This window comes from Streptomyces cyslabdanicus (assembly GCF_052663305.1).
In genome coordinates this window covers 1-113,556 of record NZ_JBQRUW010000042.1, presented here as the reverse complement: position 1 = coordinate 113,556, position 113,556 = coordinate 1, and the positions used below count along the sequence as shown (strand labels likewise).

Genomic DNA, 113,556 nt, shown 5'->3' with positions numbered 1-113,556 from the left:
CGGGCAGCCAACGGTCGGGATCAAAGCGGAGCGGGTCGGGGTACAGACCGGGATCACGGTGCAGCGTGTAGGGGCTCCACACGATGTCCTCCCCGGCCGGCAGGTCCACGGTTCCGAGCCGCACGGGCTCGGTGGTCTGACGGGTCACCAGCCATGCCGGGCTGTACAGGCGCAGACTCTCGTTGACCAGTCTGCGCGTGAACGTGAGCCGGCTCAGAGTCTTCGTCGTCAAGGGCTCGTCCGTGAGGACCGCGTCGACCTCGCTGTGCAACTGCCGCTCCAGGTCCGGGTTACGGCTCAGCTCGTGGAACAACCAGGTCAGGGTGACCGCGGTGGTTTCCGAACCCGCCGCGAGCAGGCCCGTGACCTCGGACAGGATGTCCTCGTCGGCCAGCGGCGTACCGTCCGGCTCCTGGGCGGACAGCAGGAGGGACACGATGTCGTCGTGCTCGTCCGGCCGCGCCAGGTGGTCGGCGATGACCTCACCCACGGCAGCGCGCATCACCTGGCCGGCACGCCGCGCCCGCCGGTTCCCCCGGGTCGGCAGCCGTTCGAGGAGGGGAAGTGGCAGCAGGGCACGGCGGAGCGCCGCGGCGAACAGGGTGTCGACGCTCTCGAGGATCGCGTGCCCGGTCTTGCGGTCGGGGATGGTGGAGAACAGGGCCCCCATGACGACGTTCTGCGTCATCAACTGCATCTCGGTCTTCAGATCCAGTGGGCCCATGCTCTGCCATGCCGCGATCATCGGCTCGACGGTGGTCTGCATGGTCCGCACGTACTGGTCGACCTGTTGGTGGTGGAACGCGGGCTGCATCAGGCGGCGGCGCCTCAGGTGCCGGCCGCCCTCCGCGACCGGCAGGGCATCGTTGCCGAAGAGCTTCAGCTTCTCGAACAGGAGTCCTTTGCTGAACTGCCCCGATTTCCTGGTCAGCATCTCCTGCACGAGGTCGGGAGAGTTGATGACGGTCAAGGTCTTCGGACCGATCGAGATGCGCACGATCGGCCCGTGCTCACGCAGGCGCTGAAGAAAGGCCAGACGGTCCCTTGCCAACGGCACCGCGTGTCCGATGAACGGCACACGCCCTGGGGCGTATGGCGGAAAGTGCAGGTCGGTGTTCACAGGTGGTTCCTCCGAATGCGGTCCGGGCTGAAGGGGCGGCGGAACGGTTCAGGGCCGACGGGCCTGCAGCAGCTCGAGCGCCGCGATCACCTCGGCCTGCGCCATGGCCTGGGGGGCGTAGAGGGTCTTGTCGTGCCAGAGGGCAGGGTGGTGATGGCCGGAGGAGTGGACGGCCTCGCGCAGGACGTTCTCGGCGAGTTTCAGGGCCTGGGTGGCCTCTGGCGTGCCCGTGTGATCCGGGGAGTTGAGGAGGATGTTCACGGCATAGGCGGTCTCCTCGGCGGTGCCACCCCACACGCCCCAGGATCCGTCGTCGCTCTGGGCGTCCAGTACCCAGTCGGCGGCCGAGCGGATGGCGTCGCGGGTGGTCGGGCCCGTGTGCCCGGAGAGAGCGGTGACGCACCGTTCGGTGGCGTAATAGGGGGACGCGTGCCACTTGTCGCGCCAGGCACCGTCGGATTCTTGCTGGGCGAGGAGCCAGTCGCGGGTCAGGTCCCTACGGGCCTGGAGAGCGTCACCTGTCGCGGGCCGGTGGCTCAGCCAGGCGGTGAGCGCCTGAAGGGCGTGGGCGTTGGCTGTGCTGGAGCCGGTGTCCTCGCCGACATAGCAGTCATAGTGGTCGCCGGCCTCGAAGGCGGACAGCGGGGAGGGGTCGCGGGGCGAGCCGGCGAGGGCGGACGCCAGCACGGCCATGGCGGTGTCGTCGGTGTCGGGCAGCAGGCCGGGGGCGCCGCGTACGCCGGTGGCGTCGTAGATCTCCGCGGCCCAGGCGCGGATGGTCGGCACACAGGCGGCGGGCAGGCCGGGACGGGCCAGGGCGACGGAGATCCAGAGCCGCTCGAAGACGGAGATCGGCGTGGCCTCCGGGAAGAGACCGTCGTAGCGCTCCGCCACGGCGGTCAGCGCGGTGACCGCCTGGTCCCGGCCCTCGTCGGGTCCGGTGGCCAGCCAGGCGGCGGTGGCGGCGGGGGAACTGCCCAGCAGCCCGCCCGGGACGCCAGGCACCATCCGCGGCAGGCGGCGCGCGACCCCTTCGAAGGTGTGGTGCAGCTTGAGTGGCACACCGCCGGCCACCTGGCACCGCTCGGCCACGCGGTCGGGCAGCGCCGCCTGAAATCCGTGCGGCTGAGCCAGGCGCTGCCCGCGGGCCCAGGGGCCGAGTCGGGGCAGGGCCGCGACCTCCGGCTGGTCCAGGTGGTCGTTGATCAGGACGACCAGGTCGGGGGCGAGGATCTCGATGGCCGCCGTGTCCGGCCACCCGCCGGTGCCGGACAGGTCCCGCAGCGCGGCGAGCCCGTTGTCCACAGCCGCGGCGAGCCGCTCGCGCGAGACGCCCGCGGCCGTGTTCTGGCGCAACGTGGACAGGAGGGCTTCCGTGACGCTGAGCGTCGGCAGCAGCCGGTACGGCGTGGGGCCCTCTCCCCAACTGCCCGCGGCGGACTGTCGCTCCAGCAGCCACGCCAGACGGCGTTCGTGTCCCTCCAGCCATGGCGCCCAGGAGGTCACCCGGGCCGTCTCGTACACGGAGGGAGGCACGTCGCCCCAGGGGTCGTTGTCGACCGACGTCACCAACTGCCGGGCCAGCTGCACGTAGCTGTTCGTGTGCTGTGCCCGTGTCGGGGCCGCCTGGTGGGATATGGAGCTCATGACTGCCTTTCCGTGGCCATCCATACGATCTGCCTCAACGTCTCGGCGACGTCCTGGGGCAGGTCTGCTTCTTCCAGCGTGGCGAGGGCGGTGTCGCGCCTGGCGATGATCATGTCTTCGACCCGCTGCCGGGCACCGGTGGTCTCCATGACGGTGCGGAACCGGTCGATGTCCTCGCTCCCCAGTTCCGGGCTGCCGACCAGGGTGCCGAGCAGCTTCAGGTCGGCCTCGGAGGCGTCCTGGATCGCGAGAGCCAGGAGCACGGTGGCTTTGCCCTCACGGATGTCGTCTCCGACAGGCTTGCCGGTCCGCACCGGGTCACCGAAGACGTTGAGCAGGTCATCGCGCAGCTGAAACGCTTCTCCCAGCGGGAGGGCGAAATCGGTGCAGGTCTGCAGCAGCCGCGGATCGCCGCCGGCCAGGGAAACGCCGAGGTGCAGGGGCCGTTCCACGGTGTACTTCCCCGTCTTGTACCGGGCGACCCGCAGCGCGGCCTCGACGTCCCCGGACATCCGGTCGGTCGACAGCAGATCCAGGTACTGCCCGTAGACCAGCTCGGCGCGCATGCTGTCCACCAGTGGCAGGACCCTGGCCCGCGCCCGGGCTTCGAGCCCCGCGCCCGCCAGCATTTCGTCCGACCACACGAGCAGGAGGTCACCGAGGAGGATGGCGGCACCTCGGCCGTGCGCCTCCGCCTTGCTGAGCCGCCCACCGCCGCTCATGTACTCGGCGGCCAGCGCGCGGTGGGCCGAGGGCCGTCCGCGGCGGGTGTCACTGTCGTCCATGACGTCGTCGTGGATCAGGGCGAAGGTCTGGAACAGCTCCAGGGCGGCGGCGACGCGAAGGACCGCGTGGGGGTCTCCCGGTGCGCCTGCGGCCTGCCATCCCGCCACGCACAGCAAGGGGCGCAGTCGCTTGCCGTTGGAGAAGAGGAGCCGGCGGGCCGTGGTGAACAGCGGTGCCATTTCCGGGCCGTGCGCTGCCCGCTCCTGCACGTCGACGAAGTCCTCGAGCACCGCGTCTACATCGTCACGAACGGATATAAGGGTCGGGATATCGGTGTCCCATGCGGTACCGGCCATCGACGCACGTACCTTCCTTGAAGCGAGAATCCCACGCAAAATCGCCCCTTTCCCGTGGACAGGCAGAACACGGCCCCCGGGTGTGCACCCGGGGGCGGTCGGTCAGCTGTCGGTGTTGGTGTCGGTGATCTAGATCAAGCAGACACGGGGACGCTACCCCGCGTTGATCTCCGTGAATCCGGAGTCTGCGGAGTGAAACGGCAGGGCAGTGAGGTGAGGACGCGATAGATGGGGCCCGGCTGGTACGTCAGGGTGGCAGCCGGGACGGTGAGTTCGACGTCCGGCAGCCTGCCCATCAGCCGCTCGATGGCCGCGACCGCCACCACGAACACGATGTCCTCGGCGGGGCAGGAGTGCGGACCGGCCGCGAAGGCGAGGTGTGCCTTGTGGTCGGAGCGCTGCTCGTCGGCCACCTGACCGGTGTGGGGGCAGGTGTTGACCGCCGCGTAGGAGACCATGACGGGCTCTCCGGCCTCGATGGCGCGCCGGTGGAAGGTGACGGAGCGCCGTGCGCGGTGGAGGCTGTACATGGCCAGGGGCGGATCCGCCCAGAGCACCTCGTCGATGGCGTGCCTGATGGGCAGGCTCCCGGTGGTGAGGGTGCCCCGGTACCGCTGGTCGGAGAGGATCTGCGCGAGGGTGTTGGCGATCAGGCCCGCCAGCGTGCCGTAGGCCGCGCCCTGAGTGATCAGTACCTGGTTGATCACCTCCTCCGGGCCGAGCCCGTGCGGGTGGTCGATGAACCAGGAGGTGAGGTCGCGGCCGCGCCGCGCGCTCTTCATGGCGTAGAGGCTGCCCAGATAGGCGGTGAGGGCCTGCTCACCCGCCTCCTTGGCCTGGGGGACCGTACTCATCAGCGCCTCGATCGCCGACATGAGCTGGTCCGCGCCCTCGTCCGGCATGCCGAACAGAGTGTTCAGGACCATGAGCGGCAGCCTGCGGGCGTACTGGGCGACCAGGTCGGCACGTCCCGTATGGGCGAACTCGTCGAGGAGGGTGTCCGCGTGGCGCAGCGTCACGTCTCGCAGGTACTGGGGGTCGAGGAGCGCGAAACTGTCGGTGATGACCTTCCGCAGATGCGCGTGTTCCTCGCCGTCGGCGAAGGCCAGGCTGGGGCGCCACTGCAAGGGCTCCCTGACCGGGCTGTCCGCCGGCACCGTCGTGTCCCAGCCCCGCGTGTCCTTGGTCCAGGTTCCGGGGTCCTGCAACAGGTCGAGAGCGGCCCGGTAGTCGGTGACCACCCACACGACGAGGCCGGGGTCGATCTCGGCGCGGCCCACCGGACCCTGCTCGCGCAGCAGTTGGTAGCTGCGCTGAGGGTCGGCGGCGTGCTCGGGTCCGTACAGCGGAACAGCGTTGGGGGCGGCCGTCACAGATTGCCTCCGGCACGGGTCACGAGGTGAACGGCCAGCGCTCGCAGCGCGTTGAGGCTGGAGTCCCAGTCGCGCGCATCGCAGATGACCATGGGCGTGTGATCCTCGAGATCGAGCTTGACGCGGAGGGTCTCCTCGTCATATGCGGGGGATTCGGGGAATTGGTTCACGGCTACGGCGTAGTCCAGGCCGGTCTCCTCTATGAGGTCCATGACCTCGAAGGAGTCGGCCAGTCTTCGGGTGTCCACGATGACGAGTGCGCCCAGGGCGCCACGGGCGTAGTCGCTCCACAGGGGCTTGAACCGCCGCTGCCCGGGAGTGCCGAACAGGTACAGGACGATTCGCCCCTGCGCGATGGTGAGACGGCCGAAGTCGATGGCCACCGTGGTGGTCTTCTTGTCCGCGACCGCCAGTTCGTCGACCTGGGCCGCCGCGTCGGTCATGACCTCCTCGGTGTGGAGGCTCGGAATCTCCGACAGGGTGCGGATCATCGTGGTCTTACCGATGCCGAACGGCCCGGCCACCAGGATCTTCACCCGTTCGTGGTTCGAGTCCGGCAGGTAGACCGGCGCACTAGAGGGCGAGGAGCCCATGCATAACCTCCTCCAGGAGGGCCCTGCTGGGCCGTCCGGCGTGAGCGGTGGGAGCAAGGGCGTCCGGGAGCGGCGCGGCGGCACGCAGGTGACCGTCGGACACCAGCTGCGCGGCGAGCATCTTCACCACGCCGATCGGAAGACGCAGATAGCCCGCGATCTCCATCACGGTCAGCCCGCCGTCACTGACCAGGTCGAGAAGTCGCTGATGGGCGGGCGTGTGATGGGGCAGCGCGGATTGGCCGGTGGCGGTCAACGCCGTCAGGTCTTGGAGGGTGCTGTGCTCGGGAGCGCTGATCCCTCCCGTGGCCAGGTAACTGGGGACCAGTCGTCGTGCCGGGCCCGGGCTCATGACGCCGGGCCATGGGAGCGCGTGGGTACGGACATCAGCGCCTCGCCGAGGTTCTTCGCCTGCCGCGCGAGGGTGTGCGCGACGATGTTCATCGGCACGTCGGTGCCGAAGGAAGCGGCGATGAACGCGTTGGCTCCGCCGGCCGGCATGACCATCAGCGTTCCAGAGGCGTCGAGTTGGACCGTGATGGTGGAGATCGGAGTCTCCTCGGGTGCCTCGAGCGAGACGACGGCCGCCGCGCGCGCGGCGCCGTGCAGGGCGGACACCATGGCCGCCATACCTTCGGATTCATCGCGGCCGAGGCTGCCCGAGGCTCCGACGACGATGCCGTCGGCGGAGAGGATCAGAGCATGCCGGACGCCGATCTCGATGATCGGGCCCAGGACCCAGGACGGGTCGGGGATCTGGTCGCTGAGAGTTGACTGGGTCAAGACTTGTCCTTGTTCTCAGAATCGGTTGCGTCACGTCCGGCGGCAACGGCCTGCTCGAAGTCACCCCATGCAGCGCCGGCCTCATCCGGGTCCACCGGTCGAGCCGTACGAGTCAGAGAGCGGCCACGGGAGGATCCGCTCCGGCGGCGGCGCTGGGGCAGCCCGCTGGCGTCACGCGGAGACGGCGCGCTGACGTCGCGCAGTCCCTCCCCGGGCACCGCGGCGGCAGGAGGTACGGGTGTGCGCGGCGCCGGGGCCGGCAGGGCCGCCATCGCCGACGGCGGCTCCGCCTGCTCGTCGATGGTGGTCAGCAGATGCTTCGGAACCGCCAGCACGGCGCGAACCCCGCCATAGGGGGAGACCTGATCGACGGACACGTGGAAGCCGTGGTCGGCGACCAGCTGCCCGATGGCCGCAAAGCCCAGCGCCGGAGGGTCGCCCAGCTCGGTGAGCAGCAGCTTGCCGGCATTCTCGCCGCTCACCAGCCGGGTGCCGCGCGCGACGGACTCGCGGGTCATCCCCTTGCCCGCGTCGTCGATCTGGATGCACACGTTGCCGTTGTCCGTCTGCAGCAGCGTGACCTCCACCGCCAGGTCGCCCCGTGAGGACTCCAGCGCGTTCGCCATCAGCTCGGTGCAGGCCACCGCCACCGGTTCCGCGGCCCGGCCGACGATGCCCACCCCGCCGACCAGCAGTTTGGTGTGGACCTGGATCCGCTCGAATCCGTTCAGACGCGACGTGGCTCCCGCGACGACGTCCGGGAGGTGGGTGTCCGGCCGGACCAGGCCGGGCCACGAACCACTGACGATGGCCGCCTTCTGCACCAGCCGGAGGACCTGCTCGTTGAGCTGGTCGATACGGAAGTACTCCTTGACGACCTCCGGGTCGCGGCAGTCGCGCTGCAGTTCGTCGATGAGCGTCTGCAGCCGGAAGCTCTGGGCCTGGATCGCCGTGCAGGCGCCGCGCAGTGCCGCCCGGGCGGCGGAGTCGATACGGCCGCGCTCACCGATCAGTGTCTCCACGAACAGGTCGTGGGCCGCCTGGGCCTGCGTCGCGAAGTCGCTGTCGTCGCTCAACAGGCCGTCGGGTACGGGGTGGTGATCGCTGATCAGGTGCAGAGCGGCGGCGGGCAGCCGGTTGTTCACCAGGTGGCTCAGTTCTTCGAACTGCGCCCTCTCGCGTGCCCGGAGGGTTGCCAACTCCTCATTCTGCTCCGCGATTTGTCGGGTCAGCGCCGCACAGCGACGGGACAGGACCACGCGGGATCTGGCCAGAGCCGCTGCGGCGGCAGCGCCCGCGACGGTTGTCGCACCCAGCACCGCGAAGGCAGCTTCGGGATTTGATGTCACGGATAGGGGGTCCTCGGAGAGTCAGAGCCAGGCCCCCGCCGGCATCGGGCGATTCAGCGGAAGCTCACGCCCGACAGGCAGACCTGGCGATGTGGGTAAGGAAGAGGCGCGCACGTCTGCAGGCCACCGGGTGGGACGGCCTGCTTCCCGGAACCCCGGGCTCCCAGGAGCCCGTCCAGCGACTGGTTCGCGCCGAGATACAGAACACGGACACGCCAGACAGACTGGGGGCCAAGGGAAGCAGGGCATTTCGCTCCGGTCGACAACGAGCAGATGATCCGGCATGTTACTCATAAGATGATCAGCGTGGGACATCTTCACGCTGCTCCCACAAAGCAGGCCCCAAAGGCCACTTGGCCGTCGAGTGCGGATCGGTGCGGCCACGCTCGGCCTCCCCGCCGACGCGGGGGTGTTCCGGTCATCCCGGTTGCTCCGGCACCGGGCGCGGCACGAGGTCCAGGCCGCGTCGGTGGGCAGGGTTTCCCGGGTAGCCGGTGTAGATGTGCTCGGTCGCCAGGCGGCCCAGACACTCCTCGTCCGCCACGAGGCCGACCCACGAGCAAGATCAAGGTCTATGGCTGGAGGTCGCGCTCGTACCAGGTGCCTGACTTGCCGCCGAGATCGGCCGGGGTGGCAGGGCCGACCGGAACGAACCCGGCCTTGGTCAAGACCTTCTGGGACGCGGCGTTGTCGTGGGAGGTGGCCGCCCGCAGTGTGCGCAGGCCGTGCCGCGCGGTCGCAATCCGGCACAGCTCCCGGACGGTCGCGGTCGCCACGCCGCGGCCGGCCACCTGCTCCGCGACCCGGTAGCCGAGTTTGGCGGTGCCGTCCTCCAAGTCGTACAGGTTGAACCTGCCGAGTACCGAGCCGTCCTCGGCGACGAGCACGTAGAAGGCGCAGCTGCCGGCCTCCTGCTCGGCCAGCAAGGCGTTGTGCCGGTCGGTGAACCGGTCGAAGAAGGCGTCGCCGCGGTCGGAGATCGAGGCAGCGAAGTAGGCGCGGTTCGCCAGCTCGAAGGCCAGGACCGCCGGGGCGTGGCCGGCATGCAGCCGCTTCAGCTCGGGCATTGCCCGACTCTACCCAGATCGCGTGCTGAGGCCACCCGAGTTTCCGCCGGCGGCAGTCAGCCCCCAGGACCAGGGCACATAACAATCCAGGAAGCCGGGGCGCCAGGCGTGCCCACTGCTCGTCGGTCAGCAGGCGCCCGCTCGTGGTCACCGAGGCTTGTAGGCGGTGGCCAGCACGGACACCGTGACCCGGTCGGGCAGGAGGCCGTCCTCGTCCAACTCCGTGCGGCTCAATTGACATCCTCCCCTCCCTGAAGGGAGGGGATTCCTGGCTCAGGCGGCCTCCGGGAGCAGCGCCCCCAGAGGTCTTACGCCCTCAACACCAGCCGGGATGAGACCAGCCCGGACCAGCATCACGCGGGCGGAGTTCTTGTCCCTGGGGGACACGACTCCGCACGCGGTGCAGGTGTAGGTACGTTCCGAAAGAGGAAGTGCGTGCTTGGTTCTCGCTCCGCACGATGCGCAATCCATAGTGGTATGCGCGGGGTGTACGAGGCGGACGTCCCGCCCGTGCTTGCGGCCCATCTCGATCAGGGCCATCTTGGTGGCGCCAATGGTGGCGTCGGCCGCCTTGCGGGCCATGGTGGTCTTGGCGAGGAACTTCGGCCGGAAGTCCTCGACGGCGATGGCGTCGTGGTCGCGGACGACGCGCTTGGCCCACTTGCGGGCGGTGTCCTGCCGCTGCCGTGCAACCTTCTTGGAGACCTGCGCGGCCTGCCGCTGCGCCTTCCTGTAGCCCTTGGACGCGGCCTGCCCCTTGGCGGGCCGGCGGCGGTCCATCATCCGCTGATACCGGGCGAGACGCTGCGCGGCCCGCTTGCCGTGTTCGGCGTGCGGGAGGTCGTGCGCGTCCGATGTGGTGGTGGCGGTCTCCTTGACGCCCCAGTCGATGCCGAGAACAGCGCCGGCTTCGGGTATCGGTTGCACCTCGGTGGCGACGACGAACGACGCGTACCAGTGGCCGAGGCTGTCCCGGTACACCCGCACCGACGACGGAGCGGACGGCAGTTCACGCGACCACACCACTGTCACGGCGACGCCGCCCGCAAGATGCAGGCGGCCGTCCTTCAGCCGGAACCCTCGGGTGGTGTAGTTCAGCGTCGGCTCGGCATCGCGCTTCCGCTTATGCCGGGGCACGCCTGCGCGCTGCCTCACCGGCAGACGGTGCTCAATGTCCTTCAGCGCTTTGGAGCGGGACTTGGTGAAATCCCGGATCATCTGCTGCTGCGGGACGCTCGCGCCGTCCCGCAGCCACGGCAGCTTGCTGCGGGCTTCGGTCAGCATCTTGTCAAGTTGCGCCGGACCGCACGTCAGCTTGCCCTCGGGGTGCACCCGATTGTGTGCGTGCACCTGCCGGGACTTGGCGACGCATTCGTTCCACATCCATCGGCACCGGTCCCACTCGGCAATGAGCACGGTGCGGGCGGTTGACGACACGCGAAGCCGGTAGGTGTACCGGGCGCGCCCGGCACCCTCGACTCTCTGCGGCATCGCCATGGCATCATTTTAGCATGACTGATGAGAAGAGAATCTCCCTCCGACTCCCAACCGACCTGCACGCACGGCTGGTTGAACAGGCCCGTTCAGACCGGCGGTCCCTCAACTCTGAGATCGTCCACCTGCTTGAGGTCGCCCTCACCAATGCGGGTGGAGATGACGAATCGCCCTGACGGCGATTCCTCTTTCCGTGCCCTGCTCCGCAGGGGTTCGATTCCTCCCCGGCCTGAAGGCCGGGGCATCCTCGAAGGAGATCAGGTGACGTGCGCTCGGCGTCATCCCCACCAGGTCCAGGGCCTCCAGCCCGACCAGGGCCATGGAGTACTCCACGCGTTCGGTGACGACGGCCTCGAAGTAGGGGTCCAGTGCCTGGTGCAGGCGCTGTTCCTTCAGCGGGTCGATGCTGACCATCGCAGGCACCCGGCCGCGCAGCTCAGCCAGGTGTCGCACAGTGGGACGGGCCACGATCAGCCGGCCGGCCGGGCGGAGTACTCGGCAGAACTCGGCGGGATTGCGCGGTGCGAACACGTCCAACACCACGTCGGCCACCTGGTCGGCCAGCGGGAAGGGCCGGAAGACGTCCCAGGTCGCCGCGGCGGCTCGTTCATGGGCTCGGGCTGCCGAGCGCAGCGCGCGCACCGACGTGTCCAGGCCCAGACCTCGGGCGCCGGGCACCTGGTCGAGAACGCCGGCCAGGTAGTAGCCCGTGCCGCACCCGACGTCCACGACGGTACCCCGCTGAGGGGCTGAGTCGGCCGCCAGGTGTGCCACGGCCCGGCGGATGGGGGCATACCTGCCGGTGGCCAGGAAGCGGTCCCGAGCCCGGACCATGGCCGCGTCGTCGCCGCTGGTGGCGCGGGCGCCCGTCAGCAGGCCGGCGTAGCCGTGGCGGGCGATGTCGAAGGTATGGCCCGCCGGGCAGCGCAGTGCGCCGCGATCGGGGTGCAGGTGGCGCGTGCGACACGTCGGGCAGCGCAGCAGGTCGAGGGACAGTCCGAGGGCAGGGGGAAGCGAGACGGGCACGAGGCACTCCTGGCAAGGCTGAAGGGAAGAGACCGTGCCTGTCACGCACACACGAAGGGTCACTGCCTCAGGAAGGAACAGGCAGTACCAGCAAGGTGGTTCGCGTGGCAGGCACACCGAGGAGAGCGATGCCGTCCGACATCGCCCTCAACGCCTTCCGATCAAAGGAAGCAGCAGTGCGGGGTGCTCATGAATGCCACGCCATGAGTTTACGAGCCTCGACGAACCCCTTCATGCCCGCCGAAGTTGGGAGACACGGCCTAGCCGAGGATGACCTGTTCTCCGCCGATCCACGACTCGGTCACGCCGACCTTGGGCAGCCGTTCGACGGGCACCGTGACGGGGTCCGCGTCGAGGAACACGAGGTCGGCCTTGGCGCCGGGGCGGATGACGCCGATGTCCTGGCGGCCCAGCATCTGCGCCGGGGTGACGGTGACGCCGCGCAGTGCGTTGGCGCGGCCGGCCTGCTGCGCCTCGTCGCCCGAGACGGCACCGCCGAGGGTCTCACGGGTGACTGCGGCCCACACCGCCTCGAGCGGGTTGGGCATGGTCACCGGCGCATCGGAGGAGATGACGACCGGGACACCGGCCCGCTCGAACTCGCCGTACGGGTAGAACCGGCCGCCGAACTCGCCGAACTCGTCCATCAGCGAGTCGCCGTAGAGGCTCACCTGCATCGGCTGCGGCACAGGCACGACGTGCAGGTTGGCCATCCGGCCGATCTGCTCGCCGGTCGGGAAGCCGCAGTGCTCGATGCGGTGCACCAGGCCGGTGCGCGGTCGTTCGGCGCGGGCGGCGGCGACGGCGTCGAGGACCACGCCGATCGGCAGCGGGCCCTGGGCGTGGGTGGCTGTGCTCAGGCCGAGGCGGTGGGCCGTGGTGATGAGGGCGGCGAGTTCCTCGGGCTCGTGGTAGAGGTAGCCGTTGGGCGAGGGCTTTCCGCAGCAGGCGTGCCCGTTGAGGTACGCCGTACGCGCGATGACCGAGCCGTCGGCGTAGAGCTTGACGCCCCACAGCCGGAGCTGGTCGTCGCCCAGCCGCGAGCTCATGCCGAGCCCGGTGAGGTGCTCGAGGTTGCTCGACAGCGCCAGCATCTCGGTGCGCATCCGCAGCCGGCCCTCGTCCCGTGCCCGCAGATAGCTGTCCATCTCCAGCTGCGTGACCTGGGCGTCGCACATCGTGGTGATGCCGGCCTCGAGGAGCGAGCGCTGGCCAAGGTCGAAGAGGTGGTCGATCTCGGCGTGGGTCATCGGGAGGTGGAAGTTGGGTCCGTGGTTGCGCACCTTGACGCCCTCGGCACCGGTCAGCAGGTCACACGCCGAGTCGAAAAGAACACCCGTGGGCTCGCCGTCGGCGTCGCGGTCGATGCGGCCACCGATCGGCGTCGGGGTCGCGGCGGTGATGTTCGCCTGGCGCAGGGCGAGCGTGTTGACCACGTAGCCGTGCCCGCTGGCGTGCTGGATCTGGACCACGCGGTCACGCGTCACCCGGTCGAGGTCGGCCGCCGACGGGTGCCGGCCCTCAACCAGCTTGGACTGGTCGTATCCGTAGCCGCGAACGGCCTCACCGGGACGCGCGGCGGCACGGTCGCCGAGGAGGCGCACGACGTCGCCGATGCTGCGGGCGCCGGAGAGGTCCACCCAGTCGATCGCCGACCCGTGCAGGATGGTGTGGGCGTGCGCGTCGACGAAACCCGGCATCAGCGTGCGACCGTCGAGGTCGACGACCTCGGGCGTCCCATACGCCGAGCGGCGCATCTCGGTGAGGCTGCCGACCGCCTGCACCACGCCGTCGTGGATCAGCACCGCCTCGGGCATGTGACCGTCGTCGGTCATGGTGCGGACGGGGCCGCCGGTCAGGATGGTCGAGCTCATCGGGTGGAAACCTCCGGAGTGCTGACCGCGACGCGCGCGGTCCGGGTCATCAACAGGTAGCAGGCACCGCTGACCACGATGCCGACCAGCCAGGACAGGTCGCCGCCGTCGAGCTTGTGCGCGACGGGCCCGGCCCAGAAGCCGAGGTTGGCGAAGGGGAGCTCGACCACGAAGCCGAGCAGAAAGCTGATTGCGCCGGCGACGTTGACGCGGCCGTACGTGCCGTTCGGGTCGAAGATCGCCTTCACGTCGTAATGGCCACCGCGGACGAAGTAGAAGTCGGCGAGGTTGATCGCCGACCACGGGATCAGCAGGATCAGCACAACACCCAGGGCGTCGGTGAACGCGCTGGTGAAGCTCTTCGAATAGGCGATGGTCGCGACCAGGCAGATGAGCGCGAAGGGCACGAGGGACCACAGTCGGGTGCGGAGGCTCGCCTCGACCGGCGCGACGGTTCGGCGCAGCGAGGTGACGATGCTGATCGCGGTGTTGCCGCCGGCGTACATCGACAGCGAGCCCTGCAACACCTGGATGCCCATCACCACGATCACCAGCAGCGCGGTGAAGGCCTTGCTGAAGGAGTCGCTCACCTGGACCACGGAGCCCAGGGTGTCGGCACCGAAGCCGGTCACGGTGGTCAGGTAGGCGCCGAGCACGAACAACCAGATGCCCGAGATCACGATGCCGGCGTAGGTCCACCAGGCGGTTGCACGGGTCGAGGTCGACTTCGGCAGGTAGCGGGAGTAGTCGGCGATGTACGGCGCGTAGCCCGCGGCGTAGACGAAGGTCACCGCGATCCCGGTGAGGAACAGGCCGGTCTGGAAGCCGCCGGTGTGCAGGTTGTGCGTGGTCGGGTGGTGGATGCCCGAGTGGCTGAGCACCAGGATCGTCAGGATCCCGAAGACGACCACCGAGGCGACGCTGAGGTACTTCGCCAGTCGATGGCTGAGGTCGTAGCCGAAGAGGGCCACCACGAAGGTGATCGCGGTGACGACCACGGCGACGAGGTAGGCGTTCCAGCCCCACACCGCGTGGGCCAGCAGACCGCAGATCGCCGGTGCGGCGGCGAAGAAGACCAGGTAGTTGATCTCCGCGATGATCATCGGGACGATCCCGCCGACGTACCCGAACTGGGCACGGCTCTGGATCATCTGCGGGATGCCGAGCTGAGGGCCCTGGGCCGAGTGGAAGGCCGCGAGGAACCCGCCGAGCGCGAAGCCGATGGCGATGGCCGCGACCGACCAGGCGAACGACATGCCGCCGCCGACCAGGATCGAAGCGGTGACCACACTGACGATGACGCTGTTCGCGCCGAACCACAGCGTGAACAGGTGCCACGGCTTGCCGCGGCGCTCGGTCAACGGGATGAAGTCGATGGTGTGGGTCTCGATCCCACCTGATCGGCTGCGCTCTTCTGTCCTCACCGGATCTCCTGCGATTCGTGCCGGAGGCCCCGGCCGTTGGTCCGAATGGCTCGTCACGTGCGAGCCGCTCAAACGATATGGGTCGTAGTGTTCATCGTCAACGCCCCTTTCGTTCGCTGGAAGGTCTCACAGCATCCGATTCGCTACCCTGAGCCCGGTGAACCTGACCGAAACCGACCTCGAACTCGTCGAGGCCCTGCGCGAGGACGGCCGCGCCTCCTTCGAGTCGCTCGCCGGGCGGGTCGGCCTGTCCCGCAAGGCCGTCCGATCGCGCGTGCTGCGGCTCTTCGAAGACGGCGTGTTGCGCGTGGTGGCCACCGTCCGGCCCGAATTCGACGGCATCCACGCCAACGCGCACCTCTCTGTCAGTGTGACCGGGGCGCGTCGCGACGATGTCGCTCGCATGCTCGCCGACCAGGACGAGACGGTGTTCGTTTCCATCGTCTCAGGACGCGCCGGCGTCGTCGCGGAGATCAGGACCACCGATCTGCACCGGCTTGGGAATGTCGTCGACCGCCTCCGCGGCGTCGAGGGCGTCACTCGCATGGAGACGCTCGTCTACACCGATGTGGTCATGGAGCCGCATTTGCCTCCTCCGAGGGCCGCCGTCGGCACGGATCCGGATGTCGACCACCTCGACCGGACGTTGGTCGATCTCCTCCGCGCCGACGGTCGCACCAGTTACGCCGACCTCGCGGCGCACGTCGGTCTGTCAGCGGCGGCCACTCGGGCACGCGTCCGCAACCTGCTCGACCTGGGCGTCATCCGGATCGTCACTCTGGTGAACCCGACCAAGCTCGGCCGCTCCTTCATGACCGGCTTCGCCCTCGACCTCGGGGAGAAGGCGCAGGACGTTCTCCACCGGATCGAGGAGATCGGCGCCGTCGACTTCCTGGCCCTGACGCTCGGCACCGCGGACGCCGTGGGCACCATCGTGACCACCACGGTCGAGGACACCATCGCGGTGCTCGACCGGATCGGGACGATGGACGGCGTCGTCGGCTTGCGCTCGTGGACGCACCTGCGGCTGGTTCAAGAGCGCTACGGCATCGTCGGCGGCTAAGTGGTCGGCTCCAGAAGTCCTTCGGGGGTTGATGACGTACTCGTCATCGCCCATCGCGGTCGTTGGGTTCGGGGAACAGCGCGTTGAGTTCCGGGAAGGCCATGCCTTCGGCGAGAGAGTCGTAGTCGCCGGCGTCGAAGAGTTCCCGCGCGGTGCGGCGGGCGGCAGCGTAGGCGACCTGTGCCACGCCCGAGCCGAGACTGACGCGAGCCACGCCGAGGGCGCCGAGTTCGGCAACGGTCGGGGCGCCGGGGCCGGCCATGACGTTCAGCGGTACGGAGATGTCCCTGGCCAGCGCCGCAATGGTGGCGGTGTCGGTGATGCCGGGGACGAAAATGCCGTCCGCGCCCGCATCGACGTACATGTGTGCCCGGGCCAGGGTTTCCTTCAGTCGGGTGTCCGCGTCGCCGAGCCCGAACAGGAAGGTGTCGATACGGGCGTTGAGGAACAGGTCGGCGCCTGCCCGGTCGGCGGTCTGCCGAGCCGCGGTCAGCCGCATCGCGAGTTCTGTCGGAGGCCGGTTGCCGTCCTCGATGTTGACGCCGACGGCGCCGGCAGCGAGCACCCCGGTCACGGTCTCGGCAACGCCGGCGGCATCCGGCCCGTACCCGCCCTCGATGTCCGCGGTAACCGGAACCGCGACGGCAGCGACGATTCGGCCGACCAGTTCCAGCGCCCGCTCGCGGGTAAGAAGGTCGCCGTCAGGGGAACCCAGCGACCAGGCGACACCGGCACTGGTGGTGGCGATCGCCGGGGCGCCCGCGGCCTCGATGACGCGGGCGCTCGCAACATCCCAGGCGTTGGCGAGAGCCAAGGGCGCAGATGCGGTGTGCAGGGAGCGGAAGACGTGGGCGTTGTCCGGCCGTGTGATGGTCATGGACGCAGTCAAACATCGGCTGCCGCCCACCTTCTGGCGAGAAACCGACACAGACGTCGACGCCGAAACCGACGCAGGTAGTTGCGGGGATTGCGCTCGTAGCGGGGGCTCAATGCACGGGTCCGCCGGCGCCCTGTGTTCACGCAGTCCCGGCCGGACCGGGGCAGCAGCAGACCGCACCGCGCTTCCTCGCGCTCAACCGCCTCGAGCCAGTCGTCGCCGGTGAGGGCACCGTCCGGCTCGGGCCACGCGTCGGACGAATAGACCGTCTGACACCTCAACACCACGGGCTTCTCGTCGACCGCGCAGGCATCCACTCCAGGGCCGGATTTCTTGTCGGCGCCGTCGAAGCGGTAGTGGAAGTGGACCCGGTCGCCTTCGGAGGGCACCAGCGGGTGGGGCTCCAGGCGCCAGTCAACGATGCGGGCCGTGACGCCGAGAGGCTGCCCAGACGTGTCCACGACCCGCACCCTCACACCGGCCTCACCGCGCTCCGCCGTCGTGTCGGTGCAGCCCCAGGGGAAGAGCAGCCGGACAGGGCAAGGATCACCACAGCCAACGGGGCACCGGCAAGTACCCGTGCGGCGAACACTGAGATGACCTCCGGTCGGGGTGGGGCGGAGCAGTGTATCCCAGGGCCTGGCGGCTGCGAGTGATGGTGACGAGCGTCTGCGGCGGCGCAGCCGAAGCACAGAGGAGCCCTGACCTCACACCGACGCGGACGCCACCGATGGGTCGTCGAACAGACCATGTCCTGGCGCGGTGTGTGCGCTGCCCGGTCATCACCGTATCCACCGCCGCTCCTTCCTTCAGGTGAGCCACTCGCTCCGCTACCGCGCTGCCCAGCGCACTCGTCCGGGTGAAGGAGGGCCGCCCGCCGCGGTTGCCGGTCCGGCACTCCCCAGGGGTGGAGGTGGCTCGCCGCACGGCCAGGGAACATCCGGGGCCGGGCCGGGGCTCGGGCGGCCCGCACCGCGGCCGAACCGGACGCCGCGATCACGTCGCTACGATCACCGTCGCCGAGGCCGATGCATCGATGCCTGCCGTCATGCACTGACCTGACCTGCTGTTATGCCGCCATGCAAGGGGTGCGGAGGCCCGGTTGTTCCGCATGACGACAGGGAGAGGCAGGTACATGGCGCAGGCGCGGGGTGGCCAGGACCGGGAACGGAGCCCGGGGGTGCAGTTGGCGCGGCTGCTGCGCCGCTGGTGGGAGGAGGCCGTGAGCTCGCCCGGCGGGACTCGGCCGACGCAGCAGGCGCTGGCCGCGAGGCTTGGGGTCGGCCAGACGACGCTGTCGCGCTATCTGAATCCGAGGCACCTGTCGACCGCTCCTCCGAGGGTGGTGGAGGCTCTGCACGCCCAGTTGCGTGCCCCGGCGGCGGAGCTCGAACAGGCACGGGTGCTGTGCCGGGCCGCGCGGGCAGAGAACGGCCGTCAACGGGCCGCCGAAGCCGGAGGGGAGCACACCGCGTCGACGGATGCCGCGGCCGCATCCGACGAAATCCCCACACCCGATGCCGTCTCCAGGAGGGAGGGAGCCGATCCCACCCCCGGCACGGCCGCCGCGCGTGGTGCGGATGGCCGTGCCGCATCCGGCCGGCCCCGCCTCCACTGGCTCCGGCCGGTCCTGGTCGCGGCGGCCATGGCTTTGGCGTTCACCGCCGGAGCGGTCGTCCACGAACGGTTCTCCACCCAGGACCGCAGGGCCGTGGCCGAGGGTGCGGCCGGTGCCGTTTCCGAGAGCCGGACGTCGTACGAGTGGCCGTTGCTGCGCATGGGCGAGGAGGACCAGTTCACCCGTGCCCGCGCCCTGCAGTACCTGCTGAACGCGCACGGCTACAAGGTGCGGGCCGACGGCTTCTTCAGGGAGGACACCCGGGACGCCGTCATGGACTTCCAGCTCGGGAAAGACCTGGAGGCCGACGGCAAGGTGGGCAGGAAAACCTGGCCGGAGCTGGTGAAGGAGGTCGGACCCGGATCCGGGACCTTCGAGGTACGGGCCGTACAGGAACTTCTGAACAACGTGGGCCAGGGCAGCACGGCGGTGTCGGGGAGGTTCACCGCGGTGACCGCCGAGGACCTGAGGTTCTTCCAGCGCACTCATGGCCTGTCCATGACCGGCCGGGTGGACATGGACACCTGGCTGGCCCTGCTGGTGGAACAGCTCCCTCCCGTCCAAGGCACCGGACTACCAGAGGGCCACCAGCCCTCGGGCCTCCGCTTCTGTGTGACGGCGGCACCCGCCCCGGGCACGCATCAGGCCATAGTCCCAGGTCAGAGGCCTGCCATGCAGGGTGCATCAATGCGCATCGGCAAGCAGCCGGGATCGTCTTCTCCCACCAGGCCGGCCCCGGCATGCTGGGTCCGCGGCCGGCACCCTCGACGGTTCGCCCCTTCGGGCGGCGAGAGGTCCAGGGGTCCCGGTCGCCTTCCTGTCAGCACACCGCCCGAGGGGCCATCATGTCCGCTGTCCGCAAGACCATCACGTCGATTCTGTCGGCCGCCGTCCTCACCGGTGGGCTGGCCGTCGGCGCCGCCGGCCCGGCGAGCGCCGCCACCTGCCCGTCCTCCGCGTCCCCGGTGATCGACGGGGCGTCGGCCAGCTGGAACCTTCGCTGCTCGGGCAGCGACGTGACCGTGTCCGGCTGGGTCCAGGACACCCGCATGGACGGCAAGTGCGCCGTGATCCGAATCAACGCCGGCAACGGTGCATACAAGACGAAGTCCGCGTGCGGTTCCGGGGTCCGGGAGCAGTTCTCCTTCACCTTCGCCGGGACGAAGTCGGCACAGGTACGCCTGGCCATCGCCTGACCGCGCTCCGGGGGCGGGCCGCGCCGCCCGCCCCCAGGCATCCCGAACACCACGCACGCCAGACATGTGCGGCCGGGGAACGCCCGCGCCGTGCGGGAAGAACGAGGAGAACACATGAGCAACGACGGACGTCACCTGCGCGGTGCCGTGATCGCCGGGGCCGTGGCGACGACGCTGGCGCTGGCACCGGCCGCCGCCGCACAGGGGCCCGCCGAGGCGCCGTCGGCGGCCGCGGCGACCACCCTGGTCTTCGACAAGAACCAGGACGACCCCACCGACTCGCGGCTCTCCGTCTACCAGGGCAAGAAGCTCTGGGCCAGCTACCGGGCCGGATCAGGCATCGGTGTCAAGGACGACTGCGCGCGCGCCAAGGGCTGGATGCCGAACGGCAACTGGAGGATCAAGCTCAAGTCCCGCACCTACAACGGCAAGTTCATCAAGGGCTACGCCATCTACCTCCAGGACATGAAGTGCTCCAAGGGCACCCTGACGCGTACGGAGATGTTCATCCACTCCGAGATGAACCGCGACGGCAGCCAGGGCAGCAGCGAGCCGCGCCGGTGGGACGGCGTCGGCGACTACAAGTCCAACGGCTGCGTGAAGCTGAACCCGACCGACATCAAGAAGATGTTCCGGCTCCTCGACCGCATCGGCTGGCCGACCCACCTGCGCGTGGTGTCCTGACGCGGTGACGGAGAAGAGGGCGAGCCACTCCCCCGCGGCCGCGACCAGGTGTCGAGGACGGCCGCCCCGGCGTCGCCTGCTCACTCCTCGCGCTGTCAGTGGAGCACGGTTCTCGAGGATGTTCCAGACGCACGTGATGACTTGCCACACCTGCTCTGCCGGCGGCGACTTTCGCCGCGATCCGCTCCTGGGTGGCGCGTGACAGATCAGCGAAGCAGCCCACGGCCCTGGCCGCGATGATGTCTTCTTCGTCTGTGCGGCGCACGCGTGAGACCCCACGCGTGCGCCCCGTACGGGGTAACGGCACACCGCCTCCACGGCATCAGCCCCCTCCTGAACCCGCCGTCTTTGTCCACCGACCCGCAGCGAAGGTCGCCGCATCGCCTCAGCACTGGTGGTGCGGCGCTCGAATTCGCGGGCAGGCGCCGGGTGCGCATCAGGTGGGCGACGAGCCGCTCGACGATCCATCGTTCGGGCATCACCGCAAAGCCTTTCTGGTCGTCGCTGCGCATACTGACTTCGGCTCGTCAGGGTGATGCGGGTAAGCCGGCGGGCTGACCGCCGCGCTGGGAGACAGTGCGGATGCAGGCGGCCGAGGTGTTCGAGGGACGCACCGGCTCGGCTTCAGTCCGTGGTGCTCCTGGCCACGACCGGGGGCGCGGCCCGTGTGCCGGGGGGGGGCGTGAACCCGTGAGGGTCATGCGCGCCGCGCAACCCCTGTGCTCTCGCGTCCGATCAGCCGGGGCACCGGCACCCTGACCGTGCGTGCCGGGCCGCCGTCGAGCAGTGCGGTCAGCTCCCGTGCCGCCGTACGGCCGAACTCCATGCTGTCCCGGGACAGCGCCGACAGCCAGGGCTTGACCATCCGGCACAGGGCCGAGTCCTCCCAGGCCACCACCGACACGTCCGCCGGTACGGAGAAGCCGAGTTCGGTGGCGGCGGCGACGCCCGCGAGGGCCATCACGTCATTGTCGTAGATCAGGGCCGTCGGGGGAGCCGCGCAGCCGAGGACCCGGCGGGTGACGGCGGCGCCCTCCGCGTCCGAGTAGTCGGTGGTGATCGACTCCACCCCGGTCAGCCCGCGCCGCTGCGCCTCTGCGCGCAGGGTCCGGATCCGGCGTTCGGTGTGGGCCAGACCGGCCAGACCGGCAATGTGTACGATCCGCCGGTGGCCGAGCGTGTACAGCTCGTCCACCACCGAGGCCATCGCGCCCGCGTCGTCCGCCCACACCGTGGACAGCCCGGGGTGCCGCTCGTCCGGCGCGCCCCCGATCACCACCGCAGGCAGGCCGAGTTCGTCGAGCACCTCCGGGCGCGGATCGTCGGTGCGCGGGTCCACCACCAGCACGCCGTCCACCCGGTGCTCGGCCCACCATCTGCGGTAGACCATGCACTCATCGGCAACATCCTCCACCACCTGGAACAGCAGCCCCAGGTGACGCTCCGCCAGCACGTCCTGGATGCCGGAGACGAGCTGCAGGAAGAAGGAGTCGACGCCGAGGGTGTCCGCGGGCCGGGCCAGCACGAAGCCAACCGTGGCCGCGCCCTCGCCCGACAGCGCGCGGGCCGCCGTACTGGGCCGCCAACCCAGCTGCTCGGCGACCCGGCGCACCCGCTCGCGGGTCACCTCGGAGACACCGGGCCGGCCGTTGAGGGCGAAGGAGACGGCACTCTCGGAGACGCCGGCGCGGCGCGCGATGTCCTTCATTGTCGGCCGGCGTGCCGGGGACCTCTTGGCCGGCATGTTCCCCTCGTTTCTCGGAGTGATCGCTAAAGCGCTTGAGTGAAAGTAGCCTAAAGCGCATTAGCACTTGCTGGCAACCTTCCCCTCATGACCGGTCTGACCTGCACTAATGCGACGTCGACGGCTTTAGCGCGCCCGAATCCATTGACTTTTCCCGAACTCGGCGTGCATGGTCCTTGCCGAAACCGGAGTCGCCGACGCCGCAAGGGAGCCGTATCACCGTGCCCATATCCCGCAGAACACTCGCCGCCGCTGCTGTCACCGCCCTCGTCCTGCCGCTGAGCGCCTGCGGCTCCGGCGATGGCGGCGGCTCGACGGACGCCTCCGGCAAGGTCGAGGGCGACATCACCTTCCAGACCTGGAACCTGCGCGCCAACTTCAAGGACTACTTCAACGGCGTGATCGCCGGCTTCGAGAAGAAGTACCCGGGCACCCACGTCAAGTGGGTCGACCAGCCGGCCGAGGGCTACCCCGACAAGCTCAGCGCCGACGCCGCCGCGGGCACCCTGCCGGACGTGGTCAACGTCTCCCCGGACCTGCTCGCGCCGCTCGCCAAGGCGGGCCTCGCGCTCGACCTGGACAGGGCCGCCGCGAAGTACAAGCAGGAGTACCTGCCCGGTGCCTGGGCCGGCGACCAGATCCCGGGCATGACCGGCACCTACGCCTTCCCCTGGTACCTGAACACCGGCCCGCTGTTCTACAACAAGGCCCTGTTCGAGAAGGCCGGGCTGGACCCCGACACCCCGCCGAAGACGTACGACGACCTCTTCACCCAAGCCCAGCAGATCGCGGACAAGTCCGGCGGCAAGGTCGCCACCCTCGCCAACATCCCCACCATCGAGGACTTCGGCCGCTACGGCGCCTCCCTCATGAACCAGGACGGCACGGGCTTCACCTTCAACGACGCCAAGGGTGTCGAACTCCTCACCAAGTACAAGAAGTTGTACGACGCCAAGGGGCTCGACCCGCAGGCGCTGACCGCAACCCCCGAGTCGGCCGGGAACAAGTTCCTCACCCAGGCCGTCGCCATGAACCCCGGCAGCGCCCTGGACCTGGAGAACTTCAAGAAGCAGGCGCCGAGCCTGTACAAGAACATCGGCATCACCGACCAGATCACCAACACGGGCCACGTCAACATGTACGTGATGGGCGCGATGGTGAACTCCAGGACCAAGCACACGCCCGCGGCCGTCGCCTTCGCGCACTACGTCACCGACGCCGAGCACCAGATGTCCTTCGCCAAGGAGGTCGCGATCTTCCCGTCCACCGCCGGTTCCCTCGACGACCCGTACTTCACCAAGGAGGACGGCACCGACGAGACCCGGGTGCGTATCGCCGCCGCCAAGTCGCTGAAGAACGCGGTCAACTACACGCCCGTGCTGTTCAGCGACCAGATGAAGACCGCGCTGCGCAACGAGGTCGCCAAGGCGTTGCAGGGCAAGCAGAGCCCTGAGGCAGCGCTTGACAACGCTGTCAAGGAATGTGACCAACTCCTGAAGCAGGGATAGCGCACCATGGCCACCCCGACCGTCTCCCGGACGCGCCCGTCGCCTCCGGCCGGGCGCCGCGAGCGCCACCCGGCGATCCGGACACGACGTCAACTGCCCGTCAGCCCCTGGCTGTTCGCCGCCCCGGGACTGCTGGTCACCGCTGTCTTCGTCCTGTACCCGTTCGTCTCCACGGTGATCAACGCCTTCACCGACCGCCGCACCCTCATGCCGGGCCGATTCGTCGGACTCGCCAACTTCCGCGAGCTGTTGCACGACGACATGTTCTGGATCGGTCTGCGCAACAGCGCGCTGTATGTGCTCGGCGTCGTCCCGGCGCTGGTGATCCTGCCGCTGCTGCTCGCCATGCTGGTACGCAAGACCATCCCCGGCATCACCTTCTTCCGGTCGGCCTTCTACACCCCGGTCGTCGCGTCGGTCGTGGTGGTCGGGCTGATCTGGGTGTGGCTGCTGGACGAGCGCGGTCTGGTGAACTCGCTCCTGGAAGCAGTCGGGGCGGGCAAGGTCGGCTTCCTCAGCGACCAGTGGCTGCTCCTGCTGAGCGCCATGGCCGTCACGATCTGGAGGGGCCTCGGCTATTACATGATCATTTACATGGCGGCGCTCGCCAACGTCCCGCGTGAGCTGCATGAGGCCGCCGCCGTCGACGGCGCGGGCCCGGTGCGCCGCTTCTTCACCGTGACCGTGCCGGCCCTCCGCTCCACCATGGTCCTGGTCGCCGCGCTCGCAGCGGTCTCCTCCTTCAAGGTGTTCTCCGAGGTGTACCTGATGGCGGGCCCGGCCGGCGGACCGGCCGGCGAGGACACCACCCTGGTGATGCTCGTGCAGCGCACCGGCACCGGCCTGACCGGCCGTGTCGGCTACGCCTCCGCCATCTCCCTGGTCGTCTTCGTCGTCACCGTCCTGCTGATGCTGCTCGTCCTGCGGGCCGACCGGAAGGAGGACGCGTGAGCCTCACCGACAAGGCACCCAGGACCGGCACGGCACCGGCACCCGCCCGCACCTCCCGCTTCGCCGACGAGAACGGTCGCCGCATCCGGGCCTGGGAACTGATCCTGCGCTACACGCTGCTGCTCATCGTCCTGGCCCTGACCGTCGGCCCGTTCCTGTGGCAGTTGTCCACCTCGCTCAAGGGCCCGACCGAGGACATCTTCAGCTCCCCGCCGAGGTTCCTGCCCGAGCATCCCACCCTGCACAACTACAAGCGGGTGGCCGACACCATCCCGGTGTGGGAGTACGTTCTCAACTCCCTCAAGGTCGCCGCCGCCAACGTCGTCACCAACTGCGTCGGCTCCGCCCTCGCCGGCTACGCCCTGGCCCGGCTGCGCTACCGGGGCCGCCGGGCCGCCACCCTGGTCTTCGTCCTGGCCATGCTGGTGCCCGCCGAGGCCATCGTCATCGCCCAGTTCACGACCATGCGCGACCTCGGCCTGAACAACACGCTCACCGGCGTCGTCCTGCCGGGCGCCGTCGCCTCCCTGAACGTCCTGCTGATGCGCAACGCCTTCCGCGGCCTGCCCTTCGAGGTGGAGGAGGCCGCCTACGCCGACGGCGCCAACGTCTGGCAGCGGTTCGTGCGGATCGCGTTGCCCTCGGTCAAGGGCACCCTCGCGGTCGTGGCGATCTTCGCCTTCATGTTCGCCTGGGACGACTTCCTCTGGCCGCTGATCGTGCTCAGCGACCCGTCCAAGTACACCCTGACCATCGGCCTCAACTATCTCCACGGCACCTTCGCCAACGACGAACGCCTCGTCGCCGCCGGCACCGTCATCGCCGTGGCACCGCTGATCGCCCTCTTCGCCTGCCTCCAGCGCTACTTCTTCCGCGGGGTCGGCGAAGGCGCCGTCAAGGGCTGAACCGACGACCGATCCCAGGGCTGATCCCCGTACTCCCACCTCGCAAGGACCCCGTATGCCTTCCGCCGTGCGCTTCGGCGTCAACTACACCCCGAGCCAGGGATGGTTCCACCACTGGCTCGACTTCGACCTCGACGCCGTACGCGCCGACCTGGACTCCATCGCCTCGCTGGGCCTGGACCACATCCGGGTCTTCCCGCTGTGGCCGTACTTCCAGCCGGACCGCGCCCTGATCCGCCCCCGCGCCGTCGAGCAGCTGCTCCAGCTCGTCGACGCCGCCGCCGAGCGCGGGCTCGACGTCAACGTGGACGGCCTGCAAGGGCACCTGTCCAGCTTCGACTTCCTGCCCGCCTGGACCCGTACCTGGCACCGGCGCAACCTGTTCACCGACCCCGAGGTGCTCGACGGCCAGGCCGCCTACCTGCGCACCCTTGCCGCAGCCCTCGCCGACCGCCCCAACTTCCTCGGCATGACCCTCGGCAACGAGGTCAACCAGTTCTCCGCAGGCCCCCATCCCGACCCCGACCGGGCCACCGCCGACCAGGTCGACGCCTGGCTGGAGCGCATGCTCACCGCCTGCGAGAAAGGTGCCCCCGGCAAGCTGCACCTGCACGCCGAGTACGACGCCACCTGGTACCAGGACGACATGCCCTTCACCCCTGCCCAGGCCGCCCGGCACGGCGCCCTCACCGCCGTCCACTCCTGGGTCTTCAACGGCACCGCCCAGCGTCACGGGCGTACCTCCGTCCCCACCGAGCACCACGCCGCGTACCTCGTCGAGCTCAGCAAGGCCTGGGCCGACGACCCGCACCGCCCCGTCTGGCTCCAGGAGGTCGGTGCCCCCGCCCCCCTCATCCCCGCCGAGCACGCCGCCGCCTTCACCGAGGCCACCGTCGCGAACGTCCTGGACTGCCCGGACCTGTGGGGCATCACCTGGTGGTGCTCCCACGACGTCTCCCGCGACCTCGCCGACTTCCCCGAACTCGAGTACACCCTCGGCCTGCTGACCAACGACCGGCAGCCCAAGGACCTCGCCCGTTCCCTCTCGCGCGCGGCCCGCGACCACGCCTACGCCCCGGCCCCGCGCACCACCGCGCTCGTCGTCCCCGCCGACCCGGCCGCCCGCTCCCGCTGCGCACCCGGAGGCGACGTCTTCGAGGCCTTCTTCCGGCTGACCGCCGACAGTGCCCGTCCCACCACCGTCCTCGACACCCGGGCGGCCGACCGGGACCACCTGACCGCCCGCGCCATCACGGAAGTCGTCACGTCCGACCAGGTACTTCACACCCCCCGAGGAGGCACCCGTTCGTGAACCCCACCAGACGCACCGTCCTGCTCGCCGGCGCCGCTGCCGCGTTCCTGCCCGCGCTGCCGGCCACGAGCGCCGAGGCCGCCCCGAGGGCGACGGCCGCGCTCCAGCCGTACGCCTCCTACTGGTACCCCGACTCCCTGCCCTCCGGCAGCCCGGGCCCCGGCATCACCTGGCGCAGTCTGAAGAGCTGGCGCGCCGCCACCGACGCAGACCTCGCCTTCAACGCCGCCTCCGTCCCGCTGGCGTCCCGCTTCACCCCGAACGCGGCGAACACCACCGCCCGTGCGGGGCAGGCCCGCGTCCAGTCCCTGGTCTCCTTCGGGCCCACCTCCTCCAACCCCTCCCAGGGCTCGGCCACCGCCGACTACTACGCCCTCACCCACTGGGCGTACGTCGACGAGCTGGTGTTCTGGGGCGGCTCGTCCGGTGAGGGCCTGGTCCTCGCCCCGAACGCCCCGGTCGTGGACGCGGCCCACCGGCACGGAGTCCCCGTCCTCGGCAACGTCTTCCTGCCTCCCGCCGCCTACGGCGGTCAGCTCCAGTGGACCCGCGACCTCGTGCAGAGGGACGCCTCCGGGCACTACCCGCTCGCCGCCCAACTGGTCGCCGTCGCGGCCGCGTACGGCTTCGACGGCTGGTTCGTCAACGCCGAGACGGGCGGCGGCGACAGCGCCCTCGGCGCCGCCATGCTCGGTTTCGTCGAGGAGCTGAAGCGTCTGGCCTCGGCCAAGGGGCAGCGGGTGACCTGGTACGACGCGATGACCGTGAACGGCTCGGTGAGCTGGCAGGGGGCGCTGAACGGCCAGAACCAGGCCCTCTTCCAGGCCGTGGACGACATGTTCGTCGACTTCCGCTGGAGCGCGGACTCGCTCGCCTCGTCCGGACAGAACGCCGTACAACTGGGTCGCAGTCGCTACGAGTTGTGGGCCGGTGTCGACGTGGAGTCGCGCGGCTGGGACACCTCCGTGAACTGGGACGCGATGGTGCCGTCCGACCGCGCGCACGTCACCTCGATCGGCCTCTACCGGCCCGAGTGGACCCGCAACCACCTGCCCGCGGGCCACACCCCCGAGGACTTCCACGCCGCCGACGACCGGTTCTGGACCGGCCGCTCCCTCGACCCGTCCCGTCCCGACCCCGCCGACAGCTGGCGGGCGCCGGCCGTGTCCGTCGCCGACCGGTCGACCGTCACCGCGCTGCCGTTCGCAAGCGTCTTCAACACCGGGCACGGTCTGCGCTGGTACGAGGACGGCGAGGTCGCCTCCGACACGCCGTGGAACCACCTCGGCCTCCAGGACCGGTTGCCGTCCCGGCGCTGGGCGGTGCGGACGGACAGCGGCCCGCCGTCTCCTTCGACTTCGCGGACGCCTGGCGCGGCGGCAGCAGCGTGCTCGTGGACGGCGCGCTCGACCGGGCCGCCGTGCTGGACCTGTACGCGACCCGGCTCCCGATCGGTCAGGACACGGTCGTCGAGCTGACCCACCGCACGGACGCGGGGGCCGTCCGGGTCGAGCTCGCCTTGGCGACCGCCGAGCCGGACGCCGCCGGGGCCGCACCGCCGTACACGTACCTGCCCGTGCCGGCCGGCACGGGGGACGGCTGGCGGACGTCGGCCGTCGGGCTCACCGGCCTGTCCGGGACCGTGCACGCGATCGGTGTCCGGCTCACCGCCGCCGACGGCGGCCCGGTGCGCTGGCGGCTCGGCGGCCTCGCCGTCCACGACCGTGCCGCCATCCCGGCCGCCCCGTCCGGGCCGCGGATCACCGCCGCCTCGGGCGGCGACCTGCGCCTGGCCTGGAACCACCCGGCACCCGGCACGGTGCGCCACTACGCCCTGCACCGTGTGCTGCCCGACGGCACCCGCCGCTTCCTGGGCGGCACCTGCCAGCGGGCCTACTTCGTCGGCGGCCTGACTCCCGCACCGGGAGAGCGCGCCGTACGGTTCGAAGTACGCGCGGTGGGGGAGCTGTACACCTCGTCGGCCCCCGCGACCGTCACCCACCCCTGGTAACCACCCGCTGACGTACGACCTACGGAGCGTCCCCCATGCATGACGACCGCAGCCTGGTCGAAGCCCGCCTCAAGCGTGTTCTCGACGAGCGCATCCGCCCCGCCGTGTACCCCGAGTCCGTGCCCCTTCAGGTCGCGGTGTGGCACGCCCCCGGCGAGCCCGTTCCGGTCGCCGAGGGACTGGCCGCCGAGCCGGAGCCGATCGAGGTGGGTGCCCGGTGGGGTGCTCCGTGGGGCACCAGCTGGTTCCGGGTGACCGGGACCGTGCCCGAGGCGTGGGCCGGCAGGACCGTGGAGGCCCTCCTCAACCTCGGCTTCGACGAGAACATGCCCGGCTTCCAGTGCGAGGGTCTGGTCTACCAGCCCGACGGGACCCCCGTGAAGGGTCTCAACCCGCGCAACCAGTGGGTCCGCATCGGCGCCCCCGTCGCGGGCGGTGAGGAGGTGCGGCTGCACATCGAGGCCGCGTCCAACCCCGTCATCCTCGACTACCACCCCTTCCTGCCCACGCAGCTCGGCGACAAGGAGACCGCGGGCAGCGAGCCGCAGTACACCCTGACCCGCATGGACCTCGCGATCTTCGACGAGAGCGTGTGGCAGCTGGTGATCGACCTGGAGGTGCTCGGTGAACTGATGGCCGAGCTGCCGGTGGACTCCCAGCGCCGTTACGAGATCGTGCGCGCGGTGGACCGGGCTCTCGACGCGGTCGACCTTCAGGACGTGAACGGCACCGCCGGGCGGGCCCGTGCCCGGCTCGCCGACGTCCTCGCCACTCCGGCCGTGCCCTCCGCGCACCGGATCAGCGCGGTCGGGCACGCCCACATCGACTCCGCATGGCTGTGGCCGCTGCGTGAGACCGTACGCAAGGTGGCCCGTACGACGTCCAACATGACCGCGCTGCTCGAGGACGAGCCGGAGTTCGTCTTCGCCATGTCCCAGGCGCAGCAGTGGGCGTGGATCAAGGACCACCGACCCGAGGTGTGGGCGCGGGTGAAGAAGGCGGTGGCGGACGGGCGGTTCGTGCCGGCCGGCGGCATGTGGGTGGAGTCGGACACCAACATGCCGGGGTCGGAGGCGATGGCCCGGCAGTTCGTGCACGGCAAGCGGTTCTTCCTCGACGAGTTCGGCGTCGAGAACGACGAGGCCTGGCTGCCCGACACCTTCGGCTTCGCCGCCGGGCTGCCCCAGATCATCAAGGCGGCGGGCTCGACGCGGCTGCTGACGCAGAAGATCTCCTGGTCGCAGACGAACAAGTTCCCGCACCACACCTTCCAGTGGGAGGGCATCGACGGCACCCGCATCTTCACGCACTTCCCGCCCGTCGACACCTACAACTGCTCCATGAAGGGCAGCGAGATCGCCCACGCCGCCCGCAACTTCAAGGACAAGGGCGTCGCCCGGCACTCCCTCGCCCCCACCGGCTGGGGCGACGGGGGCGGCGGCACCACCCGCGAGATGGTCGCCAAGGCGGCCCGGCTGCGCGACCTCGAAGGCTCGGCGCAGGTCGTGTGGGAGACCCCGCAGGCCTTCTTCGACCAGGCCGAGGCCGAGTACCCGAATGCCCCCGTCTGGGTCGGCGAGCTCTACCTGGAACTGCACCGCGCCACCCTCACCAGCCAGGCCAGGACCAAGCAGGGCAACCGGCGCAGCGAACACCTGCTGCGGGAGGCGGAGCTGTGGGCGGCAACGGCGGCCGTACACACCGGATTCCCCTACCCCTACGAGGAGTTGGACCGGATCTGGAAGACCGTGCTGCTCCACCAGTTCCACGACATCCTGCCCGGCTCGTCCATCGCCTGGGTGCACCGCGAGGCACGGGCCACCTACGAGCGGATCGCCCGCGAGCTGAACGAGATCATCGAGGCCGCACAGCACGCGCTGGCGGGCGAGGGCACCACTCCCCTGGTCTTCAACGCCGCCCCGCACGCGCGTGCGGGCGTCCCGGCCGGTGCCGCGGCCACCCCGGCCACCGACGGCAGGACGGAGCTGACGCCCCGCGAGGGCGGCGGACACGTCCTGGACAACGGCCTGCTGCGCGTCGAGATCGACGCCCGAGGCCTGGTCGTCTCGGCGTACGACATCGAGGCGGACCGGGAGACCATCGCCCCGGGCCGGGCCGCGAACCTCCTCCAGCTGCACCCCGACTTCCCGAACATGTGGGACGCCTGGGACGTGGACGAGTTCTACCGCAACACCGTCACCGACCTCACCGACGCCGACTCCGTCACGGCCGGCGAGGACGGCACCTCCGTCCGGGTCGTACGGTCCTTCGGGAACTCCCGCATCACCCAGGTGCTGTCCCTGGCGGCGTGGGAGCGACGGCTGGTGCTGGACACGGAGGTGGACTGGCACGAGACGGAGAAGTTCCTCAAGCTGGCCTTCCCGCTCGACGTGCACGCCGAACGGTACGCGTCGGAGACCCAGTTCGGGCACTTCCACCGGCCCACCCACACCAACACCTCGTGGGAGGCAGCCAAGTTCGAGGCCTGCAACCACCGTTTCGTGCACGTGGCCGAGCCCGGCTGGGGCGTCGCCGTGGTCAACGACTCCACGTACGGCCACGACGTGACCCGTACCGTCCGTTCGGAGGGAGACCGAGGGACCACCACCACGGTCCGGATGTCGCTGCTGCGCGCCCCGCGCTTCCCTGACCCCGAGACCGACCAGGGCGTCCACCGCTTCCGCCACGCGTTGGTGCCGGGCGCGGGCATCGCCGAGGCGGTGCGCGAGGGCTGGCGTATCAACGTGCCCGAGCGGCACGTCACCGGCGCCGGGCAGGTCGCTCCGCTGGTGTCCGTGGACGAGGACGCGGTGGTCGTGACCGCGGTGAAACTGGCCGACGACGGCAGCGGCGACGTGGTGGTCCGCTTCCACGAGGCCCACGGCGGACGAGCCCGGGCCACGCTGACGGCCGGGTTCGAGGTAGCCGAGGTCACAGTGACCGACCTCCTGGAGCGGCCCTTGCCCGGCGCCACGGCACCGGAGCGGGACGGCGACCGGATCGCGGTGCGCCTGCGGCCGTTCGAGCTGGTGACGCTGCGGCTGCGGCGCGGCTGAACTGACGGGACGTACGGCGACCGCCACCCTGCGCGAGCGCCGTACGTCCCGTCCCTGTTCACCCGGGCGCGGGTACGGCCCGGCGATGTGCGCGCCCCCGCCCGACTGACCGCGGGCGGCGCCGACTTCCTGGCGGCACCGATGGCCACAGGCACTTGCTTGACCGCCGATCAGAACCGGTCTCTCTGCCGCCCTGGGCCGGCCCGCCTCATCGGTCCTGCCTTGAGGAGGCCATCTGTGTGTCGTGCTGGTGTTGCCACAGGTAGTGTGGAGGCACTTCGCCTTGCTCTGCCGGGCGGATGGTGTGCCGGGAAGTCTGGTCGGCGATGGACCCGTCGTGGTCCGAACCAGCCGCTGCCGTCCCGATGGAGTCTCGCGATGTCGCCCCAGGAGCCTTCTTCTTCGTCCCCGTCCGAGTCCCGGGATTCAGCGATCCGGCAGGTTCTCGTCAGCTTCGACACGTACGCCCGCATTCGTAACGCACGTAACGGCATCCTGCCTGCCACCCGTGTCACCCCGCAGGACGCGGATCGCGCCTTCGGCGCCCTTCAGGCGTCCATCGAACGGCTCCGGAATCTCAACCAGCAGTAACGCTTACGAAGGTGAGGAACGCACCTCGGAGTGGCTTCCGTGGGCCGACTGCTCGGACACCCGCATCCAGGTACGCTCAGCTTCCTGGCCACCGAGGACGGGCAGCCGTCTGTCTCTGCCTGGAACGTCCCCTAGCGCAAGCCCGCTGCGTCACGGCTGACGCGCGAGGTGCCGGAAGCAGATGGGCACCGCGGCGATGCCGGATCGCCGCCAGGACCTCCAGGTCACCGTGGCGCCGTGGCCTGACGGCGCGCGAGAATGATTCCCCCGAGCTTGCTCTCCGCCGAGGTGAGAGTTCTGTGCGACTCGATGGCGAAGCCGGCATCATCGAGCCACGCCATCAGTTGGCCGTGCTGCCGCCGATGGACATGGACCTTCATCGGATGCCCACCATAGCCTTCGGTCTTCAAGCGCGACTCACCACCGACGTGAAAGCTCAGCAGCAGTAGCCCACCGGGCCTGACGGCCCGCTGGAAGTGAGCGAAGACCGAGCCGATCTCGTCATCGGGGACGTGGATCAGCGAGTACCAAGCGACCAGCCCGGTCATCGAGGCGTCACCGAGTTCGAGGTCCGTCATGGTGCCGAGATCGAACCGCAGACCGGGGTGATCACGCCGGGCCACCTCGAGCATCCCGGGCGACAGGTCGATCCCGAACGCGTCCACGCCCAGCTGACGCAGGTGAGCCGTGATCCTCCCCGTCCCGCATCCCACGTCGGCAACCGGTCCCCCACCCTGGGCGCGCACCAGGTCCGCGAACAAGGCCAGGACAGCGCGCTCCTCAGGCGTTTCGTCCAGGAGGTGACGTGTCAGGTCTGCATAGCTGGCGGCCACGGTGTCATAGGACGTCCGCGTGTCTTCCAGCCAGCCGTCGGTGTTCGGTCCCATTCCCACGGCGGCAGGCTATCCGACTGACCAAGTGGGACGAGCTCGGTTCAACGAAGGTCAGCGTCCCGATCGACGTCCGACGATGTGGAAGTCGTCCCGGCCGAAAGCCTCGTTCCCGCACGCGTGCTCACCCTCGGCGACGACGCGGAGCGATCCGAGCGTAACGAGCCGTACAGGCTGCCTGCGGCGGCTCCCTTCACGGAGGTGGAACATCTATTGACATTTCGTAGATGTCATGACATCTAGAGGGCATGGATTTCCGCCAACTCGAGTACTTCGAAGCCGTCGTCCAGGCCGGTTCGGTTTCTCAGGCCGCCAAGAATCTGCACATGACGCAGCCGCCGCTGAGCCACGCCATCGCGAAGCTGGAGCGGGAGCTCGGAGTGAGCCTCCTCGAGCGAACCGCGAAAGGGGTGCATCCCACCCAGGCAGGCCTCCACCTCCTCTCCAGGGGCGAACGCCTGATAGCGGACCGAAATCGAGTCGTGGAGACGCTGAAACTGATGGGCGGGGGCGCAATCGGCGCTCTGCACATTGGCGCGGAACCCATGATCATCAACGAAGTCATCGCGGACGTACTGGCGGAATTCCTCGATCAGGCCCCCAAGGCGCGCGTCACGCTGGCAGACATCACTCCCGACCTTATTGTCCAAGGTGTGCTGTCCGGCGATTTGGACATGGGGTGCGTCCCCTTCGGGTCCACGCAATTCGCCAGGTTCGTCGCCGAGGGCTGCGACTGGTGCCCCATTATCGACATCAACGTCAAGCTCGCTGTTCCAAGGTATCGCGCCACGGAATCCCGTCCTGACGGCAAGGGGTGGGGCCGGTGGATCCTGCCGTCCCGGCTTTCCGCTTTCTGGGGTATGCCGGACGCCGCGGAAAAGGCACTGTCGGGCGACGATTCCTTCGAGGTCATCGAGGTGTCCACGCCGCAGACGGCAGTCGCCTTCGTTGCCGCCGGGTTGGGTGTCGCGCTCGTGACCGAGCGCATTGCCGCAAGGAGCGATGCGGTGGCTCTTCTCGATCCCCCGGAATGGCTCCGGTCCATGCAGGCAACTCTGCTCTGGAAGCGCGGAGGAGAGATTACCCCACTCATGGATCGCTGGTTGCAGGCCACTCGGACCGTTGCCGAGCACCGCCGCGCGCTCGGGCGGTGAGGGCAGCCATACGCGGAACTATGCACCCCTCTGCTGCGCCCTATATGGAAAGGGAGGGTGAAATCAAGAGCACATCCTCGTGAGCAGCCACCGAATCATTGTGATGTGCGCCACACGAGGGTCAGTCTCCGCTCCGTGGCTGCGCCTCCGCCGCCGCGTAAAGCGCCTGCTCAGAGGCGGTTTCCAGCTCAGGTGCCGGTCGACCCGGAGGTCGGTGGCCGGCGCACTCGTGCATCGTTGGGCCCTTCCCTTTTCTATTGCCCGTGCCCTGCCACCGTGTCAGTCTTTCCGGCAATTCAACGGCGCGGGCCGAATCAATGAGAGAAAACGCCTCGTGTGATCGCTGCCCGCACCCTGGTTGCACGAACCGCTGGCTCCGCCCGGTTCCGTGAACGACAAGAAGGGGCCGGTCAATGACGGCGGCAAACGCGAATCAGTCGGCACAGAGCCCTGCCGGCCGCGAGTATCTCCCTTTTACCGGAGCTGAATATCTCGAGAGCCTCAACGACGGCCGAGAGGTCTGGATCTACGGGGAGCGGGTGGAGAATGTCGCCGAACACCCCGCCTTCCGCAACTCGGCCCGCATGATCGCTCGCATGTACGACGCCCTGCACGACCCCGCGCGCAAGGACGTCCTCACCGCGCCCACCGAGTGGGGAGGTTTCACCCACCGCTTCTACCAGGCTCCCAAGAGCGTCGAGGAGCAGGTGGCCTCCCGTGACGCCATCGCCGAGTGGCAGCGGATCACCTGGGGCTGGATGGGCCGCTCTCCCGACTACAAGGGCTGTTTCCTCGGCACCCTCGGCGCCAACGCCGAGTTCTACCGGGGCTTCGAGGACAACGCGCGTGCCTGGTACCGCAAGGCCCAGGAGAAGACCTGGTACATCAACCACGCCATCATGAACCCGCCCGTGGACCGCGGCCTCGGCGCGGATGCGGGCAAGGACGTGTTCATCCGGGTCACCAAGGAGACGGACGCCGGCTTCTACGTCACGGGCGCCAAGGTGGTGGCCACCGGATCCGCCCTCACGCACCACACCTTCGTCGGTCACGTGGGCCAGGTCGCCGTGCAGGACCCGGCCTTCTCACCGGTGTTCATCACGCCCACCAACGCCCCCGGCGTGAAGCTGCTCTGCCGTACCTCCAACGAGTACCGTGCGGCGGTGCTGGGCAGCCCGTTCGACTACCCGCTGTCCAGCCGTCTGGACGAGAACGACGCGATCCTGGTCCTCGACAACGTGTTCGTCCCCTGGGAGAACGCGTTCATCTACAACGACCTGGAACAGGCCAACAAGTACAACATCCACTCGGGCTACCTGGAGCGCGCCTCGCTGCACGGCTGCACCCGGTTCGCCGTCAAGATGGACTTCCTCGTCGGCATGCTGTCCCGCGCCCTCGACGTCACCGGGGCCGGCCAGTTCCACGGCGTGATGTCCCAGCTCGGCGAGGTCATCGCGTGGCGCAACACCTTCTGGGCGCTGTCGGACGCGATGGCCAAGAGCGCGGTGCCGTGGAAGGGCGGCATGATCCAGCCCGACCCGCAGTTCGCCGGCGCCTACCGCGTGATGAACCAACTGGCCATGCCGAAGATCAAGAACATCATCGAGCAGGTCGTGGCCAGTGGACTGATCTACCTCAACTCCCACGCCAACGACTTCAAGGCCGCTGAGATCCGGGGCTACCTGGACACCTACCTGCGCGGTACGGGAGGCATCGACGCCGAGGAGCGCGTCAAGGTCATGAAGATGCTCTGGGACTCCATCGGCACGGAGTTCGGAGCCCGTCACGAGCTGTACGAGATCAACTACATCGGCAGCAACGACGTGACGCGTCAGACCAACCTGTTCGGCGCACGGGGCAGCGGTCTGCTCGACTACTGCAAGGAGTTCGCGCAGCGCGCCATGGACGAGTACGACCTGGACGGCTGGACGGTGCCGGACCTGCGCAATCCCGACGACGTCAGCATTCTCAAGGGCTGACAACCGTGCGGCTCCCTGCCCAGAGGGAGCTCCGGCCGTTCGGCGGCGCCGGACCGTACCCGCCGCCGTGCTCTCACCCACTCCAGGAGGACCCGTGGCTACGGCTATTGATGCTGCCCAAGTCACCTACGAGGCACCGGATCTCGAGGTGATGCAGAAGTTCCTGACCGCGTTCGGCATGGTGCCGGCCGAGGGCAGTGACGACCGGACCCTGTACATGCGGGGGACGGGCACCCAGCACCACATCCATGTGACCCGCAAGGCCGACAAGCAGCGCTTCGTCGGTGCTTCGATCGAGGTCGCCACCTACGAGGACCTCGTCGAACTCGCCGCGCTGCCGGGGTCCTCCCCGGTGCGCGAGTCGACGGAGCCCGGCGGCGGCCACGAGGTCGCCATGACCACCCCCGACGGGTTCGAGATCCGGGCGATCTGGGGCCGGCGCAGGGCTGAGCCGAGCCCGGACCGGGAACCCTTCGCGATGAACAACGTCCGCGACAAGAACCGGGTGAACGCGGCGGTCCGCCAGCCCGTCGCGCCGTGCACCATCGCCCGCCTGGGTCACTTCGTGCTTCATGTGAGGAACCACGACGAGACCATGGCCTGGCTCGACGAACGCTTCAACTTCCTCCCCTCCGACTACTTCGTCCCGCCGGGCGAGGAGGGGCCGGTCGTCGGCACCTTCGTCCGGCTGGACCTGGGCGAGCGGCTGGTGGACCACCACTTCATGCTCGTCCTGCAGTCGGACTGGGCGGGGATCCATCACAGCGCGTTCGAGGTCACCGACATGGACGCCGTCATGTCGTCGCACGACTACCTCATCCAGCAGGGATACAGCCTCGACGTCGGAGTCGGCCGCCACCTGCTCGGCAGCCAGATCTTCGACTACTGGAAGGATCCCTTCGGCTTCCGTATCGAGCACTACACCGACGGGGACATCGTCGACCGCGACCACCGGCCGACCAAGTTCAACGGCACCGCCAGCGACACCACCCAATGGGGGAACCGCCCGCCCCTGGAGTTCTTCCAGTGACCGCCGCAGCCAACGCGGACCTCGCCGGGCCGCTGCCCGAACCGGTCCGGGCACAGTTGACGGGGGTGGGCTCGGCCACCGTGGCCAACATGCTTCTCCGGCGCGGTCTGCGGAACGTGATCATGGCCGGGGTGCGGCCGCTGGCAGCCGGCCGGCAGCCGCTGGTGGGACCGGCCTACACCCTGCGGTTCATCCCCGCACGTGAGGATCTCGACACCCTCGCCACCTACTCGAGCAGCGACAACCTGCACCGGCGGGCGATCGAGGAGTGCCCGCCCGGCGCGGTGCTCGTGATCGACGCGTTCGGCTCCACGGCTGCCGCGTCCATGGGCGACATGATGGCGGCGCGGCTGAAGCACCGCGGTGTGTCCGGCGTGGTCACCGACGGCGGCTACCGGGACTCACAGGCCATCAGGGACACGGGCCTGCCGTGCTACCAGCGGGACAGCGCGCCCCGAGCGACCCCGATCGCCCTGCACCCGGTCGCGCTCGACGAACCCGTCGGATGCGGCGGAGTAGCTGTCTACCCCGGCGATGTGCTGCTCGGCGACGGCGACGGCGTCGTGGTCATTCCCCGCGAACTGGCCGCGGAGGTCGCCGCGGAAGCCGCCGACGCCACCGCGTACGAGGAGTTCGCGGCCCTTGAACTCCAGCGGGGCCGGTCGCTCTTCGGCCTGTTCCCCGCCACACCCGAAAGCCGCCAGGAATACGACGTGTGGGTGGCCGCGGGCCGCCCCGGATCGGAGTGAACAGTGGACATCAACCCCGCGACCATGAAGTCGCTCGAGGTCCTGATCCATGCCGCCGACCTCAAGGAGGAGGAGTGGATCGACTATCCCGACTACGGGTTCCGTCAGTACTTCCTCCACAAGAACCCGGACACCGGCGCCAGCATCGCCCTCCTCGAGTACCAGCGCGGCGGCACCATCCCGACCAAGCACACGCACGCCTCGAACCAGTTCATGTACTGCCTCGAGGGTGACTACGAGTACACCGACTCCGGCCTCCGGCTGCGTCCCGGGTCGTTCTACATGAACCCCAAGGACCACCCGCACGGTCCGACGCTGGCGCACGAGCGCAGCGTGCTGATCGAGATCTACGACGGCCCGCACTACTACGAGAAGCCCGAGTACCACACGGACGAGACGATCGGCGACTTCCTTGCCAAGGAGTGATGCGCCGAGCCCGTCCGAGGCGTTCCTGCCGAACCCGCATGACTGATGGGGAACGATCATGACCGAGACAACCAAGAAACTGTTCGACGCTGAAAAGGTGCTCGCCGAATTCGGCCTGGACCAGGTGCATTCCGGAACCTACGCGGACTCGCTCGGTTGGGGAAGCGTCGAGGGCCGGCCGGTCATCGAGGCGCAGTGTCCCGCCGACGGTGAGGTCGTGGGCCGGATCGCGGCCTCGGACGGACGGGACTACGAGACGCTCGTGGCCGCCGCCGTCGAGACCCAGCGGAAATGGCGGATGGTACCGCCGCCGCGGCGTGGTGAATTCGTGCGCCGGATCGGCCAGTTGATCGAAAAGAACCTGGAAAGCCTGGCCGCTGTCGTCGCGCTGGACACCGGCAAGTCGACGATGGAGGCCAAGGGCGAGCTCCGCGAGGCAATCGACATGTCGACGCTGGCCGCCGGCCAGGCGCGGATGATGTACGGCTTCACCCAGCAGTCCCAGCGCGCCGAGCACCGCATGTACGACCAGTGGCTGCCGCTGGGCGTCGTCGGGCTGATCAGCGCGTACAACTTCCCGGCCGCCGTCTGGGCGCAGAACGGTTTCCTTTCCGCGATCACCGGCAACACGGTGATCTGGAAGCCGAGCCCCAAGGTGCCGTTGACCGCCGTCGCCGTGCAGAAGCTGGTCAACAGGGCGGCGTCGGAGATGGGGTGCGAGGGCGTGTTCTCGCTGTTCATCCCCGAGGACAACGCCGTCGCCGAGAAGATGGTCTCCGACACCCGTGTCGCCATGATCTCGTTCACTGGTTCCACGCCGGTGGGGCGCAAGGTCGCCGAGATCGTCGGCTCGACGCTGGGCCGGCGGTACCAGCTGGAGTGCTCGGGCAACAACGGCTGCATCGTCGACGAGACCGCCGACCTGGAACTCGCGGCCAGGGCACTGACGTTCGGCGTGGTCGGCACGACCGGCCAGCGCTGCACGAGCACCCGCCGTGTCATCGCCCACGCGAGCATCGCGGACGAGTTGGTCGAGTTGCTGAAGAAGGCCTTCGACCAGATCACCATCGGTGACCCACGCGATCCGGACACCGTGGTCGGCCCGCTGATCGACCAGCGTGCGGTGGAGGACTACAAGAAGGTCCTCGCCGGTGCCGAACGGGAGGGCGCCACCGTGGTGTACGGCGGCAACGTGATCGATCGCCCGGGTCTGTACGTCGAGCCGGCCATCGTCACGGGTGTCCAACCGCACTTCGGGATCGCCCAGTCGGAGACCTTCGTGCCGATCGTCTCCGTGCTCACCTACGACGATCTCGAGGAGGCCATCGAGATCCACAACGGCGTCGCCCAGGGGCTCGCCTCGGGCATGCACAGCACGAACCTGACCAACATCGAAACGTTCCTGTCGGCCCGGGGCAGTGACTGCGGAATCGTGCGCGTCAACATGGGCACGACGGGTGCCGACGTCGGTTCCGCTTTCGGCGGCGAGAAGGAAACCGGTGGTGGCCGTACAGCCGGTTCGGACGCCTGGAAGGGATTCATGCGCCGCCAGAGCGTGTGCGTGAACTGGGGCGGAACGTCCGCGTGGGACAACCGCATCGACCTCTGAGGACAACAGTGATGAAGAAGCAGCGTATTCACTCCGCCGCCGTGCGCGAGCCGGCGGACAAGATGTGGTCGAACTGTCTGCGGATCGACGACCTCATCATGGTCTCGGGAATGACCGCCCGCGGACAGGACAGGGAGACCGTCCTCGGCGAGACCTCCTACGAACAGGCCAAGGTCGTCTTTCAGAAGATCAAGGACCTGGTCGAGGCGGCGGGCGCGGTCATGGACGACGTCGTCAAAATGACCATCTACGTCACGGACATCGGTGACAACGACCAGGTGTGGAAGGCCCGTCAGGAGTTCTTCTCCGGCGACTTCCCCGCCTGCACGCTGGTCGAGGTCTCCGCCCTCGCCAAGCCGGAGATCCTCCTCGAAATCGAGGCCGTCGCCGTGGCGGGTTGCAGCGCGGACTGACCCCTCACGGCGACATCGGGCGGGTCCGACTTGGAGATTCCGCCGCAGGCGCCACATCTTTCACAAGGACAGGAACCACCGTGTCTTCATACACCAGGAATCCCGGACGGGCTGATTCGTCACTGGCGGCTGCGGCGGAAGACCATGCTTCGGTCAGCGTGCCCTTGGCAGAGCGCAGGAGCGGCTACCAACTCGCCCTCAGCCCGGTCAGCGTCGCCACCGCCCTCGTCGTCTTCGCCATCGCCGGCTTCACCGTCGTACTCGCCGGCTTCACCGTGGGCCTGACCGTCGGTGTCCTCGTCGCGGCCTTCGCGATGGTCCTCGGCAAGGCCCTGGGTCGGATGGCCTTCGAAACCGGTATGTCGAGCACCATCACCTCCCGGTTCTTCGGATTCGGCTTCAAGGGCTCGGCGATCGGCTCGATCGTCTTCGCGTTCATGATTCTCGGCTTCCTCGCCGTCGAGGCCGCCCTCCTCTACCAGGGCACGCTGTTGATGTTCGGCCTGCCCGACTCGTGGGGATGGCGCATCCTGATCTACGGCTGTATGACGCTGCTGTGGATCGGGCTTGCCGTCTTCGGCATCAAACTCGCCCTGCGAGCCACCGGCGTGCTGATCGCCGTCACCCTGCTCGTCACGATCTACATGATCGTGGACATCTATGTGATCCAAGGCGCCAGCCCCATGGACGTGTTCACCTATGCGGGAGTCGTCCCCGGAGGCGTGTGGCCGCGCTTCGAGTCCGCGGTCTCGGTCATGGGCGCCACGGCGGGAACCATCGCCCTGGTCACGACGGACTTCGCACGTTACTGCCGCACGCGGCGCGACGTGACGGTCCTGGCCGTCGCCGGCCCGATCACCCAGAACATCGTCATGACCGTCCTGGGCTCCCTCGTCGTGATCGGCGGCATGCCCCAGGTCATCGGCTACCTGATGGCCCACAACAAGGGCATGGGCCCGGAGGCGGCAGCCGTCGCCGGCAACACGTTCGTCATGCAGAACACGGGTGCCTTCTTCGTCATCTTCGCGGGCTGGATGGGATTCGTCACCATCTACGCGGCCCAGGCCAAGGCCCAGGCGATCAACGCCTACTCCGGATCGCTGTCGTTGGTCAACCTGATCGACTCCCTCACCGGAAGAAAGCCGGGCCGGGCGGCGATGGTGGTCGTCGGCAACGTCATCGCCCTGGTGATGATCTCCGCCGGAATCCTGGAGAAGTTCACCCAGTACCTGGCGTACCTGGGCGCCATGACGCTCGGCATGTGCGGCGTGATGATCGCGGACTACTACCTGGTGCGCCGGGCACGGTTCGACAGTGCCACCCACCGGGTCGAGAAGTGGAACTGGGCCGGAGTCGTCACGCTGGTCCTGTCCGCCGCGGTCGGCATCGTCCTGATGGCCACCGATGTCTTCGCCCTCGGTTTCCTGGTGTCCTTCGTACTGGCACTCGCCGCCTACCCGGTGCTGCGGAACCGGCTGCCCGAAGGCACCGGCACGACGTTCGTCGCGGGCGAGGAAGCCCTCGAAGAGGCCCGTTGACCCCTGCCGGCAGCCACGGCCCACGGCACGTGGCTGCCGGTCCCCCATCCCGGCCCTGAAGCAGGGCCGGACCCCACCACTCATCCAGGAGGCTTCGGGATGACCGAGATCATGTGGGACTCGGAGATCTATGAGAAAGCCGCTGACGCAAGGACCCTCGCGTCGAGCGCGGCGGTCCCATCGCTCGCCGACCCCCGTCAACTGCGCAACACGCTGGGAAACTTCGCCACCGGTGTCGTCGTCCTCACCTATCGGTCCGGCGACAGCTACTACGGGGTCACCGTGAACTCCTTCACCTCGGTGTCCCTGGACCCGCCTCTGGTGCTGGTCTCCATGCAGCGGACCTCACGCGCCCTGACCTACCTGCTCGAGCGGCCCTTCGCGGTCAACGTGCTCGGGGACAACCAACTCGCCACCGCGCTGCAGTTCGCCGGCACGCCACAGGACACCCACCGCATCGAGTGGGTCGGCGACGACGTGGCCCCACGGATCAACGGCTCGCTGGCGTACTTCCAGTGCACACCGTGGGCGGGGTACGACGGCGGCGACCACGTCCTCGTGCTCGGGCGGGTCCTGTCCTACGGCCAGCAGGACGACACCCGGCCCCTGCTCTTCTACCGCGGCCAGTGGGGCGCCCTGGCCGAGGACGCCGAGCGCAAGGCCAGTGAGGGCGCACAGGCCGAGAGGGGCCGACAGTGATGGCCGACACGCAGGTGGACCAGGAAACGAACAGGCTGCTCGCGGAGTTGACGGACCTCTACCCGCTCCTGCAGAGCGAGGCCGAGGACAGCGAGCGGCTGCGGCGCCCGACACCGGTGGTGCAGGACGCACTCCGCGACAGCGGCGTCCTCACGCTGATGGTGCCGGCCGAAGTCGGCGGCCTGGAGGCCTCTCCCCTGCAGATCCTGCACGTGATCGAGAAGCTGTCCCACGCCGACGCCTCGCTGGGATGGCTGGTGCGCGCCCTGGCGGGTGAAACGGCCACAGCGGCCACCTACCTGAGTGACGAGGCGGTCGGCGAGCTCTTCACCGACGGCACGTACCCGCTGGTGGCGGGTCAGTCGACCGCCTTCACCGGCCGGGCCGTACGGGAGGACGGCGGCTATCGGGTGAGCGGCGTCTGGAAGTTCGCCCCGGGGGTGTCCATGGCCACCCACCTCAATCTGGCGGTGACGGTCGACGGCACAAGAGAGCGGCTGGTGTGCGTCGTTCCCCGTTCGGCGATGCGGATCAGTGACAACTGGGACATGCTGGGGCTGCGCGCGACCGCGAGCCTCGACTACCGGGCCGAGGAGGTCCTCGTCGAGGACAGGTACGTCTTCGGCATCGGCCCCGAGAACGCCCGACGGGGCCACCGCATGAGCCGCGTGAGCCCCGCGCTGCTGGCCGGCCTGCACCAGGCGGCCTGGTCCCAGGGTGTGGGGCGGCGCATGCTCGACGAGCTGCGCCACCTGACCCGGCGCAAGGACCCTTCCGAGGGCTCCCCCGTCACCAGTGACGAGTTCTTCGCGGAGTTCGCACGGCACGTCTCGCATGTCCGGGGCACGATGGCCCTGCTGCGCGAGACCTGGCGCGACAACGAGTCGACGCTCGCGAGGGGAGCGCAGTTGGACGACGAGCAGGAGACGATGTCACGGCTCGCCTGCAGCCTGGCGACCCGGACCGCGCTGGAGATCGGTCAGCTCGTGCACCGCTTCGCGGGCACGCAGGTCATGCGGAACGGCACGTTGCAGCGCTTCTTCCGCGACAGCCATGCCGGAAGCCAGCATCGGGGCTCCTCGCACATAGTGACGCAGAAGTGCGGCCGGATGCTGTCGGGCACCCTGCCCCCCGGGTCGCACTGGGGGTTCTTCGATCTGGTGGTTCCCGAGCCGGCGGCCGGCGACGCCTGAGGCGCCGGACCGAGCGCGAGATCCGGCGCGGACAAGGGCGCCGGCGCGACAGGAAAGGAATGAAGTGAGACTGGCAACCGTGCGCACCCGCCAGGGGACATGCGCGGCCCGCGTGGACGGAGACGAGGTCACCGAACTCCCCGGTCATACCGACGTCGGTGCCCTGCTGGCGAACGAGGACTGGCAGCGGATCGCGAGGAACGCCACCGGACGCCGGCACCGCAGGAGCAACGTCGAGTTGCACACCGTCGTACCGCATCCGTCGAAGGTGCTGTGCGCCGGCCTCAACTACACGAGCCACATTCAGGAAATGGGCCGGGAACTCCCGGCCCATCCCACCCTCTTCGCGAAGTTCGCCGACACCTTGACCGGCCCGGCCGATGCGGTGGCGGCCGTGGCGGAAGATCCCGAGATGGACTGGGAGGGAGAGCTCGCCGTCGTCATCGGACGGACCGCGTACAAGGTCCGTGAGGAGGAGGCAGGCCCGTACATCGCCGGCTTCACGGTGGCCAACGACATCTCGATGCGGGGGTGGCAGTACCGCACGACGGAGTGGCTCCAGGGAAAGATCTGGGCACGTTCCACTCCGGTCGGCCCGGTCCTGACCACGCCGGACGCGTTCGATCCCGCAACCGCCGTGCTCCGCACCACCCTCAACGGCACCCCGGTCCAGGAGCACCGGATCGCGGACCTGTTGTTCACTCCGGCCCACCTGGTCGCCTACGTGTCGACCATGGTGCCGCTGCACCCCGGAGACCTGATCCTCACCGGCACCCCCGGCGGAGTGGGCAGGGCTCGTACGCCGCAGAGGTATCTGGCACCCGGCGACCTGGTCGAGGTGACCATCGACGGCATCGGCACGGTGTCCACCCCGATCACCTGAGCCCCGCGTGCCGCCCGGCCCGGTGCGCCCCATCAGCGGTCGCGCCGGGCCGGATCCGTGGAGTCCGCCGGGCCGGGCCTGCTGAGTCGAAAGTACTGCGCCTCGAGCCCGGATCAGGCCAGCTTGATCCGCTGGAGGTCCTCGCCCACGACGACCTTGCCGCCGTACCCCCGCTGTGCCCACTTCTTCCACTTCCGGACGTCGATCGGGTTGCGGGCGACCTCGGAGATGTGCGAGAGCACGAGCATGTCGACCTCGGCCCGCTGTGCGATCGGACCGACCTTCTGGACCTCGACGTGGGATTGCAGCAAGTGGTCGACGAAGACTGCCGGGGCGTCGAGCCCCTCGACGCTGATCGCCTCGTGGACCAGCACGTCCGAGCCCTTGGCCAGGGCGATCAGGTTGTCGGTGTAGGTGGTGTCGCCCGAGAACGTGACCGAGCCGTGGTCGGTGTCGAAGCGGAAGGCGAAGGAGGGGAACACCGGTCCGTGCGGCACCAGGATCGCGGAGACCTTCACCCGCTCGTCCTCCATCACGACGAACGGCTTCATCGCGGGCGCGGTGTTCTCGTAGGTGGCACCGACCTCGGGAAGCTCGATCTCGTGCACGTCGGCAAGGTCTCGGATGTCCTGTATGCCCATGTCACGCAGGAAGACGTTCGTGCTGTAGGCGTACGCCGCGTGGCAGTCGTCGGTCAGTGCCTTCAGGCCCGGCGTCGGGCTGTCCGGGTTGACCGTCGGTGCCTGTCCGCCACCGAACTTCGGCGGGAGCCCGCCGGCCGGTCCTGGGCCGTAGACGGGGACGGGGCGGGTGAGGTTGTCGTGCTCCTGGTTGGGGACGCTGCCGCCCAGCAGGAAGAAGTTGTAGTAGTCCGCGATGTGGTCGGCGTGGAGATGCGTGATGAAAATGCCGCTCAGGGAAGCCAGCGTGAGACCTGACCGCACGTACTGGGTGGCGGCCGAGCGCCCGCAGTCGATCACGTACGTCGCACCGTCGACGACGAGCGCGGTGGAGATCCCGGCCCGCAGCGGATCCACCGGAGGGCCCGCCTTGGTGCCCAGCAGCACCAGTTCCAGCGCGCTCGACGAGCCCTTGCCGGGCCCCCGGCCCGAGGGTTCGGGGCGGGTCTCCGCCGCCGCCGCTGTTGCGCCGGGGAGGCTGAGGACCACCGGAGAGATACCGAGGGCGGTCAGCACGGAACGCCGGGCGACCCCGCTTCCGGTATCGGCAGGAGATTCAGGACCGCACAGCTTGCACATGATCATCCGCCTTGGTGTGGGTAGTGGGCCGGTCGAGGTTGCGGGCTGCCGTCGGCAGTGCGCGATATCGGCGTTTCGGGATTGCGGTCGTCGGAAGTTGCTCATTCACCTGGCAGTGATCCGGTTCGGAAACTGCCTGCGGCAACTGTCTGCGGCGTCGAATTGCCGGGAAGACTGGCATGACCGTTTGACGCAGAGCAAGAGAAGCCAAAAGCCTCGACGCGCCGTCCGCACGTCGGTCCGCGTTCCTCCAGTAAACCGCAATGCCACCGGAGAGCACCTCTGAACAGCCACTTCAGGTCACCGTGGGTGGGCGGCACCACCTGAGAGTCAGCTCTCACGTGATGCAGGTCACGTCAATTCCTCATCGCTCCGCGGAGACCTGCACCGAACTTTCGCTACCGCTCCCATACAGAAACTGATAGAGGGAGGTGAAGGAATTTGTATGGCTCGACTGACATTGGCCGGCCGAGGAAACCGGCGGAGCATTTCATGGTCGTCGGCAGGCAGCCTGCTTGAGGAGCCAGTTCTGTGCCGCCTGCAGGACCTCGTCCCGGTCGCGCGCTACTGGGCGTGGGTCGTTGACGATCTCCACGTCCGGAGGAATCGGCGCGTCATACGCACGGCCTGTTCGGTCCGCGTCCTTGACTTCCGTGAGGGACAGCACAGCTCCGTCGGACAGGTGGTACCCCTTGTTTCCCGTGGGGACGCCATAGGTCTGCTCGCCGAAGGACCGGGTGTCAGGACGTCCCCGGAAGGCCACCACGACCGCTTCACCCGCACTGCCTGTTCGCTTGCCGGTCAGGACCGCGACCGGCGGCGCGCTCTTGGCGAACGGCTGGCCATCGCCCCACCCCCGCGACTCGCCGTTTTCGTAGGGGCTGCCGTCCTTGATCGACCAGCCGGACGTGTTGCCGTCGGCATCCTCGAGCGCACCGACCTCGCCGTCGCCCAGGATCGGACCTACGACGGCAAGCATCGGCCACATGTTGCCACCCGTGTCCGAGCGCAGATCCACCACCCAGCCACAGGTTTCAGCCGCACCGGCCTTCGCCACCGCGCTTCGGCCCTGCCGCACGTACTGGTCGTACGCCTCTTGAGACCCCTGCACACCGGGCAGGGAAATGTAGCCCACGCCGCCTTTCAGGGAACGGCCTTCCAAGCCGTCGAAGCTGACCGCAGAGGCTCCGTAACGCTCCTTCGCCGCATCCGGCTCCCAGAAAGCACTGTGCCCGTCGCCCAACGCATGCAGAGCCGAGCCGATCGCCCCGTACGTGTCCGCCGTCTTCTGCGCGCCGCGCGCCTGCGAGAACGCCCTGCTCCGCACGTCCGCCCAGTCGACCTTGTGACGAAGAAGAGCGTGCTTCTCCATGATGTCCAGCGCCTCCGACAGGTAGGTCCGCGCACTGGGCGACATATCGCCGGCCGATGAATCGTGCGAACGGCTCGTGCACCCCGTCGCGGCGACTACTACTCCCACCAGGCCAGTGCAGACCACCATGCGCAGTGGATGTTCCCGCCGCATCCATCCCCCCGAACAGGCTCTCGACCAGCTCAGGAGCAACCCTAACCCTGATGATCAACCCCTGACCGGACCGGCCCCGAGGCGAGGACCGTGCCGGCCCGGACCACGAGACCGCCGGCCCCCTGCCCGTCGAGGAGCGGGCCGATCCCGGCTGGTCAGCCGATCGCGTCCTGCAGGCTTCTTCTGCGCGGGAGTTGGGCTCCGCCGCTGCCGAGGCGGATCCGGTCCTCGCTGATCACGCCCCGGGTGGAAGGCACATCGCGTATCTGCGGCGGCTTGGCGGCGGGCTCGCCGTTTGAGGCTGCGCGCAGCCTGCCGGTGGGCATCCCGCACGTGCTTCACCGACAGCCGGTTCGTCATCGAGGACGGCCGCCGCACGGACGTGTCCGCGGGCCGGTCCGTACGGCGTACGTCCCCTGTGGACTAGGCCTGCGGCTTGGGGAGTTCACATCCCTTGCGGCTCAGGTCGAGCTTACTGCCGTCGACGACGCACGGCACGATCACGTAGGTCTCCTGGGCGTAGTTCGTGCCCTGGCGGATGGTGATGCGCCCCTTGCGGTCGACCTCGCAGGGGTTGTTGAGCGTGCACTGCTCGCCGTCCTCGTTACCGGTGTTGTTGACGGCGATCACGCGTCCGGTGTGGTCGTCGATCACCGGGGAGCCGGAGGTGCCGCCGATGGTCTGGCACGCGGGCGTGTAGCGCACCGAGTCCTTCCAAGTCCACCAGTACTCCTTGAGCTGGTCCACGAACCCGTCGACGGAGCACTTGTACTGCTCCTTCCAGTACCCCGACACCACGGTGATCTTGGTGTTCTTGCGCGGGTGGCGCGGGTCGAGCAGCAGCGGCTGTACGTGGTACTTGCTCTCGATCTCGGCGTAGGTGGTGGTCGTCCGGTACAGCGAGATGTCGGTGTCGGTCATCGTCGCGTACGAGATCTGGTCGGCCTGGAGCGTGCCGAGCACCCCGGCGTCCTTGTCGAGGAGCTTGAACGTGCGGGTGGACGGCTGGTTCACGATGACCTGGCCGGCCTTCGGGAAGCCGCTCTCGATGCAGTGCCCGTTGGACAGCACGAGGGCCGGGTCGTTGGGCTGTGACTGCGGGGTACGCACGACGGAGCCGGAACAGTTGCTGAGCGCGACGGTGCCGGCGAACGTGACGGGCGCGTCGTTCGGTCTCGCGCGGGTGCCGGCGTCCCCGCCCGCGGTCCCGGCGATGGCGGGTGCCGCGCCCGCGCCGACCAGGGCGAGCGCGAACGCCGCGCCGGTGAGCGCCTTGCCGATCCTCGGTGAGCGACGTGTCGTGCGTGTCATCGGTGCTGCGGGTGACATTGGATGGAGCCCCCTTGCCGACGTCGGGTATGACGTCTGTAGCCGATGGTTGCCGTGCGCATTCTTCGGTGCCGACGGTCGGTGGGACAAGAGGTGGGACCAAGTCCGTGTCCCGCCAGGGTCCGTGGGCACGGCGGACACGGGCACGGGTCGGGCCGGGCGCATGTGCGGACCCGAACTCGCTCTGGGAGCTCCGACTTGGTGTTTCGCCAGGTCACGTCGGCTCCAGCGGGGTCGCCGGAGCGCTGGGCGGGGGGAGGCTGTGGGCTCAGCGCGGCCCATCCAGCCGGAACTGGATGCTGCCCCTGGCAGTCCGAGGACGAGCCCTGTCCACGTCAGCGTCGTTCGTGACGCCCTGCGCTCGAACTTGGCGGGCCTTCAGGGACGGCCCGGCAACCAGGACTCGGCATCTGATGCGTGTGCGGTGGACCGATGTCAGGCCAGTCGGTACAGGAGGGAGTCACGCTGATCCTGCTCGACCTCGGCGAGTGTCAGGTTGGGGTCGCGCTGATGAGCGAGGGCGACCTCGGCCGGCGTCGGCTGCTCCTCCTTGAGCGGCCATGCCTCGGGACGCCAGAGCTTCGACCGGACGAACGCCTTGGCGCAGTGGACGTACACCTCGTCGGCCCGCACGACCAGCGCGGTTTTCGGCGGCTTGCCGACCGGGGTCAGCCGCGCCAGCAGGTCTTCATCGGCCGTGATCCAGGCTGCGCCGTTGACCCGAAGCGTCGTGTCCCGGCCGGGGATGACGAAGTTGAGCCCGGCGTGCCCGTTGGCCAGGATGTTGCGGTAGCTGTCCAGCCGGTTGTTCCCCGTCGCGTCCGGGATCACTACATGACGCTCGTCGAGGACCATGGCGAAACCGGGGGTGCCGCCCCGAGGGGCCACGTCGCAGCGGCCATGGGCATCGCTGGTGGCGACGAACACCACGGGCGAGACCGCGATGAGGCGGCGCGACATCTCGTCGATGTGGTCGAGCTCTTTGCGTACCGCCCGCTCTCCTGGGTCCGCGTACAACTCCCGGAGTTGCGCCTCACTGGTCAGAGCTCGGGGTATCAGGGTGTCATCCACCCTGGCGATCATAGCCCCGTGGGTCGAAGAAACCGGGGGTGGCCGTCGAGGGCGCCGCTGTGTCGCGACCCCGCCCCGGAATCCTCCGTGTGTTCCGGGACGGGGCTGTGGGTGGGACCGGTGTCAGGAGGGCTGCCGCCCGCCCATCACGTGCGTAGTGCGCCTGGGTCGGGCTCATACCCTTCGCTGTCGTCCCCACAGCAGTGCGACCGCCAGGAGGCCTGCCAGGCAGGGCACCATCCCCACCCAGCCCAGCGTCAGGGGCAGACCGGTGTCGCCGGAGGTGTCCTTGGTGAGCAGCCCGGTCAGCCCGGCACTTGCGCCGAGCACGAACATCACGGTCGCGGCGGGGCGGGCCCACCACTTGCCCGCCCTGACTGCCCATATCGTCCAGAGCCAGGCGAGGACACCGAGCGCTCCGGTGACGGACAGCAGGACCAGGTAGGTGGTGACGGCCGAGTCGATGCGCGTGGGGGCGTACGTGGGGTAGCCGGCCCGGATGTGGTCGGCCAGCAGATGGGTGGTGGCACGGTCGAGGTACGGGACGATCGTCGCGATGACGGTGAGTCCGAGGCCCGTGAACATCGCTCCGACGGCCATTCGCTCACGCCGTGTCTTCGTCATCAGAGTGCTTTCCTTTCGACTCACGCGATGAGGGAGACCCGGATGGCCGGTCCGCACCTGTGTCCTCGCTCATTCCTGCTCCTCGAGTCCGGATGATGCGGACGGCGCCGCGCCGACGGAGGTGGTTCCGCTGCCTACGTCGCCATAAACGCCGGAACGACGTACCGGCTCCCCCCTCCCAAAACCTACGTCGTAGGTTTCGTCCTGCAAGGTACTTTCTACGGTGTAGGTTTTGCAAACGAAGGGAGTGGCCGTGGCCAGACGTACACGGGGCACCTCGGCGGGGCTCGACCGCGAGCGCATCGCTGCCGCCGCCGTCGCACTCGTCGACCGCGACGGCCTGGAGCGCTTCGGGGTCCGGCGACTTGCGGAGGAGCTCGGCGTCGACCCGATGTCGATCTACCACCACATCAAGGGCAAGGCGGCGCTGCTGGACGCGGTCTCCGAGGCTGTGCTCACTGAGATGGCGGTCGACGCTGTCGACGCGTCGCACGACTGGCAGAAGATCGCCCGCCGCACGGCGCACGGCTATCGGGACATGGCCTACCGGCACCCCCGGGTGTTCCCGCTGCTGACCACACGCGCCCAGACCTCGCCGGCGGCCCTCACCGCCCTGGAGCGCCTGGTCACCGCCATGTGTGAGTCCGGGCTGCCCGACCAGGTGGCCGCGGACGCGCTCACGGTGCTGTTCGGCTTTCTCAACGGACACCTGCTGGCACGCGCCAGCAGCGGACCCGACGGGCCCAGCCCCGTGCCCGCCTTCGACACCGAGACGCACCCGACGATGGCCGCCCTCGCACCTCTGCTGGCCGACTTCGGGTCCGTTGCGGAGTTCGACCGGATGCTCGACACCGTGCTCGACGGGATCCAGGACCGGGCCGCTCAACAGTCGAGCTGATGATCACGCACTCCGGACAGCGTCGTCACACACCTCAGGACCACACCTCAGGACGTGGACATCCTCGAGCGCGCCACGACCTGGCCTGGCGGAAATTCGTGTGCCCCGGGGACCCGAGCGCGTTATCGTCTCCCCTATGAACGTCATCGGCCGAAGCACCATCGCGACCGCGCGAGCGACCAGCTCGCCGGTTGCCGCCGCCTGACCTTCTCCCTTTCCCATCGGCGACCGGAAACGGCCCGTCGGTGGTTCCCTGGCGTTCTTGCCGCGATATGACGACCGCACGGTCCCGTTGTCCGGTGCCTCCCCCCGCTGTGATGCGAAGGAGTCACCCCATGAACACGGAGCAGATCGTCCGCACGATCGTCGAGCACTTCGAGGAGCGCGGTCATCGCAGGATCACCGGCTCGACGCTGCTGCCACCGCCTGGCGACCCGGTGCTGTTCACCACCTCCGGCATGCATCCGCTCATCCCCTATCTGGAGGGGCGTCCCCATCCGCTGGGCAGACGGCTGGTCAACCTGCAGCGCTGTCTGCGGACCACGGACCTGGAAGAGGTGGGCGACGCCACCCATCTGACGGTCTTCGAGATGCTCGGCACCTGGTCGCTGGGCGACTACGACGGGTCGACGAGTCTCGACTGGGGGTACAGGCTGCTCACGGAAGGACTGGGGATCGATCCGGGCCTGCTGCACGCCACCGTCCACGGCGGCGACGACCGAGTCGGGCCGGACACCGCTTCCCTGCGGCTGTGGCAGGACCGCGGCGTTCCCGTGGAACTCACCGTGGAGGACAACTGGTGGTCCAACGGACCGGTCGGCCCGTGCGGCCCCGACTCGGAGATCTTCCTGTGGAGCGGTGAGACTCCGCCCGAGTCGACGCCCACCCGCGACGACCGCTGGGTGGAGGTGTGGAACCACGTGATGATGCGCCACCGCCGGCTCGAGGACGGCTCCCTGGTCCCGCTCCCCCAACGCAACGTGGACACCGGGCTCGGCGTGGAGCGGCTCGCCTCGCTGTTGCAGGGCAAGTCATCGGTGTTCGAGTGCGACGTCTTCGATCCCTGGCGCCGTCACGTGCCGACGCTGTGGCCGACGGACGAACCGTCGCTGCGCCTGCTCTACGACCACCTGCGCTCGGCCGTCGTCGTACTCGGCGACGAGGTGCGCCCGGCCAACACGGGACGGGGCTACGTGCTGCGCCGCCTGGTGCGACGCGTGCTCACCGTCCTGTGGCGGGACGACCCCTCGCGCAGTCTCGGAGACCTTCCGGACGAGCTGATCTCGCACACCCTGGACCACTTCCGGCAGGACGTGGAATCCGGCGACGTACGTCGGCTGCTGCTTCAGGAGGAGCGCCGGTTCAGCCAACTCCTGGAACGCGGCCGGAAGGTCCTTGCCCGGCCCCGGTTCCAAGGCCCGCTGGGAGATGAGGACTTCCACTACCTCCATGACACGCACGGCCTGCCACGCGATCTGGTCATGAGCCTGCGCCAGGAGTGACAAGTGGTCTGTCCGCAGGATCACGCGCACTCGGCCAATCGGTGGCATCCCTCCACGACCAATGGTGCGTTCGCGTGGGTCACGGTGTGGTCGAGGGTGTACGGGACGCGTGGCGCCGTGCCGGGGTGACGACGAGTGAGACGTTCTGCCCGCCGAAGCCGAAGGAGTTGCTGAGCACGGCCTTCTGAGGGACATCGCGTCGCTCTGCGACGACGTCGAGATCGATGTCGGGACCGACGCCGGCCGTGGTGAGGTTGCGGGTCGGTGGGATGACGCCGTGTTCCACGCTGAGGACGGCGATGAGCGCTTCGATCGCGCCGGCGGCGCCGAAGAGATGGCCGAGCGCCGCCTTGGGGGCCGTCACGGTCGCGCGGCCGAAGACCTCCCCGATCGCGTGCGCCTCGGCGAGGTCGCCAACCGGAGTTCCGGTGGCGTGGGCGTTGATGTGGCTGATCTGCTCGGAAGCCAAGCCGGCCTGTGCGAGGGCCTTCCGCATGGCCGAGACCTGACCGGAGCCATCGGGGGCGGGCGCCGTGATGTGGTGGGCGTCGGCGGCGATGCCGGCGCCCGCGAGCACCGCGTGGACCCGGGCGCGCCGGGCGCCTGCATGCTCGGCGCTTTCGAGTACCACGACAGCGGCGCCTTCGCTGAGGACGAATCCGCTGCGGTCCGCGGCGAACGGCCGTGACGCCGACGCGGGTTCGCCGGTGTGCCGCGACAGTGCCTGTGCCTGCGCGAAGCCGGCGACGGTGATCGGGGTGATCGCGGCCTCGGTTCCGCCCGCGATGACCACGTCCGCCTCGCCGGCGCGGATGAGCCTGGCCCCCAGGGCGATCGCCTCGGCACCGGAAGAGCATGCCGAGACGGGTGTGTAGGCCCCGGCCCGTGCGCCGTATTCGATACTGATCAGCGCCGCGGCCGCATTGGGCATGAGCATCGGGACCGTGCGTGGCGAGACGCGCCGAGTCCCGGCCGCCTCCAGTACGTCGTCTTGCTTCAACAGTGTCCGTACGCCACCGATGCCGGTGCCGATCGCCGACGCGATCCGGTCCGGGTCCACCTCCGGGGCGCCGGCATCGGCCCAGGCTTCGGCCGCCGCGGTGAGGGCTGCCTGCTGCGAGCGGTCGAGCCGCCTGGCTCGCACGGGCGGCAGCGACTCGGCGGGGTCGACCGCCATCGTCCCCGCGACGGTGTCGGGAAGGCCGGTGTCCTCGTGGCCGGGCAGGACGCCGCCGCGGATGCCGGACTCGCCGGCGAGCAGGGCGTCCCAGGTGGACACCACGTCTCCACCGAGTGGTGTGATCGCGCCGAGTCCGGTCACGACGACTTCAGTCCGGTGCATGCGCTTCGACCTTTCTTGTATGCCATACAAGTGTGCAGACCGCGTCTGTTGTATCACATACAATCCGGGCGTGGAGAAGAAGCGAACCGAAGTCCGGGCAACGCCGACTCCGGCGGTCGACCGTGGTCGCACGACGAGGCGCCGGCTGATCGAGGTCACTGCCCGGCTCTGCAAGGAGCGGCCCGGTGCCGAGGTGAGCGTCGCGGAGATCGCGAAGGCGGCAGGGGTCTTCCCCAACCAGGTCACCTACTACTTCGGCTCCAAGGACTCGCTGATCGTGCACGCCGCCTTTCTCGGCTTGCTGCACGACACCCGACGGGTTGAGCGCATCGGTCGCCAAGCCCCCGACGCGGCGACATTCCGGCGCAACATCGCCCGCGCCGTCCTGTCTCTGCCCTCGCTCCCGTCGGTCGCGCGAGCACTCGCGGCCGCGATCTCCAAGCCCGAACTCGCCCCTGTGGTCGACCAGCATCTCCAGTTGCTGTTCCGACAGTCCGAGCGCTTCGTGAGCCGGCTCATCGACGGTCGCGGCTGGAAGGCCCGTCGACCGCTGGACGTGGAGGCCAGGACGTTCTGGAGCACCGCGCTCGGCGCGGTGCTGCTCGTCCGCGCCGGAGCACACGGCACGGTCGCCGACCTCGACCTCGCCGGAGCACTGACCATCCACGACGCATCCGAGTCCGACTAGGGCCCACGGCGGCGACGTGCACGTGGGCGCGTCCGCTGACGGCGAGCCCAGTGAGCGCGGGCACCGTGGCGGCAAGGCCGCTCAGGACGAGGGCGGCTCCGGGTGAACCGGCGAATGCCCAGCTCAGAGGGCACAAGGGTGGGGACAACCCCCTGAGATGGAGGGGGCTCGGCCCCCCACGAGGCCTACAGCTGACAGGCTGGTGGCGGCGGGACGGCCGTAGCCAGACTCGCCTGCATGACGATTTCCTCCGACGCTCCGGTCACGACCGTCCCGGCCGCCGTGCGGCCCCGCAGACCTCGCCCCGAGGAAGGCAGTGACTTCGCCCGGCTGTCGCAGCGCATCTCCGAGGCGGATCTCCTGCGGCGGCGCCCCGGTTACTACACCGTGCGGCTCGGTCTGGTGATCGGGCTGCTGGCGGCGGGCTGGGGGGCCTTCGTCGCGCTGGGCGACACGTGGTGGCAGCTGGCGGTCGCCGCCTTCATGGCGTTGATGTCCGGTCAGGTCGCCTTGGTCGCCCATGACTTGGCGCACCGGCAGGTGTTCCGGACGCGCCGTGCGAGCGCGATCTGGGGCCGGCTCTTCGGCAACCTCGGCATCGGCATGAGTTACGGCTGGTGGATGAACAAGCACACCCGCCACCACGCCAACCCCAACCACGAGGAACTCGACCCCGATGTCGCCCCTGACATCCTGGTGTGGTCCACCGAGCAGGCCCGCAACAGCAAGGGTCCGGCCCGGTTCATCGGCGGCCACCAGGCGTTCCTGTTCTTCCCGCTGCTGACGCTGGAGGGCTTCAACCTGCATGTGGCGAGCGTGCGGGCGCTGCGCTCGCCGTCGCTGAAGTGCCGTCTGCTGGAGGGCACACTGCTCTTCCTGCACATCGCGGCCTACGTGTCCGCGCTGTTCCTCGTGCTCTCCCCCGGCAAGGCCGTGGCGTTCCTCGCCGTGCACCAGTGCCTGTTCGGTGTGTATCTCGGCTGCACCTTCGCCCCGAACCACAAGGGCATGCCCACCTTCACCGGCGACGACCGCCCCGACTTCCTGCGCCGCCAGGTGCTCACCTCCCGCAACGTGCGGGGTGGCCTGCTCACCGACGTGATGCTCGGCGGGCTCAACTACCAGATCGAGCACCACCTGTTCCCGAGCATGCCCACTCCTCATCTGCGGCGGGCCCAGGCCGTCGTACGCGCGTACTGCGCGGAGATCGGCGTGCCGTACCACGAAACCAGCCTGATCCAGTCCTACCGCGAGGCACTCGTCCACCTGCACCGAGTGGGCGAGCCCATCAGGCGTCAACACAAGGCGTCGTGACGGCAGGTGCTCCCACCTTGCGCCCTGATCGCCATGTCGCCTGCGATCCGACGGACGAGGAGGCCGTCCTCTCAGCCCGTCTCACGGCGAGCCAAGAAGCGGCGCCGCACTCGGTCACCGATCTCACCTACGACAATCGCCAGCACCGCACTCGCCGCACAGCCCGCAAGGCTCGCCGGCTGACCCAACACCTTGCCCAGGAGACAGAACGCAACGGTGACAGCCGCCCACCACGTGGCCCACATGCCGATCACCGACCACCAGCGCCGCCTCTTCACGGCATCACGATACGTCTTCAAAACCTGGCCGGTTCACCAGCTCGGCCCGACGGGCCTCTCCCGGGCGTTTTGGCGACGCCTTCGAGCTGACGCGGCGCCCGGTCCGGCCAGGTGACCGGACCGGGCGCCGGCCGTCGTGTGCGCGGGGCGCGCCACGGTCAGTGCCGGGACCGGGTCAGCAGTACAGGTTGTCGCCCGTCGACACGCCCAGGATCTGCGTGAACTGCTGGTACGTGGTCACACGGCTCTGCACCTGGGCGGGGTTCCCGCCGTCGCACTCGATGGAACCGTTGATGGAACGGATCGTCTGGCCGAAGCCCGCGCCGTTGACCATGGCGTTGTGCGCGGTCATGCTGCCGGGGCCGGACTGGGTGTTCCAGTACCAGAGGCCCGTCTTCCACGCCACGGCGGAGTCGTTCTCCACCAGCCAGGGGTTGTTGAGCAGGTCGATGCCGAGCGCGTCGCCGGAGGCCTTGTAGTTGAAGTTCCAGCTGAGCTGGATGGGGCCGCGGCCGTAGTAGGCGGACTGTCCGGCCGGGCAGCCGTACGGCTGGCTCCAGTCGCAGTAGTTCGGGTAGTTGGCGGTGTTCTGCTCGACGACGTAGACCAGTCCGCCCGTCTCGTGGCTGACGTTGGCGAGGAAGGCGGCTGCCTCCTGCTTCTTGGTCTCGTCGCTGCCGGTGTTGGCGAATCCGGGGTAGGCGTCGAGCGCGGCGACCAGACCGCTGTAGGTGTAGAAGCCGTTGCGGTTCGGGAACATCTGGTTGAACTGGGCCTCGGAGACGACGAAGTCGCCGATCTGCGTGCCGCTGTCGCAGTTGTACGGCTGCCAGTACCAGGTGCTGATGACCGGGTCGTAGCCCGGGTTGTCGTGCTCGGCGATGTACGCGTTGCCGTCCGTGTAGCGGACGATGTCACCGGTGACGTAGGCCCTGCCGGCCTCCCAGTTCGGGTAGCTCGAACAGGTGGCGGCGGACGCGCTGCTGGTCGGCACCAGCACCGGTACGGCGGCGGAGAGGGCGAGCGCGGTCACGACCGCGGAGATGCGACGCCTCGACACGGAATCAACTCCTTGACGGAGGACGGTCGTACCCGGCGCGGGCAGGACGGAGCGAGCCTTGTGCGCGTCCCGGTGGAACCGGACGGGGCGCTGGGCCGACCGTGGTGGGGGGTGTGAGGCACACTCAACCGCATTGGTCTGTACCAGTCAAGGTGCAGATCGGTCAGCGGTGAAGGAAGAGCGGGGCGACAGGCACGGCCAACCGGGCTGACACGGGGCCGCGTTGGGCGGCGCTCACCACGACCACCGGGCGCAGGGTCGTCCGACGACCCGCACACCCCCTTGCTAACCGGAACACCGTTCCGTATCGTTTAAGTCGAACGATGTTCCGTTTGCGTGAGCTCAGCGCGCCGCGGCGGGCATCACATCAGACATGGGAGGAAACCGTGAAGTACCGCACGCTGGGCCGAACCGGTATCAAGGTCAGCCCGTACTGCCTCGGTGCGATGATGTTCGGCGCCGTCGGCAACCCCGACCACGACGACTCCGTCCGCATCATCCACAAGGCGCTCGACGCGGGCGTCAACTTCGTCGACACCGCCGACGCGTACTCGCGCGGCGAGTCCGAGGAGATCGTCGGCAAGGCGCTCAAAGGCCGCCGTGACAACGTGGTCCTGGCCACGAAGGCGCACCTGCCGATGGGCGACGACCCCAACCAGCAGGGCAACTCGCGACGTTGGGTGACCCGCGCGCTGGAGGACTCACTGCGTCGGCTGCAGACCGACCACGTCGACCTGTTCCAGATCCACCGGCCCGCGCCCGACACCGACGTCGAGGAGACCCTTTCCGCCCTCACCGACCTGGTGCGCGCGGGCAAGGTCAGGGCTGTCGGCTCCTCCTCGTTCCCCGCCTCGGACATCGTCGAGGCGCAGTGGGTCGCCGAACGGCGCGGCCTGGTGCGGTTCCGTACCGAGCAGCCGCCGTACTCGATCCTCAACCGGAGCATCGAGCGCGAGGTCCTGCCCGTCTGCGAGCGGTACGGCATGGGGACCATGGTGTGGAGCCCGCTCGCGGGGGGCCTGCTCACCGGCCGCTACCGCAAGGACCAGCAGGCCGACACCCACCGGGCCGCCTTCGGCTTCCGGCACCTGCGCGACGATCGCCGGCTCGACGCCGTGGAACAGCTCCTCCCCCTGGCCGACAAGGCGGGAATTCCGCTGACGCACCTCGCCATGGCTTTCGCGATCGCCCACCCCGGCGTCACCTCCGCGATCATCGGGCCGCGCACCATGGACCACCTCGACGACCTCCTCGCCGGCGCGGAGATCAGCCTGACCGACGACATCCTCGACGAGATCGACGCCATCGTGCCGCCCGGCACCGATGTCGGGACGCTCGACATGGCCTACGACCCGCTCGCCATCCAACTCGCCCCGCTGCGCCGCCGCCCGGCCATCGAGCGCTCCGCCACCTGATCCGTCGACGGGAACCCCCGGCGAAGGTCCCAAACCCCGGCCGCAGACCTCAGAGTTGTCCGGCGGCTGCACTGGGCCTCGGCCCCCGGCACTGAAGAGCAGCATGCCCACGATCAGCAGGGTTGTCGACCTGTCGCGCCGCCGGGGCGACCCGTCAGGCGTTGGACAGCGGGTACGAGCGTCGGGCGCGGCGGGACAATGGACGAGCCTGAGATTCCGCACCGGCCGACGCACCGTCCCGGTGTCAGAGGACCTTGGCGAGGAACGTCCTGACGCGCGGAGCGTGAGGTCCCGGCCGGGCCCTGGGCTGACTAGGCTGCCGGTCATGAATTCGGCCGTGACCAGCGGGGTGACCACCGAGCCCGCCATCCTCGATGCCAGGGAGCTGGCTTCCCATCCGGAGCTCGAGCTCCGGTTTGTGGAGTCGGCTCACCGGATCCTGGCGGATCTGGTCAGTGGAGGTGCCGCGCTGGGCTGGGTCGAACCACCCTCGCGGGATGAGGTGGCGGAACTTCTCGGCCACGTCGTCTCCGCGGTGCGGACCGGGGATGCGGCCCTGCGCGCCGCCTACCTCGACCGCCAGTTGGTCGGGCTCGGGTACTGGCTCCGCTACACCCGACCGACTCATCGGCCACACGCCGATCTGGAGAAGATCGCGGTGGATGCTGCTGCCCATGGTCGTGGCGTCGGTCGGGCGCTGACCACTGCCTTGATCGCTGACGCCCGGGAGACGGGTGTCGAGGTCCTCACCCTGGACGCCCGTGGCGACAACGATAATGCCCTGCACCTCTACCGATCGCTGGGCTTCACCGAATACGGCCGTCTGACCGACTTCGTCGCTGTTGGCGAACACCGCTACGACAAGGTCTTCCACATGCTGGACTTCCGCCGGCAAGGCTGACCTCTGCCACGCACGAGAAGCCCCGGCGGCGACCCGCTGCCCGCGCTCAGACCACGCCCTGTGGCGAGGCGGCCTCCCGCACTCGCAGGGCTTGGTCGACGTCACGCTCACGCCTGGCCGGCGCATGCAACGCCTGGAGACATACTGTCCGTCGTGACGACGTATGACCGCATCGGCGCGACCTACCATCACACGCGACGACCCGACCACCGGATCGGCGTCAAAATCCACGAGGCTCTCGGCGATGTTGGCACTGTCATCAACGTCGGTGCTGGTGCCGGCTCCTACGAACCACCACAGACGGTGCTGGCGGTTGAACCCAGTGCGGTGATGATCGCCCAACGTCCGGCTGGATCTGCGCGGGCTCTGCAGGCATTCGCGGAGTCGATCCCCGTCGCCGACGACTCGGCTGATGCGGCGATGGCCCTGCTGACCGTGCACCACTGGACGAACCTGGAAGCCGGGATCGCGGAACTCCTCCGGATCGCGAGGCGGCGCGTCGTCATCTTCACCTGGGACCAGGCCGTCTTCCGCAGGTTCTGGCTGCTGGACGAGTACCTGCCGGAGGCAGCCGCGTTCGACGACACACGGGCAGTCCGGATCGACCGGCTGGTCGCGCTCCTGGGCGGCGCCCGCATCGAAAAGGTCCTGATCCCGTACGACTGCACCGACGGATTCGGCGCTGCCTTCTGGCGCCGACCTGAGGCATACCTCGATCCGGACGTGCGAGCCGGCATGTCGATGCTCGCCCAAACCGGCGACGACGTCCTCCGCCCGGGCCTGACCAGGCTGTCCGGCGACCTGTCTTCCGGCCTGTGGCACGAGCGCCATGCCGACCTGCTCGACCGCGAAACACTGGACGTCGGCTACCGGCTTCTCGTAGCGGACCTTTAAACCGTGTCCTACGTGGTGAGGCGGAGGAGTCTCTTGTAGCAGCACAGGGCGGCGGCTAGACCGAGAAAGGCCAGGTAGTTGCGGGGATTGCGCTCGTAGCGTGGGCTCAATCGGCGGTAGCCCGACAGCCACGACATGGTGCGCTCGATCACCTACCGGCGTCGCCCTAATCGTTCACTGGATTCGATGCCTTTGCGTGCGATGCGTACTCCGATGCGCTTCCCGCGAAGCCATCTGCGCAGGTCGGCGCGATCGTAGGCCTTGTCTGCATGTAGGCGCTGGGGCTTGAAGTACCGGCCGCGGTGGGGGTCGTGTCTCGTTTGGTGACCGGCGACCATGGGCTTCAGCCCTTCGCTGTCATGGGTGTTGCCGGCCGAGACGCCGACGAGGAGGGGCAGTCCGTTCGCGTCCGACAGGACGTGCATCTTGGAACCCGGCTTGCCTCGGTCCACAGGGCTCGGACCTGTGTGTTCGCCCCCTTTTTCGCCCTGACGTGGGCGGTGTCGAGGACGACGCGGGTGACGTCGATGAGGCCGGCGTCGTCGAGCCGGTGCAGCACGGCTTCGTGGAGTCGACCCCAGACGCCGGCTCTCGACCAGATCAGGAACCTGCGGTGGGCGGTCGACTTCGATATGCCGAAGCAGGGTGGCAAGGCTCGCCAGGCGCAGCCGCTGACCAGCACGTAGACGATCGCCGCGAACAGCGTCTCATAAGGCGTGTCCTGCGTCCCGCCGCCCTGCGGCCGCACCCTCGACGGAGGGATCAGCGGCTTCGCAATCTCCCACAGCCCGTCCGGAACAATCCAACTCCACGTACCCCGCCCCATGAACAGACCAACGACCGCCTCACCACGTAGGACACGGTCTTAGGAACAGGCGGCGGAAGTGGACCACAGCATCGAGGGTGCGGATCCGGTGGCAGGCCGCACAGGCGGCCCGTGCGGCCGGCATCCGCGCGGGCCGCCCACAGAATGCGGCTGCCGAACTGCACGCCGATCGGGTGTCTCCGCTCAGGCGGCCGTGGGGCGGTGCCGACGTCGCGGACGGCTTGGCGGACCGCGGCGCGCACGGTGGGTTCATCGACGCCCGTCAGGCCGCTGTGGGTGAGCGTGGCAAGGCGGCGGGGATCAGCTCCCCGAAGTCGTCGGAGCGGGCGGAGACAGCGATCAGGGCGCACTGGGACAGGCCGTAGTCGAGCGCGGACGCGGCGCCCGGGCCGGTGTCTCGCGTGCGAGACGTCACGGTGCCGGCGGTGACGGCTCCGTGGATCGCGGCCAGGGCGCGGGCGACGTCCAGGAGTCGGTACGCCTACGCGCGGGAGATGCCGAACTCCGTCTGGCAGTACGCCTCCCACGAGGCGTGGCCCAGCGGGAGCCAGACCCGGGCGGCGTGCGCGTTGCGGACTCGGGCAGCGAGCACCGCCACGGAGCGCCAAACATCGTCCATCGCCTTCGCGGCCCGGCCGTCACCTCGCGGACCTGCGCCGTGCTGAGCGGCGTCCGCGTCGGTTCGGCAACGTCGTGGTCGTGCGCGCCCATGACTCCATCGTCCTGCGCACCGGAGGGCCGATCCAGGGCGTACGGAGGGTACGAGCTCCATCCCTGTCACTACCTTTGCCGAGGCGGCAGCACTGGTCACGTCATGGAAGATGACCTCGGCGAGGCCCGGCGGAGCATCGCCGACCTACTTCCGCACGAGCGGAAGATGTTCGTCGGCCAGCCGACGCGTCTACCGAACATGCTCGGCGAGCCGCGCCAGGAGTGCGGGGCCCTGACCCCCATCACCCTGAGCGCGACTACTTCCACCTGTGGGCCGGACAGCCGGACCTTGTGCCGGAAGTACGCGGGCGTTGAACTGCCATGAGTGGGTGTCGACCTTGAAGTCCCAGGTCAGCCAGTTCAGGGGTGGGGGTGTTGGGTGAGCCATTGTTGGAGTTCGCGGTGGCGGAACTGGTAGGAGGGGCCGCTGTAGCGGAGCAGACCGGCGGTGACGGCCCAGTCGAGGAATCGGGCAAGCCGGAACGGAAGGCGGCCATGTGAGCACAGTAGGAACACCGCGTAGCGCCGCGCCGCTCTCAGCCCAAACCCGAGCCCGAACCCGAACGTGACGGCAAGCCCGTACTGGAGTATTTCCGTGAGCCTTGTCATGAGGTCATACGGGTGCATGGTGTCCCCGAGCGCGACCCGTTCCGTGTCTGCCGCGAGGCCGAACACGAGGCCGAATGCGAGGCTGGTCGTGAGGCCGTAGACGATGTCGTCGTGGATGATGGCGCGGGGGTTGGCCAGGGTGGTGGGTTGTCCGGTGAATCCTCTGACCACTACGGCTGCGAGCCAAGCCGGAAGACCAAACGCGAGCCCATTCACGGGCACGGAAGTGAACTCGTACGGGGGTCCGTACGACAGCTCGAGTGCGAGCCCGAACAGGAGTACGGCCGCGAGCCCGTATGGGAGTCCGGCCGCGAATGCTCTGGTGATGTTGTTGAGGTTCGCCAGTCGCTTGGGGTTAGACGGCGGGAAGAAGGCGGAGATGCCGGCTGTCACGGCCACGATGGCGACGACTGCGCCGAAGCCTACGTAATCCAAAAAGAAGGGGATGAGGGCGGCGGCAGCGGTGAGGGTGACGGTACTGATGGTGACGGTACTGATGGTGGTGAGGAGGGCATCGGTGATGCGGACGCGGGTGCGGCCTGCGAGGGGCCAGAGGCGGTGGAGGGTGAGTTCGGTGGTGTTTGTGACCGTGGTATTGCCGTTGAGGTGGTGAGTGAGGTGGTGGAGCCAGCGGTGGACTTGGTCGGGTGGGTAGTAGTGGGGGTTGGATGCGTTGGCGGTGGCGGCGGGGATGTAGCGGGCGAGTAGATGCTGGTCGAGGTCGTCTGCGGTGGGGTGGTGGAGGAGTTCGGCGGGGTTGCCGGTGCGGTGATAGACGGTGGCGGTCAGGCACAGCCGCCACGGGGTGGACAAGGTGGCCGCCAACGGGCCTGTGGGCCAGGCCTGCAAGTAGGCGAGGAGGGGCTGCCAGCGGGGGGCGTCGCGTGCCCGGTCACGCAGGTAGGTGATGGCTTGCTGCGTGTTGACAGGGGCGATGGTGATGCGGGCCGAGTCGATCAGTTGGAGGCCGGGGCCGAGAGCGTCGTAGTGCTGATTGCGGCAGGTCACGACCAGCGGTCCGGCATCCAGGCCTTCCTGGTAGGCGTCGAGGGCTTCCAGAACCGCCAGGGCCTGCGGCGCCTGAGGGTCGGGGGTGCCGTCGTCGCGGACGGGATCCATCTCGTCCAGTCCATCCAGGACGGGCAGCACCATGCCCTGGTCGACCAGTCCGGCGGCCAGGTCGGGGGGCCAATCGTAGGCGTCTACCAAGCGCTGAACCAACAGGGTGCGCAGGGGCTGGCTGGTGTCCCACTGGGCGAGCGGGATACGGACCGGGACCGGGTCGTCGTCGGCGCGGTCTCCGAGGAGTGTGAGCATCAGTTCCAGAGCCAGGACCGTCTTGCCCGCCCCGGCCGCCCCGGTGATGACCAGACGCCTCGGCCGGGTGGCACGGTAGTAGCCCAGCACATCGGGCAGAACGGCAGGGGCCGCATCGGTGAAGGTACGCCCAGCCAGCGGGGCGGTGGCAACGCGGCCTTGCGCGGGGTGCAGCACGTAGGCGAGGTTGATGCGCCGGGTGTCGGCACCGAGTAACTGCCGCCGCGCCATGCTCTCGCCCGTCTCGACCTGCCGGGCGAGCGTCGTGGCCCAGCCCCGTGCGAGTTCGGCGTCGTTGCCCTCAAACGGCCTGCGCGACGCCGCGACAGCGATCACCAGACCGGTAACACCGATGGGAACACCGAGAAGAGTCGCGATATCGGCGGACTTCAGCCCACCGCTGTCGTGGACGATGTGCCATCCGGCGAAGGCCACGCTCGCCGTGATCAACACCGCACACACGACGCGAACGATCTGCCACTTACGCCGAAAACGACGTTCCTCTAACCCAGCCACCCCCCGATCATGCCGCACCCCCCAAGCCCACCAGTGCCTCTTCGGCCTACTCATAACCCCACCGTGCCGAACCCTCAGCCAGAAGCAAGGACAGCACATTCCACCGGCGCTGCGGCGAGATCATTTCAGACCGTAGTCGGGCGCGACCATGGCCGGGTCCGTGACTCGCGTGCCGCGTATGGGTACCAGCGGCGACCGCATCGTGGATCGTGGACAGAGCGCGGGCGACGTCCGGCCGCCGATATGCCTGCGCGCACGCCGAACACTCCGTGTCGTGGTCGTGCTCGCCTATGTCTCCACCATCCTCCGCGTCGCCAGGTCGGACCAGGGCGCACGGAAGCACAGCACGCGAGCTCCACCTCGCAGCCTAATCCCCTTGTAGCAAGCAGGTTCGCAAAGCTCCGGCCCGTCGGATCTGTTCGGGTGCTGAGGCCTTGACATCTTGTTTCAGCCTGGCGGGCCATGCCTTCCTGCAGAGCAGTGGGAGGCCCTGGTGCTTGCGGTGGAGGCCGCGTGGACGCCGATAGGACTCCTACTCACAGCCCGGTTCCTTTGAGACCTCTTGTGAGATCGCGCGCGCTCGGCGCCTGTCGGGCCGTCACCGCGCTGCTGCTGTTGGCGCCTGCGGTGTCTCACAGCCCGCCCTTCGGTGCGACACCGTCCTGGCTGACCTGTAGAACAAGTCGCTTCCCGGACTGCGGCAGGAGGTCGCCGACCTGTCGCGAACCATCGATGCGCTACGTACTGCCGTCAACGATCTGTTCACCCGCCTGCCCGACGCCGCCGCCACCTCGCCGACCTCGGTCGCCGACGTCGACGGTCCCTCCCCTCGCCAAACACCACCAAGGTCGGCTGAGCAGCCTGGCGTTACCAGCACTGGCCTTCCGCAGCACCTGGAAACCGACGTTTCCGCATGCGAGAACGGTGAGAACAACAGCACGGCAGTCGCACCACCATCTGACCTGCCTGAGGCCGAGGCCGACGCTCAGCGTCAAGCCGCGGCTGAAGCCATCGCCGGCACAGAACCGGGAGCAGAGTCTGAGGCCGGATCTTCGGCGTCGGCCTCAGAGGGCGACAAGTTGAAGGTGGGCGACGAGCCTGTCAAACACGACTACGTGCTCAACCTTGCCGCGACCGCCGGCACAGTGAACTTGGTATGCCACCGAGACCTGTGGGACTTCATCCAGGAACAGGCGGCCGACATCCCGCACTTCCGTCCCCCGGCGGCACCCGCCGAGGAAGGACACGACCGTGTGCGCATCACCCTGTCCGGCCGCTCCATCATCGGTGTGTTGATCGCGATGCGGGCAACCCGTTTCCAGAACGCGCGGCGCGGAAAGGACGACGGCACATGGGCCCTGGCACATGCGGTGTACGAGCGGCTGGCGCACGACCTCACCACCACCGACCGCAGCGGCGTCGTGCCCCTGACCGTCATTCTTGACGACGGCATCAACGAAGCCTCCCACTCCAACTGACCAAACACCGTCAGCTGAGGTGGGACCAGCCTTCGGCACCGCGGGACGACACGCCGGTCGTCACGGGTGGATACGCGCTGCCGCCCGGGCGGGGCCGGTGGATACGGACCCGGCCCGGCTACGATGCCACACGCCCTGACCCCGGCAGCTGCGATACCGGGGTCGGGGCGTTGTCGCCGGGTGGCTATCCGAGCCAGGTGATGGTCAGGATGGAGAGGCGGCGCGGGGGCCTGTTCACTCAGTAGGTGAGGGACAGCTGGCCGACGGACCCGTAGCGCAGGTCCTCGCCCTCGGGGTCGTCGGCGTTCCACTGCCGGAAACCCCATGGGGCCGGCCGAGGCAGAGGAGAGGGTCAGGATCGCTGGGGGCGCGACTGGTTCTGCGAGAAGGACGACCTGGCCCAGGTCATGGTCGAGGACGTCTTCGCCTGGACCGGCGTCCAATGCAGGATGGGTTCACCACACCCGCGATACCTCCACGTGGGCGCGTCGAGGCCCCGTACCCCGGCTGCCGGGCGGTCGGCGCGATCGGCGACAGCGCGGTCGTGGACCTGCTCGGGCTCGGCGGGCAGAGCCTGGCCGCCGCGCCGGCCGTCCAGGCCGCGCTCCACGGATACCTGCCACCGGACGCCACCGAACGAGGCGCGGTGTTGGCCGGGCGGACCCTCTCCGACGCGGACGGGACCCCCGCCGGACTCACCGCCCGCGCGGTCGTCAGGACCGGGAACGGGCCGCTCGTGCTGCTCGGCATGATCGAACGGACCGGCCGGGCCGGACGCATCGGCGGCGGTGTCTACGACCCGCCGGTGCCCCTGTTCGAAACCGCCGCCTCCGCACTGTCGGCGACCGGCTCCGAACGGGCTGGACCTCGCTGACCGCCACGGGCCGCCACCACTCCCCAACGGCCGATGTCCGGTGCTGGTGCTCCTTGTCTGCCCCCTTCCGGTCCGCGCCGCCGGTAAACCCCCTGCTGGCACGCCGGCGACGGGTGTGCGAAGCTGCCTTTCGCAAGAGGGGGGTATGGCAGTGGGGCGGGCAGGTACGGCGGGCGGGCGACGGCGGCACGGCACGATCGGGGCCGCGCGGGCCGCGTTGACGGTACTGGTCGTGGGCGGATCCGCCCTGGCAGCACTGCTGCTGCACCCCGGCACCGGCCTGTTCGCCAAGGGCCGCGGGCCGCTCGGCGGCAACCCCGCCCTCGTGGTCGGCCTCGCCGTGCTCTCGCTCCTCGGCGGCCTCGCACTGCGCGACAAGTACCTGGAGCAGCTCGGCACCGGCCGGGAACTCAACCCGGTGGAGCAGCGGTTGGTGGACGGCGTGAGCCGCGTCCTCCTGGCCGCACCGCTGGTCCTCCCGCTGCTCATCCTGGTCCTGCACCGGTTCGGTTCGTCCGGCTCCCACCACGGGGACATGGACGGGCCGTCGCGGCTTTCCCCCACGTGGCAGGACCCGTTGGGCACCCCGTCACCCGCACCGCGTGCCGAGCACAGCGACCACAGCATGCACTTCGGGCTGACGCGCATCCTGCTCGGTCTCGGCATCGCCCTGCTCGCCGTGGTCGTCGTCCTTGCCGCACTGCACCTGTGGCGGTATCTGACCCGGCCGCCGGAGCCCGAGACCCCGGCGACGTACGCGACACTCGACGACGAGCGGGAACGCCTGGCCCAGGCCGTGGACTCCGGGCGCCGCGCCCTGCAGGACGGGACCGATGCCCGCGCGGCCGTCATCGCCTGCTACGTCGCCATGGAGGAGTCGCTCGCCGACTCCGGTATGACCCGGCGCGCCTCGGACAGCCCGCAGGACCTGCTGGAGCGGGCCGTCGCGGGCGGCCTGCCCGCGACGGCGGCCGCCGCCGAGCTCACCGCCCTCTTCCGCGAGGCCCGTTACTCCACGCATCCGATGGACGGCGGCCACCGTGACCGGGCCGCGGCCGCGCTCGCCGAGATCGCTCACGGCCTGCGCTCGCGGGCACGTGCGACCGAAGCCGTGGCGGGTGCCGAATGAAGGTGCCCGCACGGATCCGGACCGTCGTCAACTCCGCACTGGGGACGCCTGGTTCGATACGCCACTCGCTGACCGTACTGGGCGCCGTCGCCCTCGCGTCCGGAGCGCTGCTCGCCCTGGCCGACGGTGCCGCGGCCGCCGCCACCGGCCTCGCCCTCATCACCGCCGTCGTGCTGGCCCTGGGGCGCTATGCCGCGGGCGCTGCCGCTCAGGACAGCGGCTACCGCAGGCCGGTGCGCCTGCTGAACAGCCGGGCCCCGGCGCTCGGCGAATGGCACCGCATCGTGGCCAAGGCCCTCGCGGACGACGGCGAAGTGCACCTTCACACCGTCATGCGGCCGCAGTTGCAGCGGCTGTTCGCCGCCCGGCTGGCCGAACGGCACGGCCTGGCGATGTACCGCAACCCGCAGCGGGCCCGGGCGCTGGTCGGCGCTGAGCTGTGGCCGTGGATCGATCCCGAGGCGACCGCTCCGCAGCCCACGCTCTCCGAGCCGGTCCTGCGCTCCCTGCTCGACCGCCTGGAAGCCCTGTGACCTGTGGCGCCGTGGCCGACCCCGCAGCCCGCACACATCCCGACCCCACCCCGTGAGGATCCGCCCGTGACCAGCCCGCAGCCCACCCCGGACCACGACGCCCTGACACCGCGACAGGCGGGTGAACGGGCCGCGGCCGTGCTCGACGAGATCCGCACGGCGGTGGTCGGCAAGCCGGAACCACTGGAGCTGGTCATGCTCGGCATCCTGGCCGGCGGCCACGTCCTCATCGAGGACCTGCCGGGACTCGGGAAGACGCTGCTGGCCCGCTCCTTCGCCACCACCCTCGGCCTGGACTTCCGCCGCATCCAGTTCACCCCCGACCTGCTGCCCTCCGACGTCACCGGCGCTCCGTTCTACGACCAGCGGACCGCCGACATGGTCTTCCGGCCCGGACCGGTCTTCACCCACCTGCTGCTCGCCGACGAGATCAACCGCACCCCGCCCAAGACGCAGGCCGCTCTGCTGGAGGCGATGGCCGAGTCCCAGGTGTCCATCGACGGAAGCACCCGGCCGCTGCCCCAGCCCTTCGTGGTGGTCGCCACCGCCAACCCCATCGAGTACGAGGGCACGTACACCCTGCCGGAGGCCCAGCTCGACCGGTTCCTGCTGCGGGTGCGGATGGGCTACCTGACGGCGTCCCAGGAGGTCGGCATGTTGCGCGCGCGGGTCGATCGGGCGGCGCCCGAGGCGGCGCTGCGCACGCTCAGCGGGCCGGGCGAGGTGCTGGCCATGCGGGCGGCCGTCGAACGCGTCGAGGTGGACGACGACCTGCTGGATTACGTCGTCGCGCTGGTCGGCGCCACCCGGGCCCACCCGCACATCCAGGTCGGTGCCTCTCCGCGCGGCGGTCTGGCCCTGGTGCAGCTCGCTCGTGCCCGTGCCGTCCTGGACCTGCGAGACTACGTGACCCCGGAGGACGTCAAGTCCGTGGTGGTGCCGGGCCTCGCGCACCGCGTCAGCCTCAAGCCGGAGTTGTGGGTCCGGCAGATCGACGGCGACGACGTGATCCGCGAGATCACGCAGTCCGTGCCCGCCCCGCAGACCCTGCCGCGCACGCCGGTCGTGTCATGACGGAGCAAGTGCCGGCTCGCAGGGCGGCGGCCGCCGTCCAGCGGGCCCTGGACGGCCGCCAGGACGTGACCGCCGAACCCCCGCCGCCGCCCCCGCCAGGCTGGCGCCCCGGTGAACGGGCGCTGCGGCTGGGCACGTTGGCCGTTGTCGCGCTGGCCGCCGCGCTGCTCACCGGGCGCCCCTGGGTGCTTGCCCTGGCCACCGCGCCGCTGGTGCTGCTCGCCCTCGCGCTGCCGGGCGGGCCGCGCCCGGCAGCGGTGACGGCCGAGGTCGAGGTGGAACCGCGGCGATGCTTCGAGGGCGAGCAGGTGACGGTGCGGATCGCGGTGGCCTACGACGGTGAGCCCTGCCGCCTGGACCCCGGCATCACCCTGGGTCACGGGGTTCGGCTCGACCACCTCGCGGTCAGCCCGCACCGCGTCGATCTCGTCCTGACCCCGCAGCGCTGGGGCCGCTGGACGCTCGGCACGGTCGACGTCGACGTCTACGACCGCGGCGGGCTGGCCCGGCGCACCGTGCGGGCCGAACTCGACGAGATCGCCGTCTTCCCGGTGCCCGAACACGCCGGCCTCACGCCCATCCCGGTCCGGCTGCCGCAGCGGCTCGGCGAGCACACCGCCGTGCAGCGCGGCGAGGGCGTCGAGGTCACCGGCGTGCACCCGTATGTGCGCGGCGAACGGCAGCGGCGGATCCACTGGCCGGCGACCACCCGCCGCGGCACCCTGCAGGTCCATCAGTTCGCCGCGGAGCGCACCGCCGACACCGTGGTGCTGCTGGACGTGCTCGCCGACGTGGTTGATCCGGTCACCGGCGCGTCCTCGCTCGACGAGACCTTCCGGGCCGCTGCCGGACTGGTCCGCGCCTATCTGCGCACCCACGACCGGGTCGGCGTCGTGTCGGTCGGCGGCGTGACCCGCTGGCTGCAACCGGGCAGCGGCCAGGGGTACTTCTACCGCATCGTCGAGAGTGTGCTGGAGGTCCGCAAGGACCGCGCGTACCGCACGGAGGGCCTCAGTCCGCTCCCACCGCCCGCGTTGCCCGAAGGAGCGCTGGTGTATGTCATCACGCCGTTGACCGACCAGCGGATTTTCGACATCCTGCACCAGGTGCGCGGACGGGCCAACCCGATGGTCGTGGTCGAGATCCCCACCGGCGACCCGGTCGTGGAACCCGGCGACACCGAGGGCGAACTCGCGCTGCGGCTGTGGCGGGCCGACCGCGACGCCATGCGCTTCGCGCTCGTGGAGCGCGGCATCGCGGTCGTCGCCCACCGGCCCGGCGAGACCCTCGACCTAGCCCTCGCGCCGCTGCTGCGCACCCGCATCCACGGGGGGACCCGATGACCAACGCCTCCGCCCGGTTCGCCCGGCCGGGCCCGCGCCGCGACGGCAGCCGAACCGCCCTGCTCGTCGCGCGTCTCACCTCCCGCATCACCGACCGCGTGCTCGGAACGGCCCTCGCCGTCGCCGCCTGCAACCCCCCGGCGGCCCTGCACGCACCCCTGCCGGTCAGGGTGCTGGTGCTCGGGGCGGCGGCGGCCGCGTGGTGGGCCGCTCCGATGGCCGACACGCGCCCCGTCCTGACCTCCATGCGCTGGCGGACCGTCGCGGCCCGCCGCAGGACGACCCTGCTGCCGGCCGCGGCGATCGCCGTCGCCGCGGCCACCGGCCCCCCGTTGTGGCTGGTGGTCTGCATCGCAGCCCTGCTGCTCGCCTACCTGCTCGTCACCGACGCGTGGACAGCCGGGGTCACCGCCCCGCCCGGCCGGCCGCGGGCGACCCCCGCGCCGGCGGCAGCCGCCGCGACCGCAGTGGTCCTGCTCGCCGCCCAGGCGCCGGTCGCGGGCACCTCATGGGCACGACTGCCCGCCGCACTGGCCATCGCCGCCACCGCGGCGTGCCTGGTACTGGCGCTGCGCATCCGCCGCCGCCCGTCCGGCTGACCACCGAGCCGACCGACTGCCGCACCGAGCCGACCTGGAGCGACTTCGAGCGACTCGGCTCCTGGGCCGTGGCCGTAGCCGATCGGCGGAGCCGCCGGTGAGCCACCGGCAGGCCCTATGCCCGCCTCCTCACCGCGGTGAGGACGAGCCAGCCCGCTGCCGCGCCGACCGCGTACCAGAGCAGGTCGGGCGGGTTGAAGGTGGACCCGAGCACGAGGCGGGCGACGGCACTGCGCCGGGAGAGCTCCGCCGGCACCTCGCTGAGCTGCAGGAACTCGATCCCCCAACTGACGGCCAACGCGCTTGCGGCGGCCGTCAGGGGCCTCACCCGGGGTGCCACCAGAACGACGAGGGTCAGAAGCAGGACGGTGTACAGCGCGTCTCCACCGTACTTGCCCACGCTCCCCTCCGACACGGCCCTCAGCCCCAGCGCCGCGGCGACGGTCAGCACCGCGGCCGCGGCCGCCGCCAGCCGGATCCGCACCGGGGCGGCGGCGCCCGCGGCGCGGTCCTGGGTTTCGAGCAGGAAGGGCATGGGGTCATCTTGCCGGATGTCCCGTGCGCGACGCTCGTGACCGGTGGGTGCAGGCACCCCGCTGGTGTCGACCGCCGACCGGACCATCGGTCAGCCCATGCTCTTGGCGCCGTCCAGGGACTCGCGGATGATGTCGGCGTGGCCGGCGTGCTGGGCGGTCTCCGCGATGATGTGCATCAGCACCCGCCGGGCCGACCACTGCGCGCCGGGCTCAAACCACGGGGCTTTCGGCAGCGGCCGCGTGGCCGCCAGGTCGGGCAGCGTGGCGACCAGGTCGTCGGTGCGGCGGGCCGCCTCGGCGTAGTCGGCCAGTACGCCGGTCAGCGTCTCACCGGGCAGCAGCCGGAACTCGTCCGCCCGCCGGGCCCAGTCGGCCTCGGTCATGGCCGTGAAGTCCCCCATCGCCGAGGGGCCGTTCAGGATGAAGTCCACCCAGTTCCGCTCGACCGCGGCGACGTGCTTGATCAGGCCGCCCAGGCAGAGCTCGCCGGCCGTGGTCCGCAGCCCGGCCTGCTCGTCGGTGAGGTCACGGGTGGTGAAGCGCAGGAAGTGCCGGTGCTTGGCCAGCATCTCCAGCAGATCGGCGCGCTCACCGGTGACGGCCGGGGCCCCGGCCGGGTCATGGGTGGTCTGCTCGTTGACGGTCATGGTCTCCGCCTTCCGGTGTTTCTGTTCCGTCGGACAAGGACCACGCTATGAGCCATTGCGGTCAGATTCTGTCCTAAAGCCGGGGAGGACCAGAAGCGGTTCCCAGCGATGACCGACTCTCGGCATCCGCACCGCCGCAGGCCGCCCGCCGCTACCGCTCCAGTTGCGCCCGCAGCCACTCCTCCACCTCGCCGACGTGCGCGGCCGCGGCTGCCCGCGCGGCCTCCGGATCCCGGGCGGTCAGCGCCCGATGGATCGCAGCGTGTTCGCGGCGGGTTCGGGAGAAGGCCCCCTCCTCCTGGTAGCCGCGCCAGACGCGGGCGCGGAAGGTGCGCGAGGACAGGCCGTCCAGCATCGCGGCCATCGTCTCGTTTTCCGCGGCCACGGCGATCTCCCGGTGGAAGGCGAGGTCGTGGGCGAGGATCTCCTCCGGATCGTCCGTGGTGTTCATCGCCGTCAGGTGTTTCTCCACCTCGGCGAGCTGGTCCGGGGTGATCCGGGCCGCCGCCAGCGCGGTCGCCGTCGACTCCAGGACGCGGCGCACCTCGAGCAGCTCCACCAGGCGCGGGCCGCGGGAGAGGTCGGCGACCACGCCGAACGTCTCCAGCAGGTCACCGGCCTCCAGCCGGGTGACGTAGATGCCCGAGCCGTGCCGGGCCTCCAGCACACCGAGCACGGTCAGGGCGCGGATCGCCTCACGCATCGAACTGCGGGAGATGCCCAACTGGGCCGCGAGGTCCCGCTCGGTGGGCAGGCGCTGCCCGGGTTCCAGCAGTCCGTCGGCGATCAGCGCCTTGATCCGCTCAATGGCGCGCTGCGTCACCGTGCCCTTCTGCGGAGCGGCCGCGGCGGTCTCCCGTTCCGTCTCCTCCGCAGCGGTTTCGTCCACGCCACTCCTCCTGTCACCGTGCGCCGCAGTTTAGCCAACGATGTGGTCCGACCACTATCGCTTGAACGTGGTAAATCATGCGCAGAAGGGTGTTGCAGGCGCCAAGTGGTCTGATAAATATGCCGCCAACTGCTCGATCTCGCTCGATGAGGAGCCGACAGATGGCCGACATCACTGCGCGGAACGAACGGCACAGCAGGCAGCGGCACAGCAGGCGATTCTCCTCGTGGGCGGTGCGCGCGACGGCCGCGGCCGCCTGCGGCACCTTGGCGCTCACTGCATGCGGCAGCACCAAGGACAGCGGCGCGGCGGGCGCCAAAGGGGACGGCACGGGCAAGGTCGGGGTGATCCTGCCCTTGCTGACCTCTCCGTTCTGGCAGTCGTACAACGACTACGTGCCGAAGATGGCCACGTCCCAGGGCGTCGACGCACTGAAGACGGTCAACTCCAACAGCGACCCCTCGCAGCAGATCACCGACATCAACAACGAGCTCAACCAGGGTGTGAAGGGCCTCGTGGTCGCCCCGCTGGACAGCGCCGCCATCCAGGCCGGACTCGACCAGGCCGAGCGCAAGGGCGTCCCCGTGGTCGCCGTCGACGTGGCACCCGACAAGGGCAAGGTCGCCATGGTCGTGCGGGCGGACAACGTCGCCTACGGCGAGAAGGCCTGCCAGTACCTGGGCGCGCACATCAGCTCGGGCAAGGTCGTGCAGATCATGGGCGACCTGGCCTCGGTCAACGGCCGTGAACGCTCGGAGGCGTTCCGCTCCTGCGTACGGAAGAACTTCCCCCAGCTGAAGGTGCTGGAGATCCCGGCCAAGTGGGAGTCCGACACCGCCGCCTCCAAGCTCGACACGCTCCTGAACGCCAACCCCGACATCAAGGGCATCTACCTGCAGGCGGGCGGTGTCTACCTCGCGCCCACCCTGCAGACCCTGAAGTCCAAGAAGATGCTGAAGAAGGCGGGCACGGCCGGGCACATCGTCGTCGTCTCCAACGACGGCATTCCGCAGGAGTACGAGGCCATCCGCAACGGTGAGATCGACGCCACCGTCTCGCAGCCCGCCGACTCCTACGCCAAGTACGGCATGTACTACATCAAGGCGGCGATGCAGGGCAGGACGTTCAAGCCGGGCCCCACCGACCACGGCTCCACGATCGTCAAGCTGCCCGGCGGCATCCTGGAGGACCAGTTGCCCGCGCCGCTGGTCACCAAGGACAACGTCGACGACCCCGCACTCTGGGGCAACACGGTCCGATGAGCAGCCCCGACCCCACCCCGCTGGTTCAGGCGCGGGGCATCGTCAAGCGCTACGGACCCACCGTCGCCCTCGCCGACGGGCGGCTCACCGTCCTGCCCGGCGAGTCCCACGCCCTCGTCGGCCGCAACGGCGCCGGCAAGTCCACCCTCGTCGCCGTGCTCACCGGCCTCCAGGCGCCCGACGAGGGCGAGGTCCGCTTCGACGGCGGGCCGGCGCCCGCGCTCGCGGACCGGGACGCCTGGCGCCGCAAGGTCGCCTGCGTGTACCAGAAGCCGACGGTCATTCCCGAACTGACGGTCGCGGAGAACCTGTTCATCAACCGCCAGCCCACCGGCCGAGGACGCCTCATCAGCTGGCGCCGGCTGAGGAAACAGGCCGCCGACCTCCTCGACACCTGGGACGTGCACGTCGACCCGGAGGCCCGTACCCGCGAACTCCGGGTCGAGGACCGGCAGATGGTCGAGATCGCGCGGGCGCTGAGCTTCGGCGCGCGGTTCATCGTCCTCGACGAGCCCACCGCCCAGCTCGACAACCGCGAGATCGAGCGGCTGTTCACGCGGATGCGCGCCCTTCAGGCCTCAGGCGTCACCTTCCTGTTCATCTCGCACCACCTCCAGGAGGTGTACGAGGTCTGCCAGACCGTCACCGTGCTGCGCGACGCCCGCTGGATCACGACCGCGCCGGTCGCCGACCTGTCGCGCGCGGCCCTGGTCGAGGCGATGGCGGGAGAATCGGTCGCGGAGCACGAGCGCCGGCACGCACGCGAGGCGAACGCCGTCGGCACCCCCGTGGTGCTTGACGCGCGCGGACTCACCTCCGAGGCGTACACGCACGTCGACCTCACCGTCCGAGGTGGCGAGGTCGTCGGACTCGCCGGCTCCAGCGGCAGCGGCAAGATCGAGCTGGCCGAGACCTTCGCCGGACTGCACACCCCGACCGGCGGGACCGCCGAACTCGACGGCAGGAAGCTCCCGTTCGGCGACGTGCGGGCCGCGCTCGGGGCGGGCGTCGGCTGTGTGCCCCGCGACCGGCACGAACAGGGTCTGGTCTCCGGCATGACGGTCGGCGACAACGCCACCATGAGCGTGGTGGACCGGCTCGGCCGCTTCGGCTTCGTCTCCACCGATACCGGACGCCGTGTCGCCGGCGAGCTGATCGAGCGCCTCGGCATCCGCACCGAGGGCCCCGAACAGCCCGTGGCGGACCTGTCCGGCGGCAACGCGCAGAAGGTCGTCATGGCCCGCGCCCTCGCCTCCGACCCCCACCTGCTCGTGCTCATCAACCCCACCGCGGGCGTCGACGTGAAGTCCAAGGAGTCACTGCTGGCGCGGATGGACAACGCCCGCGAGGACGGCACCGCCGTCCTCGTCGTCTCCGACGAACTCGACGACCTGCGCCGCTGCGACCGCGTCCTCGTCCTCTTCCACGGCCACGTCGTCGCCGAGCACCCGGCGGGCTGGCGCGACCACGAGCTGATCGCCTCCATCAAAGGAGTGGACCATGGCTGACACCGAGGCGGCTCCGCCGCTCGCGCCACCGCGTGCCGGCGCAGGATCGGCCAGGACGGTCCTGCTGCGCCGGGCCCGCGAACTCGCCCTGCTGCCCCCGCTGTTGCTGCTGATGGTGCTCGGCACGGTGGTCAACGACTCGTTCCTCACCGAGCGCAACCTGATCTCGATCCTCGGCGCCTCCGCAGCCCTCGCCATGGTCGTGCTCGCCGAGTCGCTGGTGCTGATCACCGGCAAGTTCGACCTGTCCCTGGAGTCGGTCGTCGGCATCGCGCCGGCCGTGGGCGCCCTCCTCGTGCTCCCCTCGGACCAGTCAGGGTGGGGCGTGAAGTTCCCGGCGCCGCTCGCCCTGCTCGCGATCCTGGTGGTGGGCGCGGTCGTCGGCCTCTTCAACGGCGTCCTCGTCGTCAGGTTCAAGCTCAACGCCTTCATCGTGACCCTGGCGATGCTGATCGTGCTGCGGGGTCTGCTGGTCGGTGCCACCAAAGGCAAGACGTTGTTCGGCATGCCCGACAGCTTCTCCTCCCTGGCCACGACCACCTTCCTGGCCGTCCCGCTGTCCGTGTGGCTGGCCGCCGTCGCCTTCGCGGTCGCCGGGCTGGTACTGAAGTACCACCGCGTCGGACGGGCCCTGTACGCCATCGGCGGCAACGCGGAGGCGGCCCGCGCGGCCGGCATCCGCGTCGAGCGGGTCATGCTCGGCGTGTTCGTCGTCGCCGGCGTCCTGGCCTCGGCCGGTGGGATCATGCAGACCGGCCACGTCGGCGCGATCAGCGCCAACCAGGGCCAGAACATGATCTTCACCGTGTTCGCGGCGGCGGTGATCGGCGGCATCAGCCTGGACGGCGGCAAGGGCACCATGTTCGGAGCCCTGACCGGGGTACTCCTGCTCGGCGTCGTGCAGAACCTGCTCACCCTCGCCCAGGTGCCGTCGTTCTGGATCCAGGCCATCTACGGCGGAATCATCCTGGTCGCGCTCGTGATCGCCCGCGTGACGACGGGCCGGGCCCAGGACTGACCGCGCCCAGTCCCCCGTCACCGACCGAAAGGCCATCCGTGTCTGCGACGCCCGCCCGCATCATCGCGGTCGACACCCACGACATCCGCTTCCCCACCTCGCGCGAGCTCGACGGCTCCGACGCCATGAACCCCGACCCCGACTACTCGGCTGCCTATGTCGTGCTGCGCACGGACGAGGACGGCGGAGCGGAGGGACACGGCTTCACCTTCACCATCGGACGGGGCAACGACGTCCAGGTCGCCGCGATCCACGCACTGCGCCACCACGTGGTCGGACGCCTGGTCGACGACGTGTGCGGCGACCCCGGCTCGCTCTTCCGTGACCTGATCGGCGACAGTCAACTGCGCTGGCTGGGACCGGAGAAGGGCGTGATGCACATGGCGATCGGCGCGGTCGTCAACGCCGTGTGGGACCTCGCCGCCAAGCGCGCGCGGCAGCCCCTGTGGCGGCTGCTCGCCGAGGCCGACCCCGAGTGGCTGGTGAGCCAGATCGACTTCCGCTACATCACCGACGCGCTCACCCCCGAGGAGGCGCTCCGGATCCTGCGCCGCGGCCGGGAGGGCGCGCAGGAGCGCACCACGCGCCTGCTCCAGCGCGGCTACCCCGCCTACACGACCTCGGCGGGCTGGCTCGGGTACGACGACGACAAGCTCAGCCGACTCGCCGCCCAGGCCGTCGCCGACGGATTCACCCAGATCAAGCTGAAGGTCGGTGCGGACCTCGACGACGACGTGCGCCGCTGCCGGGTGGCCCGCACGGCCGTCGGGCCGGACGTCCGCATCGCCATCGACGCCAACCAGCGCTGGGGCGTGGCCGAGGCGATCCGCTGGACCCGGGCGCTCGCCGCGTTCGACCCGTACTGGATCGAGGAGCCCACCAGCCCCGACGACATCCTCGCCCACGCGGCGGTCCGGGAGGCGGTGGCCCCTGTGAAGGTCGCCACCGGAGAGCACGTGCACAACCGCGTCGTCTTCAAGCAGATGCTCCAGGCAGGCGCCCTAGACGTGCTCCAGATCGACGCGGCCCGTGTCGCCGGCGTCAACGAGAACCTCGCTATCCTGCTGCTGGCCGCCCGGTACGGAGTCCCCGTCTGCCCGCACGCGGGCGGGGTCGGCCTGTGCGAACTGGTCCAGCATCTGTCGATGTTCGACTACGTCGCGGTCTCCGGCACCACGGAGGACCGGGTCATCGAGTACGTCGACCACCTCCACGAGCACTTCGTGGACCCGGTGGTGGTCCGCGGCGGTCACTACGCGGCCCCCACCGCCCCGGGCTTCTCGGCCGCCATGCGACCGGAGTCCATCGCGCGGTACACCTTCCCCGGCGGCACCTTCTGGGCCGCCGACCCCGACCTGCAGAAGGGAGATGCGGCATGAGCGACTTCCAGGGGCTCAGGGCGCTGGTGACGGGAGGCGCCTCCGGCATCGGCAGGGCGAGTGCCGAACTCCTCGCCGAGCGGGGCGCGCAGGTCGCCGTCCTGGATCTGGACCCGTCGTCCGTGGTGCGACCGCTGCTCGCCTTCCGGGCCGACGTCACCGACGACACCTCGGTGCGCGGGGCCGTCGAGCAGGCCGCCGAAGCCCTCGGGGGACTCGACGTCCTGGTGAACAACGCCGGCATCGGCGCCCAGGGCACCGTCGAGGACAACGACGACGAGGAGTGGCGCCGCGTCTTCGACGTCAACGTCCTCGGCATGGTCCGCACCGCCCGCGCCGCCCTGCCGCATCTGCGCGCCTCCTCGCACGCGGCGATCGTCAACACCTGCTCCATCGCGGCCACCGCGGGACTGCCGCAGCGCGCCCTGTACAGCGCCACCAAGGGCGCCGTGTATTCGCTGACCCTGGCCATGGCCGCCGACCATGTGCGCGAGGGCGTACGCGTCAACTGCGTCAATCCCGGTACGGTGGACACACCGTGGGTCGGCCGTCTGCTGGACGCCGCTCCCGACCCGGCCGCCGAGCGCGCCGCGCTTCAGGCCCGCCAGCCCACCGGCCGGCTCGTCACCGCCGCCGAAGTCGCGGGCGCCATCGCCTATTTGGCGGGTCCGCTGTCCGGCGCCACCACCGGTACCGCACTCGCCGTCGACGGCGGCATGCAGGGCCTGCGGCTGCGCCCGGCGGACCGATGACCGCCCCGGGGCGCAGCGGCGGCGAGGCCGGCCCGCCGGGCTTCGGCTCCGCCGGGGTCACCGAGCGGCTCGACGACGTGCAGGCCGGCTCCCGCGGGGGCGCCGACGCGGGGCTGTCCGTCGTAGGGGAGCTGCCGTGACCGTGGACGCCCACCATCACGTCTGGGACCTGTCGGTCCGTGACCAGGAATGGATCGCGGGACCCCGACTCCGGCCGATCAGAAGGAACTTCACCCTGGACGACCTGGAACCCCGGGCCGAGGCGGCCGGAGTGGCCCGCACGGTGCTCGTCCAGACGGTCACCGTGCCGGAGGAGACCCCCGAACTGCTGGCTCTGGCCGCCGGGCACGATCTGATCGCGGGTGTCGTCGGCTGGACCGACCTCACCCGCCCCGATGTCGCCGACGAACTCGCCCGCCTGCGTGCACTCCCCGGCGGCCGCCTCCTGAAGGGCATCCGTCACCAGGTGCAGGGCGAGCCCGACCCGGAATGGCTGCTGCGGGCCGACGTACGGCGCGGCCTGGCCGCCGTGGCCGACGCGGGCCTCGCCTACGACCTGGTCGTCCTGCCGCATCAGCTGCCGGCCTGCGCGGAGGCGGCCGCGATCCTCCCGGAACTCACCTTCGTCCTCGACCACCTGGGCAAGCCGCCCATCGTCTCCGGAGAGCTGGAGCCGTGGGCGAGCGCCGTACGTGCGCTCGCCGTCCGGCCCAACACCGTCTGCAAGCTGTCGGGCATGGTCACGGAGGCCGACCTCACCGCCTGGACACCGGCCGACCTGCGCCCCTACGCGGAGGCGGTGCTGGAGGCCTTCGGCCCTGACCGCCTGATGTACGGCTCGGACTGGCCGGTGTGCACCCTCGCGGCCTCCTACGAGGAAGTCCTGGCCACGGCCCGGGACCTGACCTCCGCGCTCACCGAGGACGAACGCACCGCGGTGTTCGAGAGGACGGCCACGCGCGTCTACGGGCCGGCTCGGTCGAGCTCGTAGTCGCATGGGATGCGATGCGTGTCCGACGGCGTCTATCGCCGACCCGCCGTCGCGCACGGAGCCACCGGAGCCTGAGCGGCCTGCCCGGTCGGGTGAATTCGTGTCGGGGCAAAGCTTTTGCCTTGCGCAAGGCCGTAATTATGATCCCCGTAGACTGATCCACTCACGGGGCAGAGGAGAACAACCCCAGCATGATGGGACATTCGCATGCCGTCAGCGGCGCGTTGCTCTTCGCGGGCACCGCGCCGTATGTGCCACCCCTGGTGCTGCACACTCATCTCGCGCCGCAGGAGATCCTCATGGGCACCGTGCTGTGCGCGGGCGCGGCGCTGCTGCCCGACCTGGACCATCATGACGGGACGATCGCCAACTTCCTCGGCCCGGTCTCCAAGGTGCTGTGCCGCTTCGTCGCCTGGATCTCCGGCGGCCACCGCCACGCCACCCACTCCCTGTTCTTCGTCGTCCTCATGACGGTCGGCAGCTGGGCAGGAGTCACCCATCTGGGCAGGCCGTTCACCATCGCCATGAGCTTCTTCCTGCTGGCGCTGGCCGTCCGGGCGCTCAACCTCTGCCCTCCGGGGCACGGCTTCCACGCATGGGGCACCAACGTGGCCCTGGCCGGCCTGGGCACCGCGGCCATCGACAAGTTCATTCCCTCAGCCCCCGGTTGGCTTCCCTACGCCGTCTGTCTGGGGTGCGTGGCACACCTGCTCGGTGACTCCATCACCAAGCGCGGTGCGCCCTGGCTGTGGCCGCTGAAGTCGCGGTACGAGATCACACTGATCAAGAGCAGCGGCAACAAGCTGGAGACCGAGATACTCACACCGCTGATGGGTGTCGCCACCATCGCCCTGCTCTGGCTCACCGTCCTGTCTCCCCACCCCCTCCACTGAGGTCCTCGCGGCCACGCTCGCCGGAGCGGTGCGGCGTGATGTCCTGGGCGCCGGCATCGTGCGGGGCCACGAGGAGTTCCGCGACGCGGTAGGGCGCCCGTGGCTGCCCCGTCAGCCCGCTCCCGTGGCGGCGGCCAGTGCGTCGCGGAGCCAGGAGTCGGCCGCGCCTGGGGTGAGGTCGGGCGTCAGTTTCCCTGCCAGTTGCCAGTAGCGGGACATCACTGGGTGATCCGCTGCGGCGAGGCGGACGGTGAGGGCGCGGCGGAAGGCGGGAGTGTCCCGGGTGCCGGAGGCACGCGCATACGCGGCGACGTAGCAGTCCAGGGCCTCGCCCGGGCCGGGGGTGCGGTCGGCGCGTACGGCTGCGTCCACCAGTTGGTGGGCCTCGTACAGGCCGTCGTAGAGCAGGTCCGGGTGCTCGGCGGTGACGGGCCGGTGGGCTGCGAGGCAGTGGTCGGTGGCGGCCGTTGCCAAGGCGTGCAGGCGGGCGAAGGCGAGGACCTGGTCCACGGTGGGGTCGGCGGAAGGCTGCGGGACGGCCGCCTCGGTGATCGTGGAGCGGAGGCGGGCGGAGAGGCGAACAGGCAGCAGGCGGCGCCAGTAGTGGGCGACGGCGGACGTGCTGGGCGGGACGCCGACCGACCCGATCAGCTCCAGGCGCTCCGCCAGCTGCTCCGGGGTGCCCTCCTGGAGTGCCCGCAGCGCGGCCTCACGCCAGCGCAGAGCGGCGAGCTGGGTACCGAGGTCGTCCAGATCCGCAGGTGGGCTTCTTCGAACTGGCCACCGGTCACTGGCCGATGCTCTCCTGCCCGGACGAGTTGGCCGAGGTCCTGCTCCGCGCCGCCGCGGGCGAGGGGCGGAGGCTGACCGTACCCGAGGGCGAGCCACCTTCCCTCCGGCCGTTCCTGCTGGAGGTCCCGGAGCGGCCGCGGGCGCGGAACGGGCGCGTGGACCTGCACCTGCCAGGACCGGGCCACGCGCACGGGCCGTGGCCCGCGGTGCTGTTCGTGCACGGCGGCCCGCTGCCACCGGACCTCGACCCCGCGCCGCGCGACTCGCCGTTGTATCTCGGCTACGCCCGCTACGTGGCGAGCCTGGGCGCGGTGGGCGCCGTCGTGGAGCACCGCCTGCACGGCGTCACCGACTACTCGCGGTCCGCGGACGACGTGACCGAGGCCGTCGAACTGCTGCGAGCCGATCCACGCGTGGACCCGGAGCGCATCGCCCTGTGGTTCTTCTCCGGCGCGGGACTGCTCGCCGCGGACTGGATCGCCGCCCCGCCCGAGTGGCTGCGCTGCCTGGCCCTGACCTATCCGGTCCTGGCCCCGCTGCCCGGCTGGGGCGCGGTCGCCCCGCGATTCAGCCCGACCCGCGCGCTCCGGGCCGGCGGAAGGTCACTGCCGCCCCTCCTGCTCACCCGGGCGGGTCTGGAGATCCCGCACATCGCCGCCACCGTCGAGGAGTTCGTGACCGCGGCGGAGGAGACCAAGATCCCGGTCGAGATCATCGAAGTCCCGCACGGCGTGCATGGCTTCGAGATCCACGATCCAACGGACGAGTCCCGCGAGGCGGTGACCCGCGCTGTGCGCACAGTGCTCGCCCATCTGGGGCCCTGACGTTCCCCGGAAGCCGCCGATGAGGTGGTGGTCCATGGGTCTCCGCATCCATCTCATGCATGAAGGATTGCCGCGGTGGCTCGGTTGTCCGGGAACCGGCTCGTGCGCCGGCCGGAGACGGTCCTCGTGCAGCCGGGCATCCTGCCCACCGCGGCACACGGCGCGCGAAGCGCCCGTCGGCCGTACGGGAGCGGTGCCGTGGGGGCGACCCCCTCGGGGTCGGCCATGACGCGATCGGCCAGGCGCCGCTGCGACGGGGTGAGAGAGTCCCGGCAGTTCAGCAGCCCATCACGGACCCCGCTCCGGCCTGACCGATGCGGCCGAGCCAAGAGCGGTACGCCGAGGCGAAAGGTTCGACGCCGCCGCCATCGCGACAGACCGCCTCCATCAACCACTCGCAGGTTTGCCGGGCCCTGCCGCTGACGCTGTCGGGATAGCCGTAGCCGACTCGGTGTTCGGCGAACTCGTCCTCGTCCTTGATCCGGGCCTCGCCCCTACGAGGCCGCACGACATCGAGGTCGAGGTCCACCATGCGCAGGACGGTCCCGTCCGCAGTCCACTGCGGCACCGTGCACACGTCGCAGTACACCTCGGGGCCCGGGTCCACACAGAACGTGGCCGTCCACCACTGACCGCGCGGAACCAACATCACGTGCGCGAACCGGTTCGTCCAGCCGCCTGCGGCCGAACTGACGGGCACACCCTCAGCCGTGCCCAACCACACGCCGTGCTCGTCCTCGCCAAGCCGGGTGGCGGTCCACTGCCCGCTCAGGCTGCCGTCGTACTTACGCACGTCGACCAGCACGGAATTGCTCTCTGCGGCCATGCCAAGACGCTAACCCGATGGCACCGGCGAAGGAACCCCGCCTGGTACCGGTAGGCCGGTCTCCACCACGCCGAGTCGTACCGCCGACTCCAGCACGGCGAAGCGGGCCATCAACGGGTGCTACTCGCCGCCGAAGTTGCGGCGCAGGGTCTCTCCGTTCGGCGATCCGCCCAGGGCGGACGAGATCCGGTCCCAGGACCATCCTGCAGCGCGCGCCTCCCTCACCGCGATCCCGATCGCGTTCTGGGCGACGTGGCGTGCTTCCAGTGCGGCCTTCAGCAGTTCTTCGACTGTGGCTACCATGCCTCATATCATGCCACTAAATGTGGCACATGTCGAGGCGTCCGAGGGACCTGCGGGCGTGACGAACGGCGGCCAGCGCTGGCCGGCGCGGTCCCGGTCCTGCGGCACGCCCGGCTCCAAGACAAAGGCGCGCAAACCCAACCAAAGCCGGGCTGCCCCGCAGTGATCACAACGCGTCCGCCGAGACAGCACGGAGGTTTGGACGTTGCGTCAACGCCCGACGCCCGCAGCGACGGATTCGATGACACCTCGCCATGTTCTGCGATAGCCCTCGCGAAGCGGCCCGCCAACCAGGTCGAGGATCCGCACGGCTGCATCGCTCAACAGCACTGGGGCACCCGTCTCGCACAGATGCCGGTGCCCTTCGAGAAGGGCTCCGCCGCGCTCTCCGTCAGCCTCCAGCAGCCGCCGGGGCAGCCACTTCCCGCCGCCCGTCCAGGCGCGGTGGTGGTCGAAGAGCAGGTCAGCGGCGACGTTGAAGAAGACCCCGGCCACCGCCAGGCGTTCGAAGGGATCACCTGCGTCCGCCAAATCATCCAGAGCGTCCGTCAGTCCGTACCTCTTGGTCTCGACCGTCTCCGGCGTCGGCGCCGGCGGACCGTCGCGGAGGTCGGCCTCGGCACGGGCCCGGGCCCATCCGGCCTCTCCACCGGTGTCGACCAGGACGAGGCCGGTGGCATACATGCTCTGCAGCACCGCACGACGCGTGGCGGTGTCCGCGGCGAAGAGTTCCCCGAGACCGGCACGGGTGTGGATGAAAAGCTCCACAAGGCGCCCCTCGAAGCGGAGCGTCTCCCGGCAGGTCTCACCGCCGTCCCCAACGAGCACCGCGATGTCCAGGTCACTGCTGGCGGTCGCCCGTCCTGCGGCCGCGGACCCAGCCAGGACCACGGCGAGCGCATCGGGAAAACGGCCCCGCACAAGGCGTCGAGCCAGGTCAATCGGGTCTGGGTTCGGCTCCATGTCCGTCAGCGTTTCACGGACCCTTGATCAGCGGCGACAGACTTTCCCACACCTCAGGCCCAGACCGCTACAGCCTGTGACAGGCCGCAACGAGGAGGGCCTGACCGTGGGTTACGGCCCGGCATGCGGTAGACCGGCGACGGTCAGCCCCATGGTGACCTGTGCGTTGGTCAGGTCGGCGCGTCGCGTACACGCACCAGCAGGCCGCCGGTCACGAGCGCGGAGGCGGCCCACCCGGCGGTGACGCCGAGCCCGGCCCAGAGGCTGAGGGGCAGACTGGGGAGATCGGTGGTTGCCTGGACGGCGAGCCCGGCGCTCATCGGCGCGATCTGCTGGAGCAGGCGCTGTCCCTGCGGATTGCCGATCACTTGGGCGAGGATGGGGAGAAGGTAGAGCAGGCCGAGGATGACCCCGATGCTGGTTGCCGAGTCCCGCACGATGGCGGCGATCCCGAGGCTGAGCAGCGCGATCAGGACGAGGTAGAGGATCGACCCGACGACCGCGCGCAGTGTCGGCCCGTCGGCCGGCGACAGGGCCGGGTGACCGCGGGTGGTCGTGAAGCCGTGATGGGACAGGATGAGCCGCCCGGCCAGCAGCGACCCGAGAACCGCGATGGTTCCGGCCGCGGCCACGACGCCGGCGAGAACGATGGCCTTGGCGGCGAAGGCGCGGGCCCGACGGGGCGTCGCCGCGAGTGTGGTGCGCATCAGGCCCGTGCTGTACTCGCCGCTGATGACCAGCACCGCCAGGATGGCGACCAGCGCCTGACCGAGCTCGACGCCGATGAGGCTGAGCCTGGTCGTGTCGCCGCCGCAGCCGGCGGACCCGCAGGTCACCACCGAGGTCGCCCCGGCGCTCAGGGCCACTGTCGCCGCGATCATGCCGAGCATCAGCCACATGGGGGCGACGACGGTCCGCATCTTCGTCCATTCCGCATGCAGGGCCGTCATCATGCGTCGCTCCTGCGGAGCATGACGGCCGCGGCGACCAGGCTCACCAGCGCATAACCGGCCAGGACTGCGAGGCCTGCCCACGGTGCCAGCGGGTAGTAGCCGTTGTACGGCGTATAGATGCTCGTGACCTGGTGGTACGGCACGAGCGTCTGCTGGACGGCGAAGGCTGCGGCCGGGGTCACCCGGGTCAGCCAGTTCGACACGCTCGCAGGCATGAACGGGTTGGCGACCAGGACGTAGGGCAGCACGACGGCCACGATGACGGTGGTGACCGCGCCGGCACTGCGCCGGAAGACGGTGCCGGCGGAGAGGGCCAGGATCGAGGCCGTCGCGAGCAGCGCCGCTGTCCCGAGCTCCACCCGTAGTCCGGTCGAGGACGTCACCGGGAAGACGTACACGCCGTTGGCCCGGGCGAGCCGCAGGCCGAGCGGAACCGCGACGACCGCTCCCGCCAGCCCGGCGACGAAGGTGGTGACTCCCAGCACGATCGCCTTGGCCACCAGTACCCGGCTCCGTCTCGGGCTGGCGGCCAGGGTCACGTGGATCAGGTTCTTCCGGTATTCCGTGGTGATGAACAGTGTTCCGACGACGATCACCGCGATCAGCGCGGCGAACGTGCCGATGAGGATCTCGCCGAGGGCGCCGCCGGCCGGCAGGGTGCCACGAACGGCGGGCGCGATGTCGCCTGCGCCGGTCACCGTGAAGCGGCCGTCGGATCCCGTGAACGATCCCGATGTGTTCTGCGGATGGCCGGCGAAGCTGCGGGACTCGGATCCCACCTGGTCGCCTGTCCAGCTGCCACCGGCCCAGCGCCCTTGGACACGAAGGTTTTCGAAGACTGCCGTGGACACGCTGCCTGTCGTGCCCATGCCGCGCACGGAAGACGGAGAAGCGACGAACAGCCCGCCTTGCGTCGTCGGCCCGAGTCCGCTCACGTGCACGGTGCCCACCTTGGTCCAGTGCGCGCCGTCGACGGAGGCGTAGCCGGTGACGGCCTCGCCCGAGCGGACCAGCCGCAGCCAGCGCACCGACGCGGCGGAGACGGGCCCGGGGAGGCCGGGCGTGTCGTTGACGTAGGTGTCCTGCATCCGCACGCCGTGGCTGCCGGTCACCATGATCGCCGCGTAGGGCGATCCCTGGCGGGTGCTCTGCTTGATGACCAGTCCGGCCTTCGCCCACGGCACGATGCCAGGTCGCAGGTCTGCGGGGCCTGCGGGGATGCTGCTCCTGAGCGCGGAAACGGAGACCGTGATGCTGCCGTTCCCGGTCAGGGGCTGGTGCACGAAGTAGAAGCTGTCGGTAACCGGCTCACCGCCGGGTCCGATCGGAACGGACGGGGTGCCGGTTTGACTGCTGCTGCCCCCGGTGAGCAGGGCGAACAGCACCACCATCAGCGCCGCGGCCACCGTGCCCGTCACCCAGCCCCGGACGGTTGTGAACTTGGTCCACTCCGCGTGCAGCAACTGCAGGAAGCCGTCCCGCCCGTCCCGCCGACCGGATCGGTACGGCGTCATGACGGGGGTCACCGCGCCCCCTCCGACGGCTTCGTGGCGCGGAACTCGACCTCGTCGCGGGTGAGTTCGACGTACGCCTCCTCGAGCGTGGCGCGGTGCGCCGATACCTCGGAGAACGGGACCGCGCCCTGGTTGAGCAGCGTCACGATGCGATCCGCCGGCAGGCCGGAGACAGCGATGGTGTCCCGGCCGGTGGACGCCACGGCAGCGCCGGCATGCGCGAGCACCGTCATCGCGTCCGGCTGGGCCGCGGTACGCACGGTCACCCGATTCCCGGACACGGCCGTGATCAGGTCGGCCACGCCGGCGTCGGCGATGACCTTGCCGCGCCCGACCACGACGAGGTGATCGGCGATGTCCTGCACCAGGCGCATCAGATGGCTGGACACCAGGACGGCGCGGCCCTCAGCGGCCAGCGACCGCAGGAAGTCACGCATCCAGATGATGCCTTCCGGGTCCATGCCGTTGAACGGCTCGTCGAGCATCAGGATCGGCGGGTCGCCCAGCAGGGCCGCGGCCATTCCGAGCCGCTGCCGCATCCCCAGCGAGTAGCCGCCGGCCTTCCGCCGGGCAGCCGAGGCCAGGCCGACCAGATCCAGTACCTGGTCCACCCGCCGCGCGGCCAGGCCCTGTGAGTGCGCCAGCCAGAGCAGGTGGTTACGAGCGCTCCGGCCGGGGTGCAGCGCTGCCGCGTCCAGCAGTGAACCGACGTGGCTCAGCGGGTGCCGAAGGCTGTTGTAGGGCCGCCCCTCGACGAGCGCCGTGCCCTCGTCGGCCGTGTCCAGGCCGAGGATCACCCGCATCGTGGTGGACTTCCCGGCCCCGTTCGGGCCCACGAAGCCGGTCACCAGCCCCGGACGGACGGTGAAGGACATGTTGTCGAGGGCTCGGGTCGCCCCGTACCGCTTGTGCAGCCCGGTGACGACGATCTCTGCGGCGCTCATCGGCGTGAGCAGCCGACGGTTCGGTGTGTGGTCATGCCGGCTGTTGTACGTGGCGACCGGTTCCTGCCCCGTCTCAGCCGCTGCGACCTGGTGGGAACCTGCTACCTGGCATCTTTGGGTACATGACGCGTCGAACCGGCAGCCCATCCCTCCCACCCCGCCCTCCCCGTACGACCGGCGGTGACCCGCGGTGAGGGTCCTGGTGGTCGAGGACTTCGAGGTGCTGGCCCGCTCCATCGGCACCGGGCTGCGCCGCGAGGGCATGGCCGTCGATGTCGTGCTGGACGGGACCGACGCCGTGGCCCGACTGGCCGGCACCCGTTACGACGTGGTGATCCTCGACCGGGATCTTCCTGGGGTCAGCGGCGACGACATCTGCCGGCGACTGGCCACCGATCGCTGCGACACCCGCGTGTTGATGCTGACCGCGGCCGACACGATCGAGGATCGGGTCGACGGGCTCAGCCTCGGCGCGGACGACTACCTGCCCAAGCCGTTCGCCTTCGCCGAACTGGTCGCCCGCGTCCGGTCCCTGGCCCGACGGGCCACCCCGCCGCTTCCGCCCACCCTGTCCTGCGGGGACATCAACCTCGACCCGGCTCGTCGGGTGGCATTCCGCGCCGGTCGGCGCCTTGAGCTCAGCCCGAAGGAGTTCGCGCTCCTCGAATGCATGCTCGCCTCACCGGGCGTGGTCCTGGCTGCCGAGGAACTGCTCGAACGAGTCTGGGACGAGGCGGCCGACCCCTTCACCTCTGCGGTCAAGCACACCGTGCACCGGCTGCGGGCCAAACTCGGCGACCCGCCGGTGATCGAGACCATCCGCGAACGCGGCTACCGGATCGGGCCGTCATGACCGAACCCCGACCGCTTCCCAGGCGGTCCCTGCGGACCCGGCTCGCGCTCTTCTACGCCGCGGGGATCTACGTCGCCGGGATCGTGGTCCTCGCCGTCATCACCGTCCCCCTGGTCGGCATCCAGTCGACCGCGACCGGTCCCGCCCGCGGCTCGGCGCCAGGCGTGATCACCGGCACCGGACACGGGATCGGCCCGCACCAGCTCCTCGTCGGCTCCGCCATCGCGCTCGTCGTCCTCATCCCCGTAGCCCTCACCGGCGGCTGGTTCGTCGCCGACCGTTTCCTCAGGCCCCTGCGCACCATCACCACCACCGCCAAGGCCATCTCCGCCGGAAACCTCCAACAGCGTCTCGACCTGGGCGAACCCGCTGACGAGCTGACCGAACTGGGCGGCGTCCTCGACGACCTCTTCGCCCGCCTCCACGCCTCCTTCGACGCGCAACGACACTTCGTCGCCAACGCCTCCCACGAGCTGCGCACCCCCCTCGCCGGCCTGCGGACCCTCCTCGAAGTCACCCTCGCCGACCCCGACGCGGACGCCGTCACCCTGCGCTCGGCCTGCGAGGAGGCCCTCGCTCTCGGCGCACACCAGGAACGACTCGTCCAGGCACTGCTCGCCCTGGCCACCAGCGAGCGCGGCGTCACACGCTTCGACACCGTCGACCTCGCCCACATCGTCGAAGGAGTGCTCGCCGGCCGCCGCGACCAGGCGGCGGAAAGAGGGATCGACCTCGTCGAACACCTGGCGCCCGCAGTGACAGCCGGGGACCCGAGACTGGTCGAAAGCCTTGTCGCCAACCTCATCGACAACGCCCTCCGCCACAACCATCCGGACGGGCACGTAGAGATCACCACTCAGACCTCGGGCGCGCGGGCGACCCTGACGATCAGCAACAGCGGGCCAGTCATCCCCGGCGACCAGATCCAGCGCCTCTTCCACCCCTTCCAGAGACTGGCGCCGGAACGTGGCAGCCGCCGCGACGGCTACGGCCTCGGCCTCGCCATCGTCCACGCCGTCGCCCGAGCCCACCACGCCACCCTCACCACGACCGCGCCCCCCGAGGGGGGCCTGGCCGTCACCGTACGGTTCGCGCACCCATGGCAGAGCGCCGAGACCGAGACGGCCCGGATCGCCTCGCTCACCCGCGAAGGGGCAGGACGGCGCACCCGCCCGCGGTGAAGCGGGTCAGTGGTCCGGGGCCGTCTGCACCATGGACTCGTACAGGGGACGAGAACAGGGACACCGCACCATCCGAGGGTGCGCGGCCCGTGCCGCGCGCCCGCCGCGTCGGCTGTGAAAATCCGCATGCGGTCGCCTGGAGCACAGTGATAGACATCCGGCGTGCACAACACACTGAACTTCCCTGACCTGCTGCGCCTCATCGACGAACGGTCTGCCGCCTTCCGCGCCGCGGTCGCTGCCGCCCCCAGCCTCGATGTGCAGGTGCCGACCTGTCCCGAGTGGACGCTGTTCGATCTGGTGCAGCACCTGGGTCAGGGGCGCCGCGCCTGGGCCGCCACCATCGCCGCAGGGCCCGACGCCACGGCCAAGTCCGCCCCTCAGGGCGACACGTCCGCGCCTCGGGAACGCGAGGCCCTGTCGGCCTGGTTGGCCGCCTCGACGCAGGAACTGCTGGACGCACTGCGGGAGGCCGGCCCGGACCGTGGTTGCTGGACGTGGTGGGGCAAGTCGCAGTCTCCGCAGACCTGCGGTGCCGTCGCCCGGCACCAGCTCCAGGAGATCGCGGTGCACACCTACGACGCCCAGCTCACCGTGGGCGCCCCGCAGCCGCTGCCGGACGAGGTGGCACTCGACGGTGTCGAGGAGTTCCTGTCCACCATCTGCACGACGACGGTCGCCTGGCCGCACGAGCCCGCCGGCGTCGATTACCACGCCACCGAGGGCCGCTCCTGGCGCAACGGGCTCTCCGACGACGGCGCGCGGCTCGACCGCCTGCCCGAACCCGGCACAGGGCTCGCCGCCGAGGAGCCGGACGCGGCCGACGCCTCCGCCCGAGGCACGGCCAATGAGCTGGTCCTCGGTTTCTACGGCCGTATTCCATTGGACTCCCTGACGCTCGACGGCAACCGGCACATCTTCGACCAGTTGGTGGCCTGGGACCCGGAGCCGTAGTCCTCGCCAGCACTGCCCCCACAGCACAACCACCCGTGCCCCGGCCGCCCTCGCGGCCGGGGCACTGCTCGTTCCCTCGCAGGAGCCCATCCGGGCCTGACGTGCCGACCGCGCACCCGTCGCATGTCGATCGCACCGGTGCGACCCATGTGTGGCTGCCTGGCTCACCGGTTCGGGACCGTGGCCGGCCACGGGGTGAGGTAGCGCCGACGGAGGCGGGTGAAAGCGCTGGGGCTGGGGCGGTGCGGGAGGAACTCCTTGATGTGCTGGGCGCATTCGCGTGGGCTCGCAGTGCTGGTGTCGCACTCCAGGTCGTAGTCGCCATGACGGTGGACCAGGTCGTACTGGTGCGCCGCAAGGCCCGACGGCCGGTCGCCTCGCGCCTGCTCGCGGCGGGCCAGTTCGTCCAGCGGGCAGTGGATGCCGACGAAAAGGACGTCCTCAGGTCGCAGCACCGTCAGACAGTCGAGCAGTCGCCACGGCTCGCTCAGCACATGGTCGACCACGATGCCGTTGCCCGCCTCGGCCATGGCTGCGATCGACCGGTGGAAGCCCATCCGGGTGCGCCGCAGCGCGGCGTCGAGCTCCTCCGCTCCGAGCTCGCGCTTGCTGCGCATCGCGTTGAAGGCATCGACCGCCAGGTGGAAGAAGACGCCGTCGTCCAGGATGTCCACAAGCTCCCGCGCCACGCTCGACTTGCCCGAGCTGGACGTGCCGTTGAGGAAGATGATCCGAGCAGGTGTCATATCCGCATGGTCACATGGTGCCGCCCTGGCGCCGCGTTACAGCCTGGCCCTCGTCGACGGCGCCGCGTTCGTCGTCGGTGAGCGGGATACCGGCAGGCTCCTCAGTCGGTTTCCCGCTCCTCCAGGGCTCGCCGGTAACGAACTTCGGATACGGAAACTCCGTCGTAGTCTTCAGCCTGGACTGCACCGTCAGGGACATAACCCGCTCGCTCGTAGAAGCGGCGTGCCCTGGTGTTGTCGGTGAGGACCCACAACCGCACCCGGTCGAAGCTGTCGGCAAGAGCCTCAGCGTGCACGGCTTCGAGGAGCGTGCCACCGATTCCGGACCCAGTAAGTGAGGGCTGAACGTACAGAGCGTAGAGCTCACCCACAGACGTGGTCGTTCCGTCTCCGCGGAAGGGTCCGAGACAAGCCCACCCCACGACTCGTCCATGGATGTCGACCGCTACCAGGTTGGTCATGCCCTTCTTCGGCTTCTCGAAGTGCCGTCGGCGCTGCCGACTGTCTGCCTCAACCGTCATGCCGTCGAGGAAGGACTGGGGCACGATCCCGACATACGCGGCCTTCCAGCCGGCTACTCGTATCGCTGATACCGCCGGGACATCGGCTTCCGTCATAGCTCGTACAGTCAGCATCTCGGCACCGTACGAGACACGTCACCACGACCGCCTGTGAATTACGCGGCCGGAGGGGCCGGGATTCCGCCCGTCAGGACGCGCAGTCCGGGCAGATGCCGCGGTACGTGAGCTCCGCCTCGGACACCGAGAAACCGAAGCGCTCCGACTCCGGAAGGTCGGCGAGCGGATCACCCACCGGCTGTACGTCCCGGATCGCGCCGCAGCGGGCGCACAGGAGGTGGTGGTGGGGACGGCGCGCGTTCGGGTCGTAGCGCTTGGCGCGGCGGTCCGTCGAGACCTCGATGACCTCGCCCAGTTTCACCAGTTCACCCAAGGTGTTGTAGACCGTCGCCCGCGAGATCTCGGGCAGCTTCTGCACCGCCCGGGCGTGCACCTCGTCCGCGGTCAGATGGACGTGGTCGCCGTCGAGTACCTCGGCCACGACGCGCCGCTGCGCGGTGAGACGCCAGCCACGCGTCCGCAGTCTCCCCAGGAGGTCACTCATGCCTCTCAGCCTAGCAGCGATTCGACCAAAATCGAGACTATGTACTCACTTGGAGTTCCGCTTGACTTGGACAGAGTCCATTGTAGGATCGGTGGTGATCCACGCCAAGGGACGGATGCGCGAGGACAAGGACGCGACCGGCCGGAAGCCGGGCCTTGAACGCACGCGACGAACCACTCACCGAGGAGCGAGCTTTGCCCGAGAACAACCAGAAGCCGTTGACCACGGCTGCCGGCGCACCGGTTGCCGACAACCAGAACTCCCTGACGGCCGGTCCGCGCGGTCCGATGCTCCTGCAGGACGTGTGGTTCCTGGAGAAGCTCGCGCACTTCGACCGCGAGGTCATTCCGGAGCGCCGGATGCACGCCAAGGGCTCGGGCGCGTTCGGCACGTTCACGGTGACGCACGACATCACGCGGTACACGAGCGCGAAGATCTTCTCCGAGATCGGCAAGAAGACCGAGATGTTCGCCCGGTTCTCCACCGTCGCGGGTGAGCGCGGCGCGGCCGACGCCGAGCGCGACATCCGCGGCTTCGCCCTGAAGTTCTACACGGACGAGGGCAACTGGGACCTGGTCGGGAACAACACCCCGGTGTTCTTCTTCCGCGACCCGCTGAAGTTCCCCGACCTCAACCGCGCGGTGAAGCGCGACCCGCGCACCAACCTCCGCGACCCCGAGAACAACTGGGACTTCTGGACCAACCTTCCCGAGGCCCTGCACCAGATCACCATCGTCATGTCGGACCGTGGCATCCCCGCCTCGTACCGGCACATGCACGGCTTCGGCTCGCACACCTACAGCTTCGTCAACGCCGAGGGCGAGCGATTCTGGGTGAAGTTCCACCACCGCACCCAGCAAGGCATCAAGAACCTCACCGACGCCGAGGCCGAGGCCCTGGTCGGCAAGGACCGCGAGTCCCACCAGCGCGACCTCTACGAGGCGATCGAGAAGGGCGACTTCCCGAAGTGGAAGCTGTTCGTCCAGATCATGCCGGAGGCCGACGCGGAGAACTACCGCTTCCACCCCTTCGACCTCACCAAGGTCTGGTCGAAGAAGGACTACCCGCTGATCGAGGTCGGCGAGTGGGAGCTCAACCGCAACCCCGCGAACTACTTCGCGGACGTCGAGCAGGCCGCCTTCACCCCGGCGAACGTGGTTCCGGGCATCAGCTACTCGCCCGACAAGATGCTGCAGGGCCGGCTCTTCTCCTACGGTGACGCCCAGCGCTACCGCCTCGGCGTGAACCACCACCAGATCCCCGTCAACGCCGCGAAGAACCCGGTGAACACCTACCACCGCGACGGCGCCATGCGGGTCGACGGCAACCAGGGATCCACCCCGGGCATCGAGCCGAACTCGTACGGCCGCTGGCAGGAGCAGCCGGCCTACCGCGAGCCGAGCCAGGCCGTGGGCGCGGTCGCCGACCGGTTCAACTTCCGCGAGGACGACGACAACTACTTCGAGCAGCCGGGCAACCTGTTCCGGCTGATGACCCCGGAGCAGCAGCAGACGCTCTTCGAGAACACGGCGCGTGCCATCGACGGCGCGTCGGAGCGGACCGTCGAGCGACACATCGCCAACTGCACCCAGGCCGATCCGGCCTACGGGGAAGGTGTCCGCAAGGCGATCGAGGCCCTGGCCGCCGGCCGGCTCTGAGCCGACCCGCCGCTCGGGTCACCTCGAGCCCACACGCCCGTGCCCGGCGTACGTGCTGCCCGCACGCACGCCGGGCACGGGCGCGGCAGCCGTCAGGCGGCCGTATCGAGGAGCCCCGTAGAACCGCACGACCAGGAGGTACGCATGAGCAGTGGTGCACTGACTCCTGAACAGACGGATCGCATCGTGGCCGTCGCCATGGATCTCGCCCGCGAGGGCAGCACCGCGCAGCTGGTGGAATTCGTCGAGCACGGGCTGCCGGTCGACGTGACCGACTCGGGTGGCAACAGTCTCCTGATGCTCGCCGCCTACCACGACCATGCCGACACGGTGCGGGCCCTGCTCCGCCTCGGCGCCGACCCGGACCTGCGCAACGCCCGCGACCAGGCCCCCATCGCCGGCGCCCTGTTCAAGGGCGCGGACACGGTCGTGGCGGTACTGCGGGAGGCGGGTGCGCAGCTCGACGCCGGTACGCCGTCCGCGCGGGTCACGGCCTCCATGTTCGGCCGCGAGCACCTGCTGACGGGCCGGACGGACGATTCCCAGCACTGACGGTGCGTCCGGGGGGCGCAGAAGGATGCCCAAGATCGTTCCGCGACAAGCACGGAAGTTCCCCCTGATCTCGGACACGTTTCCGCCATGCGGCGAGGGCGTGGTCCGTGGTCCGGCTCCGTTCTCCCTCACCTCCTCGGCGAGCCGCAGGCGACCATCGCGGAGCCCACCGTCCGACCGGGCACCGTGGGTATCGACGTCGCGTACTGCGGGATCTGCGGCACTGACCTGCACGAGTACCTCGACGGACCGATCTTCGTCCCGCCGGCCGGTCACCCGCACCCGATCTCGGGTGAGTCCGCCCCCGTGACCCTCGGCCACGAGATGTCGGGCGTCGTGTACGCGGTGGGCGACGGCGTCGAGGGCCTGAAGCCGGGTGACCGCGTCGTCGTCGAGCCCTACATCCTGCGCCCCGACGTCGACACAAGCGAGAACAACCCGACCTATCACGTCTCGCCCGACATGAACTTCATCGGGCTCGGTGGCCGCGGCGGCGGTCTCGCGGAGAAGATCGTCGTCGAGCGCCGGTGGGTGCACCCGGTCGGGGACGTCCCGCTGGACCAGGCGGCCCTCATCGAGCCGCTGTCGGTGGGCTACCACGCGTTCCAGCGCTCGGGCGCGAAGGCGGGCGACTTCGCCCTCGTCGGCGGCGCCGGCCCCATCGGACTGCTCACCTGCGCCGTGCTCAAGGCGATGGGCGTCGAGGTCGCGGTCTCCGAACTCAGCTCGCTGCGCCGGCAGAAGGCGCTGGACGCCAAGGTCGCCGACCATGTCATCGACCCCTCCGCCACCGATGTCGCCGAAGAGGTCAGGCGCCTCACCGGCGGCAAGGGCGCGGACGTCGCGTTCGAGGCCACGTCCGTCAACGTCGTCCTCGACACGCTGTTCGACGCGGTGAAGCCGGGCGGTGTCATCACGGTCATCTCGATCTGGGGCAAGCCGGCGTCGATCGACATGCAGAAGCTCGTCCTCAAGGAGGTCGACCTGCGCGGCACGATCGCCTACGTCAACTCCCACCCGCAGACCATCAAGCTCGTCCAGGAGGGGCGTATCGACCTGGCGCCGTTCATCACCAGGACCATCGGGCTGGACGACCTCGTCGGCGAAGGCTTCGAGACCCTGATCCACCACAACGAGACGGCCGTCAAGATTCTGGTGGACCCGCGCCTCTGACACGCGACGGAAGGCTGCACCCTCGGGGATGCCGGTGCGGGCGGGCGGCGGTGGCGTGGCTGACCGTCGCCCGCCTTCAGCGCAGCCTCCCGCACCCCGCGGCGACCAGGTCCGCGCCTCCCCCACCACGTCACTCACACCTTGCCGACGAGCCTGGACGTAAAGCCCTTCTGGAGCAGATAATCACCTCGGTAAGTTCCAGGTGAGTTCCACCATAAATTCTGTGTGAGCATTACTTCGGTTCCACGAATCGCCTGAAAATTGATTCAGGCTCATTTCATCGAGCTCTCACCCGAATTGCCCTTTCCTGGCACGCGGATCCCGTAATGTTTTCCATGTCGAAAGCGAACAGCGCTTACGGCAGAGGAACCCATCCGCAGGCAAGTGAGGAGAAGCCCGTGAGCTTCCACAAGATCGTCCCGGTCAAGAAGCACCGCAAGCCCGTCCCGGAGCCCAAGAAGTGGGCCCCGAAGAAGCACGCGCGGAAGTGCCCCATCGGCCGCGAGCACCGGCGCTGAGTCACCTCCGCGGGGTGTTACGAATTCCGTACACACCTGGTGTGCGGCCGGTAAGAAATTCACTCCCGGACACTGTCCGACCATTCACCGGAGAGGGAGAATTCCATGAGCTTCCACAAGATCGCCCCCATGAAGAGGACCGAGAATCCGGCCCTGAAGAAGCACGCCTCCAAGAGGGACACCCGGAAGAAGCACGAGTGGCGCCGCCCGGTCTGCCACCAGCGCTGACGACTCGCCACGAGGCGGGGCCACCGGAACACCTCCGGGGCCCCGCCTCGGCCTGTCACCGGTGACCGAACGACGGAAATCCCACGAGCCGAAGAGGAGCTGATGCCGACGTGCGCGACGTCAAGGACGCGTTCGCCCGGTTCTGGCCACTGACCCGCGGCGATCGCAGATGGCTGGCGCTGATCATCGGGTGCGTGATCGTGTCCGCACTGGCCGAGACCGCCTCGATCCTGCTCTTCGCCCAGCTCACCGACCACGCGCTGCAGGCGGGCTCACTCTCCGCCTTCTGGGGGCCGGCCGCGGCCTGGCTGGGTGCTGCCGCGCTGGGCGCGTTCGTCGGCTACCTGGGCAACTCGCTCGCCATCCGGACGGCGGAGAGATTCGTCCTGCGTCTGCGGGCGAAGGTCTTCCGCCACGTCCAGGACCTGCCGCCGCACTTCTTCCAGCAACACCGCCAGGGCGATCTGCTGGCACGCCTGACCGGCGACGTCGAAGCCATCGAACAGCTGGTCGTGTCGGGGCTCGTCGGCACGGTCTCCGCCGCCTTCTCCGCGGTCTTCTACGCGACAGCGGCGTTCTGGCTGCGATGGGACCTGGCCCTCGCCACCTTCCTCCTGGCACCCCTGTTCCTCTTCACGGCGCGCCGCTTCTCCGGCCGCATCAAGAAGGCGTCCCAGGACGAGCGTGCCGCCGACGGCGCGATCACCTCGGTCGTCGAGGAGTCCCTCGGCAACATCGTCCTCACCCAGGCGTACAACCGCAGGCGGGCGGAGGAGCAGCGACTCGAACGCGAGGCCCGCGCATGGATGCGGGCGTCCGTCCGAGGCGCGCGGGCGAGCGAGATGTACGCGCAGTTCGTCGAGGTCGTCGAGACGTTGTGCGTGCTCGCGGTGATCGGGCTCGGAGCGTGGGAGATTTCCCAGGGCCGTATGACGTTGGGCCAGTTGCTGGCCTTCGCCGCCTTCCTCGGCTACCTCTACCCACCACTGCGCAGTCTCGGCCAGCTGGGCCTGACCCTGACCGCCGCCACCACGGGCGCGGAACGCCTGAACGAGATCCTCGACGCCGAACCGGCGGTGACCGACCCGGCCCGACCCGTCGCCCCGTGGCCGGTGCGCGGCCGGGTCACCTTCCACGAGGTCTGCTTCCGCTACCCGGGTGCGGAGCACGCGTCCCTGCGGGACGTCACGTTCGCCGCGAGCCCGGGCGAACTGGTCCTGGTCACGGGCCCGAGCGGCGCGGGCAAGTCCACGCTCTCCAAACTCCTCACCCGCTTCTACGACCCCACGACGGGCGTGATCTGTCTGGACGGCGTCCCGCTGGCGGACCTGCCGCTGGAGTTCCTGCGCGAGAACGTGACCCTGCTGCCCCAGGAGACCCTGGTCCTCAGCGGCACGATCCGCGAGAACATCGAGGCCGGCCGCCCCGGTGCGAGCCGTGAGGAGATCGAACGCGCGGCCGGCAACGCGGCGGCGCACGACTTCATCGCCGCGCTCCCCGACGGCTACGACACGCACATCGCCCCGGGCACCGCGGCGCTGTCCGGCGGACAACTCCAGCGCATCGCGATCGCCCGCGCGATGCTGCGCTCCGCCCCGGTCCTGATCCTGGACGAACCCACGGCCGGCCTGGACGGCCCGGCCGCACGCCGGGTCGTCCAGCCCCTGCGCCGTCTGATGGCAGGCCGCACGACGATCATGATCACGCACGACCTGAGTCTGGCGGCCGACGCGGACCGCATCCTGGTGGTGGAGTCCGGGCGCCTGGTGGAAGCGGGCACCCACACCGAACTCCTGGCCCGCGAGGGAACGTACGCGGGGCTGACGGTGCTGCGGCCACCGCCGACCGCGGTCAGCCAGCCGGACAACACGCAGGTCAGGCTGCTGTCCGACGCCCCAAGCGCTGCCAAGACCGAGGGCTGGTGCAGGCGCGTCGCGTCTCACGCCGATCGCCACGGAGTCGGCTCGTGACGCACTACACCTGGCATGTATATACGAATATTTGAGCCGAATGAGAAATTCGTCTGCATTTCGTAACAGGCAGAGTTTCTCGGTATGTGCGGGCGTCGCCCAGTGGAGGATCAGTGCGTCTCCGGACGAACCGTCCGGAACGTGGCGGGGCGTCAGCCCCGCCTCGCACAGAGAGGCCTGATCATGATCAACGGGTTGAAAAGGGCTGCGGCCCTGGGAGCGGCGACCGTGGCCCTGGCCACCGGCGCGGTCGTCGGCACGGTCGGCACCGCATCGGCGGCACCGCAGCACCAGCAGCCGCCGGTGGCGTCGCACCACCAGCCGTCGGTGGTGTCGGACCACAGGCTCCCGGGGACGTCGGACCACAGGCTCCCGGGGAGGTCGGACCACAGGCTCCCGGTAGCGTCGAACCACCGGCTGCCGGTGACGTCGCACCACCGGCTGCCGATGGCGCCGCGCCACTGCGTGCAGGCGGCGGGCTACTGGTCCCGACTGTGGCACCCGGCATACCGGGACCGCTACCACCGCGCGCACGTCGGCTACTGGAGCCGCGTCTGGCACCCCGCCCACCGGGACTGCCGCCGCTGATCCCACAACCGCCGACGCCCACCGACAGGAGCGACGGCGAACGGACCGGCCTCCGGCCACTCCCCTCGAGGGCGTGCCGGAGGCCGGTCCGTTTGGCCGCACCCCCTCTCATCGGCCCGTGCGTGCCGGAAACCAGGCCCATGCCGGCCAGGCAGCGCGCCGCCCACGGAGGACGTCGCTGGGGAGCCGTCTCCGTCGGCCCGGCCACGACGATCAGCGGCGTTCAGCGCGGAATCACCCAACCCGGCGCCCAGGTCCCGGCGGCGTCGTGGTCGGCCGACGTGGCGGCGAGGTGTGCGCGCAGAGTGGCCAGCGCGGGGTGCGGGTTGTCGCGGTGCCACAGGAGCGAGTGCGGGTAGACGGGCGTCGGGTCCGTGACCGGGACGCGGCGCAGACCGTGGCCGGCCGGCCAGACGAGGCGGGTCTGCTCGCCCATGAAGGTGGCCAGGGCCGGGGTGTCGGCGATGGTGTCGAGGAGCGCGTCGGAGCCGAAGTTGGGACCGGTCGCCTCGATGGTGAGGCCGAACTCGGCGACGAGGTCGTCGTAGTAGGCGGCCCACTCGGTTCCGGGAACGATGCCGGGCATCCAGATCCGGTGCCCGGCCAGCTGGGCGACGGTCACCGACCGGGCGGACGCCAGCGCGTGGGCGGGGCCGATGAGCAGCTGGAGCCGCTCGTCGAGTACCCGGACGGACTCGATGTCCTCGGGAAGGGGCCGGCCGGGCGCGGCGACGGCGCGGAAGGACGCGTCGATCGCTCCGGACCGGATCGCGGCGACAGCCGTGTCGACGTCGAACAGCATCACCACGTCGAGGTCGATCTCGGGGTGCGCGCGGTGGAAACCGCGCATCAGGCCCGACGCCGAACCGCGCGAATTGATCACGTCGACGCGCAGCGGGCGGTGGCCGGTGCGCACGGACGCGACCGCCCTTTCGGCGACGCGCAGCAGCTCCCGGGCGTGGGGCAGGAACGCCTGCCCGTCGATGGTGAGCCGGGCGCCGCGTGGCGTGCGGGTGAACAGCCGCACGCCGAGGGCGCGCTCCAGTGCGGCGATGCGCTTGGAGACGGCCTGCTGGGTGATCGCCAGCTTGGCCGCGGCCTCCTGGAACCGCCCCGCGTCGGCGGCGGCGACGAAGGTCCGGACGGCGTCGAGGTCCATGCCGGTCACTCTATGGCCACAACCGACGGTTGTGGCTGGGCGGTCCTGCGGTTGTTTGATCCCTGGGCATGGTGCCCGCTTTGATGCTTCCGGTCGCGGATCGGTTGTTCAAGTGGGGAGTGAGGGGCGTCGGACATGAGGAACGGACACCGGCTGGGACATCTGCGCGGACACCGGCTGGGGCGGCGGTTCGGGTGGCTCTGGGCGGCGTACGGGACCAGCGCTCTCGGCACGTGGCTCGCCTTCGGCGCGTTCCCGCTGATCGCCATCCGGGTGCTGCACGCCGGACCGGCCGAAGTCGCCGCGCTCTCCTCCGTGGCGGCCGCGGTGGGCGCGGCCGTGGCGGTGCCGCTCGGCCCGTGGGTGGAGTTCCGCCGCAAGCGGCCGGTGCTGATCGCGACGGACCTGGTGCGGTGCACGGCGCTGCTGACGATCCCCGCCGCGTTCGCGTTCGGCGTGCTCACCTTCCTTCAGCTCCTGCTGGTCTCGGTCGTCGTCGCGGCGGCCGACATCACCTTCCGCGCCGCCTCCGGCGCGTACCTGAAGACGCTGCTGCCGGCCGAGGACCTGCTCGTCGCCAACGCCCGGTTCGAGTCCACGTCCTGGACGACCACGATCATCGGGCCGCCGCTGGGCGGCGCGGCGATCGGGCTCCTCGGCCCGGTGGCGACGGTGGTGGTCGACGCGGTCAGCTACCTGCTCTCGGCCCTGGGCATCCGCGCGACGGGCGGGGACGAGCCGCGGCCCGAACGCCGGGAGGCCGCGCGCATGCGGGCCTCGGATCTGCTCGACGGCTGGCGGTACATCCTCGCCGACGCGACGCTGCGTCCGCTGTTCTTCAACACCGCCGTGTTCAACGCCCTGGTGATGGCCGCCCAGCCGCTGCTGGCCGTCCTGATGCTCGGCCGGCTCGGGTTCGCACCGTGGCAGTACGGCCTCGCCTTCGCCGCGCCCTCGATCGGCGGGCTGCTCGGGTCACGGCTGGCCCGGCCGCTCGTCACCCGGTTCGGACAACACCAGGTGCTGGTCGTGACCGGGACGCTGCGCGTGCTCTGGCCCATCGGCCTGGCCTTCACGGGGCCGGGCAGCGCGGGGCTGCTGCTGGTGATGGGTGTCGAACTCGGGCTCATCTTCTGCTGCGGAGTCTTCAACCCCGTCTCCGCCACCTACCGCCTTGAGCGCACCGCGACCGACCGGGTCACCCGTACGCTGACCGCCTGGACGGTGACGACCAAGGCCACGACCGCGATTCTGACAGCCGCATGGGGGGTGCTGGGCGGCCTGCTCGGCCCGCGTACGGCCATCGGTCTGGCCGGTCTGCTCCTGCTGGCGACCCCGCTGCTGCTCCCCCGCCGCGCGACAGCACCGCTCACCGAGTCGGCACCGGCACCGACCCGCACCTGACGGGCCGCCACCGCCGCGGTATCCCCGATCCGGCCGCGCCGCCCTCCCCGGATCGGTTCACCCCTCCCCATGCGGTACGGGTCCGTCAGTGTGCGCCAACGATCGTTGACCTGGCTGAAACGATCGTTTATACGACGGGTGTCGTCCGCGTAGGCTGCACGCCACATCACGACTGACCACTGATCAGGACCGGGAGAGCACCGGTGAAGCCCACGTCGTCCCTCCCCGAGACGCTGCAGCGATTAGACGCGCTCATCGAACGGCAGCAGCTGAACCGTGCGGAACTCCTCGACCCGCGCTGGCTCGCGGAGAAGACAGCCCTGCCGGAACGCACCGTCCGCACCCTCCTCGCCGGCCGGACAGCACCCCGGGAGGAGGTTGGTGAGCGGGTCTGCGCACGGGTGAGAACCCTCGCCGACTCCTACCTGGCCAGGACCGGGAGACGAAAGCCGGAGCTGGTCGCCGCGGTACACCGGCAGTGCGGCGTCTCCGAGGTCTGGGCCCGGCAGATCATCGACGGCAAGAAGGTCCCCTCCGTCGAACTCCTCCACGGCCTGGTGAAGTTCTTCGACCTCACCGAGTCGAAGGAAGCCTTCTTCACCGACGAGGCCCCCGACGCCCTCAACCGCGCGCTGCTGCCGATCCTGAACAAGTACGAGAACCCCGAACAGGACCCCGTCCAGGCCCTGCTGAAGAAGTACGGCGTGGTCGCCGCGGACCTCCGCCACCACGGAAGCCTGACCACCGGGCAGCTGGAGACGCTCCTCGCCGGCGTCATCAGGTCCGTCATGCCCCCACAGGAGGACAGCGGCCGATGAGCACCCGCGCCATGAAGACGCTGCTCACCGCCCTTGGCAAGGAAGCGGCGACAGCCCTCCGGCGGCCGGCCGAACCAAGGGCCGTCATGCACGAGTTCTGCCGGGCCATGAGTGCGCGCACGGGCCGCCCCGTCCAACTGGTCTTCCGCTCCTTCCCCACGGACCTGCCCGTCCCGGTCTCCGGCATGAGGATCGGCTTCGTCGATCGCTCCGTCATCGTGGTCGAGCAGAGCATGCGCCCCGAAGCCCAGCTCGTCATCCTCGGGCACGAACTGTGGCACGAGGAGAACGGCGACTGCGGCCACCACGTCGCCGGCCTGAACGCAGCGGCCCGCGCCACCACCAGCACAGCGCCCGAAGCCGTGCGGCGAGCGGTCGAGCAGATCCTCGCCACGGAGGAGGTCCCACGGGACGCCCTCCTGACCGTCGCGGACCGGTCCGACTCCGTCGACAGTCACGAAGTGGACGCGGAGACCTTCGGGTTGCTGTTCGGCCGCGAGGTCCGCACGTGGATGACCGGCCGGTACGCGCAGGATCCGGTCAGCGCGACCACCGTGGAGGGCCGCCTGAACCTGTCGCTGCTGAACCGGAGCGGACGCGTTATCCGATGAGTCCTCACTTCCACGTCCCGTACATCCTCCCCACCGCTCTGCTCGCCGTCGCGCTCGCCGTGAAGGCCCCGACGTTCGTCCGGGCCTGGCGCGATCCCGACGTCAGGGCAACCACCCTGCTGCTGACCTGGGCCACGGCCGTCCTCGTCGTGATCACCCCGGTCAACATTCACCGACTCAACGTGCTCACCGGCGTACCGAACATCGCAGCGCCATGGGCGTACTCGTTCCTCACCGCCTTCAACGCGACCGGCCTGACCATGATCATGCGGTGGCGGGAGGCACCCTCCGAAGGCCGCCGACGGCGGATGATCCGCATCTACTGGATCTACGCGGCCGTCGGTGTCGGCCTCTGGGCGACGTTCCTCCTGGCCGACGCCCCCGAACCCCGCATCTACGACCTCGACACCTACTACTCCAGTACGCCGTGGATGCGCGAGCACATCCTGTTGTACGTGCTCGCGCACATGGTGTCGTCCCTGGTCGCCACCTCCATGCTGTGGAGGTGGCTCCCGGAGGTGACCAACCGGTGGCTGAAGAGCGGCGTGATCTTCCTGCAGATCGGATTCGCTCTGGGTCTCGTCTTCGACATCACCAAGCTGATCGCGGTCGGCGCCCGCTGGTTCGGCACCGATCTGGACTCGCTCAGCACACAGGCCGCGCCGCCGTTCGCGCTCCTGGAAGCGGTCTTCGTAGCCCTTGGTTTCATCGCTCCCCAGGCCGGACCGGCCCTGCAGGGCTGGAGCCGGGACCAGCGTGACTACCGGCGGCTCCGGCCCCTGTGGCACGCGGTCCGCGTCGTCAAACCCGCCTCGGCCGCCGCCCGGCTCGGCTTCTGGGCCCCGCTCGACCTGCGGCTGATCCAGCGCCAGCAGCGCATCCACGACGCTCTGCGCCTGCTCGCCCCCTACCTCGACCAGGGCCTCTACCGGCAGGCGTACGAGGCGGCCGCGGCCGCCCACGACGCCGACCGGGCCCACGGGATCGCCGGAGCCCTCGCCATCCAGGCCGCCGCCGACGCCTACCGCAACCAGACCCCCACCAGCAGTGGCCAACCCCACCAGGTCGCAAGCGACATCGCCGACCACATCGACGCCGTCTCCCGGGCCCTGAGCCGCCGCCGCACCATCGGCGGCATGCGCCAGCGGGTGACCAGCACAGAGAGCGTGACCGCACATGCCTGACACAGCCACCGGCAGGGCCACCGCCCTCGTCATCGGCGCGAGCGCCACGGGACTCTTCGCCGCCGCGGCACTCACCGAACATGCCGACGTCACCCTCATCGAACGGGACACCCTGCCCGACGGTCCCGAGCCCCGCCGCGGCGTCCCCCAGGCCCGGCATGCCCACCTGGTGTGGAGCGGCGGCGTACGCGCCTTCAACGACCTGGTGCCCGGCGTCGTCGACGACATCGTCGCCGAGGGCGGCCGCCTGGTCCACATCATGGGCGACATGGTCTCCCGCGCGCCCAACGAGGTGTGGTTCCGCCGCTTCACGTCGACACACCACCGCAACCTCGTCAGCTCCCGCGACCTCCTCGACGCCGTCCTGCGCCGGCACGTCCTCGCCGACGACCGGATCACCCTCCGTCAGGACACCACCGTCCTCGCCCTCGAGGGCGACGCCCGCCGTGTCACCGGCGTCCGGGTCCGCACCGGCGACGACACGGCGGTCCTCACCGCCGACCTCGTCATCGACGCCTCCGGCCGTGGCTCCCGGGCCCCCCAGTGGCTCGAGGACCTCGGCCTGCCCCGCGTCACCGAGCGGGAAGTCAACGCGGGCGTCGCCTACGCCACGCGCGTCTACCGCGCACCCGCCAAGGCCGCCAGTGACTTCCCCCTCGTCAACGTCCAGGCCAACCCGGCCAAGGCGCCCGGCCAGGGCGGAATCGTCCTCCCTGTCGAGGGCGGCCGTTGGATCGTCACGCTCGCCGGCACCCGCGGCGGCGAACCCACTGGCGACCCCGACGCGTTCGTGGACTTCGCGCTCGGCCTGGGCGACCCCGTCATCGGGGAACTGCTCAAGACCGCGGAGCCGCTCGGCGACGTCGCCACCACGCGCAGCACCGCCAACCACCGCCGCTACTACGAGAAACTCGCCCGCTGGCCCGAAGGGTTCACCGTCCTCGGTGACGCCATCGCCGGATACAACCCCGTCTACGGCCACGGCCTCACCGTCGCCGCTCAGGGCTCCCTCGCCGTCCGAGACGTCCTGCGCACCACCCCGGTCACGGCCCCCGGTCTCGCGCGACGCCTCCAGCGCGCCGCGGCCCGGCCCGTCGCCGCCGCCTGGGACCTGGCCGTCGGCCAGGACGCTTTCTACCCGGGCGCCACCGACACCCCGCCCACCGCCGTGGAGCGCTACCTCGCCGCGTTCGTCGACCGGGCGGTGGCCACCGGTGCCCGCAACCCGCGCGCGCTCGGCGCCCTCCTGGACGTGATGAGCATGGAGAAGCCGGCCACCCGCTTGTTCTCCCCGGACATGCTCGTCCCGATGCTGCTCGGGCCGAAGCGACCGTTCCTGTCCAAGCCGCCCCTCACCGAAGACGAGCGAGCGGCCGCCAACTCCTGACCAGGATCATCTCCGCTCCACTGGACCACCCCACCAGGCCTCGTACCTCTGGCGTACGGGGCCCGGTACGACCTGGCCGCCATCCGGCAGAACCCTGCGGACCAGCCCCCCTCGCCCGCCGACTGGAAGGGGACGGGACACGTGGCGTGTCTCGCTTGCACGGTTCCCCCACCGCAGGCGCAGGCCCTCTCACAGGAGCTGGTCCACGAGCACGGCAGCGGGGTCGTCCGACGCGGGGGCGGACATCGAAGGTGGGTACCGTCGGGGCATGATCACCGACTCGACCGACGGCACGGTATCCCCCTTCCCCGGCCAGGGCCGACCCGGGCAGCGGATCGGCAACCTCCTTGGCTACTTGACCACGCCCCTTCTGGTGGTGGTCCCGGCGATACTCGTGCGAGTCGGTCTGGTCGGCGACGGGTTGTGCGTGCTCGCGCTGTTCTCGCTCCCTTGCGGTGCCATGGCGGTGTACGGCGTCAATCAGGGCTGGCACGCACGACTGCACGCAGGCGGCCTGCTCTCCAGTCGCACGCTCACCGGCCGACGTACGGTCGATGTCACCCAGCTCAAGAAGGTCGGCTGCCTGGAGGTCTCTGGACGCGGTACCAGCGCTGACTGGCTCATCCTGACGGACATACACGGCACCCGAATCGTCATCGGCAAGCTCGCAGGTGGGAAGGAGACACCTGATGCCGCAGTGCGCGAGGCGCTGCTGAAACGCTCGGGTCCACCTGTTCTCGTCTCCGGCCGGGCAGCCGAGCGGCTGCGCGTCGAAGTCGGCCGCGGGTGGGGCAACCGGCTCCGGCCCGGACGCTCCGGATCCGCGGTGCCTGCCGCCTTCCTCCCGCTGCTCCTGGCCCTGGTGGGCATGCCGGTGAGTCTTGGCCTCGTGGTGGTGAGCCTGGCGCTCGGCGGCGTGCTGTGAACCCGCGGGCGACGGCGCTTACGCTGCCCGACGGTCAGTCGGCGCCCCCGACTGGATACCGCATGCCTCAGGCATACCCGAGAACGTTGGCTCGCTCGGGACGAGTTGTGTAAGCGAGGTCGCGGGTGGCGCAGAGCGCCCGGTGACCGGAGGCCCCGGGCCGGAATGCCTGGACTCCAGGCCTGGGAGCACGTCAAGGTGGGGTCATGAGCGATCACTCCGCGGCGCCTGTCGCGCCCGTCGAGGCCTATGAACCCCCTTACTACGTGGCTGTCTTCACCGCTGCGCGCACGCCTGACCAGAGCGGCTACAGCGAGACCGCCGCGCGTATGGAAGACCTGGTGAAGGACGTCCCTGGTTTCCTGGGGATGGACCAAGCACACACTCCTGGTGGGCTGTCCATCACCGTCGGGTACTTCCGCGACGCCGATGCCCTCACCCAGTGGCGGTCCGACGCCGAGCACCGCGCGGCGCAAAAGCGCGGGCAGGCCGACTGGTACCAGAGCTACACGCTGCATGTGGCGAAAGTGGAGCGGAGCCACGGGTTCACCCGAGCGTAGGTCTGTCCAAAGGACGGGATCAGGCAGAGCGGCCGCGCCGGGGCAGCAACTGGTCGTAGTGGACCACCGGGCGGCCGTCCGCCGTGTGCCGATCGACCGGTCCGGTGGGGGGGCTGCTCCTGTGGCGGGCCGATGACGGACTGACCGATCTGCCCGGCGAGCCAGGAGGCGTACGGCTCCTCGGCGGCCGGCCGCTGCGCCGCCTGGCGACCGAGACCTCCGCCTACTGCTGGCCACCGACCGCCACAAGCTGTCGCGCCACGCGCAAGGCTGATGCAGGGTCGGCGGTGCGGAAGACCGGGTACGCGATGGAGTCGGACACGCCCGCAGCCTGCCACAACCGCCGTCGGGTCACGCTGGACATGGCGAGAACACGGGTAGCGGCGGTGGAGGAGTCCGCCCCGGTCAGGCCGACGCCTCAGCCGAAGGTGACCCGGAACCTCCGGTTCGCCAGGCTGGGGTTCTTGGCGCGTACGGCCTCCACCCGCGCGGCGTCGACGACGGCGGATGCCACCCCGGGGGCCTCGCCCGCCGACGCGGCCACATGGCCCATCGGGTCCACGATGATGCTCTGGCCTGTACAGGTGGGGCCGGTCTGCCCGCAGGCCAGGACATACGCGGTGTTCTCGATCGCCCGGGCGCGGACCAGCGTGGTCCAGTGGTCCTCCTTGGCCGGACCGACCACCCAGGCGGCGGGGACGACGAGGGCCGTGGCACCCGCGTCGATCAGGAACCGGGCCATCTCCGGGAACCGCAGGTCGTAGCAGGTCATGACGCCGAAGGTGACCCCCTCCAGGGTGAAGAGCAGCGGCGAGGGCGAGTGGGCCTGGACACGCTCGGACTCGCGGTACCCGAAGGCGTCGTAGAGGTGGACCTTGCGGTACACCCCGAGCGGATCGCCCGTCCGGTCCACCGCGAGGACGGTGTTACTGGGCCGCTCGCCCTCGGCTGACGGCGTCTCGGTCATGCCCGCCACGACGGCGATGCTGTGCCGCCTGGCCAGCGTGCCGATCGCGGTGGCGAACGGGCCGTCGATCGGCTCGGTGTGCGCGACGATGTCCGCCTGGACGTCGAGGTCGGAGTACATGGCGTTCTCGGGCAGCACGACGAGGTGCGACCCCTGGGCGGCCGCCTGCCCGATCAGGGCTGCGGCGGCCTCGAGGTTGGCGGCCTTGTCGGTGGTGGCGTTGAACTGGCCGACGGTGGTGAGCATGGTCTGTCCGTCTCCTAGCGGTGCCGGCGGAGGGTGCAAAGGGCTGGAAAGCCGTCCTCGAACCACGCGTAGTCCGCTCCGGTCTTCGTCATGCCGCCCATTCCGTGGAGATCCCTTCCATGGCGTGGAGCGTCGGCATGCGCTTGAGCGCCACAGCCCCCGGATGCCCGGTCCCTGCTGGCGAGCAATCCGGGGCCGGCCCTTCCTACTCCTGGCCTTCCGTGTCGGGGGCGGCGCGGCTGGCCAGTCGTTCGTATCGCTGTCTGGCTGCTTGCGGAGTGCCAAGCCCGAGGCCGAAGGCGATCTCTTGCCACGTCATGCCGCGGCCCCGTGCCATGTGGAGGAGTCCGGCTTCCAGTTCGTCCATCTCCCCGCGCACCCGTGGGACGAGGCTCAACGCAGCCGTGATGTCGGCGTGGTCCACCTCCGGCTCACCGTCGCCGAGCTGTGCGGCCCCACTGAGCAGGAACGATACGAGTCTGACGGCTTCATGTGGCCCGATGACCGAGGGATGAACCTGTCGGTGGCGTTGCTCGTCGGTAGTCGCGTGTCGCTCGGCGATACGAAACAGGGACGCGTGGACGCGGTGCGCTCGCGCCTGTTCCGGCTGTGGGGGCGTGAACGGGTCGGCGTGCTGTTCAGGAGTCGACGGCATAAGAAGAGGATGAGGAGTTCATGAGCCGTTGTCAATGTTTCGTTTTGAACACTTCATTCAATCGAATCGGCTGATCCGAGACGCCGTTTGCGCTGTGCCTGCACAGGTTCGCGGTCGGGCGGCGCGGATCGACTTCAGCGCGGCCCGGGTGTTCACGGCGCCCCTCTTACGGCGGCTGACGCCCCCACAGGGCGTCATCGCCGATCGGGCACCCGGTCAAGGTGTTCCGGCAGGCCCAGCCGGAGCCTGCGCCAGCTGAACTTCCGCTATTGACTGGTCAGTTGAAATCACGTCACGCAAGGAGATCTGTCCACCCGAGGCCTCGCCGCGAGGGCGAATCCCGCGGGTTGATCGTGACTCGATACGGGCCCTGACATCCACCCCATGTGCCCTGAAGCCTGACCCGCCCACGCTTGGCATCTGACAGGCCCTTCGCTCCGGCGTTTCCAGGCGACCCGCTGCCGCACGGGTGAGCAGGCGTCAGAGATCACCTTGAAGGCCTAATTCCCCATCAATCTACCCCGGAAAGGGAACCGTTTGACGTGCCGTCAGCAATTGAGGGGGCGAGCCTGCGGGCCCCCCGCGTCCCCCATTCGGCTCCCCGATCCCAGCCCTTCCGATAGGCCCGAAATGACAGCTCTGGGGGTGGTCATTACGTTCAATCACACGTCGGCTGTCACAGCCGGCCTCTCAGAGAGAGGAGCAAGGCCCATGGTCATGACCCGTTCCACCGCAGTCACCGCGGCCATCTCCGCCGCTTCCGCACTGGCCGCGACAAGCATCACCTACGCGGCCGCCGCCCCCGCACAGACGCTCCAGGCGGCCCCGGCCGTCGTCCAGCAGGCGCCCGCCCAGGCGACGATGGGTGACGAAGGCGGACAGGGCAAGGGCAACGAGGGCGGCGGCGGTGGCCGCGGCGGCGAAGGCGAGCACGGCAAGCGCGGCAAGCGCCACCACAAGATCGGCCGGATCCACATCAACGAGCGGACCTACGCCGCCATCCCGGACGGCTGCATCACCGTCGTGAGCGGCCTGGGCTCCAAGAGCCTGAACATCCGCAACGACAGCAAGCACTCCGTCGAGGTCTTCCGCGGCGCCACCTGCGACAACGGCGCCCCCGTCGCCACCGTCGGCCCCCGCAGTGAGGCCAACGGCATCAAGCCTGGACACGCCGGAACCGTCTTCGCCAAGGACGGAGTCGTGGCCAGCTTCCGAGTGATCAAGCGCCACTACGACGACTTCGACTTCGACTTCGGCTTCGACGACGACGACTACGACTTCTGAACCCAGACACATCAGCAGCAGCACGCGAAGCATCCAGAACCCCGGCCCGCCGCAATCGGGCCGGGGTTCTGGCTTTCACACCCCCGAGCGCCCGGCGCATGGCGCCTACACCTGGCCAGTGCCTGACAGTCCACGCACCCTTGCGCGCCATCCTAGAACCGGACAGAAGGCTCCGCGAGAGTGCCCGCGCTGACGTCCTCCCGCGTCACCGGTTCACCCCCAAGGGGACTCCCGCTGAAACACCCCCAGTTGGCGGTGTTCCCCGGCATCGGACACCAGCCTTCTTGACGCCGACCGGCTGAGCCGAACGGGTGACGGAAGCGAAAAGCCGCATACCTGGAGCAGTTCCCCCACCACCCGCGGAGCGACAAGCCAAGGGGCGGGCTGGGGCGGCGCGGCACTAGCCCCTCCGCTGAACCGGCCGGCTCACTGTCCTCTCCGGGGCCCGGACGGAGATCGACTCCGAGCCCCGAGAGGGCGTCAACTGGTACGCGAGGGGCCACCTTTCACGCCGTGAGTTGGCGCGGGGGCGCGGGGCCGCCGATCAACGACTTCAGTGACAACCTCGTCCTGGCCGACCTGGAGGGGCTCCGCAATCCGCAGAGGGCCCCGATGCCGGCGCCGGCCACCTTGCGGCCCGAGCACTGGCAGATCTCCTGACGACCCGTTCCCCCGGACTGCCATGCCCGGGCCCCACTTCTCTGGCATGAGAGGCCCGGGCAGCCTCCGGCTACTGCCATGACGGGGTGTCGGCCCCCCGGTGGGCGGACCTGTCGAAGGCCGACGCCGGCCGGGTGAGGGGTCGTCATAGGCCCCGACTCCGGCCCTCACCCCTGCCCCTGCCCCTGCCCCTGCCCCTGCCCCTGCCCCTGCCCCTGCAGGACGGTGGCCCAGTCCGCGCCGGACTGCGGACGGCACAGACAGCAGTCTCCTCACGGGGCAGGACTGCCGGGATCCGGCCCGTAGCCATGGCCCTGCCCATCCCGGAATCTGATGAGTCCTTCGCACCGCATTTCCAGGCGACCCGCTGCCGCATGGGTGATCAGGCATCAGAGATCACCTTGAAGGCCTAATCCCTCATCAATCTGCCCAGCAATTGCGACAGATTGACGTGCCGTCAGGCAATGCGGAAACGGGTCTGAGGGTGTTTCGGGTCCCCCATTCGGCTCCCTGACCCAGGCCCTTCCCATACGCCCGAAATGACAGCCCTGGGGGTGGTCATTACGTTCAATCACACACCGGCTGTCAAAGCCGGCCTCTCTGAGAAGGAGCAAGACGTCATGATCATGACCCGTTCCAAGGCCGTCACCGCGGCCGTCTCCGCAGCCGCCGCGCTCGTCGCGACCGGCATCACCTACGCCACCGCCGCCCCCGCGCCCGAGGCGGCCCCGGCCGCCGTCCAGCAGGTACCCGCCCAGGCGCCGATGGGCGGCGAGGGCGGACAGGGCGGACAGGGCGGACAGGGCAAGGGCAACGAGGGCGGCGGCGGTGGCCGCGGCGGCGAAGGCGGCGAAGGCAAGCACGGCAAGCGCCACCACGAGATCGGCCGGATCTACATCAACGAGCGCGAGTACTCCGCCCACCCCGACGGCTGCATCACCGTCGTGAGCGGCCTGGCTCCACGAGCTTCAACATCCGCAACGACAGCAAGCACAGGGTCGAGTTCTTCCGCGGCGCGACCTGCGACAACGGCGCCCCCGTCGCCACCGTCGGCCCCTGGAGCGACGCCACCAACGTCAGGGTCGAGCACGTCAGGGGCGGCGTCCACGTCAAGCACGGAGTGGTCGGTAGCTTCCGGG

Annotated in this window: 107 protein-coding genes and 2 pseudogenes (1 of these 109 only partly in view); 65 read left to right on the top strand and 44 right to left on the bottom strand. The window is 69.7% G+C overall.

All coding sequences use genetic code 11. The annotated features are described in order from the left end of the window. From ACTYVM_RS25220 to ACTYVM_RS25175, 10 genes are all read right to left on the bottom strand, one after another. Positions 1 to 1,078: the 5' portion of a cytochrome P450 gene (locus ACTYVM_RS25220; RefSeq protein WP_445528199.1), read on the bottom strand. It extends 245 nt beyond the left edge of the window; only the first 1,078 of its 1,323 coding nucleotides appear in the window; its start codon is at positions 1,076 to 1,078; its stop codon lies beyond the left edge, outside the window. Positions 1,079 to 1,168: 90 nt separating this feature from the next. Next, positions 1,169 to 2,767 (bottom strand): copalyl diphosphate synthase, encoded by a 1,599-nt coding sequence (gene cldB / locus ACTYVM_RS25215; protein ID WP_445528153.1) that lies wholly within the window; start codon positions 2,765 to 2,767, stop codon positions 1,169 to 1,171. Continuing rightward, positions 2,764 to 3,849: a geranylgeranyl diphosphate synthase CldA gene (gene cldA, locus ACTYVM_RS25210; RefSeq protein ID WP_445528152.1), complete on the bottom strand. Its 1,086-nt coding sequence runs from the start codon at positions 3,847 to 3,849 to the stop codon at positions 2,764 to 2,766. Before cldA ends, cldB begins: the two co-directional genes overlap by 4 nt. A gap of 134 nt (positions 3,850 to 3,983) precedes the next feature. Further along, positions 3,984 to 5,222, bottom strand: a complete 1,239-nt coding sequence (locus tag ACTYVM_RS25205) for a cytochrome P450 family protein (RefSeq protein WP_445528151.1) — start codon at positions 5,220 to 5,222, stop codon at positions 3,984 to 3,986. Further along, the gene (locus ACTYVM_RS25200; protein WP_400033832.1) at positions 5,219 to 5,815 is read right to left on the bottom strand and encodes a GTP-binding protein; all 597 of its coding nucleotides are present in this window, start codon (positions 5,813 to 5,815) and stop codon (positions 5,219 to 5,221) included. Before ACTYVM_RS25200 ends, ACTYVM_RS25205 begins: the two co-directional genes overlap by 4 nt. After that, a complete protein-coding gene (locus ACTYVM_RS25195) occupies positions 5,796 to 6,167 on the bottom strand; it encodes a DUF742 domain-containing protein (RefSeq protein ID WP_445528150.1) in 372 nt (123 codons plus the stop codon). The genes ACTYVM_RS25200 and ACTYVM_RS25195 overlap by 20 nt, the downstream gene beginning before the upstream one ends. Continuing rightward, positions 6,164 to 6,598 (bottom strand): roadblock/LC7 domain-containing protein, encoded by a 435-nt coding sequence (locus ACTYVM_RS25190; RefSeq protein ID WP_400033828.1) that lies wholly within the window; start codon positions 6,596 to 6,598, stop codon positions 6,164 to 6,166. Before ACTYVM_RS25190 ends, ACTYVM_RS25195 begins: the two co-directional genes overlap by 4 nt. Beyond that, positions 6,595 to 7,797, bottom strand: coding sequence for an ATP-binding protein (locus tag ACTYVM_RS25185; protein WP_445528149.1), 1,203 nt, complete (start codon positions 7,795 to 7,797; stop codon positions 6,595 to 6,597). Before ACTYVM_RS25185 ends, ACTYVM_RS25190 begins: the two co-directional genes overlap by 4 nt. 722 nt (positions 7,798 to 8,519) lie before the next feature. Further along, complete coding sequence (locus tag ACTYVM_RS25180) at positions 8,520 to 9,014, bottom strand: GNAT family N-acetyltransferase (protein WP_445528148.1); 495 nt, start codon at positions 9,012 to 9,014, stop codon at positions 8,520 to 8,522. Between the two features lie 273 nt (positions 9,015 to 9,287). Beyond that, positions 9,288 to 10,511 (bottom strand): RNA-guided endonuclease InsQ/TnpB family protein, encoded by a 1,224-nt coding sequence (locus ACTYVM_RS25175; RefSeq protein ID WP_445528147.1) that lies wholly within the window; start codon positions 10,509 to 10,511, stop codon positions 9,288 to 9,290. A gap of 14 nt (positions 10,512 to 10,525) precedes the next feature. Here ACTYVM_RS25175 and ACTYVM_RS25170 point away from each other — a divergent pair, with 14 nt between their 5' ends. Beyond that, positions 10,526 to 10,684: an Arc family DNA-binding protein gene (locus ACTYVM_RS25170; RefSeq protein ID WP_376408197.1), complete on the top strand. Its 159-nt coding sequence runs from the start codon at positions 10,526 to 10,528 to the stop codon at positions 10,682 to 10,684. Here the strand turns inward: ACTYVM_RS25170 and ACTYVM_RS25165 are convergent. From ACTYVM_RS25165 to ACTYVM_RS25155, 3 genes are all read right to left on the bottom strand, one after another. After that, a complete protein-coding gene (locus ACTYVM_RS25165) occupies positions 10,650 to 11,534 on the bottom strand; it encodes a putative RNA methyltransferase (protein WP_445528146.1) in 885 nt (294 codons plus the stop codon). The genes ACTYVM_RS25170 and ACTYVM_RS25165 overlap by 35 nt on opposite strands. A gap of 260 nt (positions 11,535 to 11,794) precedes the next feature. Then, positions 11,795 to 13,408: an amidohydrolase gene (locus tag ACTYVM_RS25160; protein ID WP_445528145.1), complete on the bottom strand. Its 1,614-nt coding sequence runs from the start codon at positions 13,406 to 13,408 to the stop codon at positions 11,795 to 11,797. Then, positions 13,405 to 14,832, bottom strand: coding sequence for a purine-cytosine permease family protein (locus tag ACTYVM_RS25155; protein ID WP_445528144.1), 1,428 nt, complete (start codon positions 14,830 to 14,832; stop codon positions 13,405 to 13,407). The genes ACTYVM_RS25160 and ACTYVM_RS25155 overlap by 4 nt, the downstream gene beginning before the upstream one ends. A 157-nt stretch (positions 14,833 to 14,989) precedes the next feature. Here ACTYVM_RS25155 and ACTYVM_RS25150 point away from each other — a divergent pair, with 157 nt between their 5' ends. Continuing rightward, entirely contained in the window at positions 14,990 to 15,895 is a 906-nt protein-coding gene (locus ACTYVM_RS25150) for an Lrp/AsnC family transcriptional regulator (protein ID WP_445528143.1), read from the top strand. Positions 15,896 to 15,938: 43 nt separating this feature from the next. Here ACTYVM_RS25150 and ACTYVM_RS25145 read toward each other — a convergent pair whose 3' ends face one another. Continuing rightward, a complete protein-coding gene (locus tag ACTYVM_RS25145) occupies positions 15,939 to 16,772 on the bottom strand; it encodes an isocitrate lyase/PEP mutase family protein (RefSeq protein ID WP_445528142.1) in 834 nt (277 codons plus the stop codon). 8 nt (positions 16,773 to 16,780) lie between these two features. Beyond that, positions 16,781 to 17,233 (bottom strand): hypothetical protein, encoded by a 453-nt coding sequence (locus tag ACTYVM_RS25140; protein ID WP_445528141.1) that lies wholly within the window; start codon positions 17,231 to 17,233, stop codon positions 16,781 to 16,783. A gap of 674 nt (positions 17,234 to 17,907) precedes the next feature. Between ACTYVM_RS25140 and ACTYVM_RS25135 the strand changes: the two genes are divergently transcribed. The 3 genes from ACTYVM_RS25135 (at position 17,908) to ACTYVM_RS25125 (ending at position 20,270) form a co-directional block, all read left to right on the top strand. Next, positions 17,908 to 19,359 (top strand): peptidoglycan-binding protein, encoded by a 1,452-nt coding sequence (locus ACTYVM_RS25135; RefSeq protein ID WP_445528140.1) that lies wholly within the window; start codon positions 17,908 to 17,910, stop codon positions 19,357 to 19,359. Between the two features lie 53 nt (positions 19,360 to 19,412). Continuing rightward, a complete protein-coding gene (locus ACTYVM_RS25130; RefSeq protein WP_445528139.1) occupies positions 19,413 to 19,586 on the top strand; it encodes a hypothetical protein in 174 nt (57 codons plus the stop codon). Between the two features lie 114 nt (positions 19,587 to 19,700). Next, positions 19,701 to 20,270 (top strand): L,D-transpeptidase family protein, encoded by a 570-nt coding sequence (locus ACTYVM_RS25125; RefSeq protein ID WP_445528138.1) that lies wholly within the window; start codon positions 19,701 to 19,703, stop codon positions 20,268 to 20,270. A gap of 697 nt (positions 20,271 to 20,967) precedes the next feature. Here ACTYVM_RS25125 and ACTYVM_RS25120 read toward each other — a convergent pair. Next, positions 20,968 to 22,014: a LacI family DNA-binding transcriptional regulator gene (locus tag ACTYVM_RS25120; RefSeq protein ID WP_445528137.1), complete on the bottom strand. Its 1,047-nt coding sequence runs from the start codon at positions 22,012 to 22,014 to the stop codon at positions 20,968 to 20,970. A 221-nt stretch (positions 22,015 to 22,235) separates the two neighbouring features. On the opposite strand from ACTYVM_RS25120, the gene ACTYVM_RS25115 reads away from it, so the two are divergent. The 7 genes and pseudogenes from ACTYVM_RS25115 (at position 22,236) to ACTYVM_RS25085 (ending at position 32,348) form a co-directional block, all read left to right on the top strand. Continuing rightward, entirely contained in the window at positions 22,236 to 23,522 is a 1,287-nt protein-coding gene (locus ACTYVM_RS25115; protein ID WP_445528136.1) for an ABC transporter substrate-binding protein, read from the top strand. 6 nt (positions 23,523 to 23,528) lie between these two features. Next, complete coding sequence (locus ACTYVM_RS25110) at positions 23,529 to 24,473, top strand: carbohydrate ABC transporter permease (RefSeq protein WP_445528135.1); 945 nt, start codon at positions 23,529 to 23,531, stop codon at positions 24,471 to 24,473. Beyond that, positions 24,470 to 25,378, top strand: a complete 909-nt coding sequence (locus ACTYVM_RS25105) for a carbohydrate ABC transporter permease (protein ID WP_445528134.1) — start codon at positions 24,470 to 24,472, stop codon at positions 25,376 to 25,378. Before ACTYVM_RS25110 ends, ACTYVM_RS25105 begins: the two co-directional genes overlap by 4 nt. A 55-nt stretch (positions 25,379 to 25,433) precedes the next feature. After that, positions 25,434 to 26,690 (top strand): glycoside hydrolase 5 family protein, encoded by a 1,257-nt coding sequence (locus tag ACTYVM_RS25100; protein WP_445528133.1) that lies wholly within the window; start codon positions 25,434 to 25,436, stop codon positions 26,688 to 26,690. Next, positions 26,687 to 28,701, top strand: a pseudogene (locus tag ACTYVM_RS25095) (endo-beta-N-acetylglucosaminidase). The gene ACTYVM_RS25100 and the pseudogene ACTYVM_RS25095 overlap by 4 nt, the downstream one beginning before the upstream one ends. A gap of 35 nt (positions 28,702 to 28,736) precedes the next feature. After that, a complete protein-coding gene (locus ACTYVM_RS25090) occupies positions 28,737 to 31,757 on the top strand; it encodes an alpha-mannosidase (RefSeq protein ID WP_445528132.1) in 3,021 nt (1,006 codons plus the stop codon). Between the two features lie 378 nt (positions 31,758 to 32,135). Continuing rightward, positions 32,136 to 32,348, top strand: coding sequence for a hypothetical protein (locus ACTYVM_RS25085; protein ID WP_445528131.1), 213 nt, complete (start codon positions 32,136 to 32,138; stop codon positions 32,346 to 32,348). A 224-nt stretch (positions 32,349 to 32,572) separates the two neighbouring features. On the opposite strand, the gene ACTYVM_RS25080 is transcribed toward ACTYVM_RS25085, so the two are convergent. Beyond that, positions 32,573 to 33,235: a class I SAM-dependent DNA methyltransferase gene (locus tag ACTYVM_RS25080; protein WP_445528198.1), complete on the bottom strand. Its 663-nt coding sequence runs from the start codon at positions 33,233 to 33,235 to the stop codon at positions 32,573 to 32,575. A 251-nt stretch (positions 33,236 to 33,486) separates the two neighbouring features. On the opposite strand from ACTYVM_RS25080, the gene ACTYVM_RS25075 reads away from it, so the two are divergent. The 11 genes from ACTYVM_RS25075 to ACTYVM_RS25025 all read left to right on the top strand — a co-directional run bounded on the left by ACTYVM_RS25075 (position 33,487) and on the right by ACTYVM_RS25025 (position 44,911). Next, positions 33,487 to 34,392: a LysR family transcriptional regulator gene (locus ACTYVM_RS25075; RefSeq protein WP_400033768.1), complete on the top strand. Its 906-nt coding sequence runs from the start codon at positions 33,487 to 33,489 to the stop codon at positions 34,390 to 34,392. Between the two features lie 413 nt (positions 34,393 to 34,805). Continuing rightward, the gene (locus ACTYVM_RS25070; protein WP_445528130.1) at positions 34,806 to 36,371 is read left to right on the top strand and encodes a 4-hydroxyphenylacetate 3-hydroxylase N-terminal domain-containing protein; all 1,566 of its coding nucleotides are present in this window, start codon (positions 34,806 to 34,808) and stop codon (positions 36,369 to 36,371) included. A 94-nt stretch (positions 36,372 to 36,465) separates the two neighbouring features. Then, positions 36,466 to 37,401 (top strand): VOC family protein, encoded by a 936-nt coding sequence (locus ACTYVM_RS25065; RefSeq protein WP_445528129.1) that lies wholly within the window; start codon positions 36,466 to 36,468, stop codon positions 37,399 to 37,401. Beyond that, on the top strand, positions 37,398 to 38,150 hold the full coding sequence (locus ACTYVM_RS25060) for an RraA family protein (protein ID WP_445528128.1): 753 nt from the start codon (positions 37,398 to 37,400) through the stop codon (positions 38,148 to 38,150). The genes ACTYVM_RS25065 and ACTYVM_RS25060 overlap by 4 nt, the downstream gene beginning before the upstream one ends. A gap of 3 nt (positions 38,151 to 38,153) precedes the next feature. Further along, positions 38,154 to 38,576, top strand: coding sequence for a cupin domain-containing protein (locus ACTYVM_RS25055; protein WP_445528127.1), 423 nt, complete (start codon positions 38,154 to 38,156; stop codon positions 38,574 to 38,576). Between the two features lie 58 nt (positions 38,577 to 38,634). After that, complete coding sequence (locus ACTYVM_RS25050; RefSeq protein WP_445528126.1) at positions 38,635 to 40,185, top strand: aldehyde dehydrogenase family protein; 1,551 nt, start codon at positions 38,635 to 38,637, stop codon at positions 40,183 to 40,185. An 11-nt stretch (positions 40,186 to 40,196) separates the two neighbouring features. Then, complete coding sequence (locus ACTYVM_RS25045; RefSeq protein WP_445528125.1) at positions 40,197 to 40,598, top strand: RidA family protein; 402 nt, start codon at positions 40,197 to 40,199, stop codon at positions 40,596 to 40,598. Between the two features lie 158 nt (positions 40,599 to 40,756). Beyond that, entirely contained in the window at positions 40,757 to 42,136 is a 1,380-nt protein-coding gene (locus tag ACTYVM_RS25040; RefSeq protein WP_445528124.1) for a purine-cytosine permease family protein, read from the top strand. Between the two features lie 99 nt (positions 42,137 to 42,235). Then, entirely contained in the window at positions 42,236 to 42,835 is a 600-nt protein-coding gene (locus ACTYVM_RS25035) for a flavin reductase family protein (protein ID WP_445528123.1), read from the top strand. Continuing rightward, positions 42,835 to 44,028: an acyl-CoA dehydrogenase family protein gene (locus ACTYVM_RS25030; RefSeq protein ID WP_445528122.1), complete on the top strand. Its 1,194-nt coding sequence runs from the start codon at positions 42,835 to 42,837 to the stop codon at positions 44,026 to 44,028. Before ACTYVM_RS25035 ends, ACTYVM_RS25030 begins: the two co-directional genes overlap by 1 nt. Positions 44,029 to 44,092: 64 nt before the next feature. Beyond that, the gene (locus tag ACTYVM_RS25025) at positions 44,093 to 44,911 is read left to right on the top strand and encodes a fumarylacetoacetate hydrolase family protein (RefSeq protein WP_445528121.1); all 819 of its coding nucleotides are present in this window, start codon (positions 44,093 to 44,095) and stop codon (positions 44,909 to 44,911) included. Positions 44,912 to 45,024: 113 nt separating this feature from the next. On the opposite strand, the gene ACTYVM_RS25020 is transcribed toward ACTYVM_RS25025, so the two are convergent. The 5 genes from ACTYVM_RS25020 to ACTYVM_RS25000 form a co-directional block, all read right to left on the bottom strand. Further along, positions 45,025 to 46,107, bottom strand: coding sequence for an MBL fold metallo-hydrolase (locus ACTYVM_RS25020; RefSeq protein ID WP_445528120.1), 1,083 nt, complete (start codon positions 46,105 to 46,107; stop codon positions 45,025 to 45,027). Between the two features lie 553 nt (positions 46,108 to 46,660). Beyond that, a complete protein-coding gene (locus ACTYVM_RS25015; protein WP_445528119.1) occupies positions 46,661 to 47,542 on the bottom strand; it encodes a S41 family peptidase in 882 nt (293 codons plus the stop codon). A gap of 576 nt (positions 47,543 to 48,118) precedes the next feature. Then, positions 48,119 to 48,976, bottom strand: a complete 858-nt coding sequence (locus ACTYVM_RS25010; RefSeq protein WP_445528197.1) for a S1 family peptidase — start codon at positions 48,974 to 48,976, stop codon at positions 48,119 to 48,121. A 483-nt stretch (positions 48,977 to 49,459) separates the two neighbouring features. Further along, positions 49,460 to 50,107, bottom strand: a complete 648-nt coding sequence (locus ACTYVM_RS25005) for an MSMEG_1061 family FMN-dependent PPOX-type flavoprotein (RefSeq protein WP_445528118.1) — start codon at positions 50,105 to 50,107, stop codon at positions 49,460 to 49,462. Positions 50,108 to 50,269: 162 nt separating this feature from the next. Continuing rightward, entirely contained in the window at positions 50,270 to 50,719 is a 450-nt protein-coding gene (locus tag ACTYVM_RS25000; RefSeq protein ID WP_445528117.1) for a hypothetical protein, read from the bottom strand. 253 nt (positions 50,720 to 50,972) lie between these two features. Here ACTYVM_RS25000 and ACTYVM_RS24995 point away from each other — a divergent pair, with 253 nt between their 5' ends. Further along, positions 50,973 to 51,617, top strand: coding sequence for a TetR/AcrR family transcriptional regulator (locus tag ACTYVM_RS24995; RefSeq protein WP_445528116.1), 645 nt, complete (start codon positions 50,973 to 50,975; stop codon positions 51,615 to 51,617). Positions 51,618 to 51,952: 335 nt separating this feature from the next. Then, positions 51,953 to 53,119: an alanine--tRNA ligase-related protein gene (locus tag ACTYVM_RS24990; RefSeq protein ID WP_445528115.1), complete on the top strand. Its 1,167-nt coding sequence runs from the start codon at positions 51,953 to 51,955 to the stop codon at positions 53,117 to 53,119. A 79-nt stretch (positions 53,120 to 53,198) separates the two neighbouring features. Here ACTYVM_RS24990 and ACTYVM_RS24985 read toward each other — a convergent pair whose 3' ends face one another. Continuing rightward, positions 53,199 to 54,461, bottom strand: coding sequence for a beta-ketoacyl-[acyl-carrier-protein] synthase family protein (locus ACTYVM_RS24985; RefSeq protein ID WP_445528114.1), 1,263 nt, complete (start codon positions 54,459 to 54,461; stop codon positions 53,199 to 53,201). A gap of 70 nt (positions 54,462 to 54,531) precedes the next feature. Here ACTYVM_RS24985 and ACTYVM_RS24980 point away from each other — a divergent pair, with 70 nt between their 5' ends. Both ACTYVM_RS24980 and ACTYVM_RS24975 read left to right on the top strand, forming a co-directional pair. Further along, entirely contained in the window at positions 54,532 to 55,149 is a 618-nt protein-coding gene (locus tag ACTYVM_RS24980; RefSeq protein WP_445528113.1) for a TetR/AcrR family transcriptional regulator, read from the top strand. A gap of 237 nt (positions 55,150 to 55,386) precedes the next feature. Next, positions 55,387 to 56,463, top strand: a complete 1,077-nt coding sequence (locus ACTYVM_RS24975; RefSeq protein ID WP_445528112.1) for a fatty acid desaturase family protein — start codon at positions 55,387 to 55,389, stop codon at positions 56,461 to 56,463. Between the two features lie 453 nt (positions 56,464 to 56,916). Here ACTYVM_RS24975 and ACTYVM_RS24970 read toward each other — a convergent pair whose 3' ends face one another. Next, positions 56,917 to 57,801: a glycoside hydrolase family 19 protein gene (locus ACTYVM_RS24970; RefSeq protein WP_445528111.1), complete on the bottom strand. Its 885-nt coding sequence runs from the start codon at positions 57,799 to 57,801 to the stop codon at positions 56,917 to 56,919. Positions 57,802 to 58,187: 386 nt separating this feature from the next. Here ACTYVM_RS24970 and ACTYVM_RS24965 point away from each other — a divergent pair, with 386 nt between their 5' ends. The 3 genes from ACTYVM_RS24965 to ACTYVM_RS24955 all read left to right on the top strand — a co-directional run bounded on the left by ACTYVM_RS24965 (position 58,188) and on the right by ACTYVM_RS24955 (position 61,011). Beyond that, the gene (locus tag ACTYVM_RS24965) at positions 58,188 to 59,216 is read left to right on the top strand and encodes an aldo/keto reductase (protein ID WP_445528110.1); all 1,029 of its coding nucleotides are present in this window, start codon (positions 58,188 to 58,190) and stop codon (positions 59,214 to 59,216) included. Positions 59,217 to 59,541: 325 nt separating this feature from the next. Then, entirely contained in the window at positions 59,542 to 60,117 is a 576-nt protein-coding gene (locus tag ACTYVM_RS24960; protein ID WP_445528109.1) for a GNAT family N-acetyltransferase, read from the top strand. Positions 60,118 to 60,270: 153 nt separating this feature from the next. Beyond that, the gene (locus ACTYVM_RS24955) at positions 60,271 to 61,011 is read left to right on the top strand and encodes a methyltransferase domain-containing protein (protein WP_445528108.1); all 741 of its coding nucleotides are present in this window, start codon (positions 60,271 to 60,273) and stop codon (positions 61,009 to 61,011) included. Positions 61,012 to 61,019: 8 nt separating this feature from the next. On the opposite strand, the pseudogene ACTYVM_RS24950 reads toward ACTYVM_RS24955, so the two are convergent. From ACTYVM_RS24950 to ACTYVM_RS24935, 4 genes and pseudogenes are all read right to left on the bottom strand, one after another. Next, positions 61,020 to 61,837 (bottom strand): annotated as a pseudogene (locus ACTYVM_RS24950) (IS5 family transposase). Between the two features lie 262 nt (positions 61,838 to 62,099). Next, the gene (locus ACTYVM_RS24945; protein ID WP_445528107.1) at positions 62,100 to 62,252 is read right to left on the bottom strand and encodes a hypothetical protein; all 153 of its coding nucleotides are present in this window, start codon (positions 62,250 to 62,252) and stop codon (positions 62,100 to 62,102) included. 66 nt (positions 62,253 to 62,318) lie between these two features. Beyond that, positions 62,319 to 62,456: a hypothetical protein gene (locus ACTYVM_RS24940; RefSeq protein ID WP_445528106.1), complete on the bottom strand. Its 138-nt coding sequence runs from the start codon at positions 62,454 to 62,456 to the stop codon at positions 62,319 to 62,321. A gap of 452 nt (positions 62,457 to 62,908) precedes the next feature. Next, positions 62,909 to 64,909 (bottom strand): NACHT domain-containing protein, encoded by a 2,001-nt coding sequence (locus ACTYVM_RS24935; RefSeq protein ID WP_445528105.1) that lies wholly within the window; start codon positions 64,907 to 64,909, stop codon positions 62,909 to 62,911. 1,166 nt (positions 64,910 to 66,075) lie between these two features. On the opposite strand from ACTYVM_RS24935, the gene ACTYVM_RS24930 reads away from it, so the two are divergent. From ACTYVM_RS24930 to ACTYVM_RS24900, 7 genes are all read left to right on the top strand, one after another. Continuing rightward, positions 66,076 to 66,468, top strand: coding sequence for a hypothetical protein (locus ACTYVM_RS24930; RefSeq protein ID WP_445528104.1), 393 nt, complete (start codon positions 66,076 to 66,078; stop codon positions 66,466 to 66,468). Between the two features lie 442 nt (positions 66,469 to 66,910). Further along, positions 66,911 to 67,342: a hypothetical protein gene (locus tag ACTYVM_RS24925; protein WP_445528103.1), complete on the top strand. Its 432-nt coding sequence runs from the start codon at positions 66,911 to 66,913 to the stop codon at positions 67,340 to 67,342. Positions 67,343 to 67,487: 145 nt separating this feature from the next. Next, positions 67,488 to 68,471 (top strand): DUF4129 domain-containing protein, encoded by a 984-nt coding sequence (locus tag ACTYVM_RS24920; RefSeq protein WP_445528102.1) that lies wholly within the window; start codon positions 67,488 to 67,490, stop codon positions 68,469 to 68,471. Next, positions 68,468 to 69,004, top strand: a complete 537-nt coding sequence (locus ACTYVM_RS24915) for a hypothetical protein (RefSeq protein ID WP_445528101.1) — start codon at positions 68,468 to 68,470, stop codon at positions 69,002 to 69,004. The genes ACTYVM_RS24920 and ACTYVM_RS24915 overlap by 4 nt, the downstream gene beginning before the upstream one ends. A 66-nt stretch (positions 69,005 to 69,070) precedes the next feature. Further along, on the top strand, positions 69,071 to 70,078 hold the full coding sequence (locus ACTYVM_RS24910; protein WP_445528100.1) for an AAA family ATPase: 1,008 nt from the start codon (positions 69,071 to 69,073) through the stop codon (positions 70,076 to 70,078). Next, positions 70,075 to 71,421, top strand: a complete 1,347-nt coding sequence (locus tag ACTYVM_RS24905; protein WP_445528099.1) for a DUF58 domain-containing protein — start codon at positions 70,075 to 70,077, stop codon at positions 71,419 to 71,421. The genes ACTYVM_RS24910 and ACTYVM_RS24905 overlap by 4 nt, the downstream gene beginning before the upstream one ends. Beyond that, complete coding sequence (locus ACTYVM_RS24900; RefSeq protein ID WP_445528098.1) at positions 71,418 to 72,020, top strand: hypothetical protein; 603 nt, start codon at positions 71,418 to 71,420, stop codon at positions 72,018 to 72,020. The genes ACTYVM_RS24905 and ACTYVM_RS24900 overlap by 4 nt, the downstream gene beginning before the upstream one ends. Before the next feature lie 115 nt (positions 72,021 to 72,135). On the opposite strand, the gene ACTYVM_RS24895 is transcribed toward ACTYVM_RS24900, so the two are convergent. The 3 genes from ACTYVM_RS24895 to ACTYVM_RS24885 all read right to left on the bottom strand — a co-directional run bounded on the left by ACTYVM_RS24895 (position 72,136) and on the right by ACTYVM_RS24885 (position 74,092). Next, positions 72,136 to 72,555 (bottom strand): ribosomal maturation YjgA family protein, encoded by a 420-nt coding sequence (locus ACTYVM_RS24895; RefSeq protein ID WP_445528097.1) that lies wholly within the window; start codon positions 72,553 to 72,555, stop codon positions 72,136 to 72,138. Positions 72,556 to 72,645: 90 nt separating this feature from the next. Then, a complete protein-coding gene (locus ACTYVM_RS24890) occupies positions 72,646 to 73,203 on the bottom strand; it encodes a DinB family protein (RefSeq protein WP_445528096.1) in 558 nt (185 codons plus the stop codon). Between the two features lie 151 nt (positions 73,204 to 73,354). Then, positions 73,355 to 74,092, bottom strand: coding sequence for a FadR/GntR family transcriptional regulator (locus ACTYVM_RS24885; RefSeq protein ID WP_445528095.1), 738 nt, complete (start codon positions 74,090 to 74,092; stop codon positions 73,355 to 73,357). Positions 74,093 to 74,253: 161 nt separating this feature from the next. Here ACTYVM_RS24885 and ACTYVM_RS24880 point away from each other — a divergent pair, with 161 nt between their 5' ends. From ACTYVM_RS24880 to ACTYVM_RS24845, 8 genes are all read left to right on the top strand, one after another. Continuing rightward, a complete protein-coding gene (locus ACTYVM_RS24880; protein ID WP_445528094.1) occupies positions 74,254 to 75,354 on the top strand; it encodes a sugar ABC transporter substrate-binding protein in 1,101 nt (366 codons plus the stop codon). Further along, entirely contained in the window at positions 75,351 to 76,862 is a 1,512-nt protein-coding gene (locus ACTYVM_RS24875) for a sugar ABC transporter ATP-binding protein (protein ID WP_445528093.1), read from the top strand. Before ACTYVM_RS24880 ends, ACTYVM_RS24875 begins: the two co-directional genes overlap by 4 nt. Then, positions 76,855 to 77,880, top strand: coding sequence for an ABC transporter permease (locus ACTYVM_RS24870; protein WP_445528092.1), 1,026 nt, complete (start codon positions 76,855 to 76,857; stop codon positions 77,878 to 77,880). Before ACTYVM_RS24875 ends, ACTYVM_RS24870 begins: the two co-directional genes overlap by 8 nt. A gap of 38 nt (positions 77,881 to 77,918) precedes the next feature. Next, on the top strand, positions 77,919 to 79,259 hold the full coding sequence (locus tag ACTYVM_RS24865) for an L-fuconate dehydratase (protein WP_445528091.1): 1,341 nt from the start codon (positions 77,919 to 77,921) through the stop codon (positions 79,257 to 79,259). Then, positions 79,256 to 80,011, top strand: a complete 756-nt coding sequence (locus ACTYVM_RS24860; protein WP_445528090.1) for an SDR family NAD(P)-dependent oxidoreductase — start codon at positions 79,256 to 79,258, stop codon at positions 80,009 to 80,011. The genes ACTYVM_RS24865 and ACTYVM_RS24860 overlap by 4 nt, the downstream gene beginning before the upstream one ends. Continuing rightward, positions 80,008 to 80,151 carry a hypothetical protein gene (locus tag ACTYVM_RS24855; protein ID WP_445528089.1) on the top strand — a complete coding sequence of 48 codons (144 nt, stop codon included), beginning with the start codon at positions 80,008 to 80,010 and terminating at the stop codon, positions 80,149 to 80,151. The genes ACTYVM_RS24860 and ACTYVM_RS24855 overlap by 4 nt, the downstream gene beginning before the upstream one ends. Then, complete coding sequence (locus tag ACTYVM_RS24850) at positions 80,148 to 81,002, top strand: amidohydrolase family protein (RefSeq protein WP_445528088.1); 855 nt, start codon at positions 80,148 to 80,150, stop codon at positions 81,000 to 81,002. Before ACTYVM_RS24855 ends, ACTYVM_RS24850 begins: the two co-directional genes overlap by 4 nt. Positions 81,003 to 81,193: 191 nt before the next feature. Beyond that, a complete protein-coding gene (locus tag ACTYVM_RS24845) occupies positions 81,194 to 81,895 on the top strand; it encodes a metal-dependent hydrolase (protein WP_445528087.1) in 702 nt (233 codons plus the stop codon). A gap of 111 nt (positions 81,896 to 82,006) precedes the next feature. On the opposite strand, the gene ACTYVM_RS24840 is transcribed toward ACTYVM_RS24845, so the two are convergent. After that, complete coding sequence (locus ACTYVM_RS24840) at positions 82,007 to 82,405, bottom strand: hypothetical protein (protein ID WP_445528086.1); 399 nt, start codon at positions 82,403 to 82,405, stop codon at positions 82,007 to 82,009. Positions 82,406 to 82,656: 251 nt separating this feature from the next. Between ACTYVM_RS24840 and ACTYVM_RS24835 the strand changes: the two genes are divergently transcribed. Further along, positions 82,657 to 83,511 carry an alpha/beta hydrolase gene (locus ACTYVM_RS24835; protein ID WP_445528085.1) on the top strand — a complete coding sequence of 285 codons (855 nt, stop codon included), beginning with the start codon at positions 82,657 to 82,659 and terminating at the stop codon, positions 83,509 to 83,511. Between the two features lie 277 nt (positions 83,512 to 83,788). Here the strand turns inward: ACTYVM_RS24835 and ACTYVM_RS24830 are convergent, their stop codons facing one another. From ACTYVM_RS24830 to ACTYVM_RS24805, 6 genes are all read right to left on the bottom strand, one after another. After that, positions 83,789 to 84,337, bottom strand: coding sequence for a DUF402 domain-containing protein (locus tag ACTYVM_RS24830; protein ID WP_445528084.1), 549 nt, complete (start codon positions 84,335 to 84,337; stop codon positions 83,789 to 83,791). Between the two features lie 120 nt (positions 84,338 to 84,457). Next, positions 84,458 to 84,640 carry a hypothetical protein gene (locus tag ACTYVM_RS24825; protein ID WP_400033636.1) on the bottom strand — a complete coding sequence of 61 codons (183 nt, stop codon included), beginning with the start codon at positions 84,638 to 84,640 and terminating at the stop codon, positions 84,458 to 84,460. A 210-nt stretch (positions 84,641 to 84,850) separates the two neighbouring features. Then, a complete protein-coding gene (locus ACTYVM_RS24820; RefSeq protein WP_445528083.1) occupies positions 84,851 to 85,603 on the bottom strand; it encodes a nucleotidyltransferase domain-containing protein in 753 nt (250 codons plus the stop codon). A gap of 170 nt (positions 85,604 to 85,773) precedes the next feature. Further along, positions 85,774 to 86,556: an ABC transporter permease gene (locus ACTYVM_RS24815; RefSeq protein WP_445528082.1), complete on the bottom strand. Its 783-nt coding sequence runs from the start codon at positions 86,554 to 86,556 to the stop codon at positions 85,774 to 85,776. Continuing rightward, on the bottom strand, positions 86,553 to 88,070 hold the full coding sequence (locus tag ACTYVM_RS24810) for a DUF1349 domain-containing protein (RefSeq protein ID WP_445528081.1): 1,518 nt from the start codon (positions 88,068 to 88,070) through the stop codon (positions 86,553 to 86,555). The genes ACTYVM_RS24815 and ACTYVM_RS24810 overlap by 4 nt, the downstream gene beginning before the upstream one ends. A gap of 8 nt (positions 88,071 to 88,078) precedes the next feature. After that, positions 88,079 to 89,014, bottom strand: coding sequence for an ATP-binding cassette domain-containing protein (locus tag ACTYVM_RS24805; protein ID WP_445528080.1), 936 nt, complete (start codon positions 89,012 to 89,014; stop codon positions 88,079 to 88,081). A gap of 190 nt (positions 89,015 to 89,204) precedes the next feature. Here ACTYVM_RS24805 and ACTYVM_RS24800 point away from each other — a divergent pair, with 190 nt between their 5' ends. The 3 genes from ACTYVM_RS24800 to ACTYVM_RS24790 all read left to right on the top strand — a co-directional run bounded on the left by ACTYVM_RS24800 (position 89,205) and on the right by ACTYVM_RS24790 (position 92,002). Further along, positions 89,205 to 89,867 carry a response regulator transcription factor gene (locus tag ACTYVM_RS24800; protein WP_445528079.1) on the top strand — a complete coding sequence of 221 codons (663 nt, stop codon included), beginning with the start codon at positions 89,205 to 89,207 and terminating at the stop codon, positions 89,865 to 89,867. Beyond that, positions 89,864 to 91,048, top strand: coding sequence for a sensor histidine kinase (locus tag ACTYVM_RS24795; protein ID WP_445528078.1), 1,185 nt, complete (start codon positions 89,864 to 89,866; stop codon positions 91,046 to 91,048). The genes ACTYVM_RS24800 and ACTYVM_RS24795 overlap by 4 nt, the downstream gene beginning before the upstream one ends. 162 nt (positions 91,049 to 91,210) lie before the next feature. Beyond that, positions 91,211 to 92,002 carry a maleylpyruvate isomerase N-terminal domain-containing protein gene (locus tag ACTYVM_RS24790; RefSeq protein ID WP_445528077.1) on the top strand — a complete coding sequence of 264 codons (792 nt, stop codon included), beginning with the start codon at positions 91,211 to 91,213 and terminating at the stop codon, positions 92,000 to 92,002. Positions 92,003 to 92,166: 164 nt separating this feature from the next. Here ACTYVM_RS24790 and ACTYVM_RS24785 read toward each other — a convergent pair whose 3' ends face one another. The 3 genes from ACTYVM_RS24785 to ACTYVM_RS24775 all read right to left on the bottom strand — a co-directional run bounded on the left by ACTYVM_RS24785 (position 92,167) and on the right by ACTYVM_RS24775 (position 93,870). Continuing rightward, a complete protein-coding gene (locus tag ACTYVM_RS24785) occupies positions 92,167 to 92,748 on the bottom strand; it encodes a chloramphenicol phosphotransferase CPT family protein (RefSeq protein WP_445528076.1) in 582 nt (193 codons plus the stop codon). Positions 92,749 to 92,849: 101 nt separating this feature from the next. Then, positions 92,850 to 93,383 carry a GNAT family N-acetyltransferase gene (locus tag ACTYVM_RS24780; protein WP_445528075.1) on the bottom strand — a complete coding sequence of 178 codons (534 nt, stop codon included), beginning with the start codon at positions 93,381 to 93,383 and terminating at the stop codon, positions 92,850 to 92,852. A 73-nt stretch (positions 93,384 to 93,456) separates the two neighbouring features. Then, on the bottom strand, positions 93,457 to 93,870 hold the full coding sequence (locus ACTYVM_RS24775; protein ID WP_445528074.1) for a Fur family transcriptional regulator: 414 nt from the start codon (positions 93,868 to 93,870) through the stop codon (positions 93,457 to 93,459). 194 nt (positions 93,871 to 94,064) lie between these two features. Between ACTYVM_RS24775 and ACTYVM_RS24770 the strand changes: the two genes are divergently transcribed. The 6 genes from ACTYVM_RS24770 (at position 94,065) to ACTYVM_RS24745 (ending at position 100,557) form a co-directional block, all read left to right on the top strand. Beyond that, positions 94,065 to 95,528 carry a catalase gene (locus ACTYVM_RS24770; RefSeq protein WP_445528073.1) on the top strand — a complete coding sequence of 488 codons (1,464 nt, stop codon included), beginning with the start codon at positions 94,065 to 94,067 and terminating at the stop codon, positions 95,526 to 95,528. Positions 95,529 to 95,672: 144 nt separating this feature from the next. Then, positions 95,673 to 96,080: an ankyrin repeat domain-containing protein gene (locus ACTYVM_RS24765; RefSeq protein WP_445528072.1), complete on the top strand. Its 408-nt coding sequence runs from the start codon at positions 95,673 to 95,675 to the stop codon at positions 96,078 to 96,080. A gap of 87 nt (positions 96,081 to 96,167) precedes the next feature. Beyond that, positions 96,168 to 97,253 carry a 2,3-butanediol dehydrogenase gene (locus ACTYVM_RS24760; protein ID WP_445528071.1) on the top strand — a complete coding sequence of 362 codons (1,086 nt, stop codon included), beginning with the start codon at positions 96,168 to 96,170 and terminating at the stop codon, positions 97,251 to 97,253. Between the two features lie 623 nt (positions 97,254 to 97,876). Then, positions 97,877 to 97,999, top strand: coding sequence for a hypothetical protein (locus ACTYVM_RS24755; protein ID WP_445528070.1), 123 nt, complete (start codon positions 97,877 to 97,879; stop codon positions 97,997 to 97,999). Between the two features lie 110 nt (positions 98,000 to 98,109). Continuing rightward, complete coding sequence (locus ACTYVM_RS24750; protein WP_445528069.1) at positions 98,110 to 99,969, top strand: ABC transporter ATP-binding protein; 1,860 nt, start codon at positions 98,110 to 98,112, stop codon at positions 99,967 to 99,969. Between the two features lie 183 nt (positions 99,970 to 100,152). Further along, positions 100,153 to 100,557 (top strand): hypothetical protein, encoded by a 405-nt coding sequence (locus ACTYVM_RS24745; RefSeq protein ID WP_445528068.1) that lies wholly within the window; start codon positions 100,153 to 100,155, stop codon positions 100,555 to 100,557. 223 nt (positions 100,558 to 100,780) lie between these two features. On the opposite strand, the gene ACTYVM_RS24740 is transcribed toward ACTYVM_RS24745, so the two are convergent. Further along, a complete protein-coding gene (locus ACTYVM_RS24740) occupies positions 100,781 to 101,716 on the bottom strand; it encodes a LysR family transcriptional regulator (RefSeq protein WP_445528067.1) in 936 nt (311 codons plus the stop codon). Between the two features lie 135 nt (positions 101,717 to 101,851). Here ACTYVM_RS24740 and ACTYVM_RS24735 point away from each other — a divergent pair, with 135 nt between their 5' ends. The 7 genes from ACTYVM_RS24735 (at position 101,852) to ACTYVM_RS24705 (ending at position 108,605) form a co-directional block, all read left to right on the top strand. Further along, complete coding sequence (locus tag ACTYVM_RS24735) at positions 101,852 to 103,120, top strand: MFS transporter (RefSeq protein ID WP_445528066.1); 1,269 nt, start codon at positions 101,852 to 101,854, stop codon at positions 103,118 to 103,120. 203 nt (positions 103,121 to 103,323) lie between these two features. Further along, positions 103,324 to 103,938: a hypothetical protein gene (locus ACTYVM_RS24730; RefSeq protein WP_445528065.1), complete on the top strand. Its 615-nt coding sequence runs from the start codon at positions 103,324 to 103,326 to the stop codon at positions 103,936 to 103,938. Then, positions 103,935 to 104,549 carry a toxin gene (locus ACTYVM_RS24725; protein ID WP_445528064.1) on the top strand — a complete coding sequence of 205 codons (615 nt, stop codon included), beginning with the start codon at positions 103,935 to 103,937 and terminating at the stop codon, positions 104,547 to 104,549. The genes ACTYVM_RS24730 and ACTYVM_RS24725 overlap by 4 nt, the downstream gene beginning before the upstream one ends. Beyond that, positions 104,546 to 105,733, top strand: coding sequence for an MAB_1171c family putative transporter (locus tag ACTYVM_RS24720; protein WP_445528063.1), 1,188 nt, complete (start codon positions 104,546 to 104,548; stop codon positions 105,731 to 105,733). The genes ACTYVM_RS24725 and ACTYVM_RS24720 overlap by 4 nt, the downstream gene beginning before the upstream one ends. After that, positions 105,726 to 107,120 (top strand): FAD-dependent oxidoreductase, encoded by a 1,395-nt coding sequence (locus tag ACTYVM_RS24715; protein ID WP_445528062.1) that lies wholly within the window; start codon positions 105,726 to 105,728, stop codon positions 107,118 to 107,120. The genes ACTYVM_RS24720 and ACTYVM_RS24715 overlap by 8 nt, the downstream gene beginning before the upstream one ends. A 268-nt stretch (positions 107,121 to 107,388) precedes the next feature. Beyond that, positions 107,389 to 108,045: a hypothetical protein gene (locus ACTYVM_RS24710; RefSeq protein ID WP_445528061.1), complete on the top strand. Its 657-nt coding sequence runs from the start codon at positions 107,389 to 107,391 to the stop codon at positions 108,043 to 108,045. 206 nt (positions 108,046 to 108,251) lie between these two features. Beyond that, complete coding sequence (locus ACTYVM_RS24705) at positions 108,252 to 108,605, top strand: antibiotic biosynthesis monooxygenase family protein (protein WP_445528060.1); 354 nt, start codon at positions 108,252 to 108,254, stop codon at positions 108,603 to 108,605. A gap of 418 nt (positions 108,606 to 109,023) precedes the next feature. On the opposite strand, the gene ACTYVM_RS24700 is transcribed toward ACTYVM_RS24705, so the two are convergent. Both ACTYVM_RS24700 and ACTYVM_RS24695 read right to left on the bottom strand, forming a co-directional pair. Beyond that, positions 109,024 to 109,818 carry a carbon-nitrogen hydrolase family protein gene (locus ACTYVM_RS24700; protein ID WP_445528059.1) on the bottom strand — a complete coding sequence of 265 codons (795 nt, stop codon included), beginning with the start codon at positions 109,816 to 109,818 and terminating at the stop codon, positions 109,024 to 109,026. A 205-nt stretch (positions 109,819 to 110,023) separates the two neighbouring features. Then, positions 110,024 to 110,473 carry a DNA-binding protein gene (locus ACTYVM_RS24695; protein ID WP_445528058.1) on the bottom strand — a complete coding sequence of 150 codons (450 nt, stop codon included), beginning with the start codon at positions 110,471 to 110,473 and terminating at the stop codon, positions 110,024 to 110,026. A gap of 717 nt (positions 110,474 to 111,190) precedes the next feature. On the opposite strand from ACTYVM_RS24695, the gene ACTYVM_RS24690 reads away from it, so the two are divergent. The 3 genes from ACTYVM_RS24690 to ACTYVM_RS24680 all read left to right on the top strand — a co-directional run. Beyond that, positions 111,191 to 111,757 (top strand): hypothetical protein, encoded by a 567-nt coding sequence (locus ACTYVM_RS24690; protein WP_445528057.1) that lies wholly within the window; start codon positions 111,191 to 111,193, stop codon positions 111,755 to 111,757. Positions 111,758 to 112,270: 513 nt separating this feature from the next. Continuing rightward, positions 112,271 to 112,417: a hypothetical protein gene (locus tag ACTYVM_RS24685; protein WP_445528056.1), complete on the top strand. Its 147-nt coding sequence runs from the start codon at positions 112,271 to 112,273 to the stop codon at positions 112,415 to 112,417. A gap of 620 nt (positions 112,418 to 113,037) precedes the next feature. Then, positions 113,038 to 113,556: hypothetical protein (locus tag ACTYVM_RS24680; protein WP_445528055.1), on the top strand; the 519-nt coding region annotated here is incomplete at its 3' end.

Bases quoted from the DNA above. Each gene is read 5' to 3' on its own strand.
- ACTYVM_RS24780 (WP_445528075.1), bottom strand. From the start codon at position 93,383: ATGCTGACTGTACGAGCTATGACGGAAGCCGATGTCCCGGCGGTATCA.
- ACTYVM_RS25080 (WP_445528198.1), bottom strand. From the start codon at position 33,235: ATGGGACCGAACACCGACGGCTGGCTGGAAGACACGCGGACGTCCTAT.
- ACTYVM_RS25195 (WP_445528150.1), bottom strand. From the start codon at position 6,167: ATGAGCCCGGGCCCGGCACGACGACTGGTCCCCAGTTACCTGGCCACG.
- ACTYVM_RS24690 (WP_445528057.1), top strand. From the start codon at position 111,191: ATGACCCGTTCCACCGCAGTCACCGCGGCCATCTCCGCCGCTTCCGCA.
- ACTYVM_RS25000 (WP_445528117.1), bottom strand. From the start codon at position 50,719: ATGACGAAGACACGGCGTGAGCGAATGGCCGTCGGAGCGATGTTCACG.
- ACTYVM_RS24765 (WP_445528072.1), top strand. From the start codon at position 95,673: ATGAGCAGTGGTGCACTGACTCCTGAACAGACGGATCGCATCGTGGCC.
- ACTYVM_RS25045 (WP_445528125.1), top strand. From the start codon at position 40,197: ATGAAGAAGCAGCGTATTCACTCCGCCGCCGTGCGCGAGCCGGCGGAC.
- ACTYVM_RS24845 (WP_445528087.1), top strand. From the start codon at position 81,194: ATGATGGGACATTCGCATGCCGTCAGCGGCGCGTTGCTCTTCGCGGGC.
- ACTYVM_RS25050 (WP_445528126.1), top strand. From the start codon at position 38,635: ATGACCGAGACAACCAAGAAACTGTTCGACGCTGAAAAGGTGCTCGCC.
- ACTYVM_RS24785 (WP_445528076.1), bottom strand. From the start codon at position 92,748: ATGACACCTGCTCGGATCATCTTCCTCAACGGCACGTCCAGCTCGGGC.
- ACTYVM_RS24715 (WP_445528062.1), top strand. From the start codon at position 105,726: ATGCCTGACACAGCCACCGGCAGGGCCACCGCCCTCGTCATCGGCGCG.
- ACTYVM_RS25175 (WP_445528147.1), bottom strand. From the start codon at position 10,511: ATGGCGATGCCGCAGAGAGTCGAGGGTGCCGGGCGCGCCCGGTACACC.
- ACTYVM_RS25145 (WP_445528142.1), bottom strand. From the start codon at position 16,772: ATGACCATCACACGGCCGGACAACGCCCACGTCTTCCGCTCCCTGCAC.
- ACTYVM_RS24720 (WP_445528063.1), top strand. From the start codon at position 104,546: ATGAGTCCTCACTTCCACGTCCCGTACATCCTCCCCACCGCTCTGCTC.
- ACTYVM_RS24735 (WP_445528066.1), top strand. From the start codon at position 101,852: ATGAGGAACGGACACCGGCTGGGACATCTGCGCGGACACCGGCTGGGG.
- ACTYVM_RS24695 (WP_445528058.1), bottom strand. From the start codon at position 110,473: ATGCCGTCGACTCCTGAACAGCACGCCGACCCGTTCACGCCCCCACAG.
- ACTYVM_RS24700 (WP_445528059.1), bottom strand. From the start codon at position 109,818: ATGCTCACCACCGTCGGCCAGTTCAACGCCACCACCGACAAGGCCGCC.
- ACTYVM_RS24725 (WP_445528064.1), top strand. From the start codon at position 103,935: ATGAGCACCCGCGCCATGAAGACGCTGCTCACCGCCCTTGGCAAGGAA.
- ACTYVM_RS24915 (WP_445528101.1), top strand. From the start codon at position 68,468: ATGAAGGTGCCCGCACGGATCCGGACCGTCGTCAACTCCGCACTGGGG.
- ACTYVM_RS24880 (WP_445528094.1), top strand. From the start codon at position 74,254: ATGGCCGACATCACTGCGCGGAACGAACGGCACAGCAGGCAGCGGCAC.
- ACTYVM_RS24705 (WP_445528060.1), top strand. From the start codon at position 108,252: ATGAGCGATCACTCCGCGGCGCCTGTCGCGCCCGTCGAGGCCTATGAA.
- ACTYVM_RS25090 (WP_445528132.1), top strand. From the start codon at position 28,737: ATGCATGACGACCGCAGCCTGGTCGAAGCCCGCCTCAAGCGTGTTCTC.
- ACTYVM_RS24940 (WP_445528106.1), bottom strand. From the start codon at position 62,456: ATGGACGATGTTTGGCGCTCCGTGGCGGTGCTCGCTGCCCGAGTCCGC.
- cldA (WP_445528152.1), bottom strand. From the start codon at position 3,849: ATGGCCGGTACCGCATGGGACACCGATATCCCGACCCTTATATCCGTT.
- ACTYVM_RS24895 (WP_445528097.1), bottom strand. From the start codon at position 72,555: ATGCCCTTCCTGCTCGAAACCCAGGACCGCGCCGCGGGCGCCGCCGCC.
- ACTYVM_RS25160 (WP_445528145.1), bottom strand. From the start codon at position 13,408: ATGAGCTCGACCATCCTGACCGGCGGCCCCGTCCGCACCATGACCGAC.
- ACTYVM_RS24870 (WP_445528092.1), top strand. From the start codon at position 76,855: ATGGCTGACACCGAGGCGGCTCCGCCGCTCGCGCCACCGCGTGCCGGC.
- ACTYVM_RS25085 (WP_445528131.1), top strand. From the start codon at position 32,136: ATGTCGCCCCAGGAGCCTTCTTCTTCGTCCCCGTCCGAGTCCCGGGAT.
- ACTYVM_RS25200 (WP_400033832.1), bottom strand. From the start codon at position 5,815: ATGGGCTCCTCGCCCTCTAGTGCGCCGGTCTACCTGCCGGACTCGAAC.
- ACTYVM_RS25070 (WP_445528130.1), top strand. From the start codon at position 34,806: ATGACGGCGGCAAACGCGAATCAGTCGGCACAGAGCCCTGCCGGCCGC.
- ACTYVM_RS25110 (WP_445528135.1), top strand. From the start codon at position 23,529: ATGGCCACCCCGACCGTCTCCCGGACGCGCCCGTCGCCTCCGGCCGGG.
- ACTYVM_RS25075 (WP_400033768.1), top strand. From the start codon at position 33,487: ATGGATTTCCGCCAACTCGAGTACTTCGAAGCCGTCGTCCAGGCCGGT.
- ACTYVM_RS24975 (WP_445528112.1), top strand. From the start codon at position 55,387: ATGACGATTTCCTCCGACGCTCCGGTCACGACCGTCCCGGCCGCCGTG.
- ACTYVM_RS24920 (WP_445528102.1), top strand. From the start codon at position 67,488: ATGGCAGTGGGGCGGGCAGGTACGGCGGGCGGGCGACGGCGGCACGGC.
- ACTYVM_RS24745 (WP_445528068.1), top strand. From the start codon at position 100,153: ATGATCAACGGGTTGAAAAGGGCTGCGGCCCTGGGAGCGGCGACCGTG.
- ACTYVM_RS25100 (WP_445528133.1), top strand. From the start codon at position 25,434: ATGCCTTCCGCCGTGCGCTTCGGCGTCAACTACACCCCGAGCCAGGGA.
- ACTYVM_RS24740 (WP_445528067.1), bottom strand. From the start codon at position 101,716: ATGGACCTCGACGCCGTCCGGACCTTCGTCGCCGCCGCCGACGCGGGG.
- ACTYVM_RS24855 (WP_445528089.1), top strand. From the start codon at position 80,008: ATGACCGCCCCGGGGCGCAGCGGCGGCGAGGCCGGCCCGCCGGGCTTC.
- ACTYVM_RS24960 (WP_445528109.1), top strand. From the start codon at position 59,542: ATGAATTCGGCCGTGACCAGCGGGGTGACCACCGAGCCCGCCATCCTC.
- ACTYVM_RS25135 (WP_445528140.1), top strand. From the start codon at position 17,908: ATGGCGCAGGCGCGGGGTGGCCAGGACCGGGAACGGAGCCCGGGGGTG.
- ACTYVM_RS24815 (WP_445528082.1), bottom strand. From the start codon at position 86,556: ATGATGACGGCCCTGCATGCGGAATGGACGAAGATGCGGACCGTCGTC.
- ACTYVM_RS25180 (WP_445528148.1), bottom strand. From the start codon at position 9,014: ATGCCCGAGCTGAAGCGGCTGCATGCCGGCCACGCCCCGGCGGTCCTG.
- ACTYVM_RS24710 (WP_445528061.1), top strand. From the start codon at position 107,389: ATGATCACCGACTCGACCGACGGCACGGTATCCCCCTTCCCCGGCCAG.
- ACTYVM_RS24990 (WP_445528115.1), top strand. From the start codon at position 51,953: ATGAACACGGAGCAGATCGTCCGCACGATCGTCGAGCACTTCGAGGAG.
- ACTYVM_RS24825 (WP_400033636.1), bottom strand. From the start codon at position 84,640: ATGGTAGCCACAGTCGAAGAACTGCTGAAGGCCGCACTGGAAGCACGC.
- ACTYVM_RS24875 (WP_445528093.1), top strand. From the start codon at position 75,351: ATGAGCAGCCCCGACCCCACCCCGCTGGTTCAGGCGCGGGGCATCGTC.
- ACTYVM_RS24810 (WP_445528081.1), bottom strand. From the start codon at position 88,070: ATGACGCCGTACCGATCCGGTCGGCGGGACGGGCGGGACGGCTTCCTG.
- ACTYVM_RS25035 (WP_445528123.1), top strand. From the start codon at position 42,236: ATGACCGAGATCATGTGGGACTCGGAGATCTATGAGAAAGCCGCTGAC.
- ACTYVM_RS24820 (WP_445528083.1), bottom strand. From the start codon at position 85,603: ATGGAGCCGAACCCAGACCCGATTGACCTGGCTCGACGCCTTGTGCGG.
- ACTYVM_RS25015 (WP_445528119.1), bottom strand. From the start codon at position 47,542: ATGGAGAAGCACGCTCTTCTTCGTCACAAGGTCGACTGGGCGGACGTG.
- ACTYVM_RS25005 (WP_445528118.1), bottom strand. From the start codon at position 50,107: ATGATCGCCAGGGTGGATGACACCCTGATACCCCGAGCTCTGACCAGT.
- ACTYVM_RS24775 (WP_445528074.1), bottom strand. From the start codon at position 93,870: ATGAGTGACCTCCTGGGGAGACTGCGGACGCGTGGCTGGCGTCTCACC.
- ACTYVM_RS25125 (WP_445528138.1), top strand. From the start codon at position 19,701: ATGAGCAACGACGGACGTCACCTGCGCGGTGCCGTGATCGCCGGGGCC.
- ACTYVM_RS24860 (WP_445528090.1), top strand. From the start codon at position 79,256: ATGAGCGACTTCCAGGGGCTCAGGGCGCTGGTGACGGGAGGCGCCTCC.
- ACTYVM_RS24830 (WP_445528084.1), bottom strand. From the start codon at position 84,337: ATGGCCGCAGAGAGCAATTCCGTGCTGGTCGACGTGCGTAAGTACGAC.
- ACTYVM_RS24985 (WP_445528114.1), bottom strand. From the start codon at position 54,461: ATGCACCGGACTGAAGTCGTCGTGACCGGACTCGGCGCGATCACACCA.
- ACTYVM_RS25170 (WP_376408197.1), top strand. From the start codon at position 10,526: ATGACTGATGAGAAGAGAATCTCCCTCCGACTCCCAACCGACCTGCAC.
- ACTYVM_RS25030 (WP_445528122.1), top strand. From the start codon at position 42,835: ATGGCCGACACGCAGGTGGACCAGGAAACGAACAGGCTGCTCGCGGAG.
- ACTYVM_RS24795 (WP_445528078.1), top strand. From the start codon at position 89,864: ATGACCGAACCCCGACCGCTTCCCAGGCGGTCCCTGCGGACCCGGCTC.
- ACTYVM_RS24900 (WP_445528098.1), top strand. From the start codon at position 71,418: ATGACCAACGCCTCCGCCCGGTTCGCCCGGCCGGGCCCGCGCCGCGAC.
- ACTYVM_RS24805 (WP_445528080.1), bottom strand. From the start codon at position 89,014: ATGAGCGCCGCAGAGATCGTCGTCACCGGGCTGCACAAGCGGTACGGG.
- ACTYVM_RS24905 (WP_445528099.1), top strand. From the start codon at position 70,075: ATGACGGAGCAAGTGCCGGCTCGCAGGGCGGCGGCCGCCGTCCAGCGG.
- ACTYVM_RS24760 (WP_445528071.1), top strand. From the start codon at position 96,168: ATGCGGCGAGGGCGTGGTCCGTGGTCCGGCTCCGTTCTCCCTCACCTC.
- ACTYVM_RS24890 (WP_445528096.1), bottom strand. From the start codon at position 73,203: ATGACCGTCAACGAGCAGACCACCCATGACCCGGCCGGGGCCCCGGCC.
- ACTYVM_RS25120 (WP_445528137.1), bottom strand. From the start codon at position 22,014: ATGCCGGCCAAGAGGTCCCCGGCACGCCGGCCGACAATGAAGGACATC.
- cldB (WP_445528153.1), bottom strand. From the start codon at position 2,767: ATGAGCTCCATATCCCACCAGGCGGCCCCGACACGGGCACAGCACACG.
- ACTYVM_RS24755 (WP_445528070.1), top strand. From the start codon at position 97,877: ATGAGCTTCCACAAGATCGCCCCCATGAAGAGGACCGAGAATCCGGCC.
- ACTYVM_RS24925 (WP_445528103.1), top strand. From the start codon at position 66,911: ATGCAGGATGGGTTCACCACACCCGCGATACCTCCACGTGGGCGCGTC.